79 protein-coding genes are annotated in these 93935 nt (G+C 72.8%); 48 read left to right on the top strand and 31 right to left on the bottom strand.

Translation table 11 applies throughout. The features are described from left to right. Positions 1-117 precede the first annotated feature (117 nt). Positions 118-2112, bottom strand: coding sequence for a thiamine pyrophosphate-binding protein (locus tag ACFPGP_RS23325; protein WP_378593948.1), 1995 nt, complete (start codon positions 2110-2112; stop codon positions 118-120). 94 nt (positions 2113-2206) lie between these two features. On the opposite strand from ACFPGP_RS23325, the gene ACFPGP_RS23320 reads away from it, so the two are divergent. From ACFPGP_RS23320 to ACFPGP_RS23310, 3 genes are all read left to right on the top strand, one after another. Beyond that, entirely contained in the window at positions 2207-2824 is a 618-nt protein-coding gene (locus ACFPGP_RS23320) for a hypothetical protein (RefSeq protein ID WP_378593947.1), read from the top strand. Between the two features lie 1024 nt (positions 2825-3848). After that, positions 3849-4844 carry a TerC family protein gene (locus ACFPGP_RS23315; protein ID WP_378593946.1) on the top strand — a complete coding sequence of 332 codons (996 nt, stop codon included), beginning with the start codon at positions 3849-3851 and terminating at the stop codon, positions 4842-4844. Positions 4845-4903: 59 nt separating this feature from the next. Continuing rightward, positions 4904-5230 (top strand): hypothetical protein, encoded by a 327-nt coding sequence (locus tag ACFPGP_RS23310; RefSeq protein WP_378593945.1) that lies wholly within the window; start codon positions 4904-4906, stop codon positions 5228-5230. A gap of 70 nt (positions 5231-5300) precedes the next feature. Here ACFPGP_RS23310 and ACFPGP_RS23305 read toward each other — a convergent pair whose 3' ends face one another. Then, positions 5301-5567 carry a hypothetical protein gene (locus ACFPGP_RS23305; RefSeq protein WP_378593944.1) on the bottom strand — a complete coding sequence of 89 codons (267 nt, stop codon included), beginning with the start codon at positions 5565-5567 and terminating at the stop codon, positions 5301-5303. A gap of 238 nt (positions 5568-5805) precedes the next feature. On the opposite strand from ACFPGP_RS23305, the gene ACFPGP_RS23300 reads away from it, so the two are divergent. Together ACFPGP_RS23300 and ACFPGP_RS23295 are read left to right on the top strand one after the other, a co-directional pair. Then, positions 5806-6690, top strand: coding sequence for a universal stress protein (locus ACFPGP_RS23300; RefSeq protein WP_378593943.1), 885 nt, complete (start codon positions 5806-5808; stop codon positions 6688-6690). Beyond that, positions 6677-7432, top strand: coding sequence for a GTP pyrophosphokinase (locus ACFPGP_RS23295; RefSeq protein WP_378593942.1), 756 nt, complete (start codon positions 6677-6679; stop codon positions 7430-7432). The genes ACFPGP_RS23300 and ACFPGP_RS23295 overlap by 14 nt, the downstream gene beginning before the upstream one ends. 676 nt (positions 7433-8108) lie before the next feature. Here the strand turns inward: ACFPGP_RS23295 and glnA are convergent. After that, positions 8109-9530, bottom strand: coding sequence for a type I glutamate--ammonia ligase (glnA, locus tag ACFPGP_RS23290; protein ID WP_378593941.1), 1422 nt, complete (start codon positions 9528-9530; stop codon positions 8109-8111). A 204-nt stretch (positions 9531-9734) separates the two neighbouring features. Here glnA and ACFPGP_RS23285 point away from each other — a divergent pair, with 204 nt between their 5' ends. After that, a complete protein-coding gene (locus ACFPGP_RS23285; protein ID WP_378593940.1) occupies positions 9735-10139 on the top strand; it encodes an RDD family protein in 405 nt (134 codons plus the stop codon). A 133-nt stretch (positions 10140-10272) separates the two neighbouring features. Beyond that, positions 10273-11088 carry an SCO4651 family lipoprotein gene (locus tag ACFPGP_RS23280; RefSeq protein WP_378593938.1) on the top strand — a complete coding sequence of 272 codons (816 nt, stop codon included), beginning with the start codon at positions 10273-10275 and terminating at the stop codon, positions 11086-11088. A 28-nt stretch (positions 11089-11116) separates the two neighbouring features. Here ACFPGP_RS23280 and ACFPGP_RS23275 read toward each other — a convergent pair whose 3' ends face one another. The 5 genes from ACFPGP_RS23275 to lipB form a co-directional block, all read right to left on the bottom strand. Continuing rightward, complete coding sequence (locus ACFPGP_RS23275) at positions 11117-11830, bottom strand: DUF4191 domain-containing protein (RefSeq protein WP_378593936.1); 714 nt, start codon at positions 11828-11830, stop codon at positions 11117-11119. Between the two features lie 44 nt (positions 11831-11874). Continuing rightward, the gene (gene lipA, locus ACFPGP_RS23270) at positions 11875-12828 is read right to left on the bottom strand and encodes a lipoyl synthase (RefSeq protein WP_378593934.1); all 954 of its coding nucleotides are present in this window, start codon (positions 12826-12828) and stop codon (positions 11875-11877) included. Between the two features lie 44 nt (positions 12829-12872). Then, positions 12873-13844, bottom strand: coding sequence for an ABC transporter permease subunit (locus ACFPGP_RS23265; RefSeq protein ID WP_378593932.1), 972 nt, complete (start codon positions 13842-13844; stop codon positions 12873-12875). Beyond that, complete coding sequence (locus tag ACFPGP_RS23260; RefSeq protein ID WP_378593930.1) at positions 13841-14761, bottom strand: ABC transporter ATP-binding protein; 921 nt, start codon at positions 14759-14761, stop codon at positions 13841-13843. Before ACFPGP_RS23260 ends, ACFPGP_RS23265 begins: the two co-directional genes overlap by 4 nt. Positions 14762-14829: 68 nt before the next feature. Then, the gene (gene lipB / locus ACFPGP_RS23255; protein WP_378593928.1) at positions 14830-15561 is read right to left on the bottom strand and encodes a lipoyl(octanoyl) transferase LipB; all 732 of its coding nucleotides are present in this window, start codon (positions 15559-15561) and stop codon (positions 14830-14832) included. Positions 15562-15625: 64 nt separating this feature from the next. Between lipB and ACFPGP_RS23250 the strand changes: the two genes are divergently transcribed. Beyond that, a complete protein-coding gene (locus ACFPGP_RS23250) occupies positions 15626-16150 on the top strand; it encodes a hypothetical protein (protein ID WP_378593926.1) in 525 nt (174 codons plus the stop codon). Here the strand turns inward: ACFPGP_RS23250 and ACFPGP_RS23245 are convergent. The 4 genes from ACFPGP_RS23245 to lpdA are packed head-to-tail and all read right to left on the bottom strand — an operon-like array spanning position 16096 to position 21089. Then, the gene (locus tag ACFPGP_RS23245) at positions 16096-16986 is read right to left on the bottom strand and encodes a TIGR01777 family oxidoreductase (protein ID WP_378593924.1); all 891 of its coding nucleotides are present in this window, start codon (positions 16984-16986) and stop codon (positions 16096-16098) included. The genes ACFPGP_RS23250 and ACFPGP_RS23245 overlap by 55 nt on opposite strands. 33 nt (positions 16987-17019) lie before the next feature. Continuing rightward, entirely contained in the window at positions 17020-17826 is an 807-nt protein-coding gene (locus tag ACFPGP_RS23240) for a phosphotransferase family protein (RefSeq protein ID WP_378593922.1), read from the bottom strand. A 16-nt stretch (positions 17827-17842) separates the two neighbouring features. Continuing rightward, positions 17843-19657 (bottom strand): 2-oxoglutarate dehydrogenase, E2 component, dihydrolipoamide succinyltransferase, encoded by a 1815-nt coding sequence (gene sucB, locus ACFPGP_RS23235; RefSeq protein ID WP_378593920.1) that lies wholly within the window; start codon positions 19655-19657, stop codon positions 17843-17845. 40 nt (positions 19658-19697) lie between these two features. After that, positions 19698-21089 (bottom strand): dihydrolipoyl dehydrogenase, encoded by a 1392-nt coding sequence (lpdA, locus tag ACFPGP_RS23230; protein WP_378593918.1) that lies wholly within the window; start codon positions 21087-21089, stop codon positions 19698-19700. A 119-nt stretch (positions 21090-21208) separates the two neighbouring features. Between lpdA and ACFPGP_RS23225 the strand changes: the two genes are divergently transcribed. After that, positions 21209-21571, top strand: a complete 363-nt coding sequence (locus ACFPGP_RS23225; protein WP_378593916.1) for a hypothetical protein — start codon at positions 21209-21211, stop codon at positions 21569-21571. 1 nt (position 21572) lies between these two features. Here the strand turns inward: ACFPGP_RS23225 and ACFPGP_RS23220 are convergent, their stop codons facing one another. Continuing rightward, the gene (locus ACFPGP_RS23220) at positions 21573-23105 is read right to left on the bottom strand and encodes a leucyl aminopeptidase (protein WP_378593914.1); all 1533 of its coding nucleotides are present in this window, start codon (positions 23103-23105) and stop codon (positions 21573-21575) included. Between the two features lie 64 nt (positions 23106-23169). Between ACFPGP_RS23220 and gcvT the strand changes: the two genes are divergently transcribed. The 6 genes from gcvT to ACFPGP_RS23190 are packed head-to-tail and all read left to right on the top strand — an operon-like array spanning position 23170 to position 28313. Then, positions 23170-24291 (top strand): glycine cleavage system aminomethyltransferase GcvT, encoded by a 1122-nt coding sequence (gene gcvT, locus ACFPGP_RS23215; protein ID WP_378593911.1) that lies wholly within the window; start codon positions 23170-23172, stop codon positions 24289-24291. A gap of 3 nt (positions 24292-24294) precedes the next feature. After that, on the top strand, positions 24295-24555 hold the full coding sequence (locus ACFPGP_RS23210; protein WP_378593909.1) for a hypothetical protein: 261 nt from the start codon (positions 24295-24297) through the stop codon (positions 24553-24555). Between the two features lie 19 nt (positions 24556-24574). Then, a complete protein-coding gene (locus tag ACFPGP_RS23205; protein WP_378593908.1) occupies positions 24575-26137 on the top strand; it encodes a hypothetical protein in 1563 nt (520 codons plus the stop codon). Positions 26138-26178: 41 nt separating this feature from the next. Beyond that, positions 26179-26997 carry a PhzF family phenazine biosynthesis protein gene (locus tag ACFPGP_RS23200; protein WP_378593906.1) on the top strand — a complete coding sequence of 273 codons (819 nt, stop codon included), beginning with the start codon at positions 26179-26181 and terminating at the stop codon, positions 26995-26997. A 16-nt stretch (positions 26998-27013) separates the two neighbouring features. Next, entirely contained in the window at positions 27014-27808 is a 795-nt protein-coding gene (locus tag ACFPGP_RS23195; protein WP_378593904.1) for a thymidylate synthase, read from the top strand. Next, positions 27798-28313, top strand: a complete 516-nt coding sequence (locus ACFPGP_RS23190; protein ID WP_378593902.1) for a dihydrofolate reductase — start codon at positions 27798-27800, stop codon at positions 28311-28313. The genes ACFPGP_RS23195 and ACFPGP_RS23190 overlap by 11 nt, the downstream gene beginning before the upstream one ends. A 279-nt stretch (positions 28314-28592) precedes the next feature. Here ACFPGP_RS23190 and ACFPGP_RS23185 read toward each other — a convergent pair whose 3' ends face one another. Then, positions 28593-30674: a CHAP domain-containing protein gene (locus ACFPGP_RS23185; RefSeq protein WP_378593900.1), complete on the bottom strand. Its 2082-nt coding sequence runs from the start codon at positions 30672-30674 to the stop codon at positions 28593-28595. A gap of 226 nt (positions 30675-30900) precedes the next feature. Here ACFPGP_RS23185 and dapA point away from each other — a divergent pair, with 226 nt between their 5' ends. The 3 genes from dapA to ACFPGP_RS23170 are packed head-to-tail and all read left to right on the top strand — an operon-like array spanning position 30901 to position 34435. Next, positions 30901-31809: a 4-hydroxy-tetrahydrodipicolinate synthase gene (gene dapA / locus ACFPGP_RS23180; RefSeq protein ID WP_378593898.1), complete on the top strand. Its 909-nt coding sequence runs from the start codon at positions 30901-30903 to the stop codon at positions 31807-31809. Beyond that, the gene (locus ACFPGP_RS23175) at positions 31810-33501 is read left to right on the top strand and encodes a ribonuclease J (protein ID WP_378593896.1); all 1692 of its coding nucleotides are present in this window, start codon (positions 31810-31812) and stop codon (positions 33499-33501) included. It begins immediately after the preceding gene. Positions 33502-33508: 7 nt separating this feature from the next. Beyond that, positions 33509-34435, top strand: a complete 927-nt coding sequence (locus tag ACFPGP_RS23170) for an LLM class F420-dependent oxidoreductase (protein ID WP_378593894.1) — start codon at positions 33509-33511, stop codon at positions 34433-34435. A gap of 87 nt (positions 34436-34522) precedes the next feature. On the opposite strand, the gene ACFPGP_RS23165 is transcribed toward ACFPGP_RS23170, so the two are convergent. After that, positions 34523-37252 (bottom strand): M4 family metallopeptidase, encoded by a 2730-nt coding sequence (locus ACFPGP_RS23165; protein WP_378593892.1) that lies wholly within the window; start codon positions 37250-37252, stop codon positions 34523-34525. A 372-nt stretch (positions 37253-37624) separates the two neighbouring features. On the opposite strand from ACFPGP_RS23165, the gene ACFPGP_RS23160 reads away from it, so the two are divergent. The 5 genes from ACFPGP_RS23160 (at position 37625) to ACFPGP_RS23140 (ending at position 49271) form a co-directional block, all read left to right on the top strand. Further along, the gene (locus ACFPGP_RS23160) at positions 37625-40183 is read left to right on the top strand and encodes an FtsK/SpoIIIE family DNA translocase (protein WP_378593890.1); all 2559 of its coding nucleotides are present in this window, start codon (positions 37625-37627) and stop codon (positions 40181-40183) included. Next, positions 40183-41952 carry a helix-turn-helix domain-containing protein gene (locus tag ACFPGP_RS23155; protein WP_378593888.1) on the top strand — a complete coding sequence of 590 codons (1770 nt, stop codon included), beginning with the start codon at positions 40183-40185 and terminating at the stop codon, positions 41950-41952. Before ACFPGP_RS23160 ends, ACFPGP_RS23155 begins: the two co-directional genes overlap by 1 nt. A gap of 36 nt (positions 41953-41988) precedes the next feature. Then, on the top strand, positions 41989-43446 hold the full coding sequence (gene rimO / locus ACFPGP_RS23150; protein ID WP_378593886.1) for a 30S ribosomal protein S12 methylthiotransferase RimO: 1458 nt from the start codon (positions 41989-41991) through the stop codon (positions 43444-43446). After that, on the top strand, positions 43443-44084 hold the full coding sequence (gene pgsA, locus ACFPGP_RS23145; protein ID WP_378593884.1) for a CDP-diacylglycerol--glycerol-3-phosphate 3-phosphatidyltransferase: 642 nt from the start codon (positions 43443-43445) through the stop codon (positions 44082-44084). Before rimO ends, pgsA begins: the two co-directional genes overlap by 4 nt. 165 nt (positions 44085-44249) lie before the next feature. Further along, positions 44250-49271, top strand: coding sequence for an ExeM/NucH family extracellular endonuclease (locus ACFPGP_RS23140; protein ID WP_378593882.1), 5022 nt, complete (start codon positions 44250-44252; stop codon positions 49269-49271). 72 nt (positions 49272-49343) lie between these two features. Here the strand turns inward: ACFPGP_RS23140 and ACFPGP_RS23135 are convergent, their stop codons facing one another. Next, positions 49344-51113: a glycoside hydrolase family 15 protein gene (locus ACFPGP_RS23135; protein WP_378593880.1), complete on the bottom strand. Its 1770-nt coding sequence runs from the start codon at positions 51111-51113 to the stop codon at positions 49344-49346. A 52-nt stretch (positions 51114-51165) separates the two neighbouring features. Between ACFPGP_RS23135 and ACFPGP_RS23130 the strand changes: the two genes are divergently transcribed. Next, complete coding sequence (locus ACFPGP_RS23130; protein ID WP_378593879.1) at positions 51166-51681, top strand: CinA family protein; 516 nt, start codon at positions 51166-51168, stop codon at positions 51679-51681. A 26-nt stretch (positions 51682-51707) separates the two neighbouring features. Continuing rightward, positions 51708-52007 (top strand): helix-turn-helix domain-containing protein, encoded by a 300-nt coding sequence (locus tag ACFPGP_RS23125; protein ID WP_465263279.1) that lies wholly within the window; start codon positions 51708-51710, stop codon positions 52005-52007. Between the two features lie 12 nt (positions 52008-52019). On the opposite strand, the gene ACFPGP_RS23120 is transcribed toward ACFPGP_RS23125, so the two are convergent. Beyond that, positions 52020-54608: a CHAT domain-containing protein gene (locus ACFPGP_RS23120; RefSeq protein WP_378593875.1), complete on the bottom strand. Its 2589-nt coding sequence runs from the start codon at positions 54606-54608 to the stop codon at positions 52020-52022. 153 nt (positions 54609-54761) lie between these two features. Between ACFPGP_RS23120 and ACFPGP_RS23115 the strand changes: the two genes are divergently transcribed. Then, a complete protein-coding gene (locus ACFPGP_RS23115; RefSeq protein ID WP_378593874.1) occupies positions 54762-56036 on the top strand; it encodes a S8 family peptidase in 1275 nt (424 codons plus the stop codon). Between the two features lies 1 nt (position 56037). On the opposite strand, the gene ACFPGP_RS23110 is transcribed toward ACFPGP_RS23115, so the two are convergent. Together ACFPGP_RS23110 and ACFPGP_RS23105 are read right to left on the bottom strand one after the other, a co-directional pair. Next, positions 56038-56475 (bottom strand): hypothetical protein, encoded by a 438-nt coding sequence (locus ACFPGP_RS23110; RefSeq protein ID WP_378593873.1) that lies wholly within the window; start codon positions 56473-56475, stop codon positions 56038-56040. After that, on the bottom strand, positions 56475-57074 hold the full coding sequence (locus tag ACFPGP_RS23105) for an RNA polymerase sigma factor (protein ID WP_378593871.1): 600 nt from the start codon (positions 57072-57074) through the stop codon (positions 56475-56477). The genes ACFPGP_RS23110 and ACFPGP_RS23105 overlap by 1 nt, the downstream gene beginning before the upstream one ends. A gap of 243 nt (positions 57075-57317) precedes the next feature. On the opposite strand from ACFPGP_RS23105, the gene ACFPGP_RS23100 reads away from it, so the two are divergent. The 3 genes from ACFPGP_RS23100 (at position 57318) to ACFPGP_RS23090 (ending at position 61154) form a co-directional block, all read left to right on the top strand. Next, the gene (locus tag ACFPGP_RS23100) at positions 57318-57539 is read left to right on the top strand and encodes a hypothetical protein (protein WP_378593869.1); all 222 of its coding nucleotides are present in this window, start codon (positions 57318-57320) and stop codon (positions 57537-57539) included. A 63-nt stretch (positions 57540-57602) separates the two neighbouring features. Further along, positions 57603-57890 carry a hypothetical protein gene (locus tag ACFPGP_RS23095; protein WP_378593867.1) on the top strand — a complete coding sequence of 96 codons (288 nt, stop codon included), beginning with the start codon at positions 57603-57605 and terminating at the stop codon, positions 57888-57890. Between the two features lie 135 nt (positions 57891-58025). Continuing rightward, positions 58026-61154 (top strand): reprolysin-like metallopeptidase, encoded by a 3129-nt coding sequence (locus ACFPGP_RS23090; RefSeq protein ID WP_378593866.1) that lies wholly within the window; start codon positions 58026-58028, stop codon positions 61152-61154. Here ACFPGP_RS23090 and ACFPGP_RS23085 read toward each other — a convergent pair. Further along, on the bottom strand, positions 61111-61944 hold the full coding sequence (locus tag ACFPGP_RS23085) for a DNA-formamidopyrimidine glycosylase family protein (protein ID WP_378593864.1): 834 nt from the start codon (positions 61942-61944) through the stop codon (positions 61111-61113). The genes ACFPGP_RS23090 and ACFPGP_RS23085 overlap by 44 nt on opposite strands. Then, positions 61937-66478, bottom strand: coding sequence for an ATP-dependent helicase (locus tag ACFPGP_RS23080; RefSeq protein WP_378593862.1), 4542 nt, complete (start codon positions 66476-66478; stop codon positions 61937-61939). The genes ACFPGP_RS23085 and ACFPGP_RS23080 overlap by 8 nt, the downstream gene beginning before the upstream one ends. A 78-nt stretch (positions 66479-66556) precedes the next feature. Here ACFPGP_RS23080 and ACFPGP_RS23075 point away from each other — a divergent pair, with 78 nt between their 5' ends. Beyond that, positions 66557-66994: a GNAT family N-acetyltransferase gene (locus ACFPGP_RS23075; RefSeq protein WP_378593860.1), complete on the top strand. Its 438-nt coding sequence runs from the start codon at positions 66557-66559 to the stop codon at positions 66992-66994. 7 nt (positions 66995-67001) lie between these two features. On the opposite strand, the gene ACFPGP_RS23070 is transcribed toward ACFPGP_RS23075, so the two are convergent. Further along, positions 67002-68243 carry a hypothetical protein gene (locus ACFPGP_RS23070; RefSeq protein ID WP_378593859.1) on the bottom strand — a complete coding sequence of 414 codons (1242 nt, stop codon included), beginning with the start codon at positions 68241-68243 and terminating at the stop codon, positions 67002-67004. A 175-nt stretch (positions 68244-68418) separates the two neighbouring features. Here ACFPGP_RS23070 and ACFPGP_RS23065 point away from each other — a divergent pair, with 175 nt between their 5' ends. The 3 genes from ACFPGP_RS23065 to ACFPGP_RS23055 are packed head-to-tail and all read left to right on the top strand — an operon-like array spanning position 68419 to position 70999. Continuing rightward, positions 68419-69357, top strand: coding sequence for an ABC transporter ATP-binding protein (locus tag ACFPGP_RS23065; RefSeq protein ID WP_465263278.1), 939 nt, complete (start codon positions 68419-68421; stop codon positions 69355-69357). Beyond that, on the top strand, positions 69357-70190 hold the full coding sequence (locus ACFPGP_RS23060) for an ABC transporter permease (protein WP_378593857.1): 834 nt from the start codon (positions 69357-69359) through the stop codon (positions 70188-70190). Before ACFPGP_RS23065 ends, ACFPGP_RS23060 begins: the two co-directional genes overlap by 1 nt. After that, complete coding sequence (locus ACFPGP_RS23055) at positions 70190-70999, top strand: ABC transporter permease (protein WP_378593855.1); 810 nt, start codon at positions 70190-70192, stop codon at positions 70997-70999. The genes ACFPGP_RS23060 and ACFPGP_RS23055 overlap by 1 nt, the downstream gene beginning before the upstream one ends. On the opposite strand, the gene ACFPGP_RS23050 is transcribed toward ACFPGP_RS23055, so the two are convergent. After that, complete coding sequence (locus ACFPGP_RS23050) at positions 70992-71504, bottom strand: GNAT family N-acetyltransferase (protein WP_378593854.1); 513 nt, start codon at positions 71502-71504, stop codon at positions 70992-70994. The two genes, ACFPGP_RS23055 and ACFPGP_RS23050, sit on opposite strands and share 8 nt — an antisense overlap. 29 nt (positions 71505-71533) lie before the next feature. On the opposite strand from ACFPGP_RS23050, the gene ACFPGP_RS23045 reads away from it, so the two are divergent. The 10 genes from ACFPGP_RS23045 to ACFPGP_RS23000 all read left to right on the top strand — a co-directional run bounded on the left by ACFPGP_RS23045 (position 71534) and on the right by ACFPGP_RS23000 (position 78642). Continuing rightward, complete coding sequence (locus ACFPGP_RS23045) at positions 71534-72679, top strand: class I SAM-dependent methyltransferase (RefSeq protein WP_378593853.1); 1146 nt, start codon at positions 71534-71536, stop codon at positions 72677-72679. Next, entirely contained in the window at positions 72676-72870 is a 195-nt protein-coding gene (locus ACFPGP_RS23040) for a DUF3046 domain-containing protein (RefSeq protein ID WP_378593851.1), read from the top strand. The genes ACFPGP_RS23045 and ACFPGP_RS23040 overlap by 4 nt, the downstream gene beginning before the upstream one ends. A 4-nt stretch (positions 72871-72874) precedes the next feature. Next, on the top strand, positions 72875-73612 hold the full coding sequence (locus tag ACFPGP_RS23035; protein ID WP_378593849.1) for a YdcF family protein: 738 nt from the start codon (positions 72875-72877) through the stop codon (positions 73610-73612). A 157-nt stretch (positions 73613-73769) separates the two neighbouring features. After that, positions 73770-74819, top strand: a complete 1050-nt coding sequence (recA, locus tag ACFPGP_RS23030) for a recombinase RecA (RefSeq protein WP_378593847.1) — start codon at positions 73770-73772, stop codon at positions 74817-74819. Next, positions 74803-75429 (top strand): regulatory protein RecX, encoded by a 627-nt coding sequence (locus tag ACFPGP_RS23025; RefSeq protein ID WP_378593846.1) that lies wholly within the window; start codon positions 74803-74805, stop codon positions 75427-75429. Before recA ends, ACFPGP_RS23025 begins: the two co-directional genes overlap by 17 nt. A 115-nt stretch (positions 75430-75544) precedes the next feature. Then, the gene (locus ACFPGP_RS23020; RefSeq protein WP_378593844.1) at positions 75545-76066 is read left to right on the top strand and encodes a hypothetical protein; all 522 of its coding nucleotides are present in this window, start codon (positions 75545-75547) and stop codon (positions 76064-76066) included. A 9-nt stretch (positions 76067-76075) separates the two neighbouring features. Beyond that, positions 76076-76633 (top strand): GNAT family N-acetyltransferase, encoded by a 558-nt coding sequence (locus ACFPGP_RS23015; protein ID WP_378593842.1) that lies wholly within the window; start codon positions 76076-76078, stop codon positions 76631-76633. Between the two features lie 7 nt (positions 76634-76640). Next, positions 76641-77492, top strand: a complete 852-nt coding sequence (locus tag ACFPGP_RS23010) for a PPK2 family polyphosphate kinase (protein ID WP_378593840.1) — start codon at positions 76641-76643, stop codon at positions 77490-77492. Beyond that, the gene (locus tag ACFPGP_RS23005) at positions 77489-78265 is read left to right on the top strand and encodes a HipA family kinase (RefSeq protein ID WP_378593838.1); all 777 of its coding nucleotides are present in this window, start codon (positions 77489-77491) and stop codon (positions 78263-78265) included. Before ACFPGP_RS23010 ends, ACFPGP_RS23005 begins: the two co-directional genes overlap by 4 nt. After that, complete coding sequence (locus ACFPGP_RS23000; RefSeq protein ID WP_378593836.1) at positions 78262-78642, top strand: DUF3037 domain-containing protein; 381 nt, start codon at positions 78262-78264, stop codon at positions 78640-78642. Before ACFPGP_RS23005 ends, ACFPGP_RS23000 begins: the two co-directional genes overlap by 4 nt. Before the next feature lie 73 nt (positions 78643-78715). Here ACFPGP_RS23000 and ACFPGP_RS22995 read toward each other — a convergent pair whose 3' ends face one another. The 4 genes from ACFPGP_RS22995 to ACFPGP_RS22980 are packed head-to-tail and all read right to left on the bottom strand — an operon-like array spanning position 78716 to position 82149. Continuing rightward, entirely contained in the window at positions 78716-79459 is a 744-nt protein-coding gene (locus ACFPGP_RS22995) for a sirohydrochlorin chelatase (protein ID WP_378593834.1), read from the bottom strand. Between the two features lie 52 nt (positions 79460-79511). Continuing rightward, positions 79512-80255 carry a phosphoadenylyl-sulfate reductase gene (locus tag ACFPGP_RS22990; RefSeq protein WP_465263277.1) on the bottom strand — a complete coding sequence of 248 codons (744 nt, stop codon included), beginning with the start codon at positions 80253-80255 and terminating at the stop codon, positions 79512-79514. Next, positions 80252-80410, bottom strand: a complete 159-nt coding sequence (locus ACFPGP_RS22985) for a hypothetical protein (protein ID WP_378593832.1) — start codon at positions 80408-80410, stop codon at positions 80252-80254. The genes ACFPGP_RS22990 and ACFPGP_RS22985 overlap by 4 nt, the downstream gene beginning before the upstream one ends. Beyond that, the gene (locus ACFPGP_RS22980) at positions 80407-82149 is read right to left on the bottom strand and encodes a nitrite/sulfite reductase (protein ID WP_378593831.1); all 1743 of its coding nucleotides are present in this window, start codon (positions 82147-82149) and stop codon (positions 80407-80409) included. Before ACFPGP_RS22980 ends, ACFPGP_RS22985 begins: the two co-directional genes overlap by 4 nt. A gap of 313 nt (positions 82150-82462) precedes the next feature. Here ACFPGP_RS22980 and ACFPGP_RS22975 point away from each other — a divergent pair, with 313 nt between their 5' ends. Next, positions 82463-83899, top strand: coding sequence for a glycine hydroxymethyltransferase (locus ACFPGP_RS22975; protein ID WP_378593830.1), 1437 nt, complete (start codon positions 82463-82465; stop codon positions 83897-83899). A 7-nt stretch (positions 83900-83906) separates the two neighbouring features. Here ACFPGP_RS22975 and ACFPGP_RS22970 read toward each other — a convergent pair whose 3' ends face one another. Then, complete coding sequence (locus ACFPGP_RS22970) at positions 83907-84989, bottom strand: phosphotransferase (RefSeq protein ID WP_378593828.1); 1083 nt, start codon at positions 84987-84989, stop codon at positions 83907-83909. A gap of 442 nt (positions 84990-85431) precedes the next feature. Then, complete coding sequence (locus tag ACFPGP_RS22965; RefSeq protein WP_378593827.1) at positions 85432-87087, bottom strand: acyl-CoA dehydrogenase family protein; 1656 nt, start codon at positions 87085-87087, stop codon at positions 85432-85434. A gap of 17 nt (positions 87088-87104) precedes the next feature. Between ACFPGP_RS22965 and ACFPGP_RS22960 the strand changes: the two genes are divergently transcribed. From ACFPGP_RS22960 to ACFPGP_RS22945, 4 genes are all read left to right on the top strand, one after another. Further along, positions 87105-88082 (top strand): YihY/virulence factor BrkB family protein, encoded by a 978-nt coding sequence (locus ACFPGP_RS22960; protein WP_378593825.1) that lies wholly within the window; start codon positions 87105-87107, stop codon positions 88080-88082. A gap of 10 nt (positions 88083-88092) precedes the next feature. Further along, positions 88093-89178, top strand: coding sequence for a potassium channel family protein (locus ACFPGP_RS22955; RefSeq protein WP_378593823.1), 1086 nt, complete (start codon positions 88093-88095; stop codon positions 89176-89178). A gap of 42 nt (positions 89179-89220) precedes the next feature. Continuing rightward, positions 89221-90507 (top strand): ATP-binding protein, encoded by a 1287-nt coding sequence (locus ACFPGP_RS22950; protein ID WP_378593821.1) that lies wholly within the window; start codon positions 89221-89223, stop codon positions 90505-90507. An 84-nt stretch (positions 90508-90591) separates the two neighbouring features. Continuing rightward, positions 90592-92628 (top strand): ATP-binding protein, encoded by a 2037-nt coding sequence (locus ACFPGP_RS22945; protein WP_378593819.1) that lies wholly within the window; start codon positions 90592-90594, stop codon positions 92626-92628. 351 nt (positions 92629-92979) lie between these two features. On the opposite strand, the gene ACFPGP_RS22940 is transcribed toward ACFPGP_RS22945, so the two are convergent. Further along, on the bottom strand, positions 92980-93264 hold the full coding sequence (locus tag ACFPGP_RS22940) for a hypothetical protein (protein ID WP_378593817.1): 285 nt from the start codon (positions 93262-93264) through the stop codon (positions 92980-92982). 32 nt (positions 93265-93296) lie between these two features. Then, the gene (locus ACFPGP_RS22935) at positions 93297-93842 is read right to left on the bottom strand and encodes an LURP-one-related/scramblase family protein (RefSeq protein WP_378593816.1); all 546 of its coding nucleotides are present in this window, start codon (positions 93840-93842) and stop codon (positions 93297-93299) included. Positions 93843-93935: the final 93 nt, after the last annotated feature.

Genomic DNA, 93935 nt, shown 5'->3' with positions numbered 1-93935 from the left:
GACCCTGGGTGTGGCTGGGCTCGGGGCTCTTCTTGAGCGTGCAGTTCACGTAGGTCGCGCGCAGGCCGGTGAAGTCGTGATCGTCGGTCATGGGGTCTCCTGGGGTGTGGGTGATGGTCAGAGCAGCTCGGCGTCCTGCTCGACGCAGAGCAGGGCGGGTCCGTCGGTCGCGAACAGCTCGGCCATGGCAGCGTCGAGCTGGTCGCGATGGGTGACGCGCAGGCCGCGGGCGCCGCAGAGCTCGGCGTACGCAGCCCAGTCGGGGTTGGTCAGCGTGGTGTGCCACGTGGGATAGCCCGCGGAGAGCTGCTCCTTGCTGATCTTGCCCAGCGCGTTGTTGTTGAGCAGCACGTGCTTGACCGGGATCCCGTGGTGGACGGCGGTGGTCAGCTCCATGGCGTACTGGCCGAAGCCGCCATCACCGGTCACGGCCACGACCGGACGGGTGGGGTCGGCCGCCCACGCGCCGAGTGCCGCGGGGTAGCCGAAGCCGATCGACCCGAGGTAGCCGGACATCAGGACGGGTTGGCCCTTCGACTCGAGGTAGCGACCCAGCGAGTAGGCGTGGTTGCCGACGTCGACGGCCACCACCGCGTCGGCCGGCAGGTGCTGCGACAACGCGGCGAAGACGGCTGCCGCGGCGACGCCGCGCCCCCGGTCGTCTGCGGCGCGTCGCGCCTTCTCGGCTCGCCAGATCTCCCAGCGGGCGGCGACGTCGGGCCGTTGGTCCTCGGCCGCCGGGCCGAGGTCGCGGACTGCGGAGCGCAGGGCGGGTACGACGAGCGCGGCGTCGCCGAGGAGGTCGGCCGTGACGGCGTCGAAGCGTCCGATCGCGGTCGGGGCGTCGTCGACCTGGACGATCGTCTGCCACGGTGCGATGCCGGTGTGGTTGGCGAAGGACGCGCCGACAACCAGCAGCAGGTCGGCCTCGTTCATCAGCCAGCTGGCGACGGGGGTGCCGCTGCGCCCGAGGACCCCGCCCGCGAGTGGGTGGTCGTCCGGCACCAGGCCTTTCGCCTTGAACGTGGTCAGCACCGGTGCGCCGAGCTCCTCGGCCAGCGCCGTGACCTCCGCGCGGGCACCGCGCGCGCCGTGGCCGACGACCACGACCGGCCGCCTGGCGGCGGCGACCAGCTCGGCGGCCCGGTCCAGCGCCGCCGCGTCGGGTGCGACTGGTCGCCGGGAGTAGCGCCCGTCCGGCGAGCCGGCGGGTGCCTGCGACGGCAGTGCCTGCACCTCGTCGGGCAGCACGAGGTGGGCGACCCCGCGGCCGTCACGGGCGTGCTTGACGGCCAGCGCGGCCAGCTCGGCGTGGTCGCTCCCCGCTTGGAGCGTGGCCGTCGAGATCGCCACGTCGCGGAAGACCGCCCCCAGGTCGAGGTCCTGGAAGGCGCCGCGGCCGAGCACCTTCGAGGGCACCTGCCCCGAGATCGCGACCACGGGGGCCTGGTCGAGCTTCGCGTCGTACAGCCCGGTGAGGAGGTTGGTGGAGCCCGGGCCTGCGATCGCGAAGCAGGCCGCCGGGCGGCCGGTGAGCTTGCCGTAGGCGCTGGCCGCGAAGGCGGCGGCTCCCTCGTGCCTGATGCCGACGTAGCGGAGCTCGCCGCGTTCCTCGGCGCGGCGGAGGGCGTCGGCGAAGCCGAGGTTGGAGTGCCCGACCATGCCGAACACGGTGTCGACGCCGTGCGCCACCAGGGTCTCGACGAGCACGTCCGCCACCGTCCGGCCGACGTCGCCCTGGTCGGGCAGCCGGACCCGCACGCCCGCGTCGTCCTCCTCGACCTCGAAGACCGGGACGCGGTCGTCGAGGTGCTCGGCCAGCTCCCCGGGCGGTGCGCCCGTGACCGGGTCGTAGTCGTAGCCGTGCCACGGGCAGCGCAGCAGCCCGTGCTCGATGGACCCCTCGCCGAGCGGCCCCCCTTGGTGGGGGCACCGGTTGTCGAGCGCCCCGAGCCGTCCGCCGCACCGGGTCATCGCGATCGACCGGCCGTCGACGACGACGCTGCGCACACGACCCTCGCCCGGGAGGTCACCGGGGTCCACCGGGTGCCAGGTACCCGTAGGACCCGGCTCGGCAGGAGGTGCCGTGCGGCCGGAGGTGTCGGTGTCCATGTAACGCTCCTCCTCAGGTCGAGACCAATGGGCATCAGTGGCATCCACCTCGCGACGCGTTACACGACGTCACGACAAGGCACCGGAGCACCTCGTGGAACAGACCCGCACCTCTCTGCACGGCGTGGCCGAGCTGCTGCTCGCCGGACCCCAGCACGCCGCCGGCGGCGGAATCCGGCTCCGAGTCGTCCCCGGGGGTTTCGCGACCGTGGCCGCGCCCGACCTGCGGGTCGCGGGCGAGGAGCTCGCCGGGCCCCGCGGCTCGCACCCGCTGCGGGGCACCTATGCGGAGGTCGGTGGCGCGGTCGGCGTCGTACCGCGCCGGCTCGACGACGTCTACACCGACGGTCCCGGTGTCCGGCCCGACGACCGGATCGAGCTCGACCCCGCCGAGCTCGCCGTGCTGCTCGAGGCGTTCGTCGTCGGCGACGCCGCACTGCGGCAGCTCGCGCCCCGGCAGGAGCCGGTGCTGTGGCCCGAGCACTTCGACGTCGGGATCGCGGTCGATGAGGTCAACTTCGGGGTGTCCCCGGGCGACGCGGGCATCCCCGAGCCCTACGCGTACGTCGGGCCGTGGACGCCGCGCACCGGCGACTTCTGGGACCAGCCCTTCGGGGCCGCGCGACCTGTCGCCGCGCTGGGCGGGGTGGACGGTCTGCTCGCCTTCTTCCGGGAGGGAGCGGCGCGGGCGTCCGACCGTGCCGGCCTGTGACGGCGGCCGCGCTGAACGTGCCCGACGACAACCTCGAGGTGGGTGGGCCGGAGTCTCGTAGGCCACCCTCACCGGACGCCACCCATGGGCGCGCGTCCGCGGCTTCCTTGTGTTGACGGCCGAGCCTTCCGTGCCGACGTGGGCGGCGATCTCGGGGCCTGGCCGACCATGCGGGGGCGGCGCCAGTCGTCACCGCGCTCCACCGCAGCCGCGACCGCCAACACGGCGAGCAACAGTGTCGCAGTGGGCCACATCGGGAAGCAGGTTGGAGGTCGTCCCCTCATGGTTGTGCAGACGCCAGCCAAGGCCGATCACATCCAGTGGACTTGGCCGCGAACCACCGCGATGGTGATGCGCGTATGGTGCTCGTCGGTGTGCCGGGAAGTCTGGTCGGCGGTCCTGTTCACTCGACCCCGAAAGCAGTTGCCATGAGCCCCGCGCGATTTCCGTCGCTGAGTCCGAAGGGTCCGGGGCAGGTCTCGGGGCACAGCGACGGGTACCTCCGGTCCGCGTCGTCCCCGGGTCGTTGTCAGAACGGGGGCAACTCGGGGGCGGCGTCCATTCGCGATCAGTGTCCCGCGAGGCCGGCGCCTCCTCCACCGGATGTCTCCTGCCCACCGGGGGGGGGGCGTGCCAGCGCACGTCTCACGCCCGTTGGCAGGCCGGTCCCCTCCACGGGGGTGGGTCCGGGATGCGGGCGCGGCCGCGTGGCGCGGATGAGCGCGATGCGATCCCGTCTCCCGACGGACCTGCGGTCTCGCCTACAGGCGATGGTCGACGAGCTACCTGAGAGTCGTGTTTCGAGAAGTCGCCATTGGTGATCCAGTGCTCCCCTCAACTAGCTTGACATCCGAACTGAGGTTCGTGAATACTGAAGCGCACGAGGGGAGTACCCCAATCGCGACGACACCGTCAGTCCGGCTGGCCATGTCCAGCCCGGTGCGTCGGCCGAACCAGGCATTCTGGTGGCGGTGGGGGAGACCTCCAACGGCCCGCCTGTGCGGGCGCGGCGGAGGTTTCGACGATGGACGTTCCGTTCTGGGCGTGGGCTGCGGTGCTCGCCGTCATTCTTGCGATGCTGGCGATCGACCTGTTCGCCCACCGCACCGCCCACGTGGTGTCGGTTCGTGAGGCCGCCATCTGGTCCGCGGTCTGGGTCTCTCTGGGCCTCGCGTTCGGCGGCGTGGTCTGGTGGGCCTACGGCGCCCAGGCGGGCGGTGAGTACTACGCCGGATACCTGATCGAGAAGTCGCTGGCGGTCGACAACGTCTTCGTGTTCGCGCTGATGTTCACCTACTTCGCGGTGCCTCGGGAGTACCAGCACCGTGTGCTGTTCTATGGAGTTCTCGGCGCGCTGGTCTTCCGGGCGATGTTCATCGCCGGCGGTGCGGTACTGATCGAGAGCTTCGCCTGGATCCTGTACCTGTTCGGCGCGTTCCTGGTGCTCACGGGCTGGAAGATGTTCACTCACCGCAACGGCCGGCTGGACCCCTCCCGCAACCCGGTGCTGCGCTGGGTCAAGAGGTGGGTGCCGTCCACCGAGGACTACCACGGGCAGAAGTTCTGGGTGAAGAAGGCCGGCAGGTGGGTGGCCACCCCGCTGTTCACCGTGCTGGTCCTGGTCGAGGTCACGGACATCATCTTCGCGGTTGACTCGATCCCCGCGATCTTTGCCGTCACCCAGGAGCCCTTCCTGGTCTTCACCAGCAACGCCTTCGCCATCTTGGGCCTGCGCGCGATGTACTTCCTGCTCGCCGACCTGATCCACCGGTTCATCTATCTCAAGGTCGGCCTCGCGGTGGTCCTGGTCTTCGTCGGCGTCAAGATGCTGCTGCTCGATGTCTACAAGGTCCCGATCTGGCTCTCCCTGGCCGTGATCGCCACCAGCATCACCGCCGCGGTCGTCTTGAGCCTGCGCGCTACCCGCGAGCCGGCGTCAACATCGCAGGACCAGGCGCCCACCGCGGCGGAAGATGCGTCTGATCACGTCACCGTTGAGGACCAGGTGGTAGGGCGATGACGGGCTTGGCATCCCGCGGCCCACGGGCACGAGGTCGACCCGAGCGGCGCTCGGCGCGGATGGTGCTGGACGTCGACTTCGCCCCGGACGGGCTCCTGGCCGATCTCCTCCGGGCGGAGCTGGACCAAGGGGTGGAGGTGCACGTCGTGCTCCTGCGTCCGCGGCTGGGCTGGTCAACCGACGCCGCGCTGGTGGTCCTCCACGGGCGCCGGATCGCTGCGGCACGCGGTCGCCGGCTGGAGGAGCTGGCGCACATCGCCGGTGCGCGACACAGGCAGGTCACCGTCTCGATCCAGCGCCACCGCTGGCGATCGGCAGTGCCCAGCCAGAGCCTCGCGCGCTACCTCAGCCCCGGCCCGATCAGGAAGGCATCGTTCTCCCGATGAACAACCCGACCGACGCCCGTGCCCTCGCTCCACCTCCGGTGGTGTTGCCATGGCTCGGTTGAAGGTGCCCTCAGCGGTGACCCACGACCAGATCGAGAAGATCACCGAGGGAGACACTGGCTTCCAGGTCATGACGGAAGTGGGCTCCGCGGACCACCTCATACCGATTGCGGCGTACGATCTTCTCCTTGCGCAAGTCATCGTGCCCCATCAGGTCGCGCACGATCTGCTGCACCGCCCGCTCGGTAATCCTGACCGCTTCCGCGACATCTCGCATCCAGGCCTCGGAGTCCAGAGCCGAAGAGACCAGGACGTGCCCATGGTTGGACGAGAACATCCACTCTCGCTGACTCACAGGAAGCACATTGCGCGAGGTCGGCTTCGTAGGAGTCGTTCGCTGCGATCCCACGACATGTGCACGATCGGTGCTCGTTCTGGCTGGTCGTGGTCCCGGGCTGTGTGGCCGGGACCTACGACTCTGGCCGCGATGCAGGGCAGGTTCGAATTCGTAACGGAGGGGCGAGGAGCGAGTCGTGATCACGCGTCGGGCCCCGCTAGGAGAAGGAGGAGTGGTCATGAGCAGCGTTGACCAGGACCGCGCACGGGTCGTATCACCCGTGGAGTCCGCCAGCACTGCCTCGAGGTTGGTGGTGGGCGACGACGGCTCCCCGGCTGCAGACGTGGTCTGGCTGTGGGTGAACAACCACCGCTGGCCCGGGTGGCGGATCTCGGTCGTCTCGGCCCGCGCTCCGGAGATCGGTCCGCCGGTGGGTGCGGAGCGGGCCACGCTCCACCCCTGGGCGCCGCCGCACCCGCGGCAGCTCCTCACCGGCGACGAGGCCGACGTCGAGCACCTGTTCGCCGAGACCGATCCACGCCTGGCGCTCGACGGGTGCGCCGACGCTGCGCTGGTGGCTGTCGGTCCCCGCGGCCACGGTCTCCTCAAGCATCTCCACATCGGCAGTACGACGGAGTGGCTCATCGGGGCACGACGCCCCCTCGCGCCGGTCGTAGTGGTGCGGTCGGCGAGAGCGACCAAGGACGTCCTCTTTTGCACCGACGGCTCCGCTCACGCACGGTCGGCTCTCGAGGCCCTCCTGGTGCTCCCGTGGCTCACGAGCTGCCGGATCACCGTGATGGGAGTGAACGATGGTCGAAACCAGACCGGCTCAGCGGTTGAGCAAGCCGTGGCAATGCTCCGCGAGCACGGCGTCGACCGGGTCGAGCACGAGGTGGTCGACGCCCTGCCCCGCACCGCGGGTTTTGACGTCCGGTCCCTGATCCTCAGCAGAATCGCGGAGCAGTCCCCCGACCTCGTCGCGGTGGGCGCGCGCGGCACCGGGGGCATCCGCGGGCTGCTGGTCGGGTCGGTGACGACTGCGGTGGTGCACCACGCACCATGCTCAGTCCTCGTGGCCCGGACCGCTGAGTCGGAAGAGCGTGTCGATGGGCACGACTGAGACGCCGGGTGTGACTGGCACGGCACTCGTCGGCTGCGGAGCGGCGAAGGGGGCGACGGTCGTGGCCCAGGCCTCAGGTCCTGGGGTCAGTGATCCGTCATCCGACAAGTCACCCAGCGAGGCATCGCCGGATTGGCTCGGCGGCGTGAGCGCGCAGTCGCGACTGTTCCTGCTGGAGTACGAGTTCGGGTTGCGCGAGGTGGAGACGAAGATCGCGATCCTGCGAGACGAGTTCCTGCACATGCACGACTACAACCCCATCGAGCACGTCACCAGCCGGGTGAAGTCTCCGGAGAGCATTCGGGCCAAGGTTGAACGCCGGGGTCTCGAGCACACCTTGGACAGCGTGCGGAGCAACATCACCGATATCGCGGGGGTCCGGGTGACCTGCAGCTTCGTCACCGACTCCTACCGGATCTTCGAGCTGCTGACCGCCCAGGACGACATCACCACGCTCAAGGTCTCGGATTACATCGCCGAACCGAAGGCCAACGGCTACAAGAGTCTGCACGCCATCATCGAGATTCCCGTGTTCCTCTCCTCCGGCCCGGTGAGCGTGCCCGTGGAGCTTCAGTTGCGCAGCATCGCGATGGACTTTTGGGCCAGCCTCGAGCACAAGATCTACTACAAGTACGACGGCGAAGTCCCCGACTCACTGCTGCGAGAGCTCAAGGAGGCAGCCGAGTCCGCCAACGAGCTGGACTCACGAATGGAGCGGCTGCATCGAGAGCTGCACGGTTGACGTACGCGGCCGCGCGCGGGCGCGAGTCGATGGTTCACGTGATTCGGGCGGTCGGGCTGGGCGTGGTTACGACGAGTGAGGCGCTTGGCCAGGTACTGCCGGGCCATCTCGCCCAAGGTCGTCACCGCCTGAGGCCCGACGGCGAGCGTGAGGCGGACGTCGATCCCGAGTGCCTTCGCGCGGGCCCCCTCCAGCGTCCTTCCCCCGGTGGTCTTGCGGCGGGAGCCGTCCGGCTCGAGCCACCGCAGGATGAAGTAGCCCTTCTTGTCCGGGGCGTAGAGGCTGACATTGCCCACGGCCTCGAGCGGGGCGTTCATCGTCCCGACACCTTCGTGCGCCGCGGCCGGTAGGCGGGGGTGGCCGTGGACGTCGTGACGGCCAGGCCAGGACCTCCTCACGTGCCCACAGGTTCGCGGCGAAGGGCAGCCTGGGGCAGGGAAGTCGGAGCGGTAGGTGTGCTCGCGGGCGGTGTCCACCTTGAGGTGCAGTGCCGCGGCGACGTGGTCGATGGTCCAGATCGGGACCGAGAGGTCGATGTGCATGACCAGACCCGTCCGGGACGGCGAATGTCCGGCAATTGGCGCACGCACCACGGCCCCGGCCCGGGGAAATCTGGGGGAACCCCGGGTCGGGGCCGTGCGTCTGCGCAGGTCAGGGCCGGTTTCGGCCCCGTGGGTCAGATGTCGTAGTAGAGCTCGAACTCGTGCGGGTGCGGGCGCAGCTGCACGGGGGCGATCTCGGCGGAGCGCTTGTAGTCGATCCAGGTCTCGATCAGGTCGGGGGTGAAGACGTTGCCGACCGTCAGGAACTCGTGGTCCTCCTCGAGGGCGTCGAGGACGGCGTTGAGCGAGGTGGGCACCTGGTCGATGTCGGCCATCTCGTCCGGCGGCAGCTCGTAGATGTCCTTGTCGATCGGCTCGGCCGGCTCGATCTTGTTCTGGACGCCGTCGAGGCCGGCGAGCATCAGCGCCGAGAAGGCGAGGTAGGGGTTCGCCGACGGGTCGGGGAACCGGGTCTCGATGCGCTTGGCCTTCGGGTTCGCGCCGGTGATCGGGATCCGGACGGACGCCGAGCGGTTGCGCGAGGAGTACACCAGCGAGATCGGCGCCTCGAAGCCCGGCACCAGCCGGTGGTAGGAGTTCACCGTGGGGTTGGTGAACGCCAGCACCGCCGGGGCGTGCTTGAGGATGCCGCCGATGTACCAGCGCGCCATGTCGGACAGGCCGGCGTACCCGACCTCGTCGTAGAACAGCGGCTCGCCGTCCTTCCAGAGCGACTGGTGCACGTGCATGCCGGAGCCGTTGTCGCCGAAGATCGGCTTGGGCATGAAGGTGACCGACTTGCCCTGCTCCCACGCGGTGTTCTTGATGAGGTACTTGAACTTCATCACGTCGTCCGCGGCCTTGAGCAGGGTGTCGAACCGGTAGTTGATCTCGGCCTGCCCGGCGGTGCCGACCTCGTGGTGCGCCCGCTCGACCGAGAGGCCGCAGGCCTCGAGGTGCTTGACCATGTCGGCGCGCAGGTCGCTGTAGTGGTCGTAGGGCTCGACGGGGAAGTACCCGCCCTTGTAGCGCGTCTTGTAGCCGCGGTTGTCCTCGTCGGCCTTGCCGGAGTTCCACCAGCCCTCGGCCGAGTCGATGTGGTAGAAGCCCTCGTTGGGCGCCGTGGAGTAGCGGACGTGGTCGAAGATGTAGAACTCCGCCTCGGGCGCGAAGTACGCCGTGTCCGCGATGCCCGTGCTCTCGAGGTACGACAGCGCCTTGCGGGCGATGTTGCGCGGGTCGCGCGAGTAGGCCTCGCCGGTGATCGGGTCGTGGATGAAGAAGTTGAGGTTGAGCGTCTTCGACTTGCGGAACGGGTCGATGTACGCCGTGGTGGGGTCCGGGAACAGCGCCATGTCCGACTCGTTGATGGCCTGGAAGCCGCGGATGGAGGAGCCGTCGAAGTTGAGACCGTCGTCGAAGACGGCTTGGTCGAACGCCGTCACGGGCACGGTGAAGTGCTGCATGATGCCCGGCAGGTCGCAGAACCGGACGTCGACCATCTCGACGTTCTCGTCCTTCAGGTACTTCAGCAGCTCGTCGCTGTTTGCGAACATTCGTCCTCCTTGGCTGCGACCGGTCAGGGGCAGCCGGGAATTTCGGTGCGGATCGTTCCGGAGCCACGCTGCAACCGGAGCCACTCGCAACCTAGGCGGGGGCAGTTTCTCGACCGTATCCGGTTTGTTTCGTCGATGTAACAGCGTGGTCGGCGACGGACACCCGGTCGCCGGAGCCCGGTCGTCGCCGCCTACCCTGAGCCCGTGACGGACCCGCTGCCCGAGCTCGAGACCGCCTCGTGGGGACGCCGCATCCTGGCGCTCTTCGTCGACTGGTTCGCCTCGACGCTGGTCGTCGTGCTGGTGCTCGGCCCCGGGGGATGGAGCGACGACCCGGCCTCCGGCTTCTACACGCTGGCGGTGTTCGCGGTGGAGACCGCCGTGCTGACCGCGCTCGCGGGCGGATCGTTCGGCAAGCTCGCCACCGGGCTGCGCACCGTCCGGTACGGCGCGACCGGGCCGGTCGGCCTCCTGCCCGCCTTCCTGCGCCAGGTGCTGGTGTGCCTGGTCATCCCGCCGATCGTCTTCCGCCCCGACGGGCGCGGGCTGCACGACCTGGTGGCGGGCTCGGCGACCTACCCCGTCGCTGTGCTGCGCGCGGGGCGCTGACTCGCGGGCTAGGCTCGGCACCAGCCGTCCCTGTCTCGGGCCGACCTGAACCACACCGATCCGGGCCACACCGATCTGGGCCATACCAATCTGGGCCATACCGATCTGGGCCACACCAATCAGGGGGAGTGCCGTGAGCACACGTCGTCCGTCCGTCCGCCGCCGCATCGCCGCTGTCGTCAGCGCTCCGCTGCTGCTGGTCTCGTTCGCCGCCTGCGGCACCGATGACGGGAAGGGGGAGGCGAGCGACGAGCCCACCGCGCTCCAGTCGGGTGACGCGGTGACCGTCGCGCAGTTCGCCGCACTCACGAAGTCGTCGGTCGACAAGGCGACCACCGCCCACATGACGATGGACATGACCATGGGCCGGATGGGCGGCATCCACGCCGAGGGCGACCTCGCCTACGAGGCCGGCGCGCCCAGCATGCAGATGACGATGGAGATGCCGGGCGTCGGCGGCCAGATGGACATGGTGTTCGTCGACTCGACGATGTACCTGAAGATGCCCCGCCTGAGCGGCGCGAAGTACGTCGAGATCGACCTCTCCGACACCGACAGCCTCCCGCCCGAGCTCGCCGACATGGTCGACCAGATGGATCCCCTGAAGTCGGTCGAGGAGTTCGGTGACGCGGTCGACGAGGTGACCTACGAGGGGTCCGACGTGATCGGTGGCGAGACCCTCGACCACTACCTGGTCGTCGTCGACACCACCAAGGTCGACCAGCTGAAGCGGTTCGGGATGCTGGGTGTGGACCTGCCCGACACCGTCGAGTACGACGTCTGGCTCGACGCCGACGGCATGCTGCGCCAGATGACGACCGACTTCACGATCATGGGCAAGCACATGTCGGTGGAGGTCGGCATGGACCAGTGGGGCGAGGACGTCTCGATCGAGGCGCCGCCCGCGAGCCGGACCCGGCCGATGCCGGGCCTGACGACGGCCGGCTGAGACCCGACGCCCGTCCGCTGCCGCAGGCTCAGCGGCCGCGCATCTGGCCGCGCAGGCCCTTCATGCTCGTCGGCACCGGCCCCTTGGGGATCGGCATGGTCGAGCGGGTGGCGTCGAGCGCCTTGAGGCGGTTGAGCACGTCGGTCAGGTCGGCCGGCTTCACGGCCCGGCCCAGCTTCTGCACGTGGCGCACCAGCTTGGGCAGCGGCACCTGACCCTCGCCGCTGCCGACCACGACCTCGTGGATCGGGGTGTCGGCGGCGACCCGCTCGTGCTTGCGGCGCTCGTTGGCCAGCAGCGTGCGCAGCCGGTGCGGGTTGCCCTCGCCGACCAGCACGATGCCCGGAGGGCCGACCACGCGGTGCACGACGTCCTGCTGCTTGGTGAAGGCGATGAGCGGGTCGACCTTCCAGCCGCGCCGCAGCATCTTCAGCGCGTTCGCGGCGGCGCCGACCTGGCCGTCCATCTGCTGGTAGGCCGCCTTCTGCGCGCGGCGGCCGAAGACGATCAGCGTCAGCAGCGTGCCGAGCAGCAGGGCGCCGACGATCGCGATGACCAGCCCGATGACGCCGTCGCCGGGGAGGAACCAGAAGAGCCCGAAGCCCGCGGCGGCGCCGACGACGAAGGTCCCGAGCAGCCACAGCCACAGGCGCGTGTCGGACTGCTTGGCCATCCGGTAGGTCGCCGCGAACTGCTGGCGGCGGCTCATGCTGTCCGGGTCGGTCGGGGTCTGCTGCGACATGGAGGTGCTCGGCTCTCGTGCGGGGTTGTTCTCGGGCTGGCAGGTCAGGCGGGCGCGCCGGTGCGCGCGTCGACAGCCTGACGGTACAACCGCCCGGCCCGGTAGGACGAACGGACGAGCGGGCCCGACAGCACACCGGAGAAGCCGATCTCCTCGGCCTCGGCGGCCATCTCCACGAACTCCTCGGGCTTGACCCACCGCTCGACCGGGTGGTGGCGCACCGAGGGACGCAGGTACTGCGTGATCGTCACCAGCTCGCAGCCCGCTTCGTGCAGGTCGCGCAGCGCCTGCGAGACCTCCTCGCGGGTCTCGCCCATGCCGAGGATCAGGTTGGACTTGGTCACCAGGCCGAAGTCGCGGGCGGCGGTCAGCACCCCCAGCGAGCGGTCGTAGCGGAAGGCCGGCCGGATCCGCTTGAAGATCCGCGGCACGGTCTCGACGTTGTGCGCGAGCACCTCGGGCCGCGACTCGAAGACCTCGGCCAGGAGGTCGGGCTTGCCGTTGAAGTCGGGGATCAGGTTCTCCACGCCCGTGTCGGGGTTGAGCTCGTGGATCGCGCGCACCGTCTCGGCGTACAGCCAGGCGCCGCCGTCGGGCAGGTCGTCGCGGGCGACGCCGGTGATGGTCGCGTAGCGCAGCCCCATCGTGCGCACCGACTCCGCCACCCGGCGCGGCTCGTCGCGGTCGAGCGGCTGCGGCTTGCCGGTGTCGATCTGGCAGAAGTCGCAGCGGCGGGTGCACTGGTCGCCGCCGATGAGGAACGTGGCCTCGCGGTCCTCCCAGCACTCGAAGATGTTGGGGCAGCCGGCCTCCTGGCACACCGTGTGCAGGCCCTCGGACTTCACCAGGTTCTGCAGGTGGCGGTACTCCGGGCCCATCTTCGCCCGGGTCTTGATCCACTCGGGCTTGCGCTCGATCGGCGTCTCGGCGTTGCGCACCTCGAGGCGCAGCAGCTTGCGGCCGTCGGGCGTGGGTGAGGTGGAGGGGGCGGCGGTCACGTCGTCCAACTGTACGCCGGGGCCCCAGCCCGGCTCACCCCGACTCAGGGCACGTCCCGGCGCCGGAACGACCACACCGACACGACCACGACGACGACCAGCGCGACCGCGAAGTAGGTCAGGGCGGCGGTGGACGACAGCGACTCCTGGCAGATGTCCCCGGCGCAGTCGCTGAGGTCGGGGTTGTAGTAGGTCGTCCCGCCCTGCAGCACCGCGGTGAAGTTCACGTGGGGCATCCAGCGCTCGGCGTTGTTGATGCCGGAGCTCGACAGCAGCAGGGGCGCGAGCAGGTTGATCCCGAACAGCACGCCGAGCGTGGCCACCGTGTTGCGGAACAGCATCGTGAGCGCGTACGCGAGCAGCGCCGCGCCGACCGCGAGCAGGAGCGCCCGCGAGGCGTGGGTGGTGACGTCGGCGACGACGCTGTGCGGCACGTCGATGCCGCGGACGTTGGCCAGCAGCCACAGCCCGCCCCAGTAGAGGAGCAGGGAGGCCGCGCCGACGGCCGCACCGCCGATCGTCACGGCGAGGGCCTTGGCCCACCACACCCGGACGCGGCGCGGCTCGAAGATCAGCTGGTTGCCCAACGACCCGGTGTTCCAGTCGTGGCCCGCGAAGGTCGTGCCGATCAGGGCGAGCATCAGCGTCAGCAGCACGGCCACCGTCGGGCCCGAGCTCACCATCTCGTCCTCCAGCGACAGCGGCGATCGCGAGAGGTAGCTGTCGATGGTCGGCAGCAGCATGTCCTCGCACCGCGTCCGCGCGTCGTCACCCGGCGCGATGCCGAACTTGTCGGGCGACGCCAGGCAGCGCTCGTAGGGGCGCTGGGTCTGGGGGTCCTCGAGGGTGCGCTGGAGCTGCACCGCCGCCTGGTCCTTCTCGGCCTGGGAGACCTCGCGGGTGTTCCAGTAGGTCGACATCCACACCAACGCCGGGACCGCGAAGCAGGCGACGACGAGCAGCACCACGGCGCGGCGCATGCGCATCCGGGCGAGCTCGACCCGCAGCAGCCTCACCGGGGGCCGCCCAGCGTGTCGCCGGCCGTGAGCTCGAGGAAGACCGTCTCGAGGTCGGGACGCACCGGGCTGAGCTCGCTGGCCCAGATGCCGGCCTCGCCGAGGATCCGGTTGACCTCCTCGGGGTGCGAGCACTCCACCTTCAGCGCCCCGCTGTGGCCGGTCACGGTGTAGCCCGCCGCGGTCAGCACCCGCCCGGCGAGACCGGGGGAGTCGACGACGACCCGGTACGCCGAGCCGTGGCCGAGCATGTCGTCGACCTTGCCGGTCGCCAGGAGGTGCCCGTTGCCGATGATGGTGGCGGAGGCGCAGACCTGCTGGACCTCCGCGAGGATGTGCGAGCTGAGCAGCACCGTGGTGCCCGTCTCGCCGAGGCGGCGGATCGTGTCACGGATCTCGCGGATGCCCGCCGGGTCGAGGCCGTTGGTGGGCTCGTCGAGGATCAGCAGCTCGGGCTTCTTCAGCAGGGTCGCGGCGATCGCGAGCCGTTGCTTCATGCCGAGCGAGTAGGCCTTGTAGCGGTCGTTGCGGCGATCCATCAGGCCGACCTGCTGCAGCGACCACTCGACGCGGTCGGTGGGCACCCCGATGGCGTCGGCGAGCAGCGTGAGGTTCTGGCGACCGGTGAAGCTGGGGCCGAACTTCGGCGACTCGACCACGGCGCCGACCCGTCCGATCACGGCGGGCAGCCGGCGGGGGACCGGCTCGCCGAGGAGGGCCATCGTGCCCTTGGTCGGCCGGGCGAGGCCGAGCAGCATCCGGATGGTCGTGGTCTTGCCCGAGCCGTTGGGTCCGAGGAAGCCGTGCACGCCACCCGCGGGGACGCGCAGGTCGAGGTTGTCCACGGCGACGCGCACACCGCGCCGCGTGCGGAACTCCTTGCGCAGGCCGGTGGCCTCGATCACGAGGTCGCTCACGGCTCAGATGATCCCAGCCCGGAGGGGTGCGTGGGGGAGAAGCGCGCCGATTCGGCCAGGTGGGCCGGTCAGGGGGTGACGAGCGGGATCCGGGGCCCGCGGCCCGGCTCGGGACGGGGCTCGTAGTCGGGCGTGGGGGTGTACGGCGCCCAGGCCAGGTAGTCGGACAGGTGGCGCTGCACGGAGGGCAGCACCTCGGAGACGGTCACCCGGCGGCCCAGCTCCGCGCTGAGCGAGGTGACCCCGGCGTCGGCGATGCCGCAGGGCACGAAGCGGTCGTACCAGGCCAGGTCGACGTCGCAGTTGAGCGCGAAGCCGTGCATGGTCACGCCCCGGCTGACGCGGATGCCGAGGGCCGCGATCTTGCGCTCGGGGCGGCCGGTCGCCGGGTCTGCCCTGAGCCAGACGCCGCTGCGCCCGGGCACGCGCGCGGTCGTCACGCCGAGCTCGGCGCACACCGCGATCAGCGCCTCCTCGACACGTCGTACGTAGTCGACGACCTTGACGTGGTCGGGGAGCGTCACGATCGGGTAGCCCACGAGCTGGCCGGGGCCGTGGAAGGTGATCTTGCCGCCGCGGTCGACGTCGATGACCGCGGCGCCACCGGGGTCGGCCGGGCGCTCGTGCGGGTCGGTGCGCTTGCCGGCGGTGAAGACCGGCGGGTGCTCGAGCAGCAGCACCGTGTCGGCCGCCTCGCCGGCGACGACGCGCGCGTGCACCTCGCGCTGCAGGTCCCACGCGGCGAGGTAGTCGACGGCGTCGGGGCCGAGCCCGGCGATCCGGAAGTCGAGGTCACGCACGTCGTCAGGGTAGTCCTGTGGACAACCGTGGGCGGCCGTGCGTCGACCGGGGTAGGGCTGGGGCATGGACGCGTTGCTCGCGGTGCTGGCCGTGCTGGCCTCGACCCTGTCGCCACCACCCGCCGGTGCCGGCCCCGCGCGCGACGCCACGCCACCGGCGGTGCGGGTCCTCCACGACTGGGACGCCCGGCGCGCGGACGCCTGGTCGAGCGGGCGTCCGGCCGCGCTGCGGCCGCTGTACGTCGCCGGCTCGCGCGCCGGCCATGCCGACCGCGCGGCCCTGGCGGCGTACGCCGAGCGTGGACTGCGGGTCCGTGGGCTGCGGATGCAGGTGGCGTCGGTCGAGGTGCTCGAGCGGTCGTCGACGAGGCTCGTGCTGGCGGTGACCGACCGGCTGGTCACCGCGGTCGCCGTGGGTGGCGGTGCGCGGTGGCCCCTGCCGGCGGACCGGTGGTCGACCCGGGTGGTGGCCCTGCGGCGCGGCGGGGGGCCGGTCGGAGCCGGCTGGCAGGTCGAGGAGGTGTGCGCGGTTGCTCAGACGCCCGCGGCCGCGAGCACGGCGCCGACGTCGCGGTGCCGGAAGCGGTAGCCGCTCGCCTCGAGCGCCGCGGGCACCGCCCGCACCGAGCCCAGGAGCTCGGGCGCCATCTGCCCGCCCCCCAGACGGATCAGAGACGCGGGAACCGGTGCGACCGCCGGGCGGTGGACCGCCGCCGCCAGCGCCTCCGTGAACTCGCGGTTGGTGGGCACCTGCGGGCACACCAGGTTGAACGGGCCGCTCGCGGTCTCGTGCTCCGCGAGGTGCGCGACGGACTCGACCCAGTCCTGCAGCGAGATCATGGGCATGTACTGACGGCCCGACCCGAGCCGGCCGCCCAGCGCCGACTTGAAGAGCAGGCGCAGCTGCTTGAGCGGCGGCGCGCCGCGGTCCATCACCGGGCTGGTGCGCAGCACGCACACCCGCGCGCCCGCCTCCTGCGCCGCCACCGTCGCGGCCTGCCACTCCCGGCTGACCGAGGTGAGCAGGGAGTCCCCGCGGCTGTCGGCGTCCTCGGTGAGCTCCTCGTCGCCGTGGTCGCCGTAGTAGCTGATCCCGTTGCCCGCCAGGAACGCCGGTCGCCGTTCGGACGCCGCGACGGCCTCGGCCAGCACGCGGGTCGTCGTCACCCGGCTCTCCCGCAGCTCGCGGGCCCACTTCCCCGAGTGCGGGTTGCCCGCGGTCGGCGAGCCCGCGAGGTTCACCACGACGTCGGCGGCGTCGACCACGGCCCGGTCGATCCGCCCGGCGTAGGGGTCCCACCGGGACTCGTCCGGCGCCGAGGTCGGGCGACGCACCAGCGCGGTCACCGCGTGACCGCGCCCCACCAGCTCACGGGCAAGGCTCTGGCCGAGGAACCCGGAGGCCCCGGCGATCACGATCCGCATGTCCCCATAGTGCCGGGTGGGCCCACGTCGACCTCAGGCGTCGTCGAGCAGGCCGAGCAGGTGGCGCGCCTGGTCCTCGGTGCTCCCGGCCGGGTTGCGGTCGAAGCCGCGGTTGCCGGGGAGCAGCATCACCAGCCAGAACGACGCCAGCAGCCGGCGGTGCGCGCGGAGACGCTCGTGCTGGGGGCCGGTGAGCGGGAGCCGGGCGAGGAGGGCGTCGGCGTCGAGGTGCCGGTCGAGGCGCGACGACGCGTGCTCGACGACGTCGGCGACCTCGTAGGTGAGGTCGGAGCGGCCGAACTCCTCGAAGTCGACCAGGCGGCAGGTGGTGCCGTCCCAGATGACGTTCCAGAGGTTGCCGTCGCCGAGCGCGGCAACCGGGTCGACCACCCGGTCGGTCGCGGGATCGCCCTCGGCGAGCCAGGCGCGGGCGCGGTCCAGCGCGCGGCCGACAAGGGTGGCGTCCTGGCACGGTGCCAGGTCGGAGGGCTCGACCGCCCACTCGCGTACCTTGCCGCGCGCCACCGACGGCCCCATCGATCGCTCGGGCAGGTCGTCGGGGACGGGGACGGCGAACAGGCGGCGCAGGGCGGCCCCCAGCGCGTCGACCTGCGCCCCGGTGAGCGGCGCGGTGCCGAGCGGCTCGCCGGGCACCCGCCCCATCACCACGACCGGTGCGCCGTCCTCGGAGTCGCGGCCGAGCGGAGCCGGCGCGAGCCCGGGCGCGTGCTCGGCCAGCAGCTCCAGGCCCCGCCACTCGCGCTCGGCCTCGGCGGCCTCCCACGAGACGTACCGCTTGCGGACGACGTCGCCGTCGACCGTCAGCTGGTGGGTGTGCACGTCCCCGCGTGTCGGCTCAGACCTCGAACTGGCCCGCCTCGAGGCGCTGCTTGACCTCGGAGAGGAACCGGGCGGCGTCCGCACCGTCCACCAGCCGGTGGTCGTAGGTCAGCGCGAGGTAGACCATCTGGCGCACCGCGATCGTCTCGCCGAGGTTGGCGTCGTCGATCACCACGGCCCGCTTCACCACCGAGCCGGTGCCCAGGATCGCGACCTGCGGCTGGTTGATGATCGGGGTGTCGAACAGCGCCCCGCGGCTGCCGGTGTTGGTCAGCGTGAAGGTGCCGCCCGAGAGGTCGTCGGGCCCGATCTTGTTGGTCCGGGTGCGCTCCGCGACGTCGGCGATCTTGCGGGCCAGGCCCGCGATCGACAGGTCGCCGGCGTCCTTGATGACCGGGGTCAGCAGGCCCTTCTCGGTGTCGACCGCGATCGAGAGGTTCTCGCGGTCGTAGTAGGTGACCTCGCCCTTCTCGGTGTCGATGGCGGCGTTCAGCGAGGGGTGCTGCTTGAGCGCGTCGATCGCGGCCTTGGCGAAGAACGGCAGGAACGACAGCTTCACGCCCTCGCGGGCCGCGAACTCCTCCTTGACGCCGTCGCGCAGCCGCGAGATCGCGGTGACGTCCACCTCGACCACCGTGGTCAGCTGCGCCGAGACCTGGAGCGACTCGACCATCCGCTGCGCGATCACCTTGCGCAGGCGCGACATCTTCTCGGTGGTCCCGCGCAGCGGGCTGGGCGTCACCGCAGCGGGGGAGGCCGCCGACGCGGACGACTCCGCGGCCGGGGCTGCGGCCGGCGCGGCCGCCGCGGACGAGGCACGGTTGGCCGCGTCGAGCACGTCCTGCTTGCGGATCCGGCCACCGACGCCGGTGCCGGTCACGGTCGCGAGGTCGACACCGTGCTGCGCCGCCATCTTGCGGACCAGCGGCGTCACGTAGCTGGCCGGCTCGTCGCGGTCGGACTCCGCCGCCGTGGGCTGCTCCTGCGCCGCGGGCTGCTCGGCCACGGGCTGCTCGGCCACGGGCTGCTGCGGGGCCGGCTGCTGCGGGGCAGGCTCCGGTTCGGGCTCCGGCTGCTTCTCCTGCTGCGGCTCGGGCTCGGGCTCCGGCTGCTTCTCCTCCGGCGCGGGAGCGGGCTCCTGCTGCGGGGCCGCGTCACCGGACCCGATCGTGGCCAGCTCCGCGCCGACCTCGACGGTCTCGTCCTCGTTGACCTTGATCTCGAGCAGGGTGCCGGCGACCGGGGAGGGGATCTCGGTGTCGACCTTGTCGGTGGAGACCTCGAGCAGCGGCTCGTCCACGGCCACCTCGTCGCCGACCTGCTTGAGCCAGCGGGTGACGGTGCCCTCGGTGACCGACTCGCCGAGCGCCGGCAGGGTCACCGACGTACCGCCGCCGCCACCGCCGCCGCCACCGCCGGACGACGACTCCTGCGCAGCCGGCTTCTCCGGCTCGGGCTCGGCCTGCTTCTCGGGCTCGGGCTCGGGCTCCGGCTCCGGCTCCGGCTCCGCCTGCGCCTCGGGCTCCGCCTGCGCCTCGGGCTCGGGCTCCGCGGAGGCCGCGCTGTCGCCGCTGTCCTGGCCGCCGCCCTCGCCGGCCTCGCCGATCGTCGCCAGCACGGCGCCGACCTCGACCGTGTCGTCCTCGTTCGCCTTGATCTCGAGCAGGGTGCCGGCGACCGGGGAGGGGATCTCGGTGTCGACCTTGTCGGTGGAGACCTCGAGCAGCGGCTCGTCCACGGCCACCTCGTCGCCGACCTGCTTGAGCCAGCGGGTGACGGTGCCTTCGGTGACGGACTCGCCGAGGGCGGGGAGGTTGACTTCGGTCGCCATGGGGTTCCTTCGCGAATCGGTGGGAGCGGTCGATGTGGGGTCAGGCGTGCGCGTGCAGGGGCTTGCCGGCCAGCGCCAGGTGCGCCTCGCCGAGTGCCTCGTTCTGGGTGGGGTGGGCGTGCACGAGAGGAGCGACGTCGTCGGCGTGCGCCTCCCAGTTGTAGATCAGCTGGGCCTCGCCGATGAGCTCGCCCACGCGGTCGCCGACCATGTGGACGCCGACCACCGGGCCGTCGGTGCGCCGGACCAGCTTCACGAAGCCCGAGGTCTTGAGGATCTGGCTCTTGCCGTTGCCGCCGAGGTCGTAGGTGACCGTCTCGACCGCGTCGTCGCCGTACGCCGCGCGGGCGGCGGCCTCGTCGAGCCCGACCGAGGCGACCTCGGGGTGGGAGTAGGTGACGCGCGGGATGCCGGCCTCGTCGATCGGCTGCGGCGCCAGGCCGGCGATCTCCTCGGCCACGAAGATGCCCTGCTGGAAGCCGCGGTGGGCGAGCTGGAGGCCGGGCACGATGTCGCCGACGGCCCAGACGTTCTCGAGGTTGGTGCGGCAGCGCTCGTCGGTGAGCACGAAGCCGCGGTCCATGGCCACGCCCTGCTCGTCGTAGCCGAGGCCCTCGGTGACCGGGCCGCGACCCACGGCGACGAGCAACAGCTCGGCCTCGATCACGTCCCCGCCCTCGACGGTGACCGCGACGCCGTCGTCGGTCACGTTGACGCTCTGGAAGGGTGTGCCGGTGCGCATCGCGATCTTGCGCTTGCGGAAAGCGCGCTCGAGGACCTTGGACGACGCCTCGTCCTCGGCGGCGACGAGCCGTGGCAGCGCCTCGACGATGGTCACCTCGGCGCCGAAGCTCTTCCACACGCTCGCGAACTCGCAGCCGATCACCCCGCCGCCGAGCACCACGACCGACGCGGGCACCCGGTCGAGCTGCAGCGCGTGCTCGGAGGTGATCACCCGCTCGCCGTCGACCTCGAGACCGGGCAGCGACTTCGCGTAGGAGCCGGAGGCCAGCACGACGTGGCGACCGGTCAGCACCCGGGCCCCCTCGGCGGTCTCGACGGTGACCTCGCGCGGGCCGGTCAGCCGGCCGGTGCCCTCCACGACGGTGATCCCGCGGCCCTTGACCAGACCGGTCAGGCCCTTGAAGAGGCGGGAGACCACGCCGTCCTTGTAGGAGTTCACCCCGGCCATGTCGATGCCCTCGAGCGTGGCCCGCACGCCGAACTGCTCCGACTCCCGGGCAGCGTCCGCGACCTCGGCTGCGTGGAGCAGGGCCTTGGTGGGGATGCACCCCACGTGGAGGCAGGTGCCGCCGACCTTGCCCTTCTCGACGAGGGCCACCGACAGCCCGAGCTGGGCCGCCCGGAGAGCACAGGCGTAACCGCCGGATCCAGCCCCGAGAACGAGTACGTCGAAGTCGCCGTCGGCCACGTGGTCCCTTCCTCCCGCCGGCCCCGTCCGGACCGGATCGCGCCCATCTTTGCACTCTTCACCATGCTGTCCACACCGGGTTGACCTCGCTCCGGGGGCAGACGGGGCACACTGGTGGCATGGGTTTGTTCGACCGCTTCCGCAGCGGGTCCCGCACCAGCCGGCCGGCCCGCGACGCGGCCCGCACCGGCTCCACGTCGGTGCGTGCCTCCGACCGCACCGACGAGACGCACCTGCGCGAGTTCGTCACCACCCGCCGTGGCGTGGAGGGGTTCGTCGAGCCGCGCACCGCGGTCAGCGACGTGACGCTGCTGCTCGTGGCGCACGACGGCGAGTGGACCCGGCGGCGCGTCCCGTCGGTCGACTGGGCGCACAAGTTCTGCAACAAGCACCAGGTTCCGTCCTACGACGCCGCCGTGGTCGGCATCCCGCAGCGGATGCGTGACTACAACCGCCGCAAGAAGCTCCAGGGCGACCTGTAGCTCAGGCCGCCGGCCAGCCGTCCTCGGCAAGCGCCCGCGCGGCGTCCACCAGCGTCGGCACCGCGAACCCGGTGCCGCCGGGCAGCACGTGCCCGCTCGCGCCGCCGGAGTGGAACGCCGGCCCCGCGATGTCGAGGTGCGCCCACGGCAGCCCGTCGGTGAACTCGCGCAGGAATGCTCCGGCGAACAGGCCGCCGCCCCAGCGCACCCAGTCGTGCTGGAGCAGGTCCGCGACCTTGCTCGAGTGGATCCGCTCGTCCATCTCGGCCGGGATGGGCATCGGCCAGTGCAGCTCCCCGGCGCTCTCCGCGGCGCGGAGCACCAGGTCCACCACCGCCTCGGTGCCCATCACCCCGCCGACCTTGTCGCCGAGCGCGATCACCATGTGACCGGTCAGCGTGGCCACGTCGAGCACGACGTCGGGCTTGACCTCGGTCGCGCGCACCAGGGCGTCGGCGAGCACCAGCCGGCCCTCGGCGTCGGTGTTGAGCACCTCGACCGTGGTGCCGCCGTACTGCGTCAGCACGTCGCCGGGCCGGGTGGCCGAGCCGGACACCATGTTCTCCGCCATCGGCACGAACGTGGAGACCTTGAGCGGCAGCCCGAGCTCGGCGATCGCCAGCGTGGCCTGTACGACGGCCGCCGCGCCGGCCATGTCGCTCTTCATCTCCTTCATGCTCGCTGCCGGCTTGATGGTCAGCCCGCCGGAGTCGAAGGTGATCCCCTTGCCGACCAGCGCCAGGTGGGTCTTCGCGCCGCGGGGCGCGTAGCGCAGCTCCACGAGGCGCGACGGCGCGGACGAGCCGGCCCCCACGCCGAGGATGCCGCCGCAGCCGAGCTCGGCGAGCTTCTTCTCGTCGTGCACGGTCACCGACACCTTCGGCCCGCGGCGTCCCTTGGTCGCCTCGGCGACCGCCGCCACGACGGCGTCCGCGAAGGCGGGCGGCGTCAGGTCGCCCGGCGGCACGTTGACCCAGTCCCGCGTCGTCGCGGTCGCCCGGGCCACCACCTGGGCGAGCTCGAACGCCGCGACGACCTCCTGCTTGCGCCCGGCCGGGCTCAGCACCGTCACGGTGCCGGGCGGCTCGGGCCGGTCCTTCGACGCCTTCTTGTACGCCGTGTAGGTGTAGCCGCCGAGGGCGAAGCCCTCGGTCGCCGCCCGGACGAGCTCGGGCGTGCCCGCGGGAAGGGCGAGCGCGACGGACGCGGCGTTGGTGACCGCCCGGGCGGCCACGCCCGCGGCCTTGCGGACTGCAGCGGCCGAGGGGCCGTCGGCTCCCGGCGCCCCGAGGCCGACGAGCACCAGCAGCGGCGACCCGAGCGTGCCGGAGGTCGGGACCTTGAGCACCTCCCCGGCCTTGCCGGTGGCACCGAGGGTGGCCAGCAGTGGCCGCAGCTTGCGGCCGTACGCCTTGGCGACGTCCTCGCCCCCCGGGGCGAGGGCCGCGTCGGCGCCCTCCTTGACGAGGCCGACGACGACGGCGTCGGCGCGGGTCTTGGCAGGGCTGGCGTGACGCAGCTGGTAGGTCGTCATCCGCGCAGGATAGCCAGCGCCGGTCGCCGACCGGGAAACCCACCGCTGCGGTAGGTTCCGTGGCATGAGCAGCGCCCCTCACGACTCCGCCCTGCTGACCTCGCCCGTGCACGACCGGCACGTGGCCCTCGGCGCGAAGTTCGCGGAATTCGGCGGCTGGTCGATGCCGCTGGAGTACCCCTCGGGCGTCGTCCAGGAGCACACCGCCGTGCGCAACGGCGTGGGCCTCTTCGACGTGAGTCACCTCGGCAAGGCGGTGGTCTCCGGGCCGGGAGCCGCGGCGTACGTCAACGCCACGCTGACCAACGACGTGGGCCGGATCGCGCCGGGCCAGGCCCAGTACACGCTGTGCTGCGACGACGAGACCGGCGGCGTGGTCGACGACCTGATCGTCTACCTCCGCAGCGACGAGCGGGTGCTGCTCGTGCCCAACGCCGCCAACACCGCCGAGGTCGTCCGGCGGCTCCGGGCGACCGCCCCGGCCGGCGTCGAGGTGACCGACCACCACCGCGAGCACGCCATCTTCGCGGTGCAGGGACCGCTGAGCGACGAGGTGCTCGACGCGGTGGGGCTGCCCACCGGCCACCCCTACATGAGCTTCGCGGAGGCCGAGCACGCCGGTGCTCCCGTCGTGGTCTGCCGCAGCGGCTACACCGGCGAGAAGGGCTACGAGCTGATCGTGCCGTCCGCCGCGGCGGGGCAGCTGTGGGACGCGCTCGTCGTCGCCGGCGCTCCCCACGGGATGCTCGCCTGTGGCCTCGGCGCCCGCGACACGCTGCGCACCGAGATGGGCTACCCGTTGCACGGGCAGGACATCAGCCTCGACGTCACGCCCGTCCAGGCCCGGCTCGGCTGGGCCGTGGGCTGGGGCAAGGAGCAGTTCTGGGGCCGCTCGGTGCTGCTGGCCGAGAAGGAGGCCGGCCCCCGGCGGCTGCTGCGCGGCCTGCGCGCCGTCGGTCGCGGGATCCCGCGACCCGGCATGCAGGTGAGCCTGACCCCCGACGTCCCGCTGTGCGAGATCACCAGTGGCACCTTCTCGCCGACGCTGCGGAAGGGCATCGGTCTGGCCCTGGTGCCGACCATGGTGGCGCCCGACGCCGAGGTGACGGTCGACATCCGGGGGCGTCGCGAGGTCTTCCAGCTCGTGCGACCGCCGTTCGTCCACCCCTCGGTGCGGGAGGCCTGAGCCGTGGTCAACGTGCCCGACCAGCCCCCGACCTTCCGCGCGCCGAGCCCGACCGAGCGACCCTGGTGGTGGCGCCTCGAGGACAACGCCGGCGCCGAGGTGGCGGTCGAGGGCGAGCTCGCCGACCAGCGTTTCCCCAGCCAGGCCGACGCCGAGTCGTGGGTGGGGGAGACGTGGTCCGACCTCGCCGCCCAGGGCGTCGACGCGGTGACTCTCTTCGAGCACGAGCGCGAGGTCTACGGGCCCATGTCGCTGCACGCGTAGGACCCGTCCGGAGCCCGGCGTGCGCCCCGACCCGGCTGCGGACCCCGACGCGTCGTTCTCGTCGTACGCCGTCGCCCGGTGGTCGCGGCTGGTCAAGGTGGGGGTGCTGCTCGGCGCGGCGCCGGAGCGCGCCCGCGAGCTCGCCCGGGCCACGCTGACCCGCTGCGCCCCCGGCTGGGAGCGTGCGAACCGCGAGTCCGACGTGGATGCCTGGACCTACGCCACGCTCCTGGAGCTGTGGCGCCACGTCCCCGCGACCGAGCGCGACACCGGGGTCCCCGAGCCCGAGCCGACCCATCCCGACCCCGAGCGCGCCCGGGCTGCGCTGGCCGAGCTCCTTGCCACCCTGCGCGCGCTGACCGACGAACGGCGTACCGCCACCGTGCTGGCGCAGGTCGCGGGCCTCGACGACGGCCTGGCGAGCAGCCTCGCCGGGAAGGGCCAGCAGCGTCCGGTGAGGCTGCGCGACGACCTGCTCCTCGACGGCGTGACCGCCGTCCCGGTCGGCACGGTGCCGGTCGACGAGGTGCTCGCCGACGTCGCCGCCACCCGGCGTCGTCGTCGGCTCGTGGGGCTGGTCGCGGTGGTCGTGGTGCTCGCCGCGGTCGGTGTGCTCACGTGGGCCACCCGGGGCGGGCCGCCCCGCCCGCCCCCGCCCGCTCCCGACGTGGTCCGCACCGACAACCCTGCCCCGGTGCCGTGGTACGCCAACGGCGACCTGCACGTGGCCCGGGTCGTCGTCACCGTGCCGGGGGTGACCACGCTGGTCGACGTCCCCGACGGTGCCGTCTACGCCGACGAGGGCGGCCACGTCGTGCTGGTCAGCGACGACGGGGAGATCCTCACCATCGGCCGTCACCCGCCGGGCGACCCGGTCGTCGGTTCCGAGGAGCGCGGGTGGGTCGCGTGGACCACGGCCACCGAGCGGGGCCTCGACCTCGTCGTCTACGACACCCGGCAGCACCGCGAGGCCGGTCGGCACGTCCTCGACGCCGACCCGGGCGACACCGCCGCCGACGGCGTGCTGCCGGTCGCCGTCGACCAGGAGTTCGTCTACTACCGCGACCAGCGCGGCCAGTGGAAGTGGCAGCCGGGCACGGGGGGCGCCGAGGAGGTCCCCGGGGCCCCGCTGGTCGACGTCGCCGCCGCGGTGCGGCTGAGCGACGTCGCGCCCGGGATCCTCACCGCGACCCAGCCGCTCTTCGACGCCGCGACCTCGGTGCGGGGCAACGGCGGCCAGCTGTCGGCGGACGGCACCTACCTGATCACCCACGTCGACCAGCCGCGCGTCGGAACGGTGAGGGTGTACGACGTCCGGGACGGGTCCCGGCTCGACACCGGCCTGCGCCGCCAGGACATCGCGCTCGCCGCGGCCTTCACGCCGGACGGTGACGTCCTCTACTTCGTCGCGCACCGGCCCAACGCGCCGGTCGGCCTGCAGGACATGCGGCTGTCGACCTCGGGCCCGCAGGTGCTGGCGTCGTGCCGGGTCACCGACCGCTACCGGCAGCCCGACGAGCCGCTGTGCCGGGTGATCGCGCAGGTCGCCGCGAACGGCGACGGTCCGCTCCTCCCCGGCTGACCGTCCTTTGGGGCGGGCGTCGGGCCGTTGATACTGGCCCCATGCCGCGCTTCTCCTTCCGCCAGGTCGACGTCTTCTCCGACGCCCCGCTGCGGGGCAACCCGGTCGCGGTGGTGCACGACGCCACCGGCCTCGACGACGACCAGATGGCGGCCTTCGCCCGGTGGACCAACCTCTCGGAGACCACGTTCCTGCTCCCGCCGCAGGATCCGGCGGCCGACTACCGCCTGCGGATCTTCGACCCCGCCGCCGAGCTCCCGTTCGCCGGCCACCCCACCCTTGGTTCCGCCCACGCCTGGCTCGAGGCCGGGGGCACGCCCCGGCGCGACGACGTCGTCGTGCAGGAGTGCGCCGCCGGGCTCGTCGAGGTGCGGCGTGGTGAACGGCTCGCCTTCGCCGCGCCACCGCTGGTGCGGTCGGGGCCGGTCTCCGACGCCCATCTCGACCGGGTCACCAGTGCCCTGCGGATCGGGCGCGACGACGTCGTGGACGCGGCCTGGGTCGACAACGGCCCCGGGTGGGTCGGCCTGGTGCTGCGTGACGCCGCCGCCGTGCTCGCCCTCGAGCCCGACCGGGGGCTGCTCGAGGGCCTGGACGTCGGCGTCGTCGGCGAGCACCCGGCGGGCAGCGAGGCCGCGGTGGAGGTGCGTGCCTTCTGTCCCTACGAGGATCCCGTCACCGGCTCGCTCAACGCGGGCCTCGGCCAGTGGCTGGCCGGCTCCCGCCTGCCCACGTCGTACGTCGCGGCCCAGGGGACGGCGCTCCAGCGGCAGGGGAGGGTCCACGTGGTGCGCGAGGGGCAGGAGGTGTGGGTGGGGGGCGACACCCGCACGACGGTGGTCGGGCACGTCGAGCTCTGAGGCTAGGCTCACCAGCGTGCAGCAGTACCTCGACCTCCTCCACCGGGTCCTCGACCACGGCGTGCAGAAGGGGGATCGCACCGGTACCGGCACCACGAGCGTCTTCGGCCACCAGATGCGGTTCGACCTCGAGCGCGGCTTCCCGCTGGTGACGACGAAGAAGGTCCACACCCGGTCGGTCTTCGCCGAGCTGCTGTGGTTCCTGCGCGGCGACACCAACGTCCGCTGGCTCCAGGAGCGCGGGGTGACCATCTGGGACGAGTGGGCCGACGACAACGGCGACCTCGGGCCGGTCTACGGCTACCAGTGGCGGTCGTGGCCGACGCCCGACGGCCGCCACGTCGACCAGGTCCGGCAAGTCGTCGACCAGATCCGCAGCGACCCCGACTCGCGCCGCCACATCGTCTCGGCGTGGAACGTCGCCGACATCCCCGACATGGCGCTGGCGCCCTGCCACACGCTCTTCCAGTTCTACGTCGCCCGCGGCCGGCTGTCGTGCCAGCTCTACCAGCGCAGTGCCGACGTCTTCCTCGGCGTGCCGTTCAACATCGCCTCCTACGCGCTGCTGACGCACATGGTCGCCCAGGTGACCGGCCTGCGCCCGGGCGAGTTCGTGCACACGCTGGGCGACGCGCACCTCTACGCCAACCACATCACCCAGGCCCGGCTGCAGGCCAACCGCGAACCGCGGCCGCTGCCGCGGCTGCGGCTCGACCCGTCGGTGACCGACATCGACGGCTTCGACCTCGAGCACATCACGCTCGAGGGCTACGACCCGCACCCCGCGATCAAGGCACCCATTGCCATCTGAGGACACCCCCGCCCGGCGCACCGTGCTCGTCGCCGCGCTCGCCGACAACGGCGTGATCGGCGACCGCGGCAGCATCCCGTGGCACCTGCCCGAGGACCTCGCCCACTTCAAGGCGACGACGCTGGGGCACACGCTGGTCATGGGCCGCGCCACCTGGGACTCGATCGGGCGCCCGCTCCCGGGCCGCACGACCGTCGTGCTCACCCGCGACCGCGCCTGGCACGCGGACGGCGCCCTCGTCGCCCACGACCTCGACGAGGCGCTGGCCCTGGCAGCGGACCTGCCCGGCGACACGATGGTGGTCGGCGGGGGAGAGGTCTACGAGCAGGCCATGCCGCTCGCCACCCACCAGGTGCTCACGTTGGTCCACCTCACGCCCGACGGCGACGCCCGCTACCCGTCGTACGACGCCGGGGAGTGGGTCGAGACCGGGCGCGAGCACGGCGAGGGCTGGGACCGGGTCTGGCTGGCCCGCCGTCCCGTCCCGCGTCCGACGCCTGCCTGAGGCCCTGCCCGCAGCCGGCCGCACGGGGTGTGTCCCTGTGGCGGGTCGGGCGGAGACGACCGAGGCGGCGCCACACGCCACTTCCGGCTGTGGCCGCACGTGCGGCCAGACGGGGAGCACTCCTTCTGATCGCCCTGACCCCCGAGCGTTCAGTGCCTCACGGACGGCACTGAGCCACCGAGAGCCGACCTCTGGGGGATGCCTGGCGGGGTCGCGATTGTCTGGGTGCCACAGACCGTGCACGAGCGTGGGCTCCCGAGACCAGGAGCGACGGACCCGTCAGAGCCGGTCGGCGAAGGTGCGCACCGTCCGCCGCGCCTTGAGGTCCGCGCCCCACGTCGAGCGTTCGGCCAGGAAGCGGTTGCAGTGCACGTCGCCCGAGCGCTCGGTGCGGCACCACGCGACACCGGAGTCCGACGGCACGAAGGCGCGGTAGGCGGGCTCGCCCCAGCCGACGGCCCGGTGCGTCGTCGCCGTGCTCCAGCGGTGCCCGTCGAGGACCTGGCAGGTCACGCGCTGGGCGGCGGCCCGACCCGACCGCGCGCACAGCGCGGGTCCCGCGTCGGTGGCCACCCAGGTCTGGTTGGTCGCCTTCGCCGAGCGCACGGGCGCCGACCGGACGTCGTGGGACCAGCGGAGGTGGAAGGCGTCCAGGGTCGTGCAGGCGGCCCGGTCGTTGCCCGACAGGGTGCGGCACCACGAGACGCTCCCGTCCTCACCGGCGACGAACGCCCGGCTCAGCGGTGCGCCGGCCGGAAGCGAACGGGCAGCGGACGCGGCGCGCCAGCCCTGCCAGGTCAGCACCCGGCAGCTCGGCCGGCCCGCGGCGGAGCCGACGCACCACGCGGGGCCGACACCCGTGGTCACCCATGTGGCGGTGGCGGCCCGGCCGGAGCGCACGGGGGCGGACACGTGGTCGGCGGACCAGCGCAGCGAGACCGGGTCCAGCGAGGTGCAGGCGAGTCGCAGGTCGTGCCCGCGCACCGTGCGGCAGTAGGACACCTGCCGGTCACCGGCGACGAAGACGCGGCTCGTCGGGGTGCCCCAACGGGTGCGGTGCTGGCTCCTGACCGTCTGCCAGCCGGCGTCGGTGAGCACCGAGCAGGTCAGGCCGGGGTGGCGCGCGCCGCCGCTGCGACCGCAGCGGGCGGGGCCCGCCGAGGTCGAGACCCAGGTGCGGTCGGTGCGCGCCAGCGACGGTGTCGAGCGCGAGATCCGGTCGTAGCCCCACGACAGGGTGCGGGGGTCGAGGCGGGTGCAGGCCAGCGCGCCGCGGGAGCCGCCGGTGACCCGGCAGTACGACACCGAGCCGTCCGCGGACGGGACGAAGCGGCGCGACTCCGGTGCGCCCCAGCTGTTGCTGCGCGCCAGGTCGCTGCGTCGCCATCCCTTGTCCGTGAGCACGGTGCAGCCCACGGCAGGTCGGGCCGCGGAGCCGGTGCGGCCGCACAGGGCGGGGCCGGCGGCGGTGGAGACCCAGGCGCGGTCGGCGGCCTCGGTGTCCGGGACGGTCCGTACGGTCGCCGCGGACGAGATGTTGTCGGCGGCGTCGAACGCGACCACCTGGTAGCGGTGGGTCTGGCCGGGGGAGACCCGGCGGTCCCAGAACGTGGTGGAGCGGGTGGTGCCCAGCACGACGCCGTCGCGCAGCACGCGGTAGCCGGTCACGCCGAACGCGTCGCTCGACCTGCGCCAGGCCAGGCCGGTGCGGCCGTTGTGGGTGACGGCGTCGAGGCCGGTCGGCCGGGTGGGGGCGACGACGTCGGAGGGCACCACGTCGGCCAGGTGGATGAAGCCGGTGGGCCAGTAGGAGCTGCCCGGGTAGAGGGTCACCAGCCGGAAGCCGTTGTGGCCGTCGTAGTTCATCTCCGAGATCACGATGCTGCCGTCGCTGTTGACGGACTCGACGTAGGCGACGTGGCCGTGCTTGAACCAGGCGACCGCGCCGTCGGCCGGCACCTTGTCCGCCTTGTGGCCGATCGCCCTGGCCGCCTTGTTCCAGTCCGCGGCGTCGCCCCAGTGCAGCCCGGCGTACCAGTTGGTGAAGTCGATGGCGTTGTTGGTGCTCAGCCGGTGCGCGACCCAGGAGGTGCACTGGCCCTGGTAGAAGCCACGGGCGTCCGGGACGCAGCCGCCGTTGCCGAGCGTCGACTCGTCGCAGTCGGGGGCCTCGGGGTAGGGGTAGCCGTACTGGTCGTGCGCCACGTGGGTGCCGGGTGCGCCCAGCACGGGCTGGTCCGCCCCCTTGCCCTTGTCGGCGCGGTCGGGCGCCTGACGGGCAGCGGGGGCGTTCTGCGTGTCCGCGGACGCTCCTCCCGTGACGACGCCCACCCCCACGAGGAGGGTCGCGACCAGAGCCATGACGACTCCGGCGACGGGGGCGCCACCACGAAATGAGCGCGTGGGCGCACGATGCTTGGGGGATACGGCCGGCACGGCAACTCCTCGGGGCGAACTGGACGCCCCACTCGTCCAGGGCGCCAATTGCATGGTGCGGGAGCCGGTGACGTCCGTGTGCCGGATTGAGGAAACTCGTCCGTGATCCTGCGACAGCGGTCATAATCACGCGAGCCGATAGCCTTGGCCCATGACCGCACCTGCCGCCCCGTTCGGGCGCGTGCTGACCGCGATGGCCACCGCCTTCCACGACGACGGCTCGGTGGACCCCGACGGCACGGCCCGCATCGCCGCACACCTGGTGGAGCACGGCAACGACGGTGTCGTGGTCTCCGGGACGACCGGGGAGTCGCCCACCACCACCGTCGAGGAGAGCGGCCGGGTCCTCGCCGCGGTGAAGGACGCGGTGGGTGACCGTGCCAGCGTGGTGGCCGGCGTCGGCACCAACGCGACCGCCCACTCCGTCGAGCTCGCCGAGCAGGCCGCCAAGGTGGGTGCCGACGGTCTCCTGCTGGTGACGCCGTACTACAACAAGCCCAGCCAGGCCGGACTGCTCGCGCACTTCCGGACCGTCGCTGGGGTCAGCGACCTTCCGGTGATGCTGTACGACGTGCCGCCGCGCACCGTCACCGCGATCGCCCTCGACACCTACGCCGCCCTCCGCGACCTGCCGCACGTGGTGGCGGTCAAGAACGCGACCGGCAACCTGCCCGGCACGGCACGTCTCGTCGATCTCGGCTACGCCGTCTACTCGGGCGACGACGCGGCCACGCTGGGCTATCTGGCGTACGGCGGCTGCGGCCTGGTCAGCGTGGTCGGCCACGTCGCCGGCGAGCGCCTGCGGGCCATGATCGAGGCCTTCCTCTCCGGCGACCACACCGAGGCGCTCCGGCTCCACACGAGCCTGCTGCCCGCCTTCGACGCGATGATGGGCGTCCCCAACTACGGTGCGACGACGGCCAAGGCGGCGCTCCAGCTGCTGGGCGTCCTCGACAACCGCAACGTGCGGGGACCGCTGGTCCCCCTCACCGACGACGAGGTGGCCGCGCTGCGCGCCGGCCTCGTCGCCTCGGACCTTCTCGGCGAACAGAGGAACTAGATGTCACACCCCCACCCCGAGCTCTCCGCACCGGCCGACCTGGCCCCCGGGGGCCTCCGGGTCATCCCGCTGGGCGGTCTCGGCGAGATCGGCCGCAACATGACCGTCTTCGAGCACGAGGGTCGGCTGCTCATCGTCGACTGCGGCGTGCTCTTCCCCGAGGACCACCACCCCGGCGTCGACCTGATCCTCCCGGACTTCGCGCCGATCCGTGACCGGCTCGACCAGGTCGAGGCGCTGGTGCTCACCCATGGGCACGAGGACCACATCGGCGCCGCGCCGTACCTGCTCCGCGAGCGCGAGGACATCCCGCTCGTCGGCTCCGAGCTCACCCTCGCCCTGCTCGGCAGCAAGCTGCGCGAGCACCGGCTGCGCGAGACCGTGCACCACGTGGTCAAGGAGGGGGACACGATCTCCTTCGGCCCGTTCGACCTCGAGTTCGTCGCGGTCAACCACTCGATCCCCGACGCGCTGGCGGTCGCGATCCGCACCGGCGCCGGGATGGTGCTGCACACCGGCGACTTCAAGATGGACCAGCTGCCGCTCGACGGCCGGATCACCGACCTGCGCGCCTTCGCCCGCCTCGGCGAGGAGGGGGTCGACCTCTTCCTCACCGACTCGACCAACGCCGAGGTGCCCGGCTTCACCACCTCCGAGCGGTCGATCGGACCGGTGCTCGACCGGGTCTTCCACACCAGCGAGCAGCGGATCATCGTGGCCTGCTTCGCCAGCCACGTGCACCGCGTGCAGCAGGTGCTCGACGCCGCGGTCGCCCACGGCCGCAAGGTCGGGTACGTCGGGCGCTCGATGGTGCGCAACATGGCGATCGCCCGCGAGCTCGGCTACCTCACGGTCCCGCCCGACGTCCTCGTCGACGCCAAGGAGCTCGCCGACCTGCCGCCCGAGCGCCAGGTCCTGGTCTCGACCGGATCGCAGGGCGAGCCGCTGAGCGCCCTGAGCCGGATCGCCCAGCGCAACCACAACTTCGTGCACATCGAGGAGGGCGACACCGTCATCCTCGCCTCGAGCCTGATCCCCGGGAACGAGAACGCCGTCTACCGCGTCATCAACGGCCTGGCCCGCTGGGGCGCGAACGTCGTGCACAAGGGCAACGCCAACGTGCACGTCAGCGGTCACGCCAGCGCCGGTGAGCTCCTCTACTGCTACAACATCGTCAAGCCGCGCAACGTGCTGCCGGTGCACGGCGAGATCCGGCACATGCGTGCCAACGCCGAGCTCGCCCGCCTGACCGGCATCCCGTCCGACAACGTCGTGATGGCCGAGGACGGCATCGTCGTCGACCTCGTCGACGGGGAGGCACGCGTCGCGGGCAAGGTCGACTGCGGCTACGTCTTCGTCGACGGCGCGTCGGTCGGCGACATCACCGAGTCCGACCTCAAGGACCGCCGGATCCTCGGCGAGGAGGGCTTCGTCTCGGTGATCGTCGTGGTCGACTCGGTGAGCGGCAAGGTGGCCGGCGGCCCCGAGATCCACGCCCGCGGGAACACCCTCGACGACGCCGTCTTCGAGGAGATCAAGCAGCCGATCGTGGACGCCGTGAACGCCGCGGTGGCCGAGGGCGTCGACGACAGCTACCAGCTCCAGCAGACCGTGCGTCGCGTGGTCGGCCGCTGGGTCAGCGGGCGGCACCGCGCCCGGCCGATGATCATCCCCATCGTGATCGAGGCCTGACGCCGGCGTGGAGCTGCGTGTCTTCACCGAGCCCCAGCAGGGCGCGACGTACGACGACCTGCTCGCGGTGGCGCTGACGGCCGAGGGGCTCGGCTTCGGCGCGTTCTTCCGCTCCGACCACTACCTCGGGATGGGCACCGAGGGGCTGCCGGGTCCGACCGACGCCTGGGTGACCCTGGCCGGGCTGGCCCGCGACACCACGACCATCCGGCTCGGGACGCTGATGACCAGCGCCACCTTCCGGCTGCCCGGCCCGCTGGCGATCGCGGTGGCGGGCGTCGACCAGATGAGCGGCGGTCGCGTCGAGCTCGGCCTCGGTGCGGGCTGGTTCGAGGACGAGCACACGGCGTACGGCATCCCCTTCCCCGGCACGGGGGAGCGGTTCGACCGGCTCGAGGAGCAGCTCGCGGTCATCACCGGGCTCTGGGCGACGCCCGAGGGCGAGCGCTTCACGCACGAGGGCCCGCACTACCCGGTCACCGACTCGCCGGCACTGCCCCGACCGGTGCAGCGGCCACGCCCACCGGTCATCGTCGGCGGCAGGGGCGCCCGGCGCACGCCCGACCTCGCGGCCCGCTACGCCGACGAGTTCAACCTGCCCTTCGTCGACGAGGCCTTCACCGCGCTCCAGGTCGGCCGCGTGCGCGAGGCGTGCGAGCGCCAGGGGCGCGACCCCGCCACCATGACCTGGTCGAACGCGCTCGTCGTGTGCGTCGGCGCCGACGAGGCCGAGGTCGCGCGGCGGGCGGCGGCGATCGGCCGCGAGCCGGCCGAGCTGCGCGAGAACGGCCTGGCCGGCACGCCCGACGAGGTGGTCGAGAAGATCCGGCGGTTCGCCGCGCTCGGCAGCCAGCGCACCTACCTGCAGGTGCTCGACCTCGCCGACCTCGACCACCTGCGCCTCATCGCCGCCGAGGTCGCGCCGCACGTCTGACCCGACCGGCCGGCAGCGGGCCACGAACGGCAGGAGCCCCGCCCGGTCTCCCGGGCGGGGCTCCTGTGGTGCTGGTTCAGGAACGCGTCACGACTTCGTGCCGAGCTCCTGCTGGCGGGTCGCCACGTTCTTGCAGATCTTCACCGTGACGTCGTCGACGTACCAGCCGTCGTTGCCGCCACAGCCGTCACGACCGAAGTCGAAGCGGATCTTGAACGAGTCGCCCTTGCCGATGTCGAGCTTGCGGAGGTCGATCTGCGACTGACCCCACGAGCCGGTGGTCTTGCCACCATCGGTGCCGGTGAAGCCCCACTCGCCCTCGAGCGGGTTGGTGTTGCCGGCTGCAGCCGACTCCAGGTGGGCGTTGTAGGCGTTGTACTGGAAGGCACCCGGCTTGACCAGCTGGTAACCACCGCCGTTGACGGAGATCTTCACGTTGCCGCCGTCGTAGCCGAGCTCGGTCGCCACGTAGTGGTCGAACGTGAGGCGGCCGTTGTTGGCGTTCTTCTTCGGCATCGTGATCTTCGGGCTGATCAGCGAGTTGCGGCTGGAGATGTCACCCGTGGAGCCGGAGCAGCTGCCGCCCTGGGGGTCGGGGGCGTAGGCCGTGAGCGTGGAGTGGTCGGGGGCGACCCCGCCCTTCCACTTGTAGCCGCGGCCCTTGTTGTAGACGACCTCCTCGGACTGCTTCCACTTGCCGAGACCCGAGTTGAAGGTCTCCTGCCAGACGGTCTTGGCCTTGCTGCCCGCACCGCACGCGCTCGGGGCGCCCTTGGCGAGGAGCGGCTGGAAGTCGCACTGCTCGGTGGGGTCCTTGCGCAGCTCGGTGGCCAGGACGGCCGCCGAGACCGACAGGCAGTCGGCCGTGGTGATCGGCTCGGCGGGCGCGCCCGGGGAGTCCGGCGAGGTCGACAGCTCCTGGATGTCCTCGCCCACGAGGGAGAGGCAGGAGGAGTCGAGCGCGTTGGCCATGTCACCGAAGTCCGAGGTCGGGGTGAGGTACGCGGTCTGCGCACGCCACCAGACCTGGGCCGCCTTGTCGAGGCCGATGCCGTTGACGTCGACACCGTTGTAGGAGCCGCCGTCCACGAGCAGGGCGTAGGCGTGGTTGGTCACGCCGGAGTTGCTGTGCACGCCGCCCTGGTCGTCGGTGCCGCACCTGTACTCGGCGTCCGAGACCTTGCCCGGGTCGCCGTAGCAGGTCGGCGTCCACATGTCGCGGATCGCGCCACCGAAGGCCGGCGACTTCTCACCGATCAGCCAGCGGTACGAGTCGTCCGTGGGGTCGGCCGGCTGGGCCCGCATGGTCACGTTGACGGTGCCCGTGGCGGTCTTGATGGCCGCGCCGTCCTCGGGACGGATCATCACGCCGGGGATGTCAGCGGTGCCGGACATCGAGAACGGCACCTCGTCGGTGTGGTCACCGACGACGATGCCGGTGGCGCCGGCGTCCTCCGCATTGCTGACCTTGTCCTGGAAGGCGCAGAACCCACGGTCGACGTACACGAAGTTGCCGGCGATCGCTCCGGCGTTGGAGAACGCGGAGCAGCCGTTGGTGTTCGTGTCGCCGTCGCCGGTGGCGTCCAGACCGACGACCACGTCGTCGGTGAAGCCGGTCTGGTCGATGACCGGACCCCAGGCAGCCGGGGCCGCGTCGCACACCTTGGCGATCTCGGCCGGGGAGTTGATCTCCAGCTCGACCGGGCCGCGGGTGTACGACGAGCAGGCACCGTCGGCGCGGGCACCGTTGGTCTCGCCGGCGTCGTCACGGGCGTTGATGAGGTCGATCGTCTCGCCCCACACGTCGGAGTAGGACTCGTTGAGCGCACCGGACTGCCACTGGTAGATCAGGCCGGAGGTGTACTCGGTGTAGGCGTGGCCCCACTCGTGGGCGACCACGTCGTCGGAGGTGACGCCGTTGCAGTAGTTGGTCGTCACGCCGTTCCAGTTGGCGTTGGGGCAGGCGATGCGCGGGTCGTTGTTGACCGTCAGCATCGAGGCGCCGTTGCCGTCGTAGGAGTCGCGGCCCCAGGTGTTGTTGTAGAACCAGTAGGAGTCGCCGGCGGTCTCCACCAGGTTGATCTGGTCGTTGTTGAGGTCGCCCGGCAGCGGGTCGCCCTCCTGCCAGACCTGGTTGAAGGAGAGCTGGTTGTTGTTCACGACCGCCTCGTAGAGGTGACGGTCGAGCGCGGTGTCCATCATCGAGTAGCGGTTGACGACCTTGCCGGTCGTCGCGTCGACGATGACGGTGTCGCGCACCGTCTTCTTGTTGGTGACCTCGATCTGGTGGGCCAGGATCGCGGCACCGGCCTCGCCCTTGACCGCACCCATGCGGTAGACGACGAGCTGGTTGACGGTGGCCTCGAGGCCGCTCATGTCCTTCACGCCCTCGGCGGGGTGCGCCTTGACGAAGGCGATCGCGCGCTGCGCGGCCTCGGTGGCCGAGTGCTGCGGCGTCGTGCTGAGCGTCAGCCCGGGCGCGGCGTAGCCGTTGACCGAGGTCAGGTCGCCCTGACGGTCGACGTTCGCCTTGAGCATCGCGCCGAAGACCGGGACGCCGCGGTAGGACTGGGTGTAGGTCACGGTCCAGCCGTAGGGCGTCGACAGGGTCTTGCCCTGGACGAGCTCGTCGGGCCGCGCACCGAACGCCGGGGCGTACTTGTCGAGGTAGCTGGTGGCCTTGGCGGCCGCCTGGGCGCTGGACTCAGCCTGCACGCCCGGCATCAGGTCGCCGTCCTTGCCGGCACGGATGAAGCCGACCTTGCCCGTGGCGGACGAGGTCGACAGCGCAACCGAGCCTTGCGCCGTGTCTCGCATCTGCTGAACCAGGCTGCCGCCGGCGGCGGTGGTGCCGGCGGCAGAGGCCTGGATCCCCGGGACGGCCGCGAGGCCTGCCCCCAGGAGTGCCAGACACACTCCTTGCTTGAGGTATCTCACTGTGTTCATACCCTCCGAATAGGTGTTCACCCGTGGTCCGTGTGGTCCGGGCCACAAGAGCGCACCCTAGGTTGGCGGGGGGACCGGGTCCAGAGCGACAGGTCGGAAAGTGCCGAAATGTTTCCGGCTCTCCCGGATATCGACCGGACGAGTGACGCCGGGAGCGGCGGCGGGCGGAAGACGGGTCCCCTGGCCCCGACACGCACCAGTGTGATCCGTGTGACTGGTGTGGCGTTGCCGTAGGTTGATGACATGGCGACCCGTACGTCTTCCCCGCCGGGGTCGCGGAGCAAGAGCACGTCCACAGGGTCCGGCCGGTCGAGCACCAGCCGGACTCGTGGTTCGACCTCGACCTCCCGATCCCGGAGTACCAGCCGCAGCAGCTCGGCCCGGTCGAAGTCGACCCGGTCGAGCTCGGCGCGCCCGGCGCCGCGCGCCGTGCGGTCCGGCCCCGGGCCGGTGCTCCGCTTCTTCCGCGCCGTGTGGGGTGGGCTGCGGGCGGTCTGGATGGGGATCGCGAGTGCGCTGGGTGCCACGGCGCGCAGCATCGGCCGCACCGCCCGCGAGCTCGAGCCCGAGCACCGTCGCGACGGTGTCGGCCTGGTGCTGGTCGCCCTCGCCATGGTCAGTGCCGCCGCCGTCTGGTGGCAGCTGCCGGGCACCGTGATGGAGCTGGTGCGCACGATCGTGGCCGGGTCGGTCGGCAAGGTCGGCTGGCTGGTGCCGCTGATCCTGGTCCTCATCGGCTGGCGCAACATGCGCGACCCCGAGCGCAACGGCCCCGCGGGTCGCCAGGTCGTCGGCTGGGCGGCGCTCGCCTTCGGCGTGCTCGGCATCGTGCAGATCGCCAACGGCAACCCCCAGCCCGAGCTCGGCGACTCCTCCTCGCTCGAGAGCGCCGGGGGAGCGGTCGGCTACGTCGTCGCCAGCCTGCTGCTCGACCTGCTGCGCACCCCGTTCGTCGTGGTGCCGGTGCTGGTGCTGCTGTCGGTCTTCGGGATCCTCGTGATCACCGCGACGCCGGTGTACCAGGTGCCGGCCCGGCTCCGGGCGACCCGCGACCGGCTGCTCGGCCGCACCCCTGTTGACCCCGCCGCCGATCCGCGCTCGCGTCCTGACTTCGACGTGCAGGGCGACCCGGCGTACGACAGCCCGGTGCTCGAGGACCGCGAGGTCAAGCGCCGCCGCCGGGCCCAGAAGCTCGACGCCGAGGCCGACACCGAGCTCACCCCGGTGGTCACCGACGCGCTGCTCGAGCCGACCCCCGAGTCCCCGACCGAGCTCGAGCCGCCGCCGCACACCCCGCTGCCCGCGCGGGTGGAGCAGCTCGCGCTGTCGGGCGACATCGCCTACGCCCTGCCGACCAGCGACGTGCTCAAGCCGGGCTCGCCGCACAAGCCGCGCTCCAAGGCGAGCGACGACGTCGTCGGGCGGCTCACCCAGGTGATGGAGGAGTTCGGCATCGACGCCCAGGTCACCGGCTACACCCGGGGCCCGACCGTCACCCGCTACGAGGTCGAGCTCGGCGCGGCGGTCAAGGTCGAGAAGGTCACGGCGCTGTCGCGCAACATCGCCTACGCCGTGGCCTCCGCCGACGTGCGGATCCTCAGCCCGATCCCCGGCAAGTCCGCGATCGGCATCGAGATCCCCAACGTCGACAAGGAGATCGTCTCGCTGGGCGACGTCCTGCGCTCGCAGACGGCCCGCAACGACCACCACCCGATGGTCACGGGGCTCGGCAAGGACGTCGAGGGCGGCTTCGTGGTCGCCAACCTCGCGAAGATGCCGCACCTGCTGGTCGCCGGCGCCACGGGCTCCGGCAAGTCGTCCTTCATCAACTCGATGATCACCTCGGTGCTGATGCGGGCCACGCCCGACGAGGTGCGGATGATCATGGTCGACCCCAAGCGGGTCGAGCTCAACGCCTACGAGGGCGTGCCGCACCTCATCACCCCCATCATCACCAACCCCAAGAAGGCCGCCGAGGCCCTGCAGTGGGTGGTCCGCGAGATGGACCTGCGCTACGACGACCTGGCCAACTTCGGGTTCCGGCACATCGACGACTTCAACCGCGCGGTGCGCGCCGGCAAGGTCGACCTGCCGCCGGGCTCGGAGCGTGACCTCGCGCCGTACCCCTACCTGCTGGTGATCGTCGACGAGCTCGCCGACCTGATGATGGTGGCGCCGCGCGACGTCGAGGACGCCATCGTCCGCATCACCCAGCTCGCCCGCGCCGCCGGCATCCACCTGGTGCTGGCGACGCAGCGGCCGTCGGTCGACGTCGTCACCGGCCTGATCAAGGCGAACGTGCCGTCGCGGCTGGCGTTCGCCACGTCGTCGCTGGCCGACAGCCGGGTGATCCTCGACCAGCCGGGCGCCGAGAAGCTGGTGGGCCAGGGCGACGGGCTGTTCCTGCCCATGGGCGCCTCCAAGCCGGTGCGCGTGCAGGGCTCGTGGGTCACCGAGCAGGAGATCCACCAGGTCGTCAAGCACTGCACCGGCCAGCTGGCCCCGTCCTACCGCGAGGACGTCACGGCGCCGGCGCAGAGCAGGCGCGAGCTCGACGACGACATCGGCGACGACCTCGACCTCGTGATCCAGGCGATCGAGCTGGTGGTCTCCACCCAGTTCGGGTCGACCTCGATGCTGCAGCGCAAGCTGCGGGTCGGCTTCGCCAAGGCCGGCCGGCTGATGGACATCCTCGAGAGCCGCGGCGTCGTGGGGCCCAGCGAGGGCTCCAAGGCGCGTGACGTGCTCGTGAAACCGGACGAGATCGACGGCGTGATCGCCACCGTGCAGGGGGAGGCCTGATGACCAACGTGAGCACCGTCCACGTCGACCACCACGACGACGGCCGGCACGACGACCACGACGACCACCACGCGCCGCCCGCGCCCCTGGGTCTGGCGCCCGAGCCCGTCGAGGTGCGCCGCAACGGTGGCCTGGCCGCGCTCGTCGGCGCCGTCGCCTCCGCCGTGGCGATCGCCTGGCTGGCGCGCGCCACCAGCAGCGGCTCCGTCGTCGACTGGCTGGTCGCGCTGGTCATGGGCGTCATCGGTGTCGTCCATCTCGCTGCACTCGTCGACGCCCGCACGCCCCTGCTCGTCGCCGACGCGCAGGGCGTCCGGATCCGGCTCGGCCGGAGCTGGAGCGGGCTGCCGTGGGGGGCGCTCTCCCAGGTCGAGCACCGCCCACGCCGCAGCCCGCTCCACGACGGTCGCCTCGTGCTGGCCGTGCGCAACCCCGAGCGCCTCATCGAGGAGCTCGACCCGCGCGGTCGCCGGCAGGCCCGCCTCTCCCGACGGCTGTACGGCGCGCCCCTCGCCGTCCCGCTGGCGCTCTCGACCCGGGTGACCGGCGACCACGGCGACCTGACCGCGGCGCTGACCACGCTGGCCGGCGAGCAGTCGCGCGTGGTGGAGACCGAGACCGCGCCGGTCCGTCGCCCCGACCCGCGCCCGGCCCTGGCCCGCACCATCGCGGCCGTCTCCGCCGCCGGTGCCCGGCTGCCGCGCAGGCGTCCCGCCGACGACGTGCTGCCCGCCGAGCAGGTCGAGGACTCCCCGGCCGCCGAGCCCGCGGACCAGGCCGACGAGCAGCCGACCGTGGTCGCCTCGGCCACGCCCAGCCCACTGCGTCAACCGGTGGTGGCCCTGCGTGCCGAGGTCACCTCGACGCGCGCCGAGGACGACGGCGTGGACGACGACGCCACGCGGTCCGGAGACGCCGGTGGCCGCGAGCTGCGCCGCCCCGGCAGCGTCAACCTCGTCGAGGACACCGTGCTGTGGAGCGACCGGGTCAGCCCGATCGCGCGCCCCGGCCACGCGGTCGAGCCGCTGCTCATCGACGACCTCGACGTCGAGCCCGCCGAGGACCCCGTCATCGGCCCGCAGTTCCTGGCGGCCCGGACCCGCCTCGGCCTCACCGTCGACCAGCTCGCCGAGCGCACCCGCATCCGTCCGCACGTGATCGAGTCGATCGAGGTCGACGACTTCGCTCCGTGCGGCGGCGACTTCTACGCCCGCGGGCACATCCGCACCCTGGGGCGGGTGCTGGGCGTCGACGTCGCTCCGCTCCTCACGGCGTACGACGAGCGCTACGCCGACGCGCCGATCAACCCGCGCCGCGTGTTCGAGGCCGAGCTGGCCTCGGGCGCCGGCTCGATCCGCGGCACCCGCGGCGGCCCGAACTGGTCGGTGCTCGTGGCCGCGGTGATGGCGCTGGTGCTGGCCTGGTCGATCGCCCGCCTGGTGATGGACAGCCCCGTCGACCTCCAGGGCAACGCCCCGGTGCTCAACGGCTCCGCCGGCGTCGACAACGGCGGCGTCCGGCTGGCCGACCCGGTGCCGGTGCAGCTGCACGCGGCAGGCGGGGGAGCCCACGTGGTGGTGCGTGACGGCGCGAACGAGGTCGTCTTCACGGGGAACCTGGCGTTCGGCGAGACCAAGACGATGCGGATCGCCCCGCCGGTGCGGATCCAGTCCTCCGACGGCTCGCTGGAGGTGACGGTCGCCGGCCAGCAGGAGGGCGCGATCGGCAGCACCGGGCAGCCGGCCCAGGACACCTTCGTCCCCGAATGAGGCGCCGGGGCGTCCGGCCACTAGGCTCGTGAGGTCATGTCGACGCCTGCGACCAGCCCTGCCCCCAGCCCCGACCCGGCTCCCGGGACCCCGCTCTCGGTGGCAGTCCTGACCCTCGGCTGCGCCCGCAACGAGGTCGACTCCGAGGAGCTGGCCGGCCGCCTCGAGGCGGGCGGCTTCCGCCTCGTGGACGACGCCAGCGAGGCCGACACGGTCCTGGTCAACACCTGCGGCTTCGTCGAGCAGGCCAAGAAGGACTCCATCGACACCATCCTCGGCGCCAGCGACCTCAAGGTCACCGGCCGCGCGCAGGCCGTCGTGGCGGTCGGCTGCCTGGCCGAGCGGTACGGCGCGGAGCTGGCCAGCGAGCTGCCCGAGGCCGACGCGGTGCTCGGCTTCGACGACTACGACGACATCGACGCGCGGCTGCGCGCGATCGTGGCGGGGGAGCGACCGGCGGCCCACGTGCCGCGCGACCGCCGCGCCCTGCTGCCGATCTCCCCGGTGGAGCGCAGCGCCTCCGCGCCCGCCGCGGCCCCGCGCCGCCGGCTCGACACCGGTCCCACCGCGCCGCTCAAGCTGGCCAGCGGGTGCGACCGCCGGTGCTCCTTCTGCGCGATCCCGCGCTTCCGCGGCTCGTTCGTGAGCCGCCGTCCCACCGACCTGCTCGACGAGGCCCGCTGGCTGGCCGGCCAGGGCGTGCGCGAGCTGTTCCTGGTCAGCGAGAACTCCACGTCCTACGGCAAGGACCTCGGCGACCTGCGCCTCCTCGAGACGATGCTCCCCGAGCTCGCCGCCATCGAGGGCGTCGCGCGGGTGCGCGTCTCGTACCTCCAGCCCGCGGAGACCCGGCCCGGGCTGGTCGAGGCGATCGCGGGCACGCCGGGCGTGGCGCCGTACTTCGACCTGTCCTTCCAGCACGCCAGCCCCACGGTGCTGCGCCGGATGCGCCGCTTCGGTGACCCCGACGCGTTCCTCGGCCTCCTCGAGCAGGTGCGCGCCCTCGCCCCGGCGGCCGGCGTACGGTCCAACGTGATCGTCGGCTTCCCCGGCGAGACCGAGGACGACCTCGCCGTGCTCTGCGACTTCCTGGTCGCCGCGCGCATGGACGTCACCGGCGTCTTCGGCTACTCCGACGAGGACGGCACCGAGGCGGCCGACTTCACCGACAAGCTCGACGTCGACGAGGTGCGGGCCCGGGTCGAGCACGTCACTGCACTCGTCGAGGAGCTCACGGCGCAGCGTGCCGAGGAGCGGGTGGGGGAGCTGGTCGAGGTGCTGGTCGAGACGATCGAGGACGGCGTGCCCGAGGGGCGCACCGCCTTCCAGGGCCCCGAGGTCGACGGCACCACGACCCTCGAGGGTGCTCCCGCCGGTGTGGCGATCGGTGACGTGGTCGTCGCCGAGGTCGTCGACGCCGTCGGTGTCGACCTGGTCGGCCGGCCTCTCGTGGCGCACGCCGCGGGGCACGACGCCGAAGGAGGTCGGGCGTGAGCCAGACCGACGCCACCCCGTCCAACCTCAACCTGCCCAACGCGCTGACGACACTGCGCATCGTGATGGTCCCGTTCTTCGGGTGGGCGCTGCTGCAGGACGGCGGTGACTCGATCACGTGGCGGGTCGTCGCCTTCGTCCTGTTCGTCGGCGCGATGATCACCGACAAGATCGACGGCGACATCGCCCGGTCCCGCAACCTGGTCACCAACTTCGGCAAGATCGCCGACCCGATCGCCGACAAGGCGATCACGGGCATGGCGCTGATCGCCCTGTCGATCGTCGGCGACGTCTGGTGGTGGGTGACCATCCTGATCCTGCTGCGCGAGTGGAGCGTCACCGCCCTGCGGCTGTCGGTGCTCAAGCACGTCGTGATCGCGGCGGCCGACCTCGGCAAGCTGAAGACCACGGTGCAGGCCGGGGCGCTCTCGGTGCTGGTGCTGCCGCTGCCGCACGGCGACCGGTTCTTCTCCGGGCACGACGGCGCGTTCGACCAGTTCGGGACGTTCGGGGCGGTGCTGTTCTACGCCGGCCAGGTGGGGCTGATGGCGGCCCTCGCCCTCACCCTGTGGTCCGGCTGGGAGTTCTTCCGCGACGTGTGGCGCCAGCGCGCCACCATCCGCGGCGCTGGCAACTGATCACAAACCGGGCACCTGAAGTTCATCGGCACACGATCACGTGTGCGCCGCCTCCCGGGTTAGGGTGACGCTGCTTCCTTGCTGAGGGAGCCGATCTCGGGACTTCTGACCGCGCCCCGAGCGCGGTCCTCCGGGGCCGTCACGTCTCTCGATCTCGGAGTCCCCATGCTCTCGTCCCGTCAGAGGTTCGCCGCAGCGGTCGGCCTCGGTCTGGCCGTCTCGGTCCTGACCTCCACCCCGAGCCACGCCAACCCGGCCGGCACCGGTCTCGTCATCAAGGAGGTGTACGGCGGCGGCGGCAACGCGGGCGCCCAGTACACCAACGACTTCATCGAGCTCTACAACCCCACCACGGCGCCCATCTCCGTCGCCGGGTGGTCGGTGCAGTACCGGAGCGCCACCGGCACGTCGGCGCAGGTCACGCCCCTGAGCGGCTCGGTGCCGGCGGGCGCGCACTACCTCGTCCAGGAGGCCGCGGGGGGCACCCCGTCGGCGTCGCTCCCGGCACCCGACGCGACGGGCACCATCTCCATGTCCGGCAGCGCGGGCGTCGTGCTGCTCGTGCCGAGCACCACCGCCTTCGCCACCACCGGCAACCTCGCCGGCAACGCGGGCCTGGTCGACATGGTCGGCTACGGCTCGACGGCGGGTTCCTTCGAGGCCGCCAACACCGGGGTCAACCTGACCAACACCACCGCCGCCACGCGGTCGGCCACCGGGGGCGACACCGACAACAACGCCGACGACTTCAGCGAGGTCGCGCCGACCCCGACCAACAGCGCCACCGGCGGTGGCGGCGGCGGGGACGCCGGCGAGAAGACGATCGCCCAGATCCAGGGCGACGACACCGCCACCAGCCCGCTGGCGGGCCAGACGGTCACCACCACCGGGCGCGTGACCGCATCCTTCCCGTCCGGCGGCTTCAACGGCTTCTACCTCCAGACCGGCGGCGCCGACACCACCCCCGCCGCCTCCGACGGCGTCTTCGTCTACACCCCCGCGCTCACGCAGGCCGCCTACCCCTCCGTCGGCGACTCGCTCCAGGTCAAGGGCACCGTCTCGGAGTTCGGCGGGCTGACCGAGATCACCGCCGCCCCCGCCGACATCACGACGGTCGCTGCCCTGCCCGCGGTGGTCCCGCTGGCCGAGGTGCCCGGCACCTCCTGCGCCCTGCCGGGCGACGCCTGCCTCACCGGCGCGGCGATCGACGCAGCCCGCGAGAAGCACGAGGGCGAGCTGGTGCAGCCGGCCGGGGCCTACACGGTCACCGACTCCTACGACGGCTCCGCCTACAACGGCGGTTCCGCGTCCTCGAGCATGTTCGGCGAGATCGGGCTGGCGGCGAACAGCGACCTGCCGCTCGTCGCGCCGACCGAGCTGTACGACGCGCAGACCGGTCCGGTCGCGGCCCGCACGGCGTACAACAACGCCCACCGCGTGGTCCTCGACGACGGCTCCAGCCTCAACTACACGACGGCCGCCAACACCGGCTCGCCGTTCCCCTACTACACCGCCGACCACACCGTCCGCGTCGGCGCGGGAGTCACCTTCGACCAGCCGTTCGTGCTCGACTACCGCTTCGGCTGGAAGGCGCAGCCGCAGCACCAGGTGGTCGGCGCCCCCACGGGTCTCGTCAGCTTCGAGCAGACCCGTGAGGCCCAGCCGCAGGACGTCGGTGGCGACGTGCGGCTCGCGACGTTCAACGTGCTCAACTACTTCACCACCCTCGGCGCGGACGTCGCCGGCTGCGAGGCGTACGTCGACCGCGCCGGCGACCCGGTGACCGTGCGCACCTGCTCGGGCGCCAACGGCCCGCGCGGCGCGTGGGACGCCGAGGACCTCCAGCGCCAGCAGACCAAGATCGTCACCGCGATCAACAAGCTGGATGCCGACGTCGTGTCGCTGGAGGAGATCGAGAACTCCCTCGTCGTCGACGGCCACGACCGTGACGAGGCGGTCGCCACGCTCGTGGACGCGCTGAACGCCGATGCCGGTGCCGGCACCTGGGCCTACGCCCCCTCGCCGACGCCCGCCGACCTGCCCTCCGGCGAGGACGTCATCCGCACGGCCTTCATCTACCAGCCCGCCACGGTGGCCCTGGTGGGCGGTTCGCAGATCCTCGTCGGCGCCACCGCGTTCGACAACGCCCGTGAGCCGCTGGCCCAGGCGTTCAAGGCGGCCGGCACCTCCGACGCCGACGCGTTCGCGGTGATCGCCAACCACTTCAAGTCGAAGGGGTCCGGCACGCCCGACCCCTACGGCCAGGGCAACGCCAACGAGGACCGCGTCAACCAGGCGCAGGCGCTGCTGTCGTTCGCCGACTCGTTCGCGGTGTCGCGCGGCACCCAGAAGGTGTTCCTGACCGGTGACTTCAACGCCTACTCCCACGAGGACCCGATCGAGGTGCTCGAGGCGGGCGGGTTCACCAGCCTCGACTCGACCAGCGATCCCCAGGAGGAGAGCTACAGCTTCGACGGCCAGGTCGGCTCGCTCGACCACGTGCTCGCCAACGAGGCGGCTCTGCCGGACGTGACCGGCGTCGACGTGTGGACGATCAACGCCTACGAGTCGGTGTACTACGAGTACAGCCGCAACAACTACAACGTCACCGACCTCTACAGCCCGGGGCCGTTCCGCTCGTCGGACCACAACCCCGAGCTGGTCGGGATCGACACCCCGGCCCCGGAGCCCGGCACCCGTGACATCCAGGTGCTGGCCACCAACGACTTCCACGGCCGGATCGCCAACGACCCGCAGTCGGCGGCCGCCGGCGCGGCGGTGATGGCCGGCGCCGTCAAGCAGATGCGTGCCGCCAATCCCGACACCGTGTTCGCCGCGGCAGGTGACCTGATCGGCGCCTCGACGTTCGACTCGTTCATCGCCCACGACAAGCCGACCATCGACGCGCTCAACGAGGCCGGCCTGCAGGTCTCGGCCGCCGGCAACCACGAGTTCGACCAGGGCTACCGCGACCTCGTGGACCGGGTGATGGCGCCCTACGACGCCGAGACCAACCCGTACGGCGGCGCGCAGTGGAAGTACATCGCCGCGAACGTCCGGATGCGCAGCGACGACAGCCACGCGCTGGCGCCGTCGTGGACCCAGGACTTCGGCAAGGTGGAGGTCGGGTTCGTCGGCGCGGTCACCGAGCACCTGCCCGAGCTGGTCTCGCCGGCCGGCATCTCGGAGATCACGGTCACCGACGTCGTCGACGAGGTCAACGCGGCCGCCGACGACCTGCGCGCCGACGGCGCGGACGTCGTCGTGCTGCTCGTGCACGAGGGCGCGGAGAACACCAACTGCGCGACCATGGACGACAACCCCGCCAGTGACTTCGGCAGCATCATCACCGGGGTCGACGGCGACGTCGACGCCATCGTGTCGGGTCACACGCACCTCGCCTACAACTGCTCGTTCCCGGTCGACTCGTGGGCGGGCCGTCCGGTCACCGAGCGACCGGTGGTCTCGGCGGGCCAGTACGGCGAGAAGCTCAACCGTCTCGTCTTCACGGTCGACACGGCCACCGGCCAGGTCCAGGCGAAGACCCAGGAGGTGCTCAACCTCAAGGCGGGGCCCACCGGCTCCACCTTCAACTACCCGGTCGACCCGGCGACGCAGTCGATCGTCGACGCGGCCGTGGCCGAGGCGAACGTGCTCGGCGCGGTCCGCCTCGGCGACATCGCCGGCCCGTTCAAGCGGGCCCAGATCAACGGCGTGGTGAACGGGCAGCCCGGGCTGGTCGAGAACCGCGGCGGTGAGTCGACCCTGGGCAACCTGGTGGCCGAGGTGCAGCGCTGGGCGACCAGCAGCACCGAGTCCGGCTCGGCGCAGATCGCCTTCATGAACCCCGGTGGGCTGCGCGCCGACATGATCGGCACCCAGGCCGACGGGTACCCGGAGACGCTCACCTACCGGCAGGCCGCCAACGTCCAGCCCTTCGCCAACACCCTCGTCAACATGCGCCTGACCGGCGCGCAGATCAGGGCGGCGCTCGAGCAGCAGTGGCAGCCGGCCGGTGCGTCGCGGCCGTTCCTGCGGCTCGGCGTCTCGAAGGGCTTCACCTACACCTACGACCCGACCGCTGCGGCGGGCTCGCGGATCAAGCAGATGCGTCTCGACGGTGTGCTCGTCGACCCGACCACGACGTACTCGGTGACGGTGAACTCGTTCCTGGCCTCGGGGGGTGACAACTTCGGCGCGTTCGCCGGGGGCACGCAGAAGCGCGACACCGGCAAGGTGGACCTGCAGGCGATGGTCGACTACATGGCCGAGTTCGCGGCGGACACCCCGCTGCCGGTGGACTGGTCGCAGCGCGCGGTCGGGATCAGCTTCCCGGCGGCTGCGCCGTCGTCCTACCGCGGCGGCGAGCACGTGACCTTCGACGTCTCCTCGTGGGACATGACCGGGGCCGGCGACACCAAGGACGCACGGGTGCAGGTCTCCCTCGACGGGACCGACCTCGGGTCGTTCCCCGTCGACCACACGGTCGGCAGCACCATCGGTGACGAGTACGGCAAGGCCGCGGTCGACGTGGTCATCCCGAACGGCACCAGTGCGGGTCAGCACCAGCTGACCCTCGCCGGACACGCCACGGGTACGTCGGTGACGGTCCCCGTCACGGTCGCGGCGACCACGACGACGGTCGCGGCCACGGCCGCCGACCACGCGTACGGGACGGCCGGCAGCGTGCAGGTCAGCCTCACCCCGGCCACCGCGACCGGCGAGGTCACGGTGCTCGAGGGTGACACCGTGCTCGGCACCGGCACGCTGGTGCTCGGGGCCACGTCGGTCACCCTCGGCGGCACCGCCCTCGAGGTCGGCGCGCACACCCTCACGGTGCGCTACGCCGGCGACGCGGGCCACGAGCCGTCGAGCACCACGACCGGCGTGACCGTCACCAAGGCTGCCGCCTCGGTGGCGACGACGTTCGACCCGACGCGGGTGACCACGAAGTCCCAGGTCTCGCTCACGGTCGACGTCACGGCGGCGGGCGTCACGCCCACCGGCGCGGTGCGGGTGATCGTGAACGGCACCACGACGACCCGCACGCTCTCGGGCGGCTCGGCCACCTTCGCTCTGGGCCGGTTCGTCAAGGCGGGCAGCTACCCGGTCACCGTCACCTACCTGGGCGACACCCACGTCCAGCAGGCGGCCGACACCGTGACCCTGGTGGTCAACAAGAAGTAGTCGGCACCGACCGGCCGGGCCCGGCTCCCCTCGCGGGGGCCGGGCCCGGCCGCGTCCGAGCTGCGGCCGGGCTCAGCCCTCGCCGAGCCGGAAGGCCGCCTGCACCAGCGCGAGGTGGCTGAAGGCCTGCGGGAAGTTGCCGACCATCCGGTCGTGGACCGGGTCGTACTCCTCGGCGAGCAGGCCGACGTCGTTGACCAGGCCGACCAGCCGGTCGAAGAGCCGGTGGGCGTCGTCGCGGCGGCCGGCCGCGGCGTACGCCGAGACCAGCCAGAACGAGCAGGCCAGGAACGGGTGCTCGTCACCGGCGAGGCCGTCGACGCCGGTCTGCGTGCGGTAGCGCAGCAGCAGCCCGTCGCGCAGGAGGTCCTCCTCGATCGCGGCGATGGTGCCGACCATCCGGGGGTCGTCGCCCTCGATGAAGCCGATCAGCGGCAGCACCAGCAGCGAGGCGTCGACCTCGTCGGTCTCGTCGTGCTGCACGAATGACCCCCGCCGCTCGTCGTACCCGTGCTCGAGGACCGCGGCCCGCACCTCCTCGCGGAGCCTGATCCACTCGTCGACGGGTCCCTCGAGGCCGTGCTTCTCGACCCCGCAGACGGCCCGGTCGAACGCCGCCCACATCATCGCGCGCGAGTGCGTGAACCGGCGGCGCGGACCGCGGATCTCCCAGAGCCCGTGGTCGGGCTCCTGCCAGGTCCGCGCCAGTCGCTCGAGCAGCGTGCACTGTAGTGCCCACGAGTTGTCGTCGTGCGTGACGCCGGCGATCCGCGCCTGCTCCAGCGCGATCATCACCTCGCCGAGGACGTCGCCCTGGCGCTGGGAGACGGCGGCGTTGCCGATCCGCACGGGGCGCGAGCCGGCGTACCCGGGGAGGTGGTCGAGCGTGTCCTCGGGCAGCCGCCGCGCACCGTCGACGGCGTACATGATCTGGAGGTCGTCGGGGTCGCCGGCCACGGCCCGCAGCAGCCAGTGCTTCCAGACCTCGGCCTCGGAGGTGAACCCCGCGGCGAGCAGCGACTCGAGGGTGAGCGCCGCGTCGCGCAGCCAGCAGTAGCGGTAGTCCCAGTTGCGCTCGCCGCCGAACTCCTCGGGCAGCGACGTGGTCGGCGCGGCCACGATGCCGCCGGTCTCCTCGTGGGTCAGCAGGCGCAGGGTGAGCAACGAGCGCCGGACCACGTCGGCATGCGGCACGGGCAGGCTGATCCCGGCCAGCCAGTCACGCTCCTCCTGCAGCGAGGACTCGATGCGGGGCGCAGGGTCGAGGAGGTCGGGCTCGTCGATCCACGACGGGAACCAGACCGTGACGAACGTGAGCTCCTCGCCCGCGTGGACGTCGAACTCGTCGGCGTGCCGGTGGTCGGACTTCCGGGGGAGCCGAGGCCCCCGCAGGACCAGCTGGTCGGGGCCCGCGATGGCGGAGATGACCTTCTCGCCGCCGAGCGTGCGGCGGCGCACCCAGGGGCGGACGTTGCCGTAGTCCATGCGCACGACCCACTCGTGCCGGATCCGCACGGTGCCCTCGACGCCCACCAGCCTGCGGACGACGTCGGCGCGCTTGTCGCCGGTCGGCATCAGGTCGACCAGCTTCACGACGCCGGTGGGTGTGGTGAACGTCGTCTCCAGGACCGTGCTGTCGTCGACGTAGCAGCGCGAGACCTCGACGTCACCGACGGGCGCGAGCAGCCACCGTCCGTTGTCCTCGGTGCCGAGCAGCGCGGCGAAGCAGGCGGGGGAGTCGAAGCGGGGCAGGCACAGCCAGTCGATCGACCCGTCGCGGCCGACCAGGGCGGCGGTGTGCCGGTCGCCGATGAGGGCGTAGTCCTCGATGGGCAGGGCCATGGGGTGACCCTAGAGGGCACCTGTCTGGCCGGGGCGGCGCTAGCCTGCGGGCATGGCCCGCTCCGACGCCGCCCGGCTGCTCGACGACCTGCGGCAGCGGGGCGCGACCCTGGCCACGGCCGAGTCCCTGACCGGGGGAAGGCTGGCTGCCCGCGTGACCGCGGTGCCGGGCGCCTCCGACTGCTTCCTCGGCGGGGTCGTCTCCTACGCGACCGAGGTCAAGGTCGAGGTGCTCGGCGTGCCGACCGCCGTCGTGGAGCGCGACGGCGTGGTGTCGGCCGCCTGCGCCCGCGCCATGGCCGACGGGGTCCGCCGGCTGACCGGGGCGTCGTACGCCGTGAGCACGACGGGGGTGGCGGGGCCGGGTCCGTCCGAGGGTGTCCCCGCCGGCACGGTGTACGTCGGGGTGGCGGGGCCCCGGGGCACCACGGCGGTCGGGCTGGAGCTGGTCGGCGACCGGGAGGCCGTGCAGGAGCGGGCGTGCGACGAGGCGCTGGCGGCGCTGATGTCGGTGGTCACGTCCACGCTGGGCGAGGAGCTGCACGAGGAACAAGGGGGCCTCGGGTAGCGTTGGGCTCGCAGACACGGAAGGACGTGCGCATGGTGCTGTTTCGTCGACTCCTCGGCGACGTGCTCCGCGACCAGCGGATGCGGCGCGGCATGACCCTGCGCGAGGTGTCCAAGGAGGCCCGGGTGAGCCTGGGCTACATCTCCGAGATCGAGCGCGGTCAGAAGGAAGCCTCCTCCGAGCTCCTCGCCTCGCTCTGCGGTGCCCTCGAGGTGCCGTTGTCCGACGTGCTGCGCGAGGTCTCCGACGCCGTCGCCGTCGAGGAGGGCGCGGCCGCCCTCGAGACCGTGCCCCGCGCGGACACCGTCGTCGCCTCGGCCGCCTGACGCCGCTCCGGCTCAGACGCCCAGCGCGGCGAAGCTCCCGGCCGTCGCCTCCCGCAGCGCGTCGCCCGCGGCCGCCCGTCGCGCGGAGAGCATCGCGTCGGCCAGGTCGTCCCCGTCGGCCAGCCGGGCGTGGAGGTCGACCATTACCTCCGCCGTCGCCTCGTCGTTGACGACCACCACGCTGGCCACGACGCCGGCGGTGCCCACCCCGAGCAGGGCCGACACCAGGCCGAGCAGCTCGCCCGCACCCACCGCGGCCATCACCCCGGACTCGCAGGCCGACAGCACCACCCGGTGCGGCGGCCTGGCCATCCGCTCGAAGTCGTGGACCGTCAGCGGGCCGTCGTCGAGGTCGAGCGAGGAGAAGAGCGGGCTGTCGGCGCGGAAGTGGCCGTGCGCGGCGACGTGGGCGAGCCCGGCGCCGTCGAGGGCGGCCAGGCTGCGCTCGACCGTGGCGTCGCCGTGACGGAGCACCAGGGCGTCGGGGTGCCGCGGCGCCACCACGTCGACCTCGGCGCCACCCGTCGTCAGCCCCGGCCCGCAGACGAACACGGTGGGCCCTGCGGCGGGCGCCCGCTCGCGGGCGCGCAGCCACAGTGAGGCCGAGGGCACCACGCTGTGTGCCACGTCGGTGAGCGCCGGAACCAGCGACCACGGGGCCCCGTGCAGCCGGCTCGGCGGCGACACCACCACGCGCCGTGCGCCGCGGATCCGCAGAGCGAGGTCGCCGAGCAGGGCCCCTTGGAGCCGCTCCGCCGCCTCGGGGACGGCGTCGGGCCGGCCCCGGGCGGCGCGGCGCAGCGCCCAGCGCGAGAAGTCGATCGCCTGCTGCGCGTCTCCCGCCAGGCCGACCCGGCGGGCGGTGGTGCGACCCCCGCGCACCAGGACGGCGTGCAGCGAGCCGTCGACCTCCACCAGCTCGACGAAGGCGTCGTCACCGACCGCCTCGACCAGGGCCGACACGTCGAGCCGCAGGTCGGCGGTGGTGCCGTCACCCGCACGCCGGCGGAGCCCGGCCCGGACCTCCGACTCGAGCCGGGACCGCTCGGCGCGCAACCGGGTGGTGTCCTCGCCGTCCGCACGTGCCGCGAGCAGGCGGCGGGCGTTGTCGCGCAGCGCCGCCAGCGGTGCCGCCACCGGATCGTCGGCCGCCGGGCGGACCGGGGGCTGGGCGAGCGCCGTGGCCCGCCACCGCTCGCTCCACCAGAGGAGGGTGCGTGGCGGTGCATCGACGGCATGGCTCAGCGCCAGGTCGGCGAGCGCAGTGCCGTGCGCGGTCGCCAGGGCCCGCAGCTCGGTGCTGCCGAGAGTCGCCCGGTGCGCGTCGAGCGCGTCGAGTCCCCTACGGCAGGCGTCGTGGACGCCGCGCCGGTTGCCGGCCAGGGCCTGCTGCTGCCCGCGGGCCAGCCACCCCGATGCCCGGGTGAGGGCGGTGGGTCCGCTGCGGTGGCGGGCCGCGCGTTCGAGCAGCGGGGGCGCTTGTGACGGGTCGAACCGGGCCGCGAGCCGCCCGGCCAGCAGCCAGGCCGTCACGGCCTGCTCCGAGCGTTGGCCCTCCAGTGCCTCCGCCACACGCACGGCGCGCGGCACCACCCGCCGGTCGAGCCGTCCCGCGCCCGCGGCACGGGCTCGCAGGGCCACCAGCTCGGCCTGTGCTGCGAACCAGTCGCGCTCGGCCCTCCGGAACGCCGTCAACGCAGTCTCAGCGTGTACCCGGGCCGGCACGGTCTCACCCAGTGCCATGCGGGCCATCGCCAGCCACAGGTCGAGCTCGGCCCGTTGCACCGGCAGGCCGCCGGGCCGCGCCAACTGCTCGGTGACGACGCGGACCGCCTCGTCGGGCAGGCCGGCGGCGAGCAACGCCTGCGCCCGGTCGATCACGAGGGGAGCGGCATCGACTCCCGAGCCCTCGAGCTCGGCGGCCACCTGGTCGTAGGTTGCCAGGGCAGTCGGCAAGTCGCCCCGGGCGTACGCCACCAGCCCGAGGTTGTGCAGAGCCTGGGTGGCTTCGACCTCGTGCCCGAGCTCGAGGAGCAGCTCGCGTGCCCGCCGTTCCTGCTCGTCGGCGGCGGCGACGTCCCCGACGGCCAGGTGCAGCAGGCCCAGCCAGTTCCGGGTCCGAGCCTCCCACGTCGGGTCATCCGCCGCGAGGAACCCGTCGAGGGCCTGGCGGAGGTCGGCGAGCGCCTCGTGGTGACGGCCGAGCAGCCACGACAGCGAGACACCGCGCCTCATCAGCACGGTAGCCCGCAGCCGCGGGTCGGTGGCGCTGTCTGCGGCCCGGGCGAGAAGGTCGAGCCCGGCGCGGGTGCGGCCGCGCGTGACCAGGGTGGCACCCAGTGTCGCCCGGACGTCTGCGGCCCGGTCGGGATCGCCCGACCGTTCGGCGGTCTGGACCGCTCTTCTCAGCTCCGAGACCGCAGCCTCCCCCTCACCGAGCTCGCGCAGGGCCAGCCCCCGGGCGTGGCGGGCGACCGACTCCCACCACGGCTCGGGAGCGTCCGCGAGCAGTGCGCGGCCGCGCTCCAGCGCCGTCGACGGGTCGTCGAGGGCAAGCTCGAGGAGCTCGGCGACGCTCGTCGGTGAGTGGTCGATCGACATGCGCGCTCCGGGAAAAGGGGTTCCCGGTCATCCTCCCGCAGGTCTAACGTCACTGGGAACGTCTGTCACGACGTCTCGGGGGAGGGGAACGTCATGGAAGCATCCGGGAATCCGAAGGACGGAGCAATCCGCCGACGCCTGCAGCAGATGGACATGCTGCACCGACGGCTTCAGCAGCTCGAGCTGATGGTCGAGGAACAGGGCCCCGACGCGGTCGCGTGGGACAGCGACCAGCCCGAGAACTTCACCTACCTGTACGACCCGGCCTGGCTGCTGGTGCGCGCGGGGGAGGAGGACAACGTACGCCGGACGCTGGACGAGACCGGCGAGCTGCTGGACGACTGGGGCGAGCCCCAGGTGATCGACTCCGTCGTGGGGCCCCTGCCCCTGTCGCGGTTGCGGCTACCCGAACGTCGTGACGGGGACCCGCGGCGGGTCCAGCTCGCCATGGATGCGCTCGACCGAGCCGAGCTCAACGCCGAGGGGCGGCCGCAGGTGGCCGCGCCCGAGCACTGGGTCCACCTGGCCGCGGGAGGCACCGGCCGGCTGTGCCCGGCGACCGAGCCCGAGCCGGCGGACCCGCGGGACACCTGGCCGGAGCCGGCCGGCGACCCCTCGGTCGGCGCGGGAGCTCGCGTCGTGGTCGTGGACAGCGGCTGGCACCCTCCCGCGGGCGACCCCGCCGGCCGCACGCCGTGGCTCGACGGCGTGACCGGGACCGACGAGGGCAACATCGCCGGCCAGCCGTTACGGCCGTACGCCGGTCACGGCACGTTCATCGCCGGCACCGTGCGCAGCATCGCCCACGGGGCCGAGATCTGGGTCGAGCGCTTCTTCAACGGCACCGCTCTTCGCGAGGTCGACATGGTGCTCGGCCTTCTCCAGGCCTTCGAGCACGAGCCGAACCTGATCAACCTCTCGGCCGGGTGCACCAGCCGCAAGGACCGGCCCCTGCTCAGCTTCGAGGTCTTTCACGAGGTCTTCTTCAAGGAGCGCAATCACGAGTGCCTGCTGGTCGCCGCAGCCGGCAACGACGGCGTGGCCGACCCGTTCTGGCCCGCATCGTTCGACTGGGCGATCGGGGTCGGCTCGCTCAACCGGGACGAGACGGTCTCCGACTTCTCCAACTTCGGAAGCTCAGCCGACCTGTTCGCGGTCGGCGCCGATCTCGTCAACGCCTACCCGGACGGCACCTACACCTGCCACGAGGTGCCGCACACAGGAGAACAGCGGGTCTTCAAGAACGGCGCCGCCCGCTGGAGCGGTACGTCCTTCGCCTCGCCCACCGTGGTGGGGCTGATCGCTGCGGAGATGGACGGGAGCGTCGGCGTCAGCACTGCCTGGGCGAACGTGCGCGGACGCCTCGTCTCGGTACCGGGGAGCGGAGGCACGGGCACGGTGGATGCGCTGCGCCCGCCCTACACCTGATTCAGCGGGTGACCCACTCGGTCACGAGCTGGAACTCACCCGACCGCAGCGCGAACCGGACCGGGTCGTCGCCGGGCACCTCGACCACGAAGAAGCCGGAGGCGTCGGGCTGCACGGGGGTGCGCCCGCCGTCCGCGTGCTCGACCACGATCTCGGCGCCGGGGGAGGCATGGAGCCGGCCCTCGAAGCGGTCGTCGACGAGCTCGACCTCGAGGGTCACCTCGCCCGTGCCGAACTCGAGGGTCCGGGCCTCGGCGCCGCGGACCGCGGCACCGGCCTCCACGAGCGAGTCGTAGGTCAGCGCGAGGAGCTCGGCGTCCACGGTCCGCCAGGTGTACGCCGCGCGAGCGGCGTCGCGCCACTCGGGCGGTACCTCGCGCTCGTCGGCAAGAGCCTTGCCCAGGATGTTCTCGAGGTCGTCCCCACCGAAGCTGCTCATCACGATCGCCTTTCTCCCACGCCCGTCGCCGAGCTCGACTGGTCTGCGTAAGAACGCAGTGCGCGGGTCTCGCGCAGCTGCTTGAGGGCACGGGCCCGGGTGGGCCCGATGCTGCCGACGGGGATGTCGAGCGTCCGGCTGATCTCGTCGTAGGGAACCGGCGGATCGGCCATCAGCATCTCCAGCAGCTGGCGGCGCTGCGCGGGCAGCTCGGCCAGTCCGGCCCGGACCACCCGGCGCACCTCGTCGCGGAGCAGCAGCTCCGCCACGTCGGTCCCGTCGGGCTCGCTGTCCAGGGCCGGTCCCTGCGGGTCCACGGTGGTGGTCCGCCGCGCCGCCTTCGCCAGGCGCAGGGCCTCGCGGTGCGCCGTGGTGGCCAGCCAGCCCGGGAGTGCCCGGGGGTCGCGCAGGTCCTCGAGGTGCTCGACCAGCCGCAGCCAGACCGTCTGGTTGACGTCGGCGGCGTCGGCCGCCGAGAGCGAGAACCGGCGTACGACGCCGTAGACCAGGGGCAGGAACTCCTCGACCAACGCGTTCCAGGCCTCCGCGTCACCCTCACGGGCGGCGGCGACCAGGCCGGCCACAGTCGGCTGCTGCATCGCGGGCCTCCTCGTGGGCCGGGCGTCGGTCGTGGTCCTCATCGGTGCCTCCTCGGACGTACTGAGGGGCGAGGTGCGCCCCTGATACGCCGAGCCCGAGAAATGTCAGCCGGTGTCTGATCCACCGTGGCACTCCCACGCCCGGGCGACAACGGAATTTGGCCTTCCGGTATCAGCCGCCACCGGACCGCGTCTGTCCCTTCCAACGCCGACACCCGGCACCACCACCGGAAGGACACCGTCATGAACCACCGCACCACCACCCGCGGCCTCGCCGGCGCAGCCCTGCTGGGGCTGCTCGTCGCCACCAGCGCCTGCGGCACCGAGACCGGCGTGGCGACCACGCCCGCCCAGGTACCGGGGATGCAGCACGGCCGCCACGACCTGGGTCAGCTCTCCGGGCCGGAGCAAGCCCAGCCCTCGCCGGCCCCGGCCGGCAAGCGGGTGCCCGACCTGCTGCCCTGACCACCAACCCACCACCCATCAACCACCACCACCCAGCAGTCCATCACCCACCAGGAGACAGTCATGACCATCAGCACCAGCAGCCGCTCCTTCGCCGCGGCCGCCGCCACCGCCGCCATCGCGATCGCCTTCGGCACCGCCGCCTGCGGCACCGACACCGGACGGGACACCGCTGCGGCTCCCGCGGCGATCGGTCAGGCGCCGTTCCACACCTCGGCCGACGCCATCGACCGTGACGAGAAGCGGAACACGCAGTTCCACGGCTCGCCGGCACAGATCGAGCATCAGCAGGCCACGGGCGGGCAGCAGGGCCGGCCGTTCACCCCGCCGGACTCGCGAATCCCGGACTGAGCGGGACCTCCACCACCGCCGGCGGCGCCCGGACCACCAGGTCCGGGCGCCGTCGTCCGTGTGACGGGCCGGTCCAGCCGGTCCCACGCCGCGGACTTCCTGCGGCCGGGGCCCCGCTGCCGGAGGATGTCTCCCATGCCACGCCGCCACCTCCGCGCCGCGCCGGCGCTGCTGCTCACCGCGCTCGTCCTCGGCGGCCTCGGTGGTCCCGGGGCCGGCCCCGGCTCGGCAGCGCCGGCTGCCGACCGACCGGTCTTCACCCCCGTCGCTGCCCTCGCACAGGGCCCCGCAGCGCGCGTGCACCCCGACGACTTCCGGGCCTACCGCGTCGACCTCCCTGCGCTCGCGGCCCGGCTCGCGGGCGCCCCGACCTCGCGCGCCGTACGCGCCGGGGCCGCGCCGCTCACGCTGACGCTGCCCGACCCGGGCGGCGAGCCGGCCGAGTTCCGCGTGCAGCAGGCCTCGGTGATGGAGCCCGGGCTGGCGGCGCGCCACCCCGAGCTGCGCACCTGGGCCGGCACCGGGGTCACCGACCCGACCGCGACCGTGCGGCTCGACCTCACGCCCATGGGCTTCCACGCCTCCGTGCTCGGTGCCGGCGGCGCCTGGTACGTCGACCCGGCGGCCAACCGTCGCGGCACCACCACCCACCTCGTGTACGACGTGTCCGCGCTGCCCGTGCCCGAGCGGCCCCTGCGCGAGCCCGAGGAGATCGTCGGCGCGAGCACCCCGGCGCCGGCCCCGCGCACGGCTCCGGGCGCGGAGGTCCAGCGGCGCACCTACCGCCTGGCCCTGGTCACCGACCCCAGCTACGCGGACTACTTCGGCAGCGCCAACGTGCTCGCCGAGAAGGTCACCCTGGTCAACCGCGTCGACCAGGTCTACAACGACGACCTCGCGATCCGCCTGGTGCTCGTCGACGGCACCGAGGACCTCAACCTCGACACCGCGGCCAAGGCGACGCTGCCGGGCGGGCCGTGCGGCGCCGACGCCTGCTACTCCGCCTCCGACCTGGCGGCCGGCTGCAGCGGCAGCCTGCTCAGCCGCACGTCGTTCGTCCTGGGCCAGGTCGTCGGCGCGGACGCCTACGACGTCGGGCACGTCGCGCTCGGCATCGACGGCGGCGGGCTGGCCGGGCTGGGTGTCGTCGGCACCAGCAGCAAGGCGTCGGGCTGCACCGGCCTGCCGACCCCCGAGGGCGACTTCTTCGCCGTCGACTACGTCGCCCACGAGATCGGGCACCAGTTCGGCGGCAACCACACCTTCGACGGCGCCAACGGCAACTGCTCGGGTGGCAACCGCAACGCCGGCACCTCGGTCGAGCCGGGCTCCGGATCGTCGGTGATGGCCTACGCGGGCATCTGCGGACCCGACGACCTGCAGCCGCACAGCGACCCCTCCTTCAGCCAGCGCAGCATCGACGAGATGACCGCGACCGTCGAGGCCGACCCCGCGACCTACGACGAGCAGCAGGTGGTCAACCTGCAGGGGTTCGACACCGCCGGTGAGTCCTTCCAGCTGACCTACCCCGGCGCGGAGCCCGTCACCCTCACCCGCGGCCCGCTCGGCTCCTACAACGCCGCCGGGATCGGCACGGCGGTGCTGCAGCTCACCGGCGAGACGCCGGTGGTCAGCGGCTACGACGGCGCGCCCACCCCGGGTCAGGCAGGCTTCACCCTCGACTTCCCGATGGCCGGGGGAGCCGACCTCGACCGGCTCGGCGTGGTCGGGCAGGGCGACGTCACCGGCTTCGTCGGCGTGCTCGTCGACGGCGGCCCGGGCACCAACCGGGGCGTCACCGACGCCACCGGCAACCACGCGCCCTCGGTGACGGCTCCCCCCGACCGCACCATCCCGGTGCGCACGCCGTTCGCGCTCACCGCCGCGGGCAGCGACGTCGACGGCGGCGGGCTCACCTACCTGTGGGAGCAGAACGACGAAGGGCGTCCGTTCGCCGGCGGCTTCTCGCTGCTGACCAACGACCGCGCCACCGGCCCGCTCTTCCGGGTCTTCGGCGAGGCGGCCCAGGTCACCGACGAGGGGACCCTCCAGTCGCCGTCGCCCGGCCTCAACCTGGCCGGCAGCGACCCCACCCGCACCTTCCCCGACCTGGCCCAGGTGCTGGCGGGCACCACCAATGCCGCGACCGGCGCCTGCCCCGCGCCGCCGCCCGCCGGCGACCCGGTGCCGCAGACCGTCGTGGACTGCTACTCCGAGTACCTGCCCACCGCCGCGTACGGCGGGCTGTCCGGCGGCGAGCTGAACTTCCGCGTCACCGCACGCGACCGGTTCGCGGCCGGCGGCGGCACGGCGTACGACGACGTCACGCTGAGCGTCGACGACACCGCCGGCCCGCTGCTGGTGACGTCGTACGGCGCACCCGGCGGCACCGCCGGGGCGGGCGCCGTGCGCACGGTCACCTGGGACGTCAACGGCACCGACGCCGCGGGACTGGCCCGGCAGGTGCAGATCCTGCTGTCGACCGACGGCGGTCAGACCTGGCCGACGGTGCTCGACGACGAGACGCCCAACGACGGCGCGGCCGACGTCCTGATGCCCGACCTCGAGAGCAGCACGGCCCGGCTGCGGGTCCAGGCGGTCGACAACTACTTCTTCGACGTCAGCGACGCCGACTTCACCATCACCCACACGCCCGACACGACGCCGCCGGACACCACGATCACCAGCGCTCCGAAGGAGGGCTCGTTCGTGCTGAGCCGCCGCTTCGACGTCGGCTTCACCTCGACCGAGGCGGGCGACGGGGCGGTGTGCACGCTCGACGACGCCCCGGTGCCGTGCGCGGCGGGCAAGGCTCGGCTGCAGGGCTTCGGCACGGGGCCCCACGTGTTCACGGTCGCGGCGCGTGACGCCTCCGACAACCTCGACCCGACGCCGGCCGTCCGCCGCTTCGTCGCGCCGCTGCACGTCGACGACCTGAGGCGCTCGGCCGGGTGGAAGCGGGTGCCCAGCACGCGCGCCTACCGCGGCGCCTTCGTGGTCGCCGAGAAGCGTGGGCGCACCTTGCGCACGACCGCCGCCGCGGTGACCCGGGTGGCGCTCGTGGTGACCCGCGCGCCCGTCTCGGGGAAGGTCGCGGTGCTGCTCGACGGCGCGCGGATCGCCACCGTCGACCTCGCGGCCCCGAGCCAGCGGCGCCGGCAGCTGGTCACGGTGCGGACCTTCGCGGTGCCGAAGTCGGGCACGTGGACGATCCGGACGCTCAGTCGCGACCCGGTGCGGATCGAGGGTCTCGGCCTGAAATGACCGGCTGGCACGAGGGGCACCAGTAGACGGTGCGCTCGTAGCCGGTCGGCGCCAGCTGGTCGATCCGCACCGGTGTGCCGCAGCGCAGGCAGCCGGCGCGCTCGCGGCGGTAGACCCACGTACGGCGGTCGCGCCGCAGCTCGCCGGTCGTCGACTGCTGGGCGCGCTCACGGTTGGCCACCAGCATCTGCCGCCCCCGGCGGACCAGCCCGGCGAGGTCGGGCACCTCGCCGACGGGCGTGAACGGGTGGAGGCCGGCGGTGAAGGCCAGCTCCGCGGCGTACATGTTGCCGAGGCCGGCCAGGTTGCGCTGGTCGAGCAGCGCCTCGTGCAGCGGACGGGACGGGTCGGCCAGCAGGTTGCGCAACGCGGCGGCCTCGTCCCAGTCGGCGCCGAGGAGGTCGGGGCCGAGGTGGCCGACGACGTCGGGCTCGCGCTCGCGCGGCAGCAGCTCCACGACGCCGAGCGAGAAGCCGACCGCCTCGCCGGCGGCGGTGGCGAGCACCACCCGGGCGGTGTGGGTCGGCCGCCGCCACTTCTCGCCGGGGCGGTAGACCTGCCAGGCCCCCTCCATCTTCAGGTGCGTGTGCAGGGTGAGCGCACCCTGCTCCGGGTGGTCGATGCGCGTGAGCAGGTGCTTGCCGCGCGACTCGGTGCCGGGCACGGCGCCGCCGCTCAGGTCGGTGGTGGCCAGCTGCGGCACGCGGAAGTCGGTGCGGGTGAGCGTGCGACCCGCGAGCGCGCGGTCGAGCAGGCGCGCGGTCCGCCAGACGGTGTCGCCCTCAGGCACGGATCCGCAGCCCCTGGGGCGTGGACACGAACCCGGCCGCCTCGAGCGCCACCCGCAGCGGCGTCGAGCCGCCGCCGAGCACCTGCTCGCCGTCGGCCCGCTCGACGGTGACCCGCCCCAGCTGGCCGCGCCCCGCAGCCGTCGCCAGCGACTCGGCCGCGGGCCCGAGCAGGTCCGGGTCGTCGGACCAGGTCAGCAGTGTGCGGCCACCCCGCTCGACGTACAGCACGAGGCGGCCGTCGACGAGCACCACGAGCGCGCCGGCCTTGCGGCCCGGGCGGTGGCCGCCGTCGGACGCCGGCCAGGGCAGGCCGGCGCCGTAGGGGTTGGCCGGGTCGGTGGCGGCCAGCGCCACCGCGACCGGCTTGGCGTCGGGCTCGAGGTCGGTGAAGGTGCGCAGCCGGTCGATGGCACCCGCCGTGCCGAACTGCGCGGCGCCGAGCCCGCCCACGAAGTAGCCGCGGCGGCAGCGCCCGGACTCCTCGAACGCCGCCAGCACCTTGTAGACGCCCGCGAACCCGCCCGGCACCCGCTCGCTCACCACGGAACCGCGGACGACCACGCCGTGACGTTCGAGCAGGCCCTCGGCCGCGGCCTTGGCGCGGCGGGTGGGGTCGGTGTCGACCTCCGGCAGCAGCGCCCAGCGGCCGGCTGTCTCCGGCGGGCCGGTGCGCGCGGGGAGGCGCGACCGGGAGCCGCCGCCGCGGGTGCGCGGCGGAGGTCGGCGGCTGCGGTGCGCCGGGGTGCCCGACCGGGTGAGCGCCCGCAGCGGCGCCATGGTGTCGTTGCCGACCCGGCCGGCCCAGACGAGGTCCCACAGCGCGGCCGAGACCAGCCGGTCGTCGGTGGCGCCCGGGATCCCGGTGAGGGTGGAGGAGAGCTGGCGGAAGAACCACGCGCCCCCCGGTGCCAGCGCGTCGAGCAGCGCCCCGTGGAGCTCGCCGAGGTCGGTCTCCTCCGGGGTCGGCAGGGTCAGCGAGGCCTGGTCGGCCAGGTGCAACGACACCCAGCCGTCGGAGCCGGGCAGCGAGCCGTGGCCCGCCCAGATCACCTCGCCCGCGCTGGACAGCTCGTCGAGGTACGACGGCTCGTAGTCGCGCACGCGGGCGGGCAGCACGAGCGACTCGAGCGCCGAGGCCGGTACCGCGCAGCCCGCGAGCTGCTCGACGACCGTCAGCACGCCGTCGACGCCGCGCAGGCTGCGGCGCTCGCCGCCGGTGTGGACGTGCTGCCAGGCACCGAGGAAGCGACCGAGCACCTCGGGCTCGACCGGCTCGACCTCCTGGCGCAGCCGCGCGAGCGAGCGGCGGCGCAGCCGGCGCAGGACCTCGGCGTCGCACCACTCCTGGCCCGAGCCCGCCGGCCGGAACTCGCCGTCGAGCACCCGCCCGTGGGCGGCCAGCCGCTGCAGGGTGTGCCGGACGACCGCTGCCCCGAGGCCGAGCCGGACCGCCACCTGGTCGGTCGTGAAGGGGCCGTGCGTGCGCGCGTAGCGGCCCACGAGGTCGCCGAGGGGATCGTCGACCGGCTCGGTGAACACGTCGGGCGTGCCGGGCGGGACGGGCGTGCCGAGCCCGTCGCGCAGGCGGCCGACGTCCTCGATCGCGGCCCAGCGCCCCTCGCCGCCGATGCGGACCTCGACCACGCGCCGCTGGTCGGCCAGGGCTGTCAGCCACTCGCCGGCCGCGTCGGCGTCGGTGCTGCGCGCGGCCACCTCGGCGGTCGAGAGCGGCCCGAGCAGCCGGAGCAGGTCGGCCACGCCCTCGGCGTCGCGGACCCGGCGGTCGGTGGCGGTGCGCTGGAGCTCTGCCTCGACCTCGGCCAGCACCTCGGGGTCGAGCAGCTCGCGCAGCTCGGCGCGTCCGAGGAGCTCGGCGAGCAGCCCCTGGTCGAGCGAGAGCGCCGCGGCCCGCCGCTCGGCGATGGGGGAGTCGCCCTCGTAGACGAACTGGGCCACGTAGCCGAAGAGCAGGCTGCGTGCGAACGGCGACGGCGAGGTCGTGGCGACGTCGACGACGCTCACCTCGCGGGTGTCGACCCGCTTCATGAGCGCGACCAGGCTGGGCAGGTCGTAGACGTCCTGCAGGCACTCGCGGACCGCCTCGAGCACGATCGGGAACGAGGGGTACTTGGCCGCCACCTCGAGCAGCTGGGCCGAGCGCTGGCGCTGCTGCCACAGCGGCGAGCGTCGGCCCGGGTCGCGGCGGGGGAGCAGCAGGGCGCGGGCGGCGCACTCGCGGAAGCGGGCGGCGAAGAGCGCCGAGCCGCCGACCTCGTCGGTGACGACCTGCTCGATCTCCTCGGCGTCGAAGACCACCACCTCGCCGGTCGGCGGCTCGGCGTCGGTCTCGGGGATGCGGACCACGATGCCGTCGTCGGAGGCGACCGCCTGGCCGTCGATGCCGAAGCGCTCGCGCAGGCGGGCGTTGATCGCCAGTGCCCAGGGCGCGTGCACCGGCGTGCCGTACGGCGAGTGGACGACCAGGCGCCAGTCGCCCAGCTCGTCGCGGAACCGCTCCACCACCAGCGTCTGGTCGCTGGGCAGGACGTTGGTCGCCTCGAGCTGCTCGCGGACGTAGCCGACGAGGTTGCCGGCCGCCCACTCGTCGAGCCCGTGCTCGCGGGCGCGGGCGACGGCCCTGGCCTCGGAGAGCGCGCCGAGCTCGCGGGTCAGGGTGCCGACCGCCTCCCCGAGCTCGGCCGGTCGGCCGAGCGCGTCGCCCTTCCAGAAGGGGAGGCGCCCGGGCACGCCGGGCGCCGGCGTCACCAGCACCCGGTCGTGGGTGATGTCCTCGATCCGCCAGCTGGTGGCGCCGAGCGCGAAGACGTCGCCGACCCGTGACTCGTAGACCATCTCCTCGTCGAGCTCACCGACCCGCCGGCCGGGCCCCTCGCCCCCCACCAGGAAGACGCCGAAGAGGCCGCGGTCGGGGATGGTGCCGCCGCTGGTGACGGCCAGGCGCTGCGCGCCGGGCCGGCCGGTCAGGGTGCCGGTGACGCGGTCCCAGACCACGCGGGGGCGCAGCTCGGCGAACTCGTCGGAGGGGTAGCGGCCGCTGAGCAGGTCGAGGGTGGCGTCGTACGCGCTGCGGGGGAGGGAGGAGAACGGCGCGCTGCGGCGGACCAGGTCGTAGAGGTCGTCGACCGACCACCCGTCGAGCGCGGTGGCCGCGACGACCTGCTGGGCGAGGACGTCGAGCGGGTTGGTGGGCACCCGCATCGACTCGATCGCACCCTCCTGCATGCGCGCGACCGCGACGGCGGTCTGCGCCAGGTCGCCCCGGTGCTTGGGGAAGAGCACCCCGCGCGAGACCTCGCCGACCTGGTGGCCGGCGCGGCCGACCCGCTGCAGGGCGCTGGCGACGCTCGGGGGCGACTCGATCTGCACGACGAGGTCGACCGCGCCCATGTCGATGCCGAGCTCGAGGCTGCTGGTCGCCACCACGCAGGGCAGGCGGCCGCGCTTGAGGTCGTCCTCGATCAGCGCGCGCTGCTCCTTGGAGACCGACCCGTGGTGGGCGCGCGCGATCACCGGGGCCGCGCCGTGGCTGCGGCCCGACTGGGCCATCACCTCGGCCGGTGGTGTGCCGTCGTCGTCGAGCCCCACACCGGCGCGCTCGGCCGCGATCTCGTTGAGCCTGGCCGTGAGCCGCTCCGCCAGGCGCCGCGAGTTGGCGAAGACGATGGTGGAGCGGTGGGCCTCGACGAGGTCGGCCACACGTTCCTCGACGTGGGGCCAGATGCTGGCCGACCGCGAGGTGTCCTCGGCGTCCTCGTCGAAGGGGTCGGGAGCCGTCATGTCCTCGACCGGCACCACGACCCGGAGGTCCCACCGCTTCTCCGACGGCGGCGCGACGATCTCCACCGGCGCCGTGCCGCCGAGGAACCGGGCTACCTCCTCGAGCGGCCGCACGGTCGCCGACAGCCCGATCCGCTGCACCGGGCGCTCGAGCAGGGCGTCGAGCCGCTCGAGGCTGACCGCGAGGTGTGCCCCGCGCTTGCCGCCCGCGACCGCGTGCACCTCGTCGACGATCACCGTCTCGACCCCGCGCAGGCTCTCGCGCGCCTGGCTGGTGAGCATGAGGAAGAGCGACTCGGGCGTCGTGATCAGGATGTCGGGCGGGCTCTGGGTCAGCTTGCGCCGGTCGGCCGCGGGGGTGTCGCCCGACCGCACGCCGACCCTCACGTCGGGGACCCGCGTGCCGAGCCGCTCCGCGGTGTGCCGGATGCCGGTCAGGGGGGAGCGCAGGTTGCGCTCGACGTCGACGCCGAGCGCCTTCAGCGGGGAGATGTAGAGGACGCGGCAGCGGTGGCGCTTGTCAGCGGGGGGCGGGCTGGTCAGCAGCCGGTCGATCGACCACAGGAACGCCGACAGCGTCTTGCCCGACCCGGTCGGCGCCACGACCAGCGCGTGCCTCCCGCCACTGATCGCCTCCCACGCCCCGACCTGGGCAGGGGTCGGCTCCGCGAAGGCCGCCCCGAACCAGGTGCGGGTGGCCTCGCTGAAGCGCGTCAGCGCCGAGCCGTCGGACATGCCGTCCATCCTGCCGGACGCCACCGACAGGGCCGCCGGTCGAGGGTCCGTCCGCCGCCTGTGGCAGCATCCGCCGGCGTGACTGACGCCCAGCCCGCCTTCCGCACCGTCGTCGCCGACGGCCTCCCCGACCTCGACCAGCGCCTGTCCGAGGAGCTCGACGTGGTCAACGCGGCCGCCACGCCGGGGGTGCCCGCCGCCCGCGAGCTCACGGTCCGGGTCCTCGACGGGGACGACGAGCTCGCGGCCGGCCTGAGCGGCTGGACCTGGGGCGTGGCGGCCGGCATCGCGATGACCTGGGTCCGGGCGTCAGAGCGGGGGCACGGCCTCGGCGCCACCCTGCTCGCGCGCTTCGAGGGGGAAGCGCGCGAGCGCGGGTGCACGCACGTGTTCGTCACGTCGTTCACGTTCCAGGCGCCGGGCTTCTACGAGCGGCACGGCTACCGGGAGATCTTCCGCTGGGAGGGCGTGCCCACGCCCGGTGCGGACGACGTGCACTTCCGCAAGGAGCTGTGAGCCGGCGTTACCGCGCGACGAGCTCGGGGCGCCAGGCGCCGAAGTCGGCGAGCGGCCGGGCCGCGACCCGCGCCGAGCCGGAGAAGCGGGCAAGCTTCCACGGGCCGTTCGCGGCGGTGTTCGACTTGTCGCCGAGCCACTCCGCACGGAGACGGAACGGGATGCCGACCAGGCGCCGGTCGTAGGGCAGCTTGACGCCCGCGACGCTCTTCTTGCTCAGCCTCGCGCACCGCACGACGGAGTCGTAGCCCCACACGCCGTTCACCTTGAACTGCAGGCGGAACCGCAGGCAGTCGCCGCGGTGGTTGGGCGCCACCGCGCTGGCCATGACGGCCGGGTGCTTCGGCCCGTAGACGGCGTACTTGCCGCTGCGGTGGAACTTCCCGAACATCTTCGAGGCCAGGCCGGCCGAGACGGTCACCGTGGTGCTGTCGCGCTTGTCCTGGAACTGGTCGCCGCCGTCGAAGACCACCGACAGCGCCGTACGACGGGCCAGGCGCGTGCTGAAGCGCAGCACGCCGTCGCTGTCGACCTGGTCGCGGGTGATCAGCACCCTCTTCTGGCCGTAGGGCGTGCCGAACACGGACAGCGTGCGCACGGGCGAGTCGTTGGACACGCGCGCCGTGACCACGAGCCTCTTGCCGTAGCCGGTGTGCTTCTTGTCGGTGCGGATCGACACCAGGGGCTGCACGGGTGCGGCCGGGGCCGTCGCCTGCCAGGCCACCGAGCCGTATGCCGCGGCCCTGGCGCCCTCGCAGTGGTGCTCGAAGGTCGCCGAGAAGGCGGTGAGGTTGCTGCCGGTGACGGCGATCTCGTTGATCGTGAACCTGCCGGTGGACGCGCTGCAGCCGCGGCCCTCGCCGTACAGGTCGAGGCTCGGCACCGTCACGTCCGCCAGGCTGGCGTCGTCGGTGTAGGTGCGGCCCGCCTCGAGGACGTCGCCGTCGGCGGGCGTCAGGAAGAGGTCCCACGGGGCACCGGGCACGTTGAGGTGCACGCCGGCCTCCGTGCCGGTCGCGGTGATGCCGTCGTCCGCGGCGTAGCGGCGGGTCTGCCCGCCGAGGATGTAGTCACCGTCTTCCCCGCGCATCGTCCACGAGGTGTTCACGACGACCCCGGTCGGGCCGGTGGACACCGACGCGTGCTCCGGCGCGGCCTCGGCAGCGGTGAGTGGGGCGAGCACCGCGGACGCGGTGGCGAGGGCGAGCAGGGTGGTGGGGATCAGGGTGCTGGGCTGGAGACGTCGCAACGTCGGGTCCTCCGGTCGTCAGGGCGAGGGGGACCGACGCTCGCGGCACCACGTCCCCCGTGCGAGCGCGCACAGTCAACCAGCAGTCGGCGACGCGCGTGACACTTCCGGCGCAACTCGCGGGAACCGTGATGAGGTCGTGTCCTGTCGGTGGCCTGGCCTAGGGTCACGTCACGTGAGTGACGCGATGATCTCGGCACGGGGGCTGCGCAAGTCCTTCGGCGACTTCGAGGCGGTCAAGGGCATCGACGTCGAGGTGCGCCGCGGCGAGGCGTTCGGCTTCCTCGGCCCCAACGGCGCGGGCAAGTCCTCGACGATGCGGATGATCGCCGCGGTGTCACCGGTCTCCGGCGGCGAGCTGCGGATCCTCGGGATGGATCCCGAGACCCACGGCCCCGCCATCCGCGGGCGGCTGGGCGTCTGCCCGCAGGAGGACCAGCTCGACAACGAGCTCAACGTCCGCGACAACCTCTACATCTACGGCCGCTACTTCGGGATCCCCAAGGCCGAGGTGAACAGCCGGGTCAACGAGCTGCTCGAGTTCGTCTCCCTGACCGAGAAGGCCAAGGCCAAGGTCGAGGACCTCTCCGGCGGCATGAAGCGCCGGCTGACCATCGCCCGCTCCCTGGTCAACCGCCCCGACCTCCTGCTGCTCGACGAGCCGACCACCGGCCTCGACCCGCAGGCGCGCCACGTGCTGTGGGACAAGCTGTTCCGGCTGAAGCAGTCCGGTGTGACGCTGGTGATCACCACCCACTACATGGACGAGGCCGAGCAGCTCTGCGACCGCCTCGTCGTCATGGACAAGGGCCTGATCGTCGCCGAGGGCTCCCCGCTGGCGCTGATCCGCGAGCACTCCACCCGCGAGGTCGCCGAGCTCCGGTTCGGCGTCGCCGCCGAGGGCGACAGCCACGAGGCGCTCGGCGAGAAGGTCGCCGACCTCGGCGAACGGGTCGAGGTGCTGCCCGACCGGCTGCTCGTCTACAGCGACGACGGCGAGGAGGTCGTGGCCAAGGTCCACGAGCGCGGTCTCGAGCCGAGCGTCGTGCTGGTGCGACGCTCCACGCTGGAAGACGTCTTCCTGCGCCTCACCGGCCGGACGCTGGTCGACTGATGGCCACCCTCGGCTCGACCCCCGACCGGCTCGAGGTCCAGCTGCGGGGCCTGCCCGTCGGCGAGGGCATCCGACGCCAGGTCGACTACTGGTGGACGGTCTACAAGCGCACCTGGCGCGGCTCGATCATCTCCTCGTTCGTCTCGCCGATCTTCTACGTCCTCGCCATGGGCGTGCTGCTCGGCGGGTTCGTGGAGGCCGACCCCGACCAGCTCGAGGGCGCCACTTCCTACCTCGCGTTCATCGTCCCCGGCCTGGTCGCGGCGCACGCCATGCAGACCGCCGTGGGCGAGACGACCTACCCGGTGATGGGGATGATCAAGTGGCAGCGGGTCTACGACTCGATGCTCGCGACCCCGCTGGCGGTGCGCGACGTCGTCGCCGCGCACCTGGTCTTCGTCGGGTTCCGGCTCGTCGCCACCTGCGCAGTGTTCCTCGCGATCCTGGCGCCGTTCGGGGTGTACGCCACCTGGTGGGGGCCGCTGCTGGCCTTCCCCGCCGTGGTGCTGACCGGCATGGCGTTCGCGGTGCTGGTCTACGGCTTCACCACCCGGCTCTACTCCGAGCAGGGCTTCGGGGTGCTGTTCCGGCTGGTCGTCTTCCCGCTGTTCCTCTTCTCCGGTGCGTTCTTCCCGGTCTCCAACCTCGGCCCGGTGGGTGAGCTGGTCGCCAAGGTCACGCCGCTGTGGAACGGCGTCAACCTCGCCCGCATGTTCTGCGTCGACAACGTCGACTGGACCGTCGCCGCCCTCAACACCGTCTACCTCGCCGTGATCGTGGTCGTCGGCTGGGCCTGGGCGGTCAGGGGCCTGCAGAAGCGGCTGGTGAGCTGATGGCCGACGTCCTGCAGCCGACCTACTCCCGCGTCCCGCCGCTCACGCCGTTCGGGGCCCTGCGGCTGCTGGTGCTGCGCAACTACATCGTCTACCGCTCGGCGTGGGCGCTGTTCATCACCGGCTTCCTCGAGCCGGTGTTCTACCTCTTCTCGATCGGCATCGGCGTGGGCCAGCTGATCCCGAGCTTCGAGGTCAACGGCGAGACCATCCCCTACGCCGAGTTCGTGGCGCCGGCGATGCTCGCCGCGTCGGCCTTCAACGGCGCGCTGATCGACAGCACCTACAACGTCTTCTTCAAGCTGAAGTACGAGAAGACCTACGACCAGATGCTGGCCACCCCGCTCACGCCCGGCGACATCGCGCGTGGCGAGATCACCTGGGGTCAGCTCCGCGGCGGCGCCTACTCCGCGGCCTTCCTGGTCGTGATGCTCTTCATGGGGCTGATCAGCTCGTGGTGGGCGCTGCTGGCGCTGCCGGCGGCGCTGCTGGTCGGCTTCGCGTCCAGCGCGGTGTGCATGGCGCTGACGACGTACATGAAGAGCTGGCAGGACTTCGACAAGATCACCCTCGTCCAGCTGCCGCTCTTCCTGTTCTCGGCGACGTTCTTCCCGGTCACGGCGTACGGCCCCGGGCTGCGCTGGGTGGTCGAGTGCACGCCGCTCTACCGCGGCGTGGTGCTGTGCCGCGAGCTGACCACGGGCGCGGTCGGCTGGGGCTCGCTGGTCTCGGTCGTCTACCTCGTCGCGCTGGGCCTGCTCGGCCTCGTGGTCGTGCGCCGGCGGCTGGCGACGCTGCTGCTCACGTGAGCCACACGCTGCGGTCCGACGCCAGCTCCTTCTGCCACCACCCCACGTCGACCCACCGGTCGAGCTTCCACCCCACCTCGCGCAGCACCCCGACCTCCCGGTAGCCGCACGCGCGGTGCAGCGCCTCGCTCGCCGGGTTGGGCTGTGCCACCACGGCGATGACGGTGTGCACCCCGTCGGCCAGCAGCCGGCCCAGCAGGTCGTCGTACAGCGCCCGGCCCAGGCCGCGCCCCCGCGCGCCGTCGGCGAGGTAGACCGACGTCTCCCTCGTGCGCCGGTAGGCCGGGCGGGGCCGGAAGGACGAGGAGTAGGCGAAGCCGACCACCGCGCCGGCGTCGTCGGCCACCAGCAGGTGGTCGCCGGGCTCCGTGCTGCCGACGCGCGGCGCCCACAGGTCCGGCCCCTGCGGCTCGAGGTCGAAGGTCGCCACGGTGGTGGTCGCCTGGTGGTCGTAGACCGCCGCGATCGCGCCCGGGTCGTCCACAGCGGCGGGTCGGATCAGCACGCCTTCATCGTGTCAGGTTGGATGGCGGCATGCCGATCGAGCCCGACACCAAGGACTGGACCTGGACCCTCGAGCGGGCGTGCCCGGAGTGCGGCTTCGACGCACCCGCGCTCGACCTCGCCAGGGTGCCGGACGCGCTGCGCGACAACGCCACGCTCTGGGAGGTCGTCCTCGGCACCGACGACGCCGCCGTGCGCCCCTCGCCGCACGTGTGGTCGCCGCTGGAGTACGCCTGCCACGTGCGCGACGTGAACCGGGTCTTCGCCGGGCGGGTCCGGCAGATGCTCGAGGACGACGGGCCGACCTTCGCGAACTGGGACCAGGACGAGACGGCCGAGACCGACGACTACGGCAGCCAGGACCCCGCGACCGTCGCCGCCGAGGTCGTGGCCGCGGCCGAGGAGGTCGCGCAGGTCTACGAGGGCGTGGGGGGCGATCAGTGGCAGCGCCGCGGCACCCGCAGCAACGGCGACGTGTTCACCGTCGACACCCTGGCCCGCTACCACCTCCACGACGTCGTGCACCACGCCCACGACGTCTCCCACGTCACCAAGCGCGTCACCGTGGCCTCCTACGACGCGTGGGCGCAGGAGTACGCCGCCGGCACCGCGGAGATGCCCGGGTCAGTCCGGGACGCCGTGGCGTCCTTCGCGGCGCGGCTGCCCGCCGGGGCGCGGGTGCTCGAGGTCGGCAGCGCCGCCGGGCGCGACGCGGAGGCGCTCGAGCAGGCCGGGCTGTCGGTGCGACGTACCGACATCACTCCGGCGTTCGTCGCCATGCTGCGCGCCGCGGGCCACGACGACGCCGCGGTCGTCGACCCGCTCACCGACGACCTCACCGACCCCACCCGCGACGCGCCGTACGACGGGGTGTGGGCCTCGGCCTCGCTGCTGCACGTGCGCCGCGAGGACCTCCCCGACGTGCTGGTGCGGCTCGCGGGTGCGGTGCGCCCCGGCGGCGTGCTGCGGCTCGCGGTCAAGGAGGGCGACGGCGCCCGCTTCTCGACCCACGGCCACGTCGGCGCGCCGCGGCACTTCACGTTCTGGCGCGAGGACGGCCTGCGGGCGGTGCTCGAGGAGGCGGGCTGGGAGGTCGCGGAGGTCGAGCACGCCTCGGGCGAGCGCGACGACTGGCTCGACGTGACCGCGCTGCGTCGCGAAGACCGGGGACGATGAGGCACACCGAGTTCTGGGACCGGATGGACACCGCGCTGGGCAGGGCCTACGCGCGCACCTTCGCCGAGCAGTTCGTGGTCGCCGACCTCGGCAGCCGCACGGTCCAGGAGGCGCTCGCGGCCGGCTACCCGCCGAAGGAGGTCTGGCGCGCGGTGCATGCAGTGCTCGAGCTGCCCGAGAACCAGCGGTGAGCCGGTGACCACCCCGGCCGGTGACGCCGACCTGGCGACGATCGGCCGGTGGCTCGCCCGCCGCGACCCGCTGGTGGGCCGCTACGACGTGCTGGTGCTGTGCGGGAGCGCGGTGCTGGACTGCCTCGACGTGGTGGCGCGTGCGGTCCACGACGGGCTCGCCGGCTCGGTGCTCGTCACCGGGGGCGTGGGCCACTCCACGCCCCACCTCGTCGAGGCGCTGCGCGCCCACCCGTCGTACGCCGACGCGGCGACGGCCGGCCGCCCGGAGGCGGCGGTCCTCGCCGAGCTGCTCGTCGGCCGCCTCGGCGTCCCGGCGGCCGCGGTGACCACCGAGGAGCGGTCGACGAACTGTGGCGAGAACGCCGCGTTCAGCCTGCAGGTGCTGGCGCGGCGCCCCGAGGTCCGTCGCGCGCTCCTGGTGCAGGACCCCACCATGCAGCGCCGCACCCACGCCTCCTTCGACCACCACCAGCGCGACGCGCCCCGGCCGGTCGAGGTGGCCAGCCACGCGCCGTTCGTGCCGGTCGTCGAGCACGACGGCGTCGGGCCGGGCGGGGGAGGGGCGCCGGCGTGGAGCCGTGAGAGGTTCGCCTCGCTGGCGGTGGGGGAGGTGCGCCGGCTGCGCGACGACGCGGACGGCTACGGCCCCCGCGGCGCGGGTTTCCTCGGCCACGTCGACGTGCCGTCGGACGTCCTCGCGGCCTACGCGCGGTTGCGTCGCGACACGCCGCGCCGGTGAGGGGTGATCGAACACCTGTTCGGCTACGTTGTGTCCACAGGTACGACGCGGGACACGCTCCTCCACAGGTCCGGGTGCTCCGGGCCCATGGTGTCGGCGGGTCGCCCTAGCGTCGCAGACGTACCTGGCTCACCACGACACCGAAGGGACACCACACATGGCTGGTGGAGACCGCGAGAAGGCCCTCGACGCCGCACTCGCCAACATCGAGCGGCAGTTCGGCAAGGGATCGGTCATGCGGCTCGGCGACGAGACGCGCGCACCGCTGGAGGTGATCCCCACCGGGTCGATCGCCCTCGACGTGGCCCTCGGCCTGGGCGGCCTGCCGCGCGGCCGGGTGGTCGAGATCTACGGCCCGGAGTCCTCCGGAAAGACGACGGTCGCCCTGCACGCCGTGGCGAGCGCCCAGGCCTCCGGCGGCATCGTCGCCTTCATCGACGCCGAGCACGCGCTCGACCCCGACTACGCCAAGGCCCTCGGCGTCGACACCGACGCCCTGCTGGTCAGCCAGCCCGACTCCGGTGAGCAGGCGCTCGAGATCGCCGACATGCTGGTCCGCTCGGGCGCGCTCAGCCTGATCGTCATCGACTCCGTGGCGGCCCTGGTGCCCCGCGCCGAGATCGAGGGCGAGATGGGCGACAGCCACGTCGGCCTCCAGGCCCGGCTGATGAGCCAGGCGCTGCGCAAGATGACCGGTGCGCTCAACAACTCCGGCACCACCGCGATCTTCATCAACCAGCTGCGCGAGAAGATCGGCGTGATGTTCGGCTCGCCCGAGACCACCACCGGTGGCCGGGCGCTGAAGTTCTACTCCTCGGTCCGGCTCGACGTGCGCCGCATCGAGACGCTCAAGGACGGCACCGACATGGTCGGCAACCGCACCCGCGTCAAGGTCGTGAAGAACAAGGTGGCCCCGCCGTTCAAGCAGGCCGAGTTCGACATCATGTACGGCAAGGGCATCTCCCGCGAGGGTGGGCTGATCGACGTCGGCGTCGAGGCGGGCCTCGTTCGCAAGGCCGGCGCCTGGTACACCTACGAGGGCGACCAGCTCGGCCAGGGCAAGGAGAACGCGCGCACCTTCCTGCGCGACAACCCCGACCTCGCCAACGAGCTGGAGAAGAAGATCCTCGAGAAGCTCGGCGTGGGCCCGACCGTCGACGCGGTGAGCGACCTCTCCGACGAGCCGATCGGTGTCGACGACTTCTGAGCGCGGTCCGGGTGGCTGGGCGGGCGACGTCGGTGACGGCGTCGCCGCCTGGCTGGGCTCGGCCCAGCCCCCCGACCAGCCCCCCGACCCGGTGGCGCAGGGTCCGGACGCCGACCCCGAGTCGGTCGCGCGCACGATCCTGCTCGACCAGCTGACCGGCCGGGCCCGCAGCCGCCGCGAGCTCGCCGACAAGCTGGCCCAGAAGCACGTGCCCGACGACGTCGCGACCCGGTTGCTCGACCGGTTCGAGGAGGTCGGCCTCGTCGACGACGGCGCCTTCGCCCGCACCTGGATCAGCCAGCGCGGCGCCGGCAGCCGCGGGCTGGCCCGCCGGGCCCTGGCCCAGGAGCTGCGGCGCAAGGGCGTCGACGACGAGACCGCCCGCGAGGCGCTCGACGAGATCGACCCCGACGACGAGGAGGCAGCGGCCCGCGCCCTGGTCCGCCGCAAGCTGCGCTCGATGCGCGGCCTCGACCCCCAGGTCGCCACCCGGCGCCTGGTCGGGATGCTCGCCCGCAAGGGGTACGCCGGGGGGTTGGCGTACGCCGTCGTCCGCGACGAGCTCGCGCTCGACGACGACCCCGTCGTCGGCGACTTCGACGATTCCTGACCCGCGCGGCCGGCTGACCTGCCATGCTGCCGCCGCCGCATTCCGCGCTCGGGGGCGGTCGGGGGGAGCCGGCGGGGCGGGGCCCACCTGTCGTGGCACGCCTCGGGGAGCTCTCGTGTCCAACGACTCCAACCTCGGCGACTCCGCCCGGCCGGGCCCGGACGCCGCGGCCACCATTGCCGCTCCGGCCGCTCCGGCCGCACCGCCGGAGCGGGTCGCGCTCGGGCTGCTGGCCTCGCTGCTCGCCGTCGTCGGCGGCGTCGTGCTGACGGTCGTGATCTGGCGCGCCGGCTACATCGCCTCGATCACCAGCTTCGTGATCGCGACCGGCGCGGTGTACCTCTACACCGCGGCGGCCGGGTCGCCGCCGCGCAAGGGCCTGGTGCCGGTCGTCCTCGTCATCGCGCTCGGCGTCGTGGCGTCGTTCTTCGCGATCGTCGTCAGCGACCTGCTCGACGCCTACGACCTCTACGCGACCGACGCGCAGGCGCTGGGCATCGACAAGCGGCAGTTCGTGATGGACAACGTGTTCGACACCGAGCTGCTGGCCGAGTACGGCAAGGACCTGGGGATGTTCGTCCTGTTCGCGGTGCTCGGGATCTTCAGCACCCTGCGCCGTCTCTGGGCAGGTCGCTAGCCTGCCCCCGTGCGCGGAGGCGAGGTGGACCTCACGGTCGTGCTGCGGCCGATGACGCGCGGCGACCTGCCCGACGTCGCCCGCTGGCGGGCCGCACCGCACGTGCGGAAGTGGTTCGGGGCGGACGGCGAGAGCGACCTCGCCGCCGTCACCGCCCACTACGGTCCGCGGATCGACGGCACCAGCCCGACCCGGATGTGGGTGGTCGAGGCGAACGGCCGTTCGGTCGGCTGGGTGCAGGACTACCGGCTGCGCGACTACCCGGAGTACGCCGTCCTCACGCCCGACCCGGAGGCGGTGGGAGTCGACTACGCGATCGGGGAGCGCGCCTTCACCGGGCGAGGCGTCGGGACCGCGATGCTGCGGGCCTGGCTGCGCTCGGCGGGGGAGCGCTACCCCGACGTGGCGTCCTACTGGTCGGCCCCCGACCACCGCAACGTCGCCTCGTTGCGGGTCCTGGAGAAGGTCGGCTTCGAGCAGGGTGCGTGGTTCGACGAGCCGCAGCGCGACGGGAGCGTGGCCACCGTGGTCGGGTGCACCTTCCGCGTCACCCGCCATGCACCATGATGGGCGCATGCTCGAGGCTCTCCTGCGGCTCCCGCCCGGTCCCGTCGACCTGACCGCGCTCGACCCGGCGGCGACGCCGGGCCTCGACGGCGGCGGCAAGACCGAGGGGAAGGCGGCGCTGGCCGCGCTCGGCGACCCGCTCGCCGACCTGCAGGAGCGGCTCTTCGCCGAGGGGCGCGCCGACGTGGGTCACGGCCGGGCGGTCCTGCTGGTGCTCCAGGGCATGGACACCTCCGGCAAGGGCGGCGTCCTGCGCCACACCGTCGGGCTCGTCGACCCGCAGGGCGTGCGGATCACGTCGTTCAAGGCGCCGACCGACGAGGAGCGCGAGCACGACTTCCTGTGGCGCGTCCGACGCGCGCTGCCCGAGCAGGGCTACCTCGGCGTCTTCGACCGCTCGCACTACGAGGACGTGCTGATCGCCCGGGTCCGCGCCCTCGCGCCGGTCGAGGAGATCGAGCAGCGGTACGACGAGATCAACGCCTTCGAGGCCGAGGTGCTCGGGGCCGGGACCACGATCGTCAAGTGCATGCTGCACATCTCGGCCGACGCGCAGCGCGAGCGGCTCCAGGCCCGGCTCGACAAGCCGGAGAAGCACTGGAAGTTCAACCCCGGCGACATCGACGAGCGGGCCCGGTGGTCGGAGTACCGGCAGGCCTACGAGATCGCCCTGGAGCGCACCAACACCGAGGTGGCGCCCTGGCACGTCATCCCGAGCGACCGCAAGTGGTACCGCAACCTCGCGGTCGGCACGATCCTGCACGACACGCTCGCCCGGATGGCGCCGCAGTGGCCGCTCGCCGACTTCGACGTCGAGGAGCAGAAGCGCCGCCTGCGCGAGGAGGTGCCCGTCCGGTGACGCTGCCGGTGGTCGGGGTGACGCGCTACGTCACCCCGCTCCGGGAGGGCGGGAGCCTGCCGGGGATCGTCGAGGCCGAGGACCTCGGCACCTACGTCTGCAAGTTCCGCGGGGCCGGCCAGGGCGTGCGCGTGCTCGTCGCGGAGGTCGTGGTCGCCGAGATCGCCCGCCACCTCGGGCTCGCCACGCCGCGCCAGGTGGTGCTCGACCTCGACCCCGACCTGGCGCGCTACGAGGCCGACGAGGAGGTCCAGGACCTGCTCAACGCCAGCCCCGGGCCCAACCTCGGCATCGACTTCCTGCCGGGCTCCTTCGGCTTCGACGGCGACCTGCCGGTGCCCGACGAGGTCGCGGCCACGGTGCTGTGGCTCGACGCCTTCTGCGCCAACGTCGACCGCAGCTGGCGCAACCCCAACCTCCTGTGGTGGCACGGCGACCTCTGGGTGATCGACCACGGCGCCAGCCTCTACTTCCACCACGCCTGGGCCGGCGGCGTGACCGACCCCGACCGCTTCGCCCGGCAGCCCTGGGACCCGAGCGACCACGTCCTCCGGCGCTGGCTGCCCGCCCTGCCCGACGTCGACGAGACGCTGGGCGCGCGGCTGGGGGAGGACGTCTTCCGCGACGTGCTGGCTGCCGTCCCCGACGCCTGGCTCGACGTCGCCGGCACGCCGGGGGTCGAGGGCCCCGACGACCTCCGCGCGGCGTACGTCGCCTTCCTGACCGCCCGCCTCGCCACCCGCCAGTGGCTGCCCGCGGGGGTGGATGCGTGACCCGCCGCTCCTACCAGTACGTCGTGCTGCGCTGCGTGCCCCGCGTCGACCGCGAGGAGTTCCTCAACGTCGGGGTGCTCGTCTACTGCGAGGCCGACGGCTACCTCGAGGCCGCGTGGCAGGTCGACCGCGAGCGGCTGCTCTCGCTCGACCCCCGGGTCGACGTCGACCAGCTCTGCGAGGCGCTCTCGTTCGTCGACGGCGTCTGCGCGGGCGACGAGCGCGGGGGAGAGGCCTCCCGGGCGCCGCTGGGCACCCGGTTCGGCTTCCTCAAGGCCCCGCGCAGCACGGTCCTCCAGCCCGGCCCCGTCCACGGCGGCGTCACCACCGACCCCGCCCGCGAGCTCGAACGCCTCCTGGAGCGCTTCGTCGGCTGAGACACCACGCTGACCCGCCGTTAGTTAACGGCGGGTCAGCGTGGGTTGTCGGGGTGGCCTGTGGAAATCCGGGTCAGACGGGGACGAGCTCGACCGCGCCGACGGCGTAGCGGGCGAGGATGGTCCGGGCCAGCGTGGGGTGCGCGCCGAGCGGTGCCGAGACCGCGACGGCCCCGGCCTCGACGGCGAGCTCGGCGGCCCGGTCGTGCAGGAAGCCCGGCGCGAGGAACAGCGAGGCGACCGCGATGTGGCGTCGGCCCTCGGCCCGGAAGGCCCGCACCGCCTCGCCGGCGGCCGGCGGGGCGGTCGAGGCGAACGCCGCGGAGACGGGCAGCTTGTGCCGCGTGCCCCAGACCCGGGCCAGGCGGGCGACCGCCTGGTTGGCGAGCGGGTCGGACGAGCCGGCGGCGGCCAGCACCAGCGCGTCGAGCTCGCGGCAGCGCGACGCCTTGAGCGCCTCGCGCATCCGCTCGTCGAGCACCTCGAGGAAGGCCGGCTCGAGACCGAGCACCGAGGTGCAGCGGATCTGGAGACCCTCGTGCTTGGCCATCGCCTCGGCGATCGCGCCCGGGACGTCGACCTTGGCGTGGTAGGCCTCGGAGAGGAGCAGCGGGACGACGACGATCTCGTCGTACCCGGCGCGGACGAGCTTGCCGACGACCGTCGCGAACGACGGCTTCGACAGCTCGAGGAACGCCTGCTCGATGCGCAGGTCGGGGCGGAGGTTCCGCACCTCGTCGACGAGCGCAGTGATCGTCTCGGCGTGGCGGGGGTCGCGGCTCCCGTGAGCCAGGGCCACCAGGGCAGGAGCAGCCATCAGGCCGTGCCTCCTTCGTGCTCGGTGCGCATGCGGTCGGTCGTCATGGCACTCAATGGATCCCGCACTCGGTCTTCGAGGTCCCCGCCCACCGGCCGCTGCGCGGGTCGTCGCCGGGGGCGACGCGCCGGGTGCAGGGCCAGCAGCCGATCGACGGGTAGCCGTCGTGGACCAGCGGGTTGACGAGGACTCCGTTGTCCGCGATGTAGCGCTGGACCTGGTCGTCGGTCCAGCGAGCCAGGGGTGACACCTTGACCTTGCCCTTGCGGGCGTCCCAGCCGATCACCGGCGCGATGACCCGGTTGTGGGTCTCCGCCCGGCGCAGCCCGGTCGCCCACGCGTCGTACTCCCTGAGAGCGTCGGCCAGCGGCTGGACCTTGCGCAGCGCGCAGCACAGGTCGGGGTCGGTCTTGTAGAGGTCAGGTCCGTACGCCGCGTCCTGCTCGGCGACGGTCTGCTCCGGCGTGATCGTCCGCAGCGTCACCGGCAGCGTGGCCTCGACGGCGTCACGGGTGCCGATGGTCTCGATGAAGTGGTAGCCGGTGTCGAGGAAGACGACGTCGACCCCGGGGGCCACCTGGCCGGCGAGGTGCGCCAGCACGGCGTCGCCCATCGAGGACGTGACGCAGAAGCGCTCGCCGAACGTCGCGACGGCCCACTCGATGATGTGCTCGGCCGGCGCGAGCTCGAGCTCGGCGCCCGCGTGGGACACCAGCTCGCGCAGCTCCTCGCTGGTGCGGCCGTCGGTGTGGGTGCCGCGGAAGTCGCGGGCCAGCCGCGTGGTCGCCGTGGTCACGACCCCGCCCCCGTCGGTCGGACCAGCCCGAGCAGCTTGAGCGAGAAGGCGCGCAGGCAGGAGCGGCACTCCCACCCGCCGTGGGTGGCGTCGCGGGGCCAGAGGTCGCCCTCGCCGCAGTAGGGGCAGTGGAAGGGCACGCTGCGCTCGCTCATGCCACGTGCTCCCGTCGCTCGAGCCCGACAGGACTCTCACCCCGCAGGAGCTCCTCGTCGGCGCGCGCCACCCAGTCGGCGAACGACTCGTCGTCGTCGCGGTCGGCCAGGAAGTTCGTGACGACCGCGGTCACGTAGTCGTCGAGCCCCGCGCTGGTGACCTTGTGGGCGCGCAGCTTGCGGCCGAAGTTGGCACCGAGCCCGGTCGCCCCGCCGAGGTGCACCTGGAAGCCCTCGACCTGCTCCCCGTCGACGGTCACCAGCTGGCCCTTGAGCCCGATGTCCGCGACCTGGGTCCGGGCGCAGGCGTTGGGGCAGCCGTTGACGTTGACGGTGATCGGCACCTCGAGGCCGGGGAAGCGGCGCTCGAGCTCGGCCACGAGGTCGCGGGCGCGGTTCTTCGTGTCGACGATGGCCAGCTTGCAGAACTCGATGCCGGTGCAGGCCATGGTGTTGCGCCGCCAGGCCGAGGGGCGGCCGGACAGCCCGATCAGGTCGAGGTCGTCGAGGAGGGCGTCGACCGCGGTCGGCTCGACGCCGATCAGCACGATCTTCTGGTACGGCGTGAGCCTCGCGCCGTCGACGCCGTGGCGCTCCATCACCTCGGCCAGCCGCACCAGCAGCGTCCCGGATACGCGGCCGGCGGTGGGCGCGATGCCGACGTACTTGCGACCGTCCTTCTGGTCGTGCACGCCGATGTGGTCGCGGTGCCCCACCGGCGACGCGGGGGAGGGGCAGGAGACCAGCTGCCGCCCGAGGTACTCGTTCTCGAGCACCTCGCGGAACTTCTCGATGCCCCAGTCGGCCACGAGGAACTTCAGTCGGGCCCGCGACCGCAACCGGCGGTAGCCGTAGTCGCGGAAGACCGAGGCCACGCCCTCCCAGGCGTCGGCGACCTCGTCGACCGGGATCCACACGCCCATGCGCTGGGCGAGCATCGGGTTCGTCGAGAGCCCACCCCCGACCCACAGGTCGAAGCCGGGACCGAGCTCGGGGTGCACGGTGCCGACGAAGGCGATGTCGTTGACCTCAGGCGCCACGTCGTGCGAGGGGTGGCCGGTGAGGGCGGTCTTGAACTTGCGCGGGAAGTTGGCGAAGTCGGGGTGACCGATGAAGCGGCGGTGGATCTCCTCGAGCGCCCTGGTGCCGTCGATGATCTCGTCGGCGGCGACGCCGGCCACGGGCGAGCCGAGGAAGGGCCGCGGCGAGTCGCCGCAGGCCTCCAGGCTGGAGAGCCCGTTGTCGTCGAGCCGCTCCCAGATCGCGGGCACGTCCTCGATCCGAATCCAGTGGTACTGGATGTTCTCGCGGTCGGTGACGTCCGCGGTGTCGCGGGCGAAGTCGGTGCCGATGGTGCCGAGCGCGCGCACGGTCGCGGGGCTCAGCAGCCGGCCGTCGGTGCGGACCCGCAGCATGAAGTAGCGGTCGTCGAGCTCCTCCTCCTCGAGCACCGCGGTCTTGCCGCCGTCGATGCCGGGGCGGCGCTGCGTGTAGAGCCCCATCCAGCGGAAGCGGCCGCGCAGGTCGGCGGGGTCGATCGAGTCGAAGCCGCGCCGCGAGTAGACGTGCAGGATCCGGTCGCGGACGTTGAGGGGTGAGTCGTCCTTCTTGGACTGCTCGTTCTTGTTCAGCGGCTCGGTGTAGCCGAGGGCCCACTGGCCCTCACCGCGCTTGGGGCGCGGGATCTCGGTCCGGGCGGCGGGACGGGCCGAGTAGCGGAGGTCCGACTGGTGCGACATGAGGAGGGGTGGTCCTTCGGCTGAGGTGGCCGCGCGCATCGTCGAGCGCGGAGGGAGGGCGGCGGTTCAGCGAGGCCAACAGATCATGCTGCGGGTGCGCCCGAGGTCCACGTGGCGTCGTACCACGAGGTGGGCGGTCGTCGCAGCGCTGATCATGTCAAGGAGTCTCAGGGGGCGGACACGTCTCCCACAAGACGAAATCCCGTGATGTGAGACGGAGCGCCAGAATGTGAGACATGTCTGGAGCGGTGCACGCCTGAGACCGGCCCGGGTGCGGCGCAGGTCACACCTCCCACGCCCTAGTCTGTGCGCCATGACCGACGCCCTCATCAGCAGCGCCTACCGCCAGGTCCTCGAGGCCATCGCCACGGTCGAGCCGCGGATCGCCGAGGCGACCCGCCAGGAGCTCGCCGACCAGCGCGCGTCGCTGAAGCTGATCGCCAGCGAGAACTACGCCTCCCCGGCGGTGCTGCTCACCATGGGGACCTGGTTCAGCGACAAGTACGCCGAGGGCACGGTCGGTCACCGCTTCTACGCCGGCTGCCAGAACGTCGACACGGTCGAGGCGCTCGCGGCCGAGCACGCGCGCGAGCTGTTCGGCGCCGAGTACGCCTACGTGCAGCCGCACTCCGGCATCGACGCCAACCTCGTCGCCTACTGGTCGATCCTCGCGCACCGGGTCGAGGCCCCGGGGCTCGAGAAGCTGGGCGCCAAGAACGTCAACGAGCTCTCGGAGGCCGACTGGGAGTCGCTGCGCGGCCAGCTCGGCAACCAGCGCCTGCTCGGCATGTCGCTGGACGCCGGCGGTCACCTCACGCACGGCTTCCGGCCCAACATCAGCGGCAAGATGTTCTACCAGCACCAGTACGGCACCGACCCCGAGACGGGGCTGCTCGACTACGACTCCGTGGCGGCGAAGGCGCGCGAGTTCAAGCCGCTGATCATCGTCGCCGGCTACTCGGCGTACCCGCGGCGGGTGAACTTCGCGAAGATGCGCGAGATCGCCGACGAGGTGGGCGCGACGCTGATGGTCGACATGGCCCACTTCGCCGGGCTGGTGGCCGGCAAGGTCTTCACCGGCGACGAGGACCCCGTCCCGCACGCCCAGGTGGTCACCACGACGACCCACAAGTCGTTGCGCGGGCCGCGCGGCGGGATGGTGCTGGCGACCGAGGAGTTCGCGCCGGAAGTCGACCGCGGCTGCCCGATGGTCCTCGGCGGGCCGCTCTCCCACATGATGGCGGCCAAGGCCGTCGCCCTCGCCGAGGCGCGGCAGGACTCCTTCCGCACCTACGCCCAGCGGGTCGCCGACAACGCCAAGTCGCTGGCCGACGGGTTCCTCAAGCGCGGCGCCCGGCTGGTGACCGGCGGCACCGACAACCACCTGGTGCTGGTCGACGTCTCGACGTTCGGCCTGACCGGCCGGCAGGCCGAGTCGGCGCTGCTGGACGCCGGCGTGGTCACCAACCGCAACTCGGTCCCGGCGGACCCGAACGGCGCCTGGTACACCTCGGGGGTCCGGCTCGGCACCCCGGCGCTCACCACGCGCGGCTTCGGCCACGACGAGTTCGACCGGGTCGCCGAGCTGATCGTCGACGTGCTGTCGAACACCGAGCCGGGCACCACCAAGGCCGGCACGCCGTCGAAGGCGTCGTACGTGCTCGGCGACGGGGTCGCTGCGAAGACCAAGGACGCCTCGGCCGAGATGCTCGACAAGCACCCCCTCTACCCGGGCCTCGACCTGGACTAGGAGACGGCTAGGGGTCCGTGGCCTCGAGCAGGTCGAGGCTGAACGCCACCAGCTCCGCCCGGTCGGCGGCGTGGTCGTCGTCGAGTGCCGTCGAGAGGCCCACGAAGAGGAACAGCTGGAGGGCGTGGGCGCGACGGACGTCCGCGACCGAGAGCGTCAGACCCTCCTGCGCGAGCCCGGCGGTGTACGCCGCGACGCAGGCCTCGTCGACCACCGGGAGAGGGTCGGTGTGGCGGCGCCCGAGCTGCCACTCGCCGGCCACCAGCTGACCGAGGTCGAAGGCCAGCGGGTTGGGGAGCCAGAAGCCGTAGTCGATCAGCACGAACGAGCCCGGGTCACCCCCGGCCAGCAGGTTGTTGGGACAGGCGTCCCCGTGCGAGGTCAGGCGTGGGAGCGAGACGAGCTCCTCGGTGACGGTCGGGACCCGCTCGGCGGCGGCGAGCAGCCGCGCGTGCAGGTCGGGGGGAAGTCCGGTGAGGGACGGCAGGCGGGGCAGGACGTCGACCGCGACCCGGCCGTGCACGTACTGCCAGATCGACCAGGTGAACGCCCCGACGTCGGCGAGCGGGCGGACCCGCTCGCTCGCCGCCAGGCGGCCGAGCAGCCGGGCGGCCCGCGTGTAGCGGTCGAGGTCCCAGGCCACAGCGGGGTGGCGGACGTCCTCGAGCCAGAGCGACGATGACAGGGCGTCGAGGTCGAAGACGCCCAGGGCCCGGGGCATGCGCAGGCCGTCGGGGAGCCGGTCCCCGAGGTCGGAGCGGTAGACGAGCGGCTCGGTGCGCCAGGGGACGCTCGACGCCGCCACCTCGCGGAAGTCCTCGGGCACGGACCTGAACTCCGGGGAGCGGCTCCAGCACTGCACGTGCTTGACGAACATCCGGAAGGACTGGTCGCCGCCCGGCGTGCGGGCCGTGCCCGACACCCACGACCGGCTGGCCGTCGTGATCGCCGGCAGGTCGTAGTCGACCGGCACGGCGTGGCTCTCGAGCACCTCGACGCCGGCGGCGTCGTGGCCGAGCAGGTCGGCGACCATGCCCGTGAGGACGTCGTCGGCGACGTCTGCCGGGCCCAGTGCAGAGCGGTCGTGCATGGTCCCTCCGGCGTGGAAGAGTGCTGTGACCAGTCCCCCACGGTGCGGTCACCCGGTGGCCGGCGTCAACCGGACTCGACGCGGGCGCCGTGACCCGGGACCACCCGTCCGGGCTCCCCGACTGACCCGTCCGGGCCACGCCGTCCGGGCCATGTCGCGATCTCGCTCTGCCGCCTAGGCTGCCGAGGTCACGGAGTGGGCGAGAGCCGACGGGTGGGGAGCTGTCCAGCGAGGCAGACCGGGTCGGCAGGTGCCGGCGAACCTGCTCCGGGCGGCGGGGAGCCGGACCGGCCGGGGGGCGGTCGGCCGGGCTCCCCGGCGCCGACCACCGCCGCGCCCCCTCCCATCCCGTCGTCTTGCGTCCGTGAGCTCGACCAGGACGAGGAGACAGCGCCCGTGGAGGCCCCGGCCACGGTGACGCAGGCCCGGCGGTGTCGCGCCGCTAGGGCGCCGGGGTCGTCCGCTCCACGACCGCCCGCAGGTCACCGGCCGCCAGCGCGCCGTAGGTGCCGTCGTACGACGGGCCGAGGCGCGAGCCGCAGAACGCGTCGGCGACCGCGGCGGGGGCGAAGCGCACCAGCAGCGACCCCTGCAGGCAGGCGGCCATCCGGCCCGCGAGCCGGCGGGCGCCGGCCTCGAGCGCGACGGGGTCGGCGAGGTCGCCGAGCAGGGCGAGGGTGTCGTCGATCGCCCGGTCCAGGCGGACGTCGCCCCCGCGCGCCCGGCCGACCTCGGTGATCCAGGCGGCGAGCGCCTCCGGCTCGCGCGAGAGCGCGCGCAGCACGTCGAGGGCGTTGACGTTGCCCGAGCCCTCCCACACCGAGTTGAGCGGCGCCTCGCGGTAGAGCAGCGGAAGGCCGGAGTCCTCCACGTAGCCGTTGCCGCCGAGGCACTCCAGCGCCTCGGCGACCATGCCCGGGGTGCGCTTGCAGACCCAGAACTTGGCCAGGGGGAGGGCGATCCGGCGCAGCGCCACCTCGTGGGGGTCGTGGGGCGCGTCGACCGCCGCGGCCAGCCGGATCGCCACGGCGGTGGCGGCCTCGGACTCCACCGCGAGGTCGGCGACGACGTTCTGCATCAGGGGCTTGTCGGCGAGCAGCGAGCCGAAGGCCGAGCGGTGCGCCACGTGCCACGACGCCTCGGCGACCGCGCGCCGCATCAGGCCCGCCGAGCCCAGCACGCAGTCGAGCCGCGTGGCGGCCACCATCTCGATGATCGTGCGCACGCCGCGGCCCTCGTCGCCGAGCCGGCGGGCGACCGTGCCGTCGAGCTCGAGCTCGGAGGAGGCGTTGGACCGGTTGCCGAGCTTGTCCTTGAGGCGGACCACGTCGAGCTGGTTGCGGGTGCCGTCGGGCAGCACGCGCTGAACGACGAAGCAGGTGAGGCCGGCGTCGGCCTGGGCGAGCACGAGGAAGACGTCGTTCATCGGGGCGGAGGTGAACCACTTGTGCCCGTGCAGCGTGTAGGTGCCGTCGGGCTGTGCCACCGCCCGCGTGACGTTGGCCCGCACGTCGGACCCGCCCTGCTTCTCGGTCATCCCCATCCCTGCCAGGGCACCGCGCTTGGTCGCCGGCGGGCGCAGCCCGGGGTCGTAGGTGGTGGACGCCAGCAACGGTGTCCACTCCTTGGCCAGGGCGTCGTCGGCGCGCAGCGCGGGCACCGCGGCGTACGTCATCGAGACCGGGCAGCCGTGACCGGGCTCGGTGTGCGACCAGGCCAGGAAGCCCGCGGCCCGGCGCACGTGGGCGTGCGGCGCGCCGGCCTCCTGCTGCTCCCACGGCGTGGCGGCCAGCCCGTGGCCGACCGCACGCTCCATCAGCCAGTGCCACGAGGGGTGGAAGACCACCTCGTCGACCCGGTTCCCGTAGCGGTCGTACGGCGTCAGCCGCGGCGGGTTCTGGTTGGCCAGCAGCCCGTGCTCGCGGGCCTCGGCGGAGCCGGCCTCGCGCCCGAGGTCCGCGAGGTCGGCGACGACCTCGGCGGACGCGTGCCGGGTCACCGCCTCGACCAGGGCGAGGTCGGTGGCGACGACGTCGTGACCGACCAGCGGGGGCGCCTGGTTCGTGGCCGCGCGGGCGTCCCGGATATCGGTGACCATGTCGTTACGGTAGTTCCATGCCGGCGTCCGACACCCCACCGTCCGCGACGGTGGGCGTGGTCGCGACCTGGTTCGCGACCGTGCGCGAGGTGGTCTGGCGCCTGGTCGTGACCACCGTCGGCTCGTGCCTGCGCCACCGGGTCACCGGCCTGGCCGCGGAGGCCGCGTTCTTCGCCGTGGTCTCGGTGCCGCCACTGATCTTCGCGCTCGCCGGAGGCGTCGGCTACGTCAGCGAGCGCTTCACCCCGGCGCAGGTCGCCGACACCCAGCAGGCCGTCATCGACCTGTCGTCGCGGTTCCTGACGCAGAGCGCGGTGGACCGCATCATCACCCCGACGGTCGACGACGTCCTCAGCGGGCCCCGGCTCGACGTGATCTCGCTCGGCTTCGTGCTGGCGCTGTGGTCGGGGTCGCGGGCCCTCAACGTCTTCGTCGACACGATCACCGTGATGCACGGGCTCGGCGGGCACCGCGGCATCGTCCGCACGCGCGCGCTGTCGTTCCTGCTCTACGTGCTGGCGATGGTCACCGGCGTCGTCACGCTCCCGCTGGTCGTCGCCGGCCCCACGCTGGTCCGCAGCGCGCTGCCCGACCGGCTCGACGTGGTGATGGGCTTCTACTGGCCGATGGTGGTGCTGCTCTGCATCTGCTTCCTGGCCACGCTCTACCACGTGTCGGTGCCGGTGCGGACCAACTGGAGCTTCAACCTGCCCGGCGCCGCGTTCGCCCTGGTCTGCTGGATCTTCGGCTCCTACCTGCTGCGGTGGGTGCTGACCGTGACCGCCGCCGACTCCCGCTCGATCTACGGCCCGCTCGCCGCACCGATCGCGGTGCTGCTCTGGCTCTACCTCGTCGCGATCGCGGTGCTGATCGGCGCGGCGGTCAACGCCGCCTTCGACACGGTCTTCCCCCAGAAGTCGACGACGCGGGCCCGGCTCGAGCTGGTCCAGCGACTCCGGCAACGCCTGTCCACCCGTAGCGATCCGGTCGAGTAGGTTGCGGTTCGTGGCGGACGACGTGAGGGACACCACCGGTCGGGTGGCGCTGCCGGACAAGGTCCGTTCCCCGTGGTGGCAGCTCGGCCGCCGGATGCTGCTGGCGGTGCTGATCCTGGTCGGCACCGTGATGCTGGTCTACCTCGACCGCGACGCCTACCGCGACAACAACGACCCGACCGGCCAGGTCGACATGATCGACTCGATCTACTACACGACCGTCACCCTCAGCACGACCGGGTACGGCGACATCGCGCCCGACGAGGCGCACTCACGCATGATCAACGCGTTCGTGGTCACGCCGTTGCGCATCGCCTTCCTGGTGCTGCTGATCGGCACCACCCTCGAGGTCCTGGCCAGCCAGGGCCGCGAGATGTTCCGCGTCGCCCGGTGGAGGAGACAGATGAACCAGCACGTCGTCGTCGTCGGCTACGGCACCAAGGGGCGCAGCGCCGTTGAGACGCTCGTCAACAACGGCTTCGACCGCGACACGATCGTGGTGGTCGACACCGGTGGCCAGGCGCTCCAGGACGCGCACAGCGACGGCCTCGCCGTGGTGACCGGCGACGCCACCCGCCGCGACGTGCTGCTCCGCGCCGGCGTCGCCCGGGCCGACCACGTGATCATCACGACCGACCGCGACGACTCCAACGTGCTGGCGACGCTGACGGTGCGTCAGATCAACCCCGACGCCTTCATCGTCTCGGCGGTGCGCGAGGGGGAGAACGTGCCGCTGATGAAGCAGTCCGGGGCCAACTCCGTGATCACCTCCTCCGACGCTGTCGGGCGCCTGCTCGGCCTGTCGTCGCTCTCGCCCACGCTGGGCTCGGTGATGGAGGACCTGCTGACCTACGGCGAGGGGCTCGAGGTCGCCGAGCGCGACCTGCTCGTCAACGAGGTGGGCCAGCCCCCGCAGTCGCTGCCCGACCAGGTGATCGCGGTGGTGCGCGACGAGAAGGTGTACCGCTACTTCGACCCCGTGGTCACCCAGCTGGCCCGCGGCGACCGGCTGGTCGTCGTACGCCCGGCGAAGGAGCTGCCCTGGGCGCCCCGCCCGGGCACCCACGACGAGGAGCTCGCCACCGACGAGGCGTGAGCCGGGTTCCCAAACCTCGCACCGCCACGTCAGCATGAACCCATGAGCCCGTCGGTCGAGCTGGACCGCACGCTGCCGCCCTCGCCGACCAGCGCCGGTGAGGCCCGGCGGCTGCTGCGCGAGGTGCTCAGCGAGACGGGCGCCGGCGACTGGGTCGACAACGCGCAGGTGGCGATCAGCGAGCTCGTCACCAACGCGCTGGTGCACGCCGGGACGCCCATCCGCCTGCACGTGCACGCCGAGCGCGGCGGGCTGCGGGTCGAGGTGGCTGATGGCAACCCCCACCTGCCACGGCAGCGCGACTACGCCGCGACGTCCCCCACCGGCCGCGGGCTCCACCTGGTGGACGAGCTGGTCGACAGCTGGGGCGCCTTCCCCGACTCGGACGGCAAGGTCGTGTGGTTCGAGATCCGCGAGGGGGAGCGCAGCACCCGGCGGGCGCCGTTGCTGCCGATCCCGGTCGACGCGGAGCCGCCCGTGCTGGTCTCGGTGCAGGTCGACCTCCTCGAGGTGCCGTTGCTCATGCACCTGGCCTGGCAGGAGCACGCCGCGGCCCTCCTGCGTGAGTACCTCCTCGCCACCATGGAGGACGACGCCACGGTGATCGAGCAGCACGCCGGGGCCAGCGAGGCGCTCAGCATCCTCCACGAGCAGGTGCCCGAGCCCGAGCTGGCGCTCGAGCCCGGCCGGGTCATGGACGACGCGGCCGGCACCGGCCTGGTGGCACCCCGCTGCGCCGTCCGCATCCCGGCCGACTCGCTCGGCAGCTTCGCGACGCTCGACGCCCTGCTCGACGCCGCCGTCGAGATGGCGGAGTCCGGCAGCCTGCTCTCCCCGCCGGTGCAGCCGGAGATGCGCGAGCTGCGGCGCTGGATCTGCCGCGAGGTGCGCGAGCAGGGCCGGGGCGCCGCGCCGCGGCCGTGGTGGCCGGTCACCGCCGACGAGCCGCCTCCGGACGGGCTCGAGGAGCTGGTGTGGGACCCCGCGCCGGTCACCGGCTCGACCCGGGCCCTCGTGGCGGTCGACGACGCCAACCGGGTGGTGGCGATCAGTGCCGGCGCGCTGGACCTGCTCGGGTACGACGTCGCCGGCGACCTGGTCGGCCGACGGTTGCTGCACATCGTCCCCGAGCGGTACCACCAGGCGCACGTCGCCGGCTTCACGCTGCACCTCACCAACGGCCGGTCGCCCCTGATCGGCAACCGGGTCACGGTCCCCGTGCGGTGCCGGAGCGGCGAGGAACGCCTTGTCGGCATGGTCGTCACCGTCGAGGGGCTGCCGCGCGGGCGGAGGGTGTTCACCGCCGAGCTGCTCGACGAGGCCGGATGACAGCAGGAGGCGCGCCGGCGGGCGTGGCCTGAGAGGATGCCGGAGGAGGTCCCGTCCAGGGGCGCCGTCAGGGGGATCGGGGGGATGCAGGTGCTCGGGCACGCCGGGGTGCGCACGCTGCTGTGGGCGACGGCGTTCACGCTCGCCGGCCTACTCGGACGCGCGACGATCATCGAGGGCGCCACCCTGAGCCTGGTGTGGCCGGCCGCCGGCGTCGCGGTGCTGTGGCTGCTCTTCCAGCAGGCCGCACCGCGCTCCTGGGACACCGTGGCCCTGGCACTCGCCACGGTGGTCGTGAACGCCGTCACCGGAGCGTCCGCCGAGCTCGTCGCGACCCTGGTCGTCGCGAACCTGGTGCAGGCGCTGATCATCGTCGGGCTCCTGCGCCGCTGGGTCGGTCACCTCGACGGGTGCGGCGGCGACGAGCCGCTGGCGGCCAACCGCGACCTCGGCCGGTTCACCGCGGCGTGTGCGATCGGCACCCTCGCAGGGGCGGTGGTCGGCACCCTGGGCGCCACCCTCGCGGAGGGCGCCTGGGACGCCGTGGGCCTCATCGGCGCGCTGGTGTGGTGGGGGCGCAACCTGTGCGGCGCGATCCTCATCGGCACCACCGGCGTGCTCACCTGGCACCGGTTGCGGAGCGGCGGTACGACGCGTCCCCCCACGCGCTGGCACGTGGTCGAGGGCGCCGGCCTGGTGGCCGCCACGGTGTTCCTCTACTGGATCGCCTTCGGCCTCGATCTCCCCCTCGCCTTCCCGCTGCTGGCGATCGCGGTGTGGGCCGGGCTCCGCTTCAGCCCGCTCGCCGTCGCCTGGCACGCCCTCGGGTGCGCGGCGCTCGGCATCGGCTTCACCCTCGAGGGGGACGGCCCCTTCGCCGCGCTCGACCACCCGGCGCTGGCCGCCCTGCTCGCCCAGCTGTTCGTCGGCCTGGTCGCGCTCACGGGTCTCGTCGTGGCCGTCGGCCGCGACGAGCGGGTCCGCCTCGCCGACGGCCTGCGCGCGGCCGAGCGGAGGGCGACGGCGCAGACCGACACCCTGACCACCATCCTCGAGTCGATGACCGACGGCGTCGCGGTCGTCGACGAGGGCGGGCACTTCGTCCTCCACAACCCCGCCGCCCTGGCCCTCCTCGGGCTGTCCGGCCCGGTCCCGTTGCGCCAGCTGGCCCAGCGGATCACGCGGCTCGACGGCACGCCGTTCCTCGACGAGGCCGAGCGTCCCGGCGTGCGCGCGCTCGACGCGGTGGTCCGCGACGTCGACGTGCTGGTCCGCCGCCCCGACGGCACCGAGCGGGTGCTGCGGATCTCGGGTGGGCCGCTGCCCGGGGAGTCCGAGGGCAGCACGCGCGCGGTGCTCAACCTCCACGACATCACCGCCGACCTGCAACGAGCCGAGGAGCTGCAGCAGTTCGCCCGGACCGTGGCCCACGACATCCGCAACCCGATCGCGGCCATCGACGGGTGGAACGCGGTGATGCGACGGGCCTCGCGCGCGGGCACGCTGACCCCCGAGCAGGTGGAGCGGTTCACCGGCCGGCTGGCCGGCTCGGCGCAGCGGCTCAACCGGCTCATCGACGGGCTGCTCGACCACGCCACCAGCGCCGACCGCACGCTGGCCCTGACCCGGATCGAGCTCGAGCCGCTGCTGCGCCGGATCGTGGAGAGCCGGGGCGCCGACGGGCACGTGACGTGGGGTGACCTCCCGACGGTGCGCGCCGACACGCTCCTGGTGAGCCAGCTGCTCGACAACCTCGTCGGCAACGCCCTGAAGTACGTCGAGCCGGGCGCCGAGCCCCGCGTCGAGGTCGCCGCGGAGGAGCGACGCCCGGGCTGGGCCACGATCACCGTCCGCGACGAGGGCATCGGGATCCCGGAGGCACAGCTGGAGTCGGTCTTCGACGAGTTCCAGCGCGCCCACGCGACGCAGTTCGAGGGCACGGGCCTGGGGTTGTCGATCGCGCGCCGCGTCGTGAACCGGCACGGCGGCACCATCCGCGCCCTGGCCAACGACGACGGCCGCGGCACGACGTTCGAGCTCACCCTGCCGCTGGACACCACCGATCCGCCCGGTGTCGCCACCGGTGTGCGGGGCACGAACGCGCGTGAGCACGACCGATGAGACCGACGAACTCGAGACCTGGTGGAGGAGATCGCCGGGGCTGGAGGGCGACCCCCGAGGTGCTCGACCAGACGGTCGAGGGGGGCCTCGGGCGGGTCCGCGAGGCGCTCGGCGCGCCGTGACCTCCGCTCGACCCGGAAGACGTCTCAGGGGCGCGTCGTGACGACGCGCCCCTGAGCGGCAGGGCTCCCTCCCCACCAGCGTCCACCCACCGGAGCGGGGGGACGCCGTACCCGTCCGCTCGTGCCGGGGAGCGGCGGGTGCCAGCACCGTAGGTCCCCGCCCGGGGTTGCGCCACGACTCCCACGGCCCTTCACGGGAACTTCACGGCACGAGGCCGACGAGGGGGAGTCACGGCAGCGCGTCGAGGAGGGTCGCGGGCAGCCACTCGTCGGCGAGGATCCAGCCGTGCTCGTCGGCGACCGGGTGGACGACCCGACCGTGCCACCCGGTGCTGCGGCGTTCCCACGCCAGCAGCAGCCCGGGCAACCGGCCGTCGACCGTCGTCACCCAGCAGTGCTTGACGACCGGCGGGGGAGCGGGGGCCGGGTCGGCCGCCACGTCGTCCCCGCGGGTGCGGGCCAGGCGGTCGGCCATCGAGCCGTACCGGCCCCGCTTGTTCATCCCGCCCGCCATGGCGGGATGGTATCGAACAGGCGTTCGATCCGTCAGCGGTCCTCGTGCACCATCATGTCGAGCGCCACGGTGGCGGCGAGCACCACGACGGGGTCCGTCCCCGGCTCGATCTCCACGCCGTAGGTGTCGGCGACCCGGAACCACTTCTTCGACACGCTCGCGACGCGGTGGCCGTCGTCCTCGAACTCGTACTCGTGGTCGAGGATGTTGCCCTTCACGTCGAGGTCCGAGCCGTTCTCGACCTCGACGTGCCAGCGGTCGCGCAGGGGGGTGATCAGGGCCTTCTTGACCATCGCGATCCGGTTGCCGTCGCCGTCCTCGATCGCCATGGCGTCCTTGATCCGCAGCATCTTCTCCTGGATCTTGGCGACCTTCCGGCCGCCGGCGTCCTCGAGGATGAGGGTGTCGCGGATCCGCAGCGCCTTGCCGTCGACCTTGAAGACGCGCTGGCCGGCCTCGTCCTCGATCCAGTAGTCGTCGCCGATCGACACCAGCTTCTGCCGCATCCGGTACTTCACCGCTCCGCCACCGTGCCGCTCCTCGCGACGCTCCTGACGACGATCCCTGCCCAGTGCCATGTCCTGCTCCTGTCTCGTGCTCGACCCCTGCGTGACGCTACGGCGCCGGGAGCCGGCCGCCATCCTCCGCCGGGGACGGGACGCGGGCACCCG

The sequence above is a fragment of the Nocardioides taihuensis genome (assembly GCF_042657275.1).
Lineage (GTDB): Bacteria > Actinomycetota > Actinomycetes > Propionibacteriales > Nocardioidaceae > Nocardioides > Nocardioides taihuensis.
This window is presented reverse-complemented; position numbering and strand designations above follow the sequence as displayed.

Coding starts and splice junctions, on each gene's coding strand:
- ACFPGP_RS23155 (WP_378593888.1), top strand. CDS start 40,183: ATGACCAACGTGAGCACCGTCCACGTCGACCACCACGACGACGGCCGG.
- sucB (WP_378593920.1), bottom strand. CDS start 19,657: ATGGCGACCGAAGTCAACCTCCCCGCCCTCGGCGAGTCCGTCACCGAA.
- ACFPGP_RS22945 (WP_378593819.1), top strand. CDS start 90,592: ATGCAGGTGCTCGGGCACGCCGGGGTGCGCACGCTGCTGTGGGCGACG.
- ACFPGP_RS23275 (WP_378593936.1), bottom strand. CDS start 11,830: ATGTCGCAGCAGACCCCGACCGACCCGGACAGCATGAGCCGCCGCCAG.
- ACFPGP_RS23250 (WP_378593926.1), top strand. CDS start 15,626: ATGGACGCGTTGCTCGCGGTGCTGGCCGTGCTGGCCTCGACCCTGTCG.
- ACFPGP_RS23080 (WP_378593862.1), bottom strand. CDS start 66,478: ATGTCCGACGGCTCGGCGCTGACGCGCTTCAGCGAGGCCACCCGCACC.
- dapA (WP_378593898.1), top strand. CDS start 30,901: ATGACCGCACCTGCCGCCCCGTTCGGGCGCGTGCTGACCGCGATGGCC.
- ACFPGP_RS22980 (WP_378593831.1), bottom strand. CDS start 82,149: ATGTCGCACCAGTCGGACCTCCGCTACTCGGCCCGTCCCGCCGCCCGG.
- ACFPGP_RS23165 (WP_378593892.1), bottom strand. CDS start 37,252: ATGCGAGACACGGCGCAAGGCTCGGTTGCGCTGTCGACCTCGTCCGCC.
- glnA (WP_378593941.1), bottom strand. CDS start 9,530: ATGTTCGCAAACAGCGACGAGCTGCTGAAGTACCTGAAGGACGAGAAC.
- ACFPGP_RS23135 (WP_378593880.1), bottom strand. CDS start 51,113: ATGGCCCTGCCCATCGAGGACTACGCCCTCATCGGCGACCGGCACACC.
- ACFPGP_RS23090 (WP_378593866.1), top strand. CDS start 58,026: ATGCCACGCCGCCACCTCCGCGCCGCGCCGGCGCTGCTGCTCACCGCG.
- ACFPGP_RS23115 (WP_378593874.1), top strand. CDS start 54,762: ATGCTGCACCGACGGCTTCAGCAGCTCGAGCTGATGGTCGAGGAACAG.
- ACFPGP_RS23325 (WP_378593948.1), bottom strand. CDS start 2,112: ATGGACACCGACACCTCCGGCCGCACGGCACCTCCTGCCGAGCCGGGT.
- ACFPGP_RS23010 (WP_378593840.1), top strand. CDS start 76,641: ATGCTCGAGGCTCTCCTGCGGCTCCCGCCCGGTCCCGTCGACCTGACC.
- ACFPGP_RS23315 (WP_378593946.1), top strand. CDS start 3,849: ATGGACGTTCCGTTCTGGGCGTGGGCTGCGGTGCTCGCCGTCATTCTT.
- ACFPGP_RS23045 (WP_378593853.1), top strand. CDS start 71,534: ATGCCGATCGAGCCCGACACCAAGGACTGGACCTGGACCCTCGAGCGG.
- ACFPGP_RS23105 (WP_378593871.1), bottom strand. CDS start 57,074: ATGCAGCAGCCGACTGTGGCCGGCCTGGTCGCCGCCGCCCGTGAGGGT.
- ACFPGP_RS23305 (WP_378593944.1), bottom strand. CDS start 5,567: ATGTTCTCGTCCAACCATGGGCACGTCCTGGTCTCTTCGGCTCTGGAC.
- ACFPGP_RS23295 (WP_378593942.1), top strand. CDS start 6,677: ATGGGCACGACTGAGACGCCGGGTGTGACTGGCACGGCACTCGTCGGC.
- ACFPGP_RS23055 (WP_378593855.1), top strand. CDS start 70,190: ATGGCCGACGTCCTGCAGCCGACCTACTCCCGCGTCCCGCCGCTCACG.
- ACFPGP_RS23140 (WP_378593882.1), top strand. CDS start 44,250: ATGCTCTCGTCCCGTCAGAGGTTCGCCGCAGCGGTCGGCCTCGGTCTG.
- ACFPGP_RS22965 (WP_378593827.1), bottom strand. CDS start 87,087: ATGGTCACCGATATCCGGGACGCCCGCGCGGCCACGAACCAGGCGCCC.
- ACFPGP_RS23040 (WP_378593851.1), top strand. CDS start 72,676: ATGAGGCACACCGAGTTCTGGGACCGGATGGACACCGCGCTGGGCAGG.
- ACFPGP_RS23160 (WP_378593890.1), top strand. CDS start 37,625: ATGGCGACCCGTACGTCTTCCCCGCCGGGGTCGCGGAGCAAGAGCACG.
- ACFPGP_RS23245 (WP_378593924.1), bottom strand. CDS start 16,986: ATGCGGATCGTGATCGCCGGGGCCTCCGGGTTCCTCGGCCAGAGCCTT.
- ACFPGP_RS22970 (WP_378593828.1), bottom strand. CDS start 84,989: ATGCACGACCGCTCTGCACTGGGCCCGGCAGACGTCGCCGACGACGTC.
- ACFPGP_RS22935 (WP_378593816.1), bottom strand. CDS start 93,842: ATGGCACTGGGCAGGGATCGTCGTCAGGAGCGTCGCGAGGAGCGGCAC.
- ACFPGP_RS23100 (WP_378593869.1), top strand. CDS start 57,318: ATGAACCACCGCACCACCACCCGCGGCCTCGCCGGCGCAGCCCTGCTG.
- ACFPGP_RS22960 (WP_378593825.1), top strand. CDS start 87,105: ATGCCGGCGTCCGACACCCCACCGTCCGCGACGGTGGGCGTGGTCGCG.
- rimO (WP_378593886.1), top strand. CDS start 41,989: ATGTCGACGCCTGCGACCAGCCCTGCCCCCAGCCCCGACCCGGCTCCC.
- ACFPGP_RS23220 (WP_378593914.1), bottom strand. CDS start 23,105: ATGACGACCTACCAGCTGCGTCACGCCAGCCCTGCCAAGACCCGCGCC.
- ACFPGP_RS23095 (WP_378593867.1), top strand. CDS start 57,603: ATGACCATCAGCACCAGCAGCCGCTCCTTCGCCGCGGCCGCCGCCACC.
- ACFPGP_RS23120 (WP_378593875.1), bottom strand. CDS start 54,608: ATGTCGATCGACCACTCACCGACGAGCGTCGCCGAGCTCCTCGAGCTT.
- ACFPGP_RS23175 (WP_378593896.1), top strand. CDS start 31,810: ATGTCACACCCCCACCCCGAGCTCTCCGCACCGGCCGACCTGGCCCCC.
- ACFPGP_RS23110 (WP_378593873.1), bottom strand. CDS start 56,475: ATGAGCAGCTTCGGTGGGGACGACCTCGAGAACATCCTGGGCAAGGCT.
- ACFPGP_RS23310 (WP_378593945.1), top strand. CDS start 4,904: ATGGTGCTGGACGTCGACTTCGCCCCGGACGGGCTCCTGGCCGATCTC.
- gcvT (WP_378593911.1), top strand. CDS start 23,170: ATGAGCAGCGCCCCTCACGACTCCGCCCTGCTGACCTCGCCCGTGCAC.
- ACFPGP_RS23130 (WP_378593879.1), top strand. CDS start 51,166: ATGGCCCGCTCCGACGCCGCCCGGCTGCTCGACGACCTGCGGCAGCGG.
- ACFPGP_RS23060 (WP_378593857.1), top strand. CDS start 69,357: ATGGCCACCCTCGGCTCGACCCCCGACCGGCTCGAGGTCCAGCTGCGG.
- ACFPGP_RS23185 (WP_378593900.1), bottom strand. CDS start 30,674: ATGGCTCTGGTCGCGACCCTCCTCGTGGGGGTGGGCGTCGTCACGGGA.
- recA (WP_378593847.1), top strand. CDS start 73,770: ATGGCTGGTGGAGACCGCGAGAAGGCCCTCGACGCCGCACTCGCCAAC.
- ACFPGP_RS22985 (WP_378593832.1), bottom strand. CDS start 80,410: ATGAGCGAGCGCAGCGTGCCCTTCCACTGCCCCTACTGCGGCGAGGGC.
- ACFPGP_RS23300 (WP_378593943.1), top strand. CDS start 5,806: ATGAGCAGCGTTGACCAGGACCGCGCACGGGTCGTATCACCCGTGGAG.
- ACFPGP_RS22940 (WP_378593817.1), bottom strand. CDS start 93,264: ATGGCGGGCGGGATGAACAAGCGGGGCCGGTACGGCTCGATGGCCGAC.
- ACFPGP_RS22995 (WP_378593834.1), bottom strand. CDS start 79,459: ATGGCTGCTCCTGCCCTGGTGGCCCTGGCTCACGGGAGCCGCGACCCC.
- ACFPGP_RS23225 (WP_378593916.1), top strand. CDS start 21,209: ATGGGTTTGTTCGACCGCTTCCGCAGCGGGTCCCGCACCAGCCGGCCG.
- ACFPGP_RS22950 (WP_378593821.1), top strand. CDS start 89,221: ATGAGCCCGTCGGTCGAGCTGGACCGCACGCTGCCGCCCTCGCCGACC.
- ACFPGP_RS23200 (WP_378593906.1), top strand. CDS start 26,179: ATGCCGCGCTTCTCCTTCCGCCAGGTCGACGTCTTCTCCGACGCCCCG.
- ACFPGP_RS22975 (WP_378593830.1), top strand. CDS start 82,463: ATGACCGACGCCCTCATCAGCAGCGCCTACCGCCAGGTCCTCGAGGCC.